At 62.9% G+C, this 96822-nt stretch carries 84 protein-coding genes and 1 pseudogene; 45 read left to right on the plus strand and 40 right to left on the minus strand.

Features of this window, described 5'->3' with window-relative positions:
- Positions 1-256 precede the first annotated feature (256 nt).
- A complete protein-coding gene (locus AC0L2B_RS04605) occupies positions 257-1291 on the minus strand; it encodes a hydantoinase/oxoprolinase family protein (RefSeq protein ID WP_473744389.1) in 1035 nt (344 codons plus the stop codon).
- Between the two features lie 56 nt (positions 1292-1347).
- Here AC0L2B_RS04605 and AC0L2B_RS04610 point away from each other — a divergent pair, with 56 nt between their 5' ends.
- A complete protein-coding gene (locus AC0L2B_RS04610) occupies positions 1348-2046 on the plus strand; it encodes a HisA/HisF-related TIM barrel protein (protein WP_473744390.1) in 699 nt (232 codons plus the stop codon).
- A 241-nt stretch (positions 2047-2287) separates the two neighbouring features.
- On the opposite strand, the gene fae is transcribed toward AC0L2B_RS04610, so the two are convergent.
- The 7 genes from fae to AC0L2B_RS04645 form a co-directional block, all read right to left on the minus strand.
- On the minus strand, positions 2288-2794 hold the full coding sequence (fae, locus tag AC0L2B_RS04615) for a formaldehyde-activating enzyme (protein ID WP_023797737.1): 507 nt from the start codon (positions 2792-2794) through the stop codon (positions 2288-2290).
- A 168-nt stretch (positions 2795-2962) separates the two neighbouring features.
- Positions 2963-3847, minus strand: coding sequence for a triphosphoribosyl-dephospho-CoA synthase (locus AC0L2B_RS04620; protein WP_473744391.1), 885 nt, complete (start codon positions 3845-3847; stop codon positions 2963-2965).
- Positions 3844-4812, minus strand: a complete 969-nt coding sequence (locus AC0L2B_RS04625; protein WP_473744392.1) for an ATP-grasp domain-containing protein — start codon at positions 4810-4812, stop codon at positions 3844-3846. The genes AC0L2B_RS04620 and AC0L2B_RS04625 overlap by 4 nt, the downstream gene beginning before the upstream one ends.
- Positions 4813-4898: 86 nt before the next feature.
- Positions 4899-5855, minus strand: coding sequence for a methenyltetrahydromethanopterin cyclohydrolase (gene mch / locus AC0L2B_RS04630; protein WP_473744393.1), 957 nt, complete (start codon positions 5853-5855; stop codon positions 4899-4901).
- Positions 5852-6988, minus strand: coding sequence for an ATP-grasp domain-containing protein (locus AC0L2B_RS04635; RefSeq protein WP_473744394.1), 1137 nt, complete (start codon positions 6986-6988; stop codon positions 5852-5854). The genes mch and AC0L2B_RS04635 overlap by 4 nt, the downstream gene beginning before the upstream one ends.
- On the minus strand, positions 6978-7871 hold the full coding sequence (locus AC0L2B_RS04640; RefSeq protein WP_473744395.1) for an NAD(P)-dependent methylenetetrahydromethanopterin dehydrogenase: 894 nt from the start codon (positions 7869-7871) through the stop codon (positions 6978-6980). Before AC0L2B_RS04640 ends, AC0L2B_RS04635 begins: the two co-directional genes overlap by 11 nt.
- A gap of 41 nt (positions 7872-7912) precedes the next feature.
- Entirely contained in the window at positions 7913-8881 is a 969-nt protein-coding gene (locus tag AC0L2B_RS04645; RefSeq protein ID WP_473744396.1) for a beta-ribofuranosylaminobenzene 5'-phosphate synthase family protein, read from the minus strand.
- Between the two features lie 177 nt (positions 8882-9058).
- Between AC0L2B_RS04645 and AC0L2B_RS04650 the strand changes: the two are divergent.
- The 5 genes and pseudogenes from AC0L2B_RS04650 to AC0L2B_RS04670 form a co-directional block, all read left to right on the plus strand.
- Positions 9059-9421, plus strand: a pseudogene (locus AC0L2B_RS04650) (4a-hydroxytetrahydrobiopterin dehydratase); the annotation flags it as partial.
- Between the two features lie 264 nt (positions 9422-9685).
- Entirely contained in the window at positions 9686-10792 is a 1107-nt protein-coding gene (locus AC0L2B_RS04655) for a tungsten formylmethanofuran dehydrogenase (RefSeq protein ID WP_473744397.1), read from the plus strand.
- Complete coding sequence (locus tag AC0L2B_RS04660; RefSeq protein WP_473744398.1) at positions 10786-12417, plus strand: formylmethanofuran dehydrogenase subunit A; 1632 nt, start codon at positions 10786-10788, stop codon at positions 12415-12417. Before AC0L2B_RS04655 ends, AC0L2B_RS04660 begins: the two co-directional genes overlap by 7 nt.
- Positions 12405-13313 carry a formylmethanofuran--tetrahydromethanopterin N-formyltransferase gene (gene fhcD / locus AC0L2B_RS04665; protein ID WP_473744399.1) on the plus strand — a complete coding sequence of 303 codons (909 nt, stop codon included), beginning with the start codon at positions 12405-12407 and terminating at the stop codon, positions 13311-13313. Before AC0L2B_RS04660 ends, fhcD begins: the two co-directional genes overlap by 13 nt.
- Entirely contained in the window at positions 13310-14119 is an 810-nt protein-coding gene (locus AC0L2B_RS04670; protein ID WP_473744400.1) for a formylmethanofuran dehydrogenase subunit C, read from the plus strand. The genes fhcD and AC0L2B_RS04670 overlap by 4 nt, the downstream gene beginning before the upstream one ends.
- Positions 14120-14180: 61 nt before the next feature.
- On the opposite strand, the gene AC0L2B_RS04675 is transcribed toward AC0L2B_RS04670, so the two are convergent.
- The 4 genes from AC0L2B_RS04675 to AC0L2B_RS04690 are packed head-to-tail and all read right to left on the minus strand — an operon-like array spanning position 14181 to position 17748.
- Positions 14181-14492 carry a hypothetical protein gene (locus AC0L2B_RS04675; RefSeq protein WP_473744401.1) on the minus strand — a complete coding sequence of 104 codons (312 nt, stop codon included), beginning with the start codon at positions 14490-14492 and terminating at the stop codon, positions 14181-14183.
- Positions 14489-15004 (minus strand): alpha/beta hydrolase, encoded by a 516-nt coding sequence (locus tag AC0L2B_RS04680; protein ID WP_473744402.1) that lies wholly within the window; start codon positions 15002-15004, stop codon positions 14489-14491. The genes AC0L2B_RS04675 and AC0L2B_RS04680 overlap by 4 nt, the downstream gene beginning before the upstream one ends.
- An 11-nt stretch (positions 15005-15015) precedes the next feature.
- Complete coding sequence (locus tag AC0L2B_RS04685; RefSeq protein WP_473744403.1) at positions 15016-16503, minus strand: NAD-dependent succinate-semialdehyde dehydrogenase; 1488 nt, start codon at positions 16501-16503, stop codon at positions 15016-15018.
- Positions 16504-16521: 18 nt separating this feature from the next.
- Positions 16522-17748 (minus strand): iron-containing alcohol dehydrogenase, encoded by a 1227-nt coding sequence (locus AC0L2B_RS04690; protein ID WP_473744404.1) that lies wholly within the window; start codon positions 17746-17748, stop codon positions 16522-16524.
- A 137-nt stretch (positions 17749-17885) separates the two neighbouring features.
- Between AC0L2B_RS04690 and AC0L2B_RS04695 the strand changes: the two genes are divergently transcribed.
- From AC0L2B_RS04695 to AC0L2B_RS04730, 8 genes are all read left to right on the plus strand, one after another.
- Positions 17886-18587: a GntR family transcriptional regulator gene (locus AC0L2B_RS04695; protein WP_473744405.1), complete on the plus strand. Its 702-nt coding sequence runs from the start codon at positions 17886-17888 to the stop codon at positions 18585-18587.
- A 62-nt stretch (positions 18588-18649) separates the two neighbouring features.
- On the plus strand, positions 18650-19243 hold the full coding sequence (locus AC0L2B_RS04700; protein WP_473744406.1) for a DJ-1/PfpI family protein: 594 nt from the start codon (positions 18650-18652) through the stop codon (positions 19241-19243).
- Positions 19244-20082: 839 nt separating this feature from the next.
- Complete coding sequence (locus tag AC0L2B_RS04705) at positions 20083-20979, plus strand: substrate-binding domain-containing protein (RefSeq protein ID WP_473744407.1); 897 nt, start codon at positions 20083-20085, stop codon at positions 20977-20979.
- Positions 20976-22319: a sensor histidine kinase gene (locus tag AC0L2B_RS04710; protein ID WP_473744408.1), complete on the plus strand. Its 1344-nt coding sequence runs from the start codon at positions 20976-20978 to the stop codon at positions 22317-22319. Before AC0L2B_RS04705 ends, AC0L2B_RS04710 begins: the two co-directional genes overlap by 4 nt.
- On the plus strand, positions 22300-22425 hold the full coding sequence (locus AC0L2B_RS04715) for an ATP-binding protein (protein ID WP_473744409.1): 126 nt from the start codon (positions 22300-22302) through the stop codon (positions 22423-22425). The genes AC0L2B_RS04710 and AC0L2B_RS04715 overlap by 20 nt, the downstream gene beginning before the upstream one ends.
- On the plus strand, positions 22415-23758 hold the full coding sequence (locus AC0L2B_RS04720) for a sigma-54-dependent transcriptional regulator (RefSeq protein ID WP_473744410.1): 1344 nt from the start codon (positions 22415-22417) through the stop codon (positions 23756-23758). Before AC0L2B_RS04715 ends, AC0L2B_RS04720 begins: the two co-directional genes overlap by 11 nt.
- Before the next feature lie 254 nt (positions 23759-24012).
- Entirely contained in the window at positions 24013-24540 is a 528-nt protein-coding gene (locus tag AC0L2B_RS04725) for an arsenate reductase (azurin) small subunit (protein ID WP_473744411.1), read from the plus strand.
- Between the two features lie 14 nt (positions 24541-24554).
- A complete protein-coding gene (locus tag AC0L2B_RS04730) occupies positions 24555-27017 on the plus strand; it encodes an arsenate reductase (azurin) large subunit (protein ID WP_473744412.1) in 2463 nt (820 codons plus the stop codon).
- 134 nt (positions 27018-27151) lie between these two features.
- Here the strand turns inward: AC0L2B_RS04730 and AC0L2B_RS04735 are convergent, their stop codons facing one another.
- From AC0L2B_RS04735 to AC0L2B_RS04745, 3 genes are all read right to left on the minus strand, one after another.
- Positions 27152-28675, minus strand: coding sequence for a xylulokinase (locus AC0L2B_RS04735; protein ID WP_473744413.1), 1524 nt, complete (start codon positions 28673-28675; stop codon positions 27152-27154).
- 82 nt (positions 28676-28757) lie between these two features.
- Positions 28758-29726: a shikimate dehydrogenase family protein gene (locus AC0L2B_RS04740; RefSeq protein ID WP_473744414.1), complete on the minus strand. Its 969-nt coding sequence runs from the start codon at positions 29724-29726 to the stop codon at positions 28758-28760.
- A 73-nt stretch (positions 29727-29799) separates the two neighbouring features.
- On the minus strand, positions 29800-30441 hold the full coding sequence (locus AC0L2B_RS04745; protein WP_473744415.1) for a glucose-6-phosphate isomerase: 642 nt from the start codon (positions 30439-30441) through the stop codon (positions 29800-29802).
- Between the two features lie 105 nt (positions 30442-30546).
- Between AC0L2B_RS04745 and AC0L2B_RS04750 the strand changes: the two genes are divergently transcribed.
- The 6 genes from AC0L2B_RS04750 to AC0L2B_RS04775 all read left to right on the plus strand — a co-directional run bounded on the left by AC0L2B_RS04750 (position 30547) and on the right by AC0L2B_RS04775 (position 36921).
- A complete protein-coding gene (locus AC0L2B_RS04750; protein ID WP_473744416.1) occupies positions 30547-31320 on the plus strand; it encodes an orotidine 5'-phosphate decarboxylase / HUMPS family protein in 774 nt (257 codons plus the stop codon).
- Complete coding sequence (locus AC0L2B_RS04755; RefSeq protein WP_473490766.1) at positions 31305-31811, plus strand: SIS domain-containing protein; 507 nt, start codon at positions 31305-31307, stop codon at positions 31809-31811. The genes AC0L2B_RS04750 and AC0L2B_RS04755 overlap by 16 nt, the downstream gene beginning before the upstream one ends.
- Before the next feature lie 302 nt (positions 31812-32113).
- A complete protein-coding gene (locus AC0L2B_RS04760; RefSeq protein WP_473744417.1) occupies positions 32114-33586 on the plus strand; it encodes an ABC transporter substrate-binding protein in 1473 nt (490 codons plus the stop codon).
- Between the two features lie 73 nt (positions 33587-33659).
- A complete protein-coding gene (locus tag AC0L2B_RS04765; RefSeq protein WP_473490764.1) occupies positions 33660-34796 on the plus strand; it encodes a carbohydrate ABC transporter permease in 1137 nt (378 codons plus the stop codon).
- Positions 34793-35839 (plus strand): carbohydrate ABC transporter permease, encoded by a 1047-nt coding sequence (locus tag AC0L2B_RS04770; protein WP_473744418.1) that lies wholly within the window; start codon positions 34793-34795, stop codon positions 35837-35839. Before AC0L2B_RS04765 ends, AC0L2B_RS04770 begins: the two co-directional genes overlap by 4 nt.
- 5 nt (positions 35840-35844) lie before the next feature.
- Positions 35845-36921: an ABC transporter ATP-binding protein gene (locus AC0L2B_RS04775; RefSeq protein WP_473744419.1), complete on the plus strand. Its 1077-nt coding sequence runs from the start codon at positions 35845-35847 to the stop codon at positions 36919-36921.
- Positions 36922-37022: 101 nt separating this feature from the next.
- Here AC0L2B_RS04775 and AC0L2B_RS04780 read toward each other — a convergent pair whose 3' ends face one another.
- The 6 genes from AC0L2B_RS04780 to AC0L2B_RS04805 form a co-directional block, all read right to left on the minus strand.
- Complete coding sequence (locus AC0L2B_RS04780; RefSeq protein WP_473744420.1) at positions 37023-38531, minus strand: tripartite tricarboxylate transporter permease; 1509 nt, start codon at positions 38529-38531, stop codon at positions 37023-37025.
- Between the two features lie 10 nt (positions 38532-38541).
- A complete protein-coding gene (locus AC0L2B_RS04785) occupies positions 38542-39003 on the minus strand; it encodes a tripartite tricarboxylate transporter TctB family protein (protein WP_023797766.1) in 462 nt (153 codons plus the stop codon).
- A gap of 100 nt (positions 39004-39103) precedes the next feature.
- Positions 39104-40075: a tripartite tricarboxylate transporter substrate-binding protein gene (locus AC0L2B_RS04790; protein ID WP_473515551.1), complete on the minus strand. Its 972-nt coding sequence runs from the start codon at positions 40073-40075 to the stop codon at positions 39104-39106.
- A gap of 260 nt (positions 40076-40335) precedes the next feature.
- Entirely contained in the window at positions 40336-41568 is a 1233-nt protein-coding gene (gene uxuA, locus AC0L2B_RS04795) for a mannonate dehydratase (protein ID WP_473744421.1), read from the minus strand.
- 71 nt (positions 41569-41639) lie between these two features.
- Positions 41640-42746, minus strand: coding sequence for a glycosyltransferase (locus AC0L2B_RS04800; protein WP_473744422.1), 1107 nt, complete (start codon positions 42744-42746; stop codon positions 41640-41642).
- A gap of 8 nt (positions 42747-42754) precedes the next feature.
- Entirely contained in the window at positions 42755-44320 is a 1566-nt protein-coding gene (locus tag AC0L2B_RS04805) for a GumC family protein (RefSeq protein WP_473744423.1), read from the minus strand.
- 171 nt (positions 44321-44491) lie between these two features.
- Here AC0L2B_RS04805 and AC0L2B_RS04810 point away from each other — a divergent pair, with 171 nt between their 5' ends.
- Positions 44492-45799, plus strand: coding sequence for a VpsF family polysaccharide biosynthesis protein (locus tag AC0L2B_RS04810; RefSeq protein WP_473744424.1), 1308 nt, complete (start codon positions 44492-44494; stop codon positions 45797-45799).
- Positions 45800-45814: 15 nt separating this feature from the next.
- Here the strand turns inward: AC0L2B_RS04810 and AC0L2B_RS04815 are convergent, their stop codons facing one another.
- Positions 45815-47194 carry a glucosamine inositolphosphorylceramide transferase family protein gene (locus AC0L2B_RS04815; protein WP_473744425.1) on the minus strand — a complete coding sequence of 460 codons (1380 nt, stop codon included), beginning with the start codon at positions 47192-47194 and terminating at the stop codon, positions 45815-45817.
- 263 nt (positions 47195-47457) lie between these two features.
- Here AC0L2B_RS04815 and wecB point away from each other — a divergent pair, with 263 nt between their 5' ends.
- From wecB to AC0L2B_RS04830, 3 genes are read left to right on the plus strand one after another with little or no spacing between them, the layout of a single operon-like run.
- Complete coding sequence (wecB, locus tag AC0L2B_RS04820) at positions 47458-48612, plus strand: non-hydrolyzing UDP-N-acetylglucosamine 2-epimerase (protein ID WP_473744426.1); 1155 nt, start codon at positions 47458-47460, stop codon at positions 48610-48612.
- A complete protein-coding gene (gene wecC, locus AC0L2B_RS04825) occupies positions 48605-49936 on the plus strand; it encodes a UDP-N-acetyl-D-mannosamine dehydrogenase (RefSeq protein WP_473515559.1) in 1332 nt (443 codons plus the stop codon). The genes wecB and wecC overlap by 8 nt, the downstream gene beginning before the upstream one ends.
- Positions 49933-50736 (plus strand): WecB/TagA/CpsF family glycosyltransferase, encoded by an 804-nt coding sequence (locus tag AC0L2B_RS04830; RefSeq protein WP_473744427.1) that lies wholly within the window; start codon positions 49933-49935, stop codon positions 50734-50736. Before wecC ends, AC0L2B_RS04830 begins: the two co-directional genes overlap by 4 nt.
- A 103-nt stretch (positions 50737-50839) precedes the next feature.
- On the opposite strand, the gene AC0L2B_RS04835 is transcribed toward AC0L2B_RS04830, so the two are convergent.
- Complete coding sequence (locus AC0L2B_RS04835) at positions 50840-52279, minus strand: lipopolysaccharide biosynthesis protein (RefSeq protein ID WP_473744428.1); 1440 nt, start codon at positions 52277-52279, stop codon at positions 50840-50842.
- Between the two features lie 165 nt (positions 52280-52444).
- On the opposite strand from AC0L2B_RS04835, the gene AC0L2B_RS04840 reads away from it, so the two are divergent.
- Together AC0L2B_RS04840 and AC0L2B_RS04845 are read left to right on the plus strand one after the other, a co-directional pair.
- Positions 52445-53572, plus strand: a complete 1128-nt coding sequence (locus AC0L2B_RS04840) for a glycosyltransferase family 4 protein (RefSeq protein ID WP_473744429.1) — start codon at positions 52445-52447, stop codon at positions 53570-53572.
- On the plus strand, positions 53559-54977 hold the full coding sequence (locus AC0L2B_RS04845; protein WP_473744430.1) for a phenylacetate--CoA ligase family protein: 1419 nt from the start codon (positions 53559-53561) through the stop codon (positions 54975-54977). Before AC0L2B_RS04840 ends, AC0L2B_RS04845 begins: the two co-directional genes overlap by 14 nt.
- On the opposite strand, the gene AC0L2B_RS04850 is transcribed toward AC0L2B_RS04845, so the two are convergent.
- Positions 54971-56215 carry a glycoside hydrolase family 5 protein gene (locus AC0L2B_RS04850; RefSeq protein WP_473744431.1) on the minus strand — a complete coding sequence of 415 codons (1245 nt, stop codon included), beginning with the start codon at positions 56213-56215 and terminating at the stop codon, positions 54971-54973. The genes AC0L2B_RS04845 and AC0L2B_RS04850 overlap by 7 nt on opposite strands.
- A gap of 117 nt (positions 56216-56332) precedes the next feature.
- On the opposite strand from AC0L2B_RS04850, the gene AC0L2B_RS04855 reads away from it, so the two are divergent.
- The 3 genes from AC0L2B_RS04855 to AC0L2B_RS04865 all read left to right on the plus strand — a co-directional run bounded on the left by AC0L2B_RS04855 (position 56333) and on the right by AC0L2B_RS04865 (position 60596).
- Positions 56333-58240 carry a heparinase II/III family protein gene (locus AC0L2B_RS04855; protein ID WP_473744432.1) on the plus strand — a complete coding sequence of 636 codons (1908 nt, stop codon included), beginning with the start codon at positions 56333-56335 and terminating at the stop codon, positions 58238-58240.
- 239 nt (positions 58241-58479) lie between these two features.
- Positions 58480-59469 carry a sterol desaturase family protein gene (locus AC0L2B_RS04860; RefSeq protein ID WP_473744433.1) on the plus strand — a complete coding sequence of 330 codons (990 nt, stop codon included), beginning with the start codon at positions 58480-58482 and terminating at the stop codon, positions 59467-59469.
- Positions 59466-60596, plus strand: coding sequence for a GNAT family N-acetyltransferase (locus AC0L2B_RS04865; protein ID WP_473744434.1), 1131 nt, complete (start codon positions 59466-59468; stop codon positions 60594-60596). The genes AC0L2B_RS04860 and AC0L2B_RS04865 overlap by 4 nt, the downstream gene beginning before the upstream one ends.
- 92 nt (positions 60597-60688) lie before the next feature.
- On the opposite strand, the gene AC0L2B_RS04870 is transcribed toward AC0L2B_RS04865, so the two are convergent.
- The 7 genes from AC0L2B_RS04870 to AC0L2B_RS04900 form a co-directional block, all read right to left on the minus strand.
- Positions 60689-62008, minus strand: a complete 1320-nt coding sequence (locus tag AC0L2B_RS04870) for a PQQ-dependent sugar dehydrogenase (RefSeq protein ID WP_473744458.1) — start codon at positions 62006-62008, stop codon at positions 60689-60691.
- Between the two features lie 64 nt (positions 62009-62072).
- The gene (locus AC0L2B_RS04875; protein ID WP_473744435.1) at positions 62073-63158 is read right to left on the minus strand and encodes a c-type cytochrome; all 1086 of its coding nucleotides are present in this window, start codon (positions 63156-63158) and stop codon (positions 62073-62075) included.
- Complete coding sequence (locus AC0L2B_RS04880; RefSeq protein ID WP_473744436.1) at positions 63158-63781, minus strand: cytochrome c oxidase assembly protein; 624 nt, start codon at positions 63779-63781, stop codon at positions 63158-63160. Before AC0L2B_RS04880 ends, AC0L2B_RS04875 begins: the two co-directional genes overlap by 1 nt.
- Positions 63778-64158, minus strand: a complete 381-nt coding sequence (locus AC0L2B_RS04885; RefSeq protein WP_128166553.1) for a hypothetical protein — start codon at positions 64156-64158, stop codon at positions 63778-63780. The genes AC0L2B_RS04880 and AC0L2B_RS04885 overlap by 4 nt, the downstream gene beginning before the upstream one ends.
- Positions 64159-64165: 7 nt before the next feature.
- On the minus strand, positions 64166-66682 hold the full coding sequence (gene ctaD, locus AC0L2B_RS04890) for a cytochrome c oxidase subunit I (RefSeq protein ID WP_473744437.1): 2517 nt from the start codon (positions 66680-66682) through the stop codon (positions 64166-64168).
- Positions 66679-67668: a cytochrome c oxidase subunit II gene (gene coxB, locus AC0L2B_RS04895; protein WP_473744438.1), complete on the minus strand. Its 990-nt coding sequence runs from the start codon at positions 67666-67668 to the stop codon at positions 66679-66681. The genes ctaD and coxB overlap by 4 nt, the downstream gene beginning before the upstream one ends.
- A 292-nt stretch (positions 67669-67960) precedes the next feature.
- A complete protein-coding gene (locus tag AC0L2B_RS04900; protein WP_473744439.1) occupies positions 67961-68431 on the minus strand; it encodes a nucleoside deaminase in 471 nt (156 codons plus the stop codon).
- 151 nt (positions 68432-68582) lie between these two features.
- Here AC0L2B_RS04900 and AC0L2B_RS04905 point away from each other — a divergent pair, with 151 nt between their 5' ends.
- Positions 68583-69020: a DUF2267 domain-containing protein gene (locus tag AC0L2B_RS04905; protein ID WP_473744440.1), complete on the plus strand. Its 438-nt coding sequence runs from the start codon at positions 68583-68585 to the stop codon at positions 69018-69020.
- Between the two features lie 35 nt (positions 69021-69055).
- Here the strand turns inward: AC0L2B_RS04905 and AC0L2B_RS04910 are convergent, their stop codons facing one another.
- Positions 69056-69235 carry a hypothetical protein gene (locus tag AC0L2B_RS04910; RefSeq protein ID WP_473744441.1) on the minus strand — a complete coding sequence of 60 codons (180 nt, stop codon included), beginning with the start codon at positions 69233-69235 and terminating at the stop codon, positions 69056-69058.
- Positions 69236-69704: 469 nt separating this feature from the next.
- On the opposite strand from AC0L2B_RS04910, the gene AC0L2B_RS04915 reads away from it, so the two are divergent.
- The 4 genes from AC0L2B_RS04915 (at position 69705) to AC0L2B_RS04930 (ending at position 75755) form a co-directional block, all read left to right on the plus strand.
- The gene (locus AC0L2B_RS04915; RefSeq protein ID WP_027151391.1) at positions 69705-71654 is read left to right on the plus strand and encodes a PrkA family serine protein kinase; all 1950 of its coding nucleotides are present in this window, start codon (positions 69705-69707) and stop codon (positions 71652-71654) included.
- Between the two features lie 19 nt (positions 71655-71673).
- Positions 71674-72984 carry a YeaH/YhbH family protein gene (locus AC0L2B_RS04920; RefSeq protein WP_473585946.1) on the plus strand — a complete coding sequence of 437 codons (1311 nt, stop codon included), beginning with the start codon at positions 71674-71676 and terminating at the stop codon, positions 72982-72984.
- 9 nt (positions 72985-72993) lie between these two features.
- Complete coding sequence (locus AC0L2B_RS04925; protein WP_473513364.1) at positions 72994-74616, plus strand: SpoVR family protein; 1623 nt, start codon at positions 72994-72996, stop codon at positions 74614-74616.
- A gap of 548 nt (positions 74617-75164) precedes the next feature.
- Positions 75165-75755, plus strand: a complete 591-nt coding sequence (locus tag AC0L2B_RS04930; protein ID WP_473744442.1) for a DUF1772 domain-containing protein — start codon at positions 75165-75167, stop codon at positions 75753-75755.
- A gap of 21 nt (positions 75756-75776) precedes the next feature.
- Here the strand turns inward: AC0L2B_RS04930 and AC0L2B_RS04935 are convergent, their stop codons facing one another.
- Both AC0L2B_RS04935 and AC0L2B_RS04940 read right to left on the minus strand, forming a co-directional pair.
- Entirely contained in the window at positions 75777-75983 is a 207-nt protein-coding gene (locus AC0L2B_RS04935; RefSeq protein ID WP_027151394.1) for a hypothetical protein, read from the minus strand.
- Positions 75984-76185: 202 nt separating this feature from the next.
- The gene (locus AC0L2B_RS04940) at positions 76186-78180 is read right to left on the minus strand and encodes a protein-L-isoaspartate(D-aspartate) O-methyltransferase (RefSeq protein WP_473744443.1); all 1995 of its coding nucleotides are present in this window, start codon (positions 78178-78180) and stop codon (positions 76186-76188) included.
- Between the two features lie 259 nt (positions 78181-78439).
- Here AC0L2B_RS04940 and AC0L2B_RS04945 point away from each other — a divergent pair, with 259 nt between their 5' ends.
- From AC0L2B_RS04945 to AC0L2B_RS04955, 3 genes are all read left to right on the plus strand, one after another.
- On the plus strand, positions 78440-80851 hold the full coding sequence (locus AC0L2B_RS04945; protein ID WP_473744444.1) for a phosphoketolase family protein: 2412 nt from the start codon (positions 78440-78442) through the stop codon (positions 80849-80851).
- A complete protein-coding gene (locus AC0L2B_RS04950; protein ID WP_473744459.1) occupies positions 80851-82023 on the plus strand; it encodes an acetate/propionate family kinase in 1173 nt (390 codons plus the stop codon). The genes AC0L2B_RS04945 and AC0L2B_RS04950 overlap by 1 nt, the downstream gene beginning before the upstream one ends.
- A gap of 105 nt (positions 82024-82128) precedes the next feature.
- Positions 82129-82464, plus strand: a complete 336-nt coding sequence (locus AC0L2B_RS04955) for a hypothetical protein (protein WP_236473713.1) — start codon at positions 82129-82131, stop codon at positions 82462-82464.
- A gap of 179 nt (positions 82465-82643) precedes the next feature.
- Here AC0L2B_RS04955 and pdxR read toward each other — a convergent pair whose 3' ends face one another.
- Positions 82644-84152 (minus strand): MocR-like pyridoxine biosynthesis transcription factor PdxR, encoded by a 1509-nt coding sequence (gene pdxR / locus AC0L2B_RS04960; RefSeq protein ID WP_473744445.1) that lies wholly within the window; start codon positions 84150-84152, stop codon positions 82644-82646.
- A 170-nt stretch (positions 84153-84322) separates the two neighbouring features.
- Here pdxR and AC0L2B_RS04965 point away from each other — a divergent pair, with 170 nt between their 5' ends.
- The 3 genes from AC0L2B_RS04965 to AC0L2B_RS04975 are packed head-to-tail and all read left to right on the plus strand — an operon-like array spanning position 84323 to position 86553.
- Positions 84323-84955, plus strand: a complete 633-nt coding sequence (locus AC0L2B_RS04965; protein ID WP_473744446.1) for a LysE family translocator — start codon at positions 84323-84325, stop codon at positions 84953-84955.
- Positions 84956-84967: 12 nt separating this feature from the next.
- Entirely contained in the window at positions 84968-85888 is a 921-nt protein-coding gene (locus tag AC0L2B_RS04970) for a dihydrodipicolinate synthase family protein (protein ID WP_473744447.1), read from the plus strand.
- Positions 85889-85911: 23 nt separating this feature from the next.
- A complete protein-coding gene (locus tag AC0L2B_RS04975; RefSeq protein WP_473744448.1) occupies positions 85912-86553 on the plus strand; it encodes a LysE family translocator in 642 nt (213 codons plus the stop codon).
- A gap of 368 nt (positions 86554-86921) precedes the next feature.
- On the opposite strand, the gene AC0L2B_RS04980 is transcribed toward AC0L2B_RS04975, so the two are convergent.
- The 4 genes from AC0L2B_RS04980 to AC0L2B_RS04995 all read right to left on the minus strand — a co-directional run bounded on the left by AC0L2B_RS04980 (position 86922) and on the right by AC0L2B_RS04995 (position 90628).
- Positions 86922-88004, minus strand: coding sequence for a methyltransferase (locus AC0L2B_RS04980; RefSeq protein ID WP_473744449.1), 1083 nt, complete (start codon positions 88002-88004; stop codon positions 86922-86924).
- 216 nt (positions 88005-88220) lie between these two features.
- Positions 88221-88898, minus strand: a complete 678-nt coding sequence (locus AC0L2B_RS04985) for a DUF6064 family protein (RefSeq protein ID WP_473744450.1) — start codon at positions 88896-88898, stop codon at positions 88221-88223.
- Positions 88899-88984: 86 nt separating this feature from the next.
- On the minus strand, positions 88985-89803 hold the full coding sequence (locus AC0L2B_RS04990; protein ID WP_473744460.1) for an aldo/keto reductase: 819 nt from the start codon (positions 89801-89803) through the stop codon (positions 88985-88987).
- Between the two features lie 324 nt (positions 89804-90127).
- The gene (locus AC0L2B_RS04995) at positions 90128-90628 is read right to left on the minus strand and encodes a hypothetical protein (RefSeq protein WP_473744451.1); all 501 of its coding nucleotides are present in this window, start codon (positions 90626-90628) and stop codon (positions 90128-90130) included.
- 238 nt (positions 90629-90866) lie between these two features.
- Between AC0L2B_RS04995 and AC0L2B_RS05000 the strand changes: the two genes are divergently transcribed.
- Genes AC0L2B_RS05000 through AC0L2B_RS05010 form a run of 3 tightly spaced genes read left to right on the plus strand, consistent with a single transcriptional unit; the run spans position 90867 to position 93326 of the window.
- On the plus strand, positions 90867-91712 hold the full coding sequence (locus AC0L2B_RS05000) for an alpha/beta hydrolase (RefSeq protein ID WP_473744452.1): 846 nt from the start codon (positions 90867-90869) through the stop codon (positions 91710-91712).
- Positions 91696-92076 (plus strand): hypothetical protein, encoded by a 381-nt coding sequence (locus AC0L2B_RS05005; RefSeq protein WP_473744453.1) that lies wholly within the window; start codon positions 91696-91698, stop codon positions 92074-92076. Before AC0L2B_RS05000 ends, AC0L2B_RS05005 begins: the two co-directional genes overlap by 17 nt.
- On the plus strand, positions 91986-93326 hold the full coding sequence (locus tag AC0L2B_RS05010; protein ID WP_473744454.1) for an ABC transporter substrate-binding protein: 1341 nt from the start codon (positions 91986-91988) through the stop codon (positions 93324-93326). Before AC0L2B_RS05005 ends, AC0L2B_RS05010 begins: the two co-directional genes overlap by 91 nt.
- A 268-nt stretch (positions 93327-93594) precedes the next feature.
- On the opposite strand, the gene AC0L2B_RS05015 is transcribed toward AC0L2B_RS05010, so the two are convergent.
- Complete coding sequence (locus AC0L2B_RS05015) at positions 93595-93984, minus strand: hypothetical protein (RefSeq protein ID WP_473744455.1); 390 nt, start codon at positions 93982-93984, stop codon at positions 93595-93597.
- Positions 93985-94299: 315 nt separating this feature from the next.
- Between AC0L2B_RS05015 and AC0L2B_RS05020 the strand changes: the two genes are divergently transcribed.
- Together AC0L2B_RS05020 and AC0L2B_RS05025 are read left to right on the plus strand one after the other, a co-directional pair.
- The gene (locus AC0L2B_RS05020) at positions 94300-96237 is read left to right on the plus strand and encodes an adenylate/guanylate cyclase domain-containing protein (protein ID WP_473744456.1); all 1938 of its coding nucleotides are present in this window, start codon (positions 94300-94302) and stop codon (positions 96235-96237) included.
- Between the two features lie 76 nt (positions 96238-96313).
- Positions 96314-96502, plus strand: coding sequence for a hypothetical protein (locus AC0L2B_RS05025; protein ID WP_473744457.1), 189 nt, complete (start codon positions 96314-96316; stop codon positions 96500-96502).
- The last annotated feature ends 320 nt before the right edge of the window (positions 96503-96822 follow it).

Raw genomic sequence — 96822 nt, forward strand, 5'->3', positions numbered from 1 at the left:
CCCTCAATGCGAGCGCGACGTCCGGTTCGTGATCTCTACCTCACCCCACGCGCCCATCCCGCGCAGCGGGTTCGTTCATCGGCCCAATTGCGGTCATCCGCGAGTATGCATCTGGCTGACTGGTATTGGCGCAACGAGCGGGTGCCGAACGCGAACCTTCCACCCTGTTGCGACCTGCGCTGGTACGGGTCGGGATCTTTCGAGCCGGGGGAAATATCTCATCTCCCCGATTGATCGGATGGCCATGATAGAGCACCTACGATTGAGATCCCGCCAGCAGCGCCACCGCTGACGCGGGCGCCACGCTGCTGGCTTCGCCGCGAACGGCGTCATCTGCGGGGATGATCTCGGCGAAATCGACGAAGCGGCGTTGCATGCGTTCGGCCAGCCGCCTGATCTGCCAGCGGCCGGTCCCGGCGCCGACGATCGGCGCATCCCGGGCAAGGGACCCGGCAACCAGGGACGCTGCGTCGTGGATCTTGCGCAATTGCTGTTCGCTGAACCAGCGCGCGATTTCATGCCATTCCGGCAGGGTCAGCTCGGTGGCGTCGCGCCCGATCATGCGCGCCAGCCGCGCGATCGAGCCATCGACGGTCTTTTCCTTGCCGTCGGAGGAAGCGTGCCTGTCGTCCTTTTCGTCGAGAACCCCCAGGATCCGGTGCGCGTCGGCGATCGAGGCGAAATACTCGTTCATCAGCGGTGTCAGCCTGCCGCGGACGGGAGCCGACGAGGCGACACCGAACAGGAACGTCCTGGTGAAGCCGGTATAGACCAGTTCGCCGCTCAGAAGCCGTCCGGCATCGGTGTAGCCGTCATTGGCGACGGCGCCATTTCTAGTGGCGATAATGTCGGTGGTGGTCGAGCCCATGTCGACGAACAGGGCATCGCCGGCAAGCTTCGCCACCAATGACGCTGTCGCATGCCAGTTGGCGGAGGCGACATCGGCGCTCAGCCGCGCTGCCTGCTCGACCCCGACAAATCCGGACGGTCCGGCATAAATCAGCTTTTCGCCTGGGACCCGCGCTGAAATCTCATCCAGCAGGGCCGCGGCGCCGGCGGCGCGGGAAGGAAAGACGTCCGCCAGTTCGCCGGTCATGGTGAATGCGTTGAGATCGGCGCCGGCATAGATCGGCGCGGTTTCCTCGAATGCCGAGGTCAGGGTATGGAGCCCTAGCCAAAGCGGCGTCGCGATCGTTACAGCCTCGACGATGCGGCCGTCTTGCGCACGCGTCACCTTCAGATGGGCGCCGCCAATATCGAAGCCGGCAACGATGCTCTTTCTTTTTTCCACGCTTCAAGCTTTCATTAGAGTTGGTCAGGGGCTGTTGGTCAGCGAGAAAAAGAACGTTGCGTATCATTCCGGTTCTCGACCTGAAAGGCGGCGAAGTGGTGCGCGCCCAGCAAGGAAAACGCGATCGCTACAGGCCGATCGTCACGCCGCTCAGCCAAACTTCCGATGTCGTTGCGGTCACTGAGGGCCTGCGCCAGCTTTACCCTTTTCCGACCTTCTATATTGCCGATCTCGATGCCATCGAAGGTGGAACGCCAAACAGTGGCGCGCTTGCCCGGCTGAAGGCGATGGCGGAGCCGCCGGAGCTTTGGGTCGACGCCGGCATCGCCGACGAGAAAACCCTTTCGGCAGCACTTGCCGAACCCTGGCTTTACCCGGTGCTGGGATCCGAATCGCAGCAGGACGACGCGCTGTTGCGGCGTTTTTGCGATCATCCGGATCTTATCCTGTCGCTGGATTTCTTCGACGACGGGTTTCGCGGTCCGGCAGCATTTCTCGACGAGCCGGCGCTTTGGCCGCAAAAGGTGATCGTCATGACATTGGCCAAGGTCGGTTCCGGCTCCGGTCCCGATTTCACGCGGCTCGAGGCGATCAAGGCGAAGGCTGGAAGCCGCTCCGTCATCGCGGCCGGCGGGGTGCGCAACGAGGCCGACATTCGCGCCCTTTCATCGCTCGGTATCGCCGCGGCGCTGGTTGCGACCTCGCTGCATGACGGCACGCTCACGCCGGGACACCTCGCAACGCTTGGCACCTGACTTCGCCTCGAACTTCGGCCTCGGAAACTGGGCCTTGTAGAGCGGCGGGCCGTCAAGTCGATCGTCTCGCCGCTCTATCTCTTTGCTGGAGCATCGGATTTCCCAAAACCGGTCCACCCTCGGGTCAGGCCCGAGGGCAGGCTCTTTGTCCGGTGCTCTAAAGGCCCAGAAGCTTTTTCAGGCGGCGCAACAGACCATCCGGCTCCGCGGAGGGTTTTGCCTGTGCGGGGCTGTCTCTTGTCTAAGCCGCGAACGGATGCTTCACTTGGTCCCGCTTATCCGTGGCTTCGGCGGCCGTCGGCGTTCCTGCAACGGCGCGTTGGATGGCTTCCTTCGTCGCTTCGTAATTGTACTTCTGGATCTTCGCGTCGTCGGCGGCGTCCCAATGGATGAAAACGCCGACGCAGATGAACAGGTCGTCCGCCTCATTGGCAGGAATGGTCCCATCGGCGACGCTGTCCTGCACGGCCTTTGCGACTGCATGCTGGGCCGGGCCGAACATCTGCACCGCCTGCTTGGCGCCCTTGATCGTGACCTTGTTGAACATCACGGTGTTGGGCTTGCACTGAAGATTGGGCGCGATCACCGCCAAAAGGGAGGTAAAGCCGTCCTTGTTGTTGGTCAGCGCGTTGCAAAATGCTGTTTCGACTGCGCTCCCCCGTGGGCCGATGAGCAGGTCGACATGCGCCACTTCGTTGCCGTCTCCTACCAGCGATTCACCGACCATTACTTTCGAGATCTTTGCCATGCCAATTTTCCTCCAAGACACAGTTATGGTGTCCAAAGACGCCGCAAACCGAGCGAGCGCTCGATGGACAGCTATCCTTGTTGGCAGCGCCCGGAGATCCGGACCGGTTGGCTGGATAGCCGCGGAAGCCCAGCTTCCGCTCCTGAAAGTCAACCACCAACGTTGCGATTATGCAAGCTGAACGCCGAGGGTGTGGACTAAAAGAGTAGCCACGGTCAGGTCGGCCGACGTGCCGGGGTTGACGTTGTTCGCTTTCAGCCGGCGGTCGAGTTCCATGAGCAGACCAATGCGTGACGTCTCGTCGTCGCTGGCATGCAACGCCGCTTCAACGGCAAGGGCTTCTTGACGCGCCTGATTTGCGACTTCAGCGCCATGGTTGCGCACCACATGACTGTCCGGGAAGCGGGCGAGAAACGCCATATAGGCGAACACCGTCGGCCACATGCCGCCTTCGCCGCGTGCCAAGGCCGCTTGCAGAGCCGCAAGCCCGACGCCGAACACGTCGCCGAAACCGGTAACATACTGGCGGGCGATCATGTCGCGGTCGGCCGCCTCCCGCATGGCTTCGAGCAGATGAACCTTCGGCTCCTGCCGCACATCGTTCGCCGCCTCTCCGAGGCCGCCCGGCGCGGCGGCGACGATCGCCTCGAATACCGCCCTGGTATCGTCGATGCTCATCGCGCGCAGCACCGCGTCGAGATTGTCGTGCAGTCGATTGTCAGGCAGTCGATTGTCGGGCAGTTGGGTGCCCGCCATTTCAGCGGCGCACAGCAGAGGCCCTGCCAGAAGGATGATACCGAGATTGGTGTTGGTCGCGACCGCCAGGCGTGTCGCTCGGACCGCTTCCAGCATGCGCTGTCCGACCGGCAGGCGCGGATCGGTCAGCGGGACGGACGAGACCTCGGCGCTCGTCATGAACTGGGCGGCGGACATGCCGTGCCCGTCGGCGAACAGATGGACGTTGCCCGGTTTCAGCGCCTCGATCTCCATCCGGCAGGCGTCCTTGTAGGCAGCCCGGAGGCGTTCTCGCGAATGCGCCATGCCGTCGGTCACGAATTCGCCGGCGCGGTGAGGCGGTAGGGTCGCGCCGCCGCCGCCTCTGGGTGATCAGCTGGGCGATCAGCCAGGAATTTCAGCAGGGCGTCGGCAATCGCATCGGCGATGTTGACCGCGACCACCGATTGAAGCCCGGACCAGGCGGGCATGCTGTTGACCTCCAGCACCAACAGCTTGCCGTCTGCCGCCGGCACGATATCGACGCCGGCGAAATCCGCTGAGATAGCGGCGGCGGCGGCCCGTGCCAGCGCCGCCAGTTCGGTTTCGCCATGCCCCGAAACCTGCCCCGAGACTTGCTCGGGCACCGCCCCGCGATTGACATTGGTGATCCAGTCGTCGCCACGGCGGCTCATCATCGCCAAAACCTCGCCGGCGCAGACGAAAACGCGAAAATCGCGGAAAGGAGGGCCGGGGCGCGTCACGTAATGCTGGAGATAGTAGACGCCGTCCACTTCTTCTTCGGCGGGGAGATCGGACAGTGTTTCGATCAGCCGGATGCCGCGGCCCTGGGCGCCGAAAAGCGGTTTTAGCACCAGCGGCGTGAACGGCAGTTCGCGTCTGGCGACCGCTTCGGCCATGGCAAGACCCTCGACCGCGAATGTCGGCGGCGTCGGCACGCCGGCATTCTTCAGGAGGAAGGTCGTCATCGACTTGTCGACGCAGCGTTCTATCGCCTGCGCGGAATTCCACACCGGAATGGAAAGCTTGCCGAATGCGTGCAGCACGCCGAGACGCCGGGTGACCGCTTCGAACGATCCGGCGGCGATCGAACGGACCAGCACGGCGTCGGGCAGCGCGTCGTCGAAACCGGGGATCGACAGTCCGCTCGGGCTGCCGGTGTCGAACGCGATCGCCGCCAGCGGCACGGTTGCGACCACGGCGCCGCGCCGCTCCAGCCTTGCCGCCAGGCCCTTGGAGCGGGCGTCCGAGACGTCGCTGACGATCAGGATGCGAGGGATCATGTCACGCCTTGGATACCGGTATACGGAAAGCCGGAACGAATGCCCAGGCAGGCGGATGACAGACCAATCCATTGCAGCGCCATGGCCTAGCCGAGGCTCCGTTCGAGCATCTGCAGATCACGCTCGCCGGCGCGGAACGTATCGCCGGTCTCGATCGCCGTGACGATCACTTCGGCCGGGCTGAACAGCAGCGGATCGATGGCATAGAAATCTCCCTTGAACCGCTTGAAGATCTCGGCGAAGGGGTGACCGTGGTCGCGCGAGGCGTGGCTCGGCAACCGCTCCGCGAGCTCGCTGGCGTCTTTCGCCGAGCCTTTTACGAACAGCTGGACGCTGCCGCCATAGATGATGGCGTCGTTGGTTCTGCCCATGGCGGTCAGGAAATCCGGATGCGGGGCGGGGATAGGCGCCGTGCCGATGCCGTCGACAACGTTGTCCAGCGGAAATTTGAGATCGTTGGTCTTGTGCAGGGCGACCTCGAGCGCGCGCGCAACGATCTGCACGCCGCCCGCCAGGCTTTGTGTCGGCGCATAGAGGAAGGTGAGCTTTTCGGTTGGCAATCCCGTTGCCCTGCCGACCTTCTCGACGATCGCCTGGGGCGGCGGTTTGGCGGTCTCCAGGATCAGCACGGCGGATGACGCGGTGTCGCGATAGGAGAGTGTTTCGAACAGCGGTTCGACGCGGGCGAGCGCCCGCGCCGGTCCCGATCCCATGGCAAAATAATCCTGGCTCGACAGGTTCCAGCCCGCATACTGGCTGCCCAGGCAGGCAAGCACCGGCTGCGACGACCGCACTTCGATGGTGAACGGCCATTTTGGCGACGCACGGTCCATGCACACCGAAATGCTGCCGAGGCCGCCCATCGCGGCTTCCGCCATGCGCAGCCCGGCCTCGACGCCGCCGGCGGCCTTGGCGCCGGCGTCGATCAGGCGCTCGCCCAAAGGCCCGGTGGAAATGCCGATACGCAGGCGTTCGGCGTCGCCGATCATGCCGTCGATGATGCGCTGCGCATTGTCGTTGAGGAATGCCGAACCGTCTTTCATGTCCGGTCTCCTTCCCATTGGTGTTGCAATCGGCTGGCTTGTCCCTTGACCAGCCGCCTGGTCAGATCGGCGCTCGGACCGCGCGCGAAGATGGTGCAGACCGGATCGCCGGCGATCAGCCGGGTGCCGGGCGACTGATGGTCGGCAGTCCATTCAGGCCAGGCAATCGATGGAAAGCGGGCGATCGGCGCCGCCGCATAGGTCACCATCGACGCCATCGAATCGACGAAGCGCGGCAGGCGGTATTTCTTGCCCGCCGCGGCGCGCAGATGCGCTTCGATCAGTGGCGCGTCGGCATCGTCGAAAATGTCGAGCGTGGCGCCGGGCCGCGGATTGATCTCGATGAGCTTGTAGCCATCCGGCCCGCGAATGAGATCGGCGCTGCACAATCCAACCAGGCCGGCGCGACGCGCCAGACCTGAAAGCCAGCCGCGGATCGTCGCCGCCCGTCTGCGATCGAAGCGCCTCAACCGCACGGCGCCGCCATAACGATAGGGCGCTGCCGGGGCAGGCGACGCCCATTGTTGGCTGAAGCCGACGATGTCAGCGCTTTGGCCGTCGCCGACGAACAGGGCCGAGATGCTGCGACCGGCAACGAAACGCTGAAAATAGCGGCCGCCAGGAGCCTGACACTGTAATATCGGGGTTTCTCCAGCGGCCCGTCTGATATGCGCGCCGCCGGCGCCGCCTGCGGTCTTGACCACCCAGTTCTCCGGATCGGGCGGCGGGTCCCATCGGAATTCCGGATGCGGAATGCCGAGTTCGGCGCAATCGGCAGCCAGCAATTGCGGGTCCTTGATCCTGCGGATCGCGGCGCCGCTGTTGCCGGCGAGCGGAAAATGGCGCGCGATCTCGTCGACGGTCTCCGTCATCCGCTCGAAGCCCGAGCCCAGGACAATGGCGACCGGCTGGTCGTCTCCGGCCAGTTGCCGAAGCGTCTCGATGATGCGCAGGCCGTCAATGCCGCCTTGCAGGTCGCCCGGCAGCATCGTCGCGCGCTCGGCAAGCGCGACCGTGTCGGTATCGCAAAAGAAATCGGCGACCAGCGGACGATAGCCGGCGCGGCGCGCAGCGGCAGCCAGCGCCCGGCCTGAAATCGCCGCGATCAGCACAGATCCGGCGTTATTTGGCAATCTCGCGTGCAAGGGAAAATGCTTCCTGGAAATCGAGCGTGATGGTTTTTTCGGATTCGATCATTCTTTTGAAGAGGCCGAATTCGACCTTGTATTTCACGTTGCCGATGGCGAGCGGACCAATGCCGACAGCTTTTGCCGCTTCGAGCGGATCGCCATTGGCATTGACGGCCACGCCTTCGATGCCGGCCGGCGGGACCGCATTGACGTCGGCGGCAATGAGCAGGCCGTCGCCTTTCAACTGGGCTTTCGAGACCACCTGGACGCCGGCCTTGGCGCACGCCAGGATCACCTCGCTCGCCTCTACCAGCTTCGTCTTGCGGGCGTCGCTCGATCCGTCGGCCGCATCGACGGCGATGTTGAACCGGCTTTTGATCTCGGCCGCCATCTGCTTGACCCTTTCGATGCCGTCATGGCCGACCAGCGTCACCCCCGCGCCTTCCCTGGCTGCGATGACGGCGGTGCAGAAGCCGACGACGCCGGTGGCGCCGAAAACAGCGATCCTGGTGTCTTTCAGGCCGCGCTCGAATTTCTTCTCCAGCGCTTTTTCGACCTTGGCCACCATTGCCGCGGCCGTGGTGAACGAGCCGGCCGGATCGGCGAATACCGAAACCTGGAAAGGCGGCACCATCGCCTTTCGCGCTGCGTCGAACATGTCGAGCGCCAGCGAGGCATCCTTGCCGGCGATAAAAATGCCGGTATCGACGCCCGCATCGGGCGGGCGCGAGAAGATCGCGTCCTGCACGAGGCCTGTCACCTCTCCCACGCTTACATCGACATAGGGGACGACGGCGTCGAAGCCTGCATCGAGAGCCATATTCACGTCGAAAGGGCTCATATGCTTCAACGGCGTCAGCATGTGCAGGATGTGTTTGCGGGCCATTTCTCGCCTTTCTTCTTGAACCTGATCGTGTTGGCCAGCCGTCAGCTGCCGACGAGATCAAGTCTGGTCGAACTGATCTTCGCGCCGGAATTCCTGCCCTTGACGATCCTGATCTCGACGCCGTCTTCAACTGCCTGCTGAACCGCACTGACGAAGCCGACTGCAGCGTCTTGCGATGAGGCGAAGGCAAACCCTGTCGGCCCCCACGAACTCTGGCCGATGCCGACGGCGCCTGCTTCGTTGAGAGCGTGGGCAACGCTCTCGACCCGCCTGGAGGTGAACACGCCGCCTTGCGCCGGGGCGAAATGGGTGCCGATCAGCATCTGGATCGCGGCGACGGCGGCGCCGAAGGCTGGCAGGTCGTGCTCGACAAGAGCCGGCATGATGCCCATCAGCACCCGCCGGCAGATCTCACCGCTACCGGATGCCGGGAAGGGCGGCAGCGAACGAAACGCCGCGATCTCGGCATCGCCATGCAGTCCATGCCCGCCATGGTCGAGGATCAGGATGACGCGCCACTCTTCCGGGAACGGCAGTCGCGCCACGACCGGCGGCGGCCTGCCGCTGTCGTCCTTGCCGGCGTCGACAATGACGCCACCGCTTTCGAAGCTGGCGATGCCGATGCCGGATCGTCCGCCGCGATCGAGCAGGGTCGCATCGCTGCCGATATCGAGAGGCAGTTTGTGGAGCGTGCGCAGCGCCGCGGCGACGGCAAGGGCGATCTGCGTGCCGGAGCCCAGGCCGGCATGGCTCGGGATCGACTGTTCGACCACCAGACGGTGCTGACCGCGAATGCCGAGATGGCTGCAGAGCGTCGCCAGATGTTCGCCGGCGCGCCGGCTCTCGGCACCTTCGACGATGGTCTCGCTGGACCGCGACAGGGTGACTGTTGTTTCGGGTTCGCTCAGCGGCAGCCCGACGCTGCCAAAGCGACGCCCGGTATCGCCATTGAGATCGAGGAAGCCAAGATGCAGGCGGGCGGGCACTTGTATGGTAACAGAATTCGACATCTACCCCCCGATGGGTGCATCATAGACGCATCATGGAAGTTTAGGTGCCCGTCGCCATGATAGCTGTTTTCGTCCAAGGGGCAAGCCGCAGAGAGTGCATTCGTTTTATCTTCTTTTGGCTCGGCGCGAGAACGGACCGGGCAATTCGCGGAGGTCGAGATGAACTAGACGCCGAGGGAAAAGGTCTATTCGGAAGCCGAGATTGCCGACCGGCTCGAGAAGGAACTGCCGAAATGGTATTACGAGAACGGCTGGATCCGGCGCAAATACAAGACCCACAGCTGGAAATCGACACTGATGGTCATCAACACGGTCGGCCATCTCGCCGAGGCGGCATGGCACCACCCCGACATCACCGCGTCCTATGCCTGGGTCGAGGTGCGCCTGATGAACCATGCAGCCAAGGGCATCACCGACAAAGACTTCGAGCTGGCCAAAAAGATCGAGGATGTCGTCCAGTGGCAGCCGGCCCGGGAAGGCGGCGCGCTGGAAGGCACTCCGCCGACCGATCAGCGCTTCGCTTACATCAAATATGATTAAGCGCGGTCGGAATTTGTTGATGGCGTATAAAAACATTCGCTAATCTGCTGAGAGACTGTTTGGAAACTCTACTCTGGCGGCCATCTGATGGCGTTTTCTGCGCTTCCGGTGCTCACGGACCCAAATGTCCGCTGCGCTCCGGTTCTCGAAACCGCCACCATATGACTCACCAGAGCGAATTTCGAAACAGTCTCTGACAGGCGGGGTTCACGGCCGATCCAGTTTCGTCTAGGATCGGGCCGGCACCAGAAAGTAGCGTAGTGAATGGCGGTTGCTTGGATCGGCAACCGGGAAACGCTGGTCGAGCGCGCGGCCGCACATGCCGCCGCGCTGTTGGGGTCAAGCCGGTGCCCGGTTTTCAGCCTGGATACGGATATACACGGCACCAGGGCGGCGATCGCGCTGGCTGAGCGGGTTGGCGCGGCATATGATCATGCCGATGGCGCGGCGGTTTCCCGGGAGGCCGCGCTTTTTACCGACAAAGGCGCGATGACCGTCGCGCCCGGCGAGACGCGCCGGCGCGCCGATGTCGTGGTGATCGTCGGCGAACTCCCGCAGATCCATCATCAATTTGTCGGCGAGCTTGCCGAGACGGTTCCCGATCTCTCGGCCCCCGATCTCTCGGCCAAGAATCAGCGCGAGATCTTTCTGGTCGGGTCGAACGAAACGTCTGCGCCGCGGTTGAGCAACGGGCGGGCGGCGACGCTGCTGTCCTGCGGCGAGGCAGGCCTCGGCGCGACGCTGGCGGCACTGAGGGCGCAGTGGAGGGGGCGCCAGACATCGCAGCCTGTGTCGAATTTCGACGATTTCGCCAAAGCCCTGGAGGCTGCGCATTTTCCCGTCTTCCTGTTTTCAGGCGACGCAACCGACGGGCTGGCGCTGGAGATGCTGCAAGGGCTGATCACGGATCTCAACCGCAAATCACGCGCATCCGGCCTGCATCTGCCGGCGAGCGAGAACGGATGGGGAGGCGCGCTCGCCTCGACCTGGATGACCGGTTTTCCGCTGCGCACCGGCTTTGCGCGCGGCTTCCCGGAGTTCGATCCCTGGCGTTACGATGTCGCTCGCATGATCGCTGCCGGCGAAGCCGACCTGCACCTGCGGATCTCCTCCTCGATTGTCCAGCCGAAGAAGAAAAGGAACCGCATGGCGCTGATCGCCCTGGCGAAAACGCATGAGCCGGTCGCGGGTGCTGCGGTCACCATCGCCATCGGCGAAGCGGGCGTCGATCATCAGGCGGTGGTCTATTCCAGCCGCACCGGATCGCTGCGGTCGGTCGACGCGCGCGCGGCGTCCGAACTGCCCTCCGCTGCGACCGTTATCCGGTTGGTTGCCAGTCATGTCTCCGCCGAGGCGGCGTTGCCATGCTGACGAAAATCGCTGGCGGCGACATCATCGATCCGGTCAACAGCCGTCTCGGCAAGGGCGACCTGTGGATCAGCGACGACAAGATCGTTGCGGCGCCGGCGGGTGGCGCTGCCGACCGGACCATCGACGCTGACGGCTGCATCGTCATGGCGGGCGCCATCGACATCCATTCCCACATCGGCGGCGGCAACGTGAATACGGCACGGCTGCTGTTGCCGGAGCAGCACGCCGCGCACCAGGCGCGGCCGGCGACGACGCCGCTCTCCAATGCCGGCTGGTCGACTTTCCAGACCGGCTGCCTCTACGCCAAGATGGGTTTCACCACGGTGGTCGAGCCGGCGATGTCGCCGGGAGCCGCGCTTCACACCCATCTCGAACTGGCCGACATCCCGATCATCGACAAGGCGACGCTCGCCATTCTCGGCAACGACGATTTCCTGCTGTCGATGATCCGCGACGACGCCTCCTCGCAAATGATCGAGGACTATGTCGCCTGGACGGTCGCCTCGACGCGGGCGCTTGGGGTCAAGGTGATCAATGCCGGCGCGGCAGCCGCCTTCAAGGAAAACGTCCGCACCTTCTCGCTGGACGACGTGGTGCCTTCCTATGGCGTCAGCTCGCGCAAGATCGTCAAGACGCTGCAGGCCGCCGTCGCCAGTCTCGGCGTCCCGCATCCGCTGCATGTCCATTGCAACAATCTGGGCAGCCCCGGATCGGCGGACACGGCGGCCGCGACGATCGCGGCGGCGGAAGGATTGCCGCTGCACCTCGCCCATCTCCAGTTCTATGGCTACGGCACGGAAGGCAAGCGCAGGTTTTCCTCGGCCGCGGCGCGCCTTGCCGAACTGGTCAACGCGACGCCGGAAGTCACCATCGATATCGGCCAGGTGATGTTCGGCCAGACAGTCACCATATCCTCCGACGTCATGCGGCAGTTTTCGGCGCGTGGCAGTGCGCAGCCGAAGAAATCCGTCATTCATGACGGCGACGGCAATGGCGGCGGCATCGTGCCCTACCGCTATGGCAAGGATTTCTATGGCACGATGCAGTGGGCGATCGGGCTTGAGCTTTTTCTCCTGATCGACGATCCGTGGCGTGTCTTCTTCACCACCGATCATCCCAACGGCGCGCCCTTTACCGCCTATCCGGCCCTGTTCGAGTTGCTGATGAGCCGGGAAGCGCGCACCGAAATGATCGCCGGACTTTCACCTTCCGCCATGGCGCTCTCCACCCTGGCGGCGATCGACCGCGAATACAATTTCGAGGAAATCGCCATCATGACGCGCGCGGCCCCTGCCAGGCTGCTCGGGCTGACGGACCGCGGCCATCTCGGCGCCGGCGCGACAGCCGACATCGCTGTCTACCGCAGGGACCAAAACATCGCGAAAATGCTGGGGCAGGCGGCGTATGTCTTCAAGGACGGCGATCTCGTCGTGCAGGACGGAGAGATCACCCACTACCGCTGGGGCAAGGCGCTCAGGCTCAATCCGTCGCCGGACAAGGCGATGCTGCGGCGCCTGGAGGATTATCACCAGCAGCGCTACGGCCTGTCGCTGGACTGGTTCGATTTCCCGGATTCGGCGGTCGCGCGCGAACAGCCATTCGGCGAGGTGGCATGCCGAACGTGAGCGTAAATGGCATAGTGATCGACGATACCTTTGCCGAGGCCTTCGGCATGCGCGCGACCGCCATCATCATCACCGCGCCGAACCGGAAATGGGCGCGCCAGGCGGCGATCACGATGACCGGCTTCGCCACCTCGGTGATCGGCTGCGGCTGCGAAGCGGCAATCGATGTCGAACTGCCGCCATCGGCGACACCGGATGGCCGGCCCGGCTGCCGGGTGATGATTTTTGCGATGGGAACAGACGAGCTGCAGAAACAACTGCTCAATCGCGTCGGCCAGTGCGTCTTGACCTCGCCGGGTTCCGCCTGCTTCGCCGGACTGGAGGGCAGCGCCGCGTTGAAGCTCGGTTCGGCGCTGCGTTATTTCGGCGACGGCTGGCAGATCTCCAAGAAAATCGGCGGCAGGCATTTTTGGCGCGTTCCGGTCATGGACGGCGAATTCCTGTGCGAAGCAACGACCGGGCTGACCAAGGCTGCCGTCGGCGGCGGCAATTTCTTCGTCATGGCTGAAACCAGCGCCAGGGCCTTGCTCGCCGCCGAGGTCGCGGTTGCCGCGATCGGCCTGGTGCCGGGCGCGATCGTGCCGTTTCCGGGCGGCATCGCCCGTTCGGGTTCCAAGATCGGCGGTAAATACAAGGGCATGATCGCCTCGGCCAACGAAGCCTACGCGCCGACACTGCGCGGTGTCGTCAGGAGTGAGCTCGGCGCCGACATCAACGCCGTCCTGGAAATCGTCATCGACGGCGAGACCAACGATGCCGTTGTCGCGGCGATGAAGGCCGGCATCAAGGCCGTCATCGAGCTCGGGCCGAAGCGAGGCGCGGTTCGCATCAGCGCCGGCAATTACGGCGGCAAGCTCGGCAAGTTCATCTATTCGCTGAAGGATATGCTGCCGTGAAAGCGCTGACCTTCACCCTTGTCGCCGAGCCGCCCGAGCGCCTTGACCTGTCGCCGCTGACGGCGGAGCGGCTTGCCGGGATCGAAAGGCGCGATTTCGAAAAGATTCGGATCGGCATGTCGAAGCATGGATCGAAGGTCGGCGATATCTTTCGCGTCGCCGGCAACAACCTGCTGGACATCGTCTTCGAAGGCGGCAGCGCGCGCCTCGACCGCGTCGCGGAAGGCATGCGGGGCGGTTCGGTTCGCGTCGTCGGCAATGCCGGCGCCCAGGCCGGGCGCGCCATGCGCGGCGGCACGCTCACCATCGAAGGCAATGCAGGCCCGCATGCCGGCTCCGGCATGCGCGGCGGCAGGCTTGAAATAACCGGCAACGCCGGCGATCACCTTGGTGCGCCGCTCGCCGGGGAACTGGCCGGCATGAATGGCGGCGTGCTGATCGTCAGGGGCAAAGCCGGCGCTTTTGCCGCCGACCGGATGCGGCGTGGCCTGGTCGCGGTGCTGAAAGGCGCAGGCGACAATGCCGGCAGCCGCATGATCGCCGGCACGCTGGTGGTGGCCGGCGGCACCGGCGAGATGCCCGGCTATCTGATGCGTCGCGGTTCGATCCTGCTCGATCGCGCGCCGAAAAGCCTGTCGCCGAGTTTTGTCGAATGCGGCGCGCCGGAGAGCGTCTTCGCCGCCATCATCGATCGCCATCTGATCGCCGAGGGTATTTTGAAACGGCCGCTGCTGGGCAACGCGCCGCAGAAATATGGCGGCGACAACGCGGTGCTTGGCATGGGCGAGGTTCTTTTTCCTCGCTGAGGCGTGCTGCAGACGCCCTTGCGGTAAGCCGCGATGGATGATGGCCGGCATGTCTGCTGGATCAACGATCGTCGTTGGCAATCAGTTTCGTCAGGCAATCCCCCGCCTGGCTCCGGGGCATGCCGAGATCTCTGACACTGTCCATGTGGTTGCGGTTGGCGAGAACAAGCGACGTTACCGGCGAACCCTGCTGCAGCAGGTGCTCCTTGAATCGATCTGCCTGCTGATGGAAAGGCGGCGTCTCGTTGGCTCCGACCAGAACCATCGCCCTGGTTTGAGGATCATGCCGATGGGCAAGCGGTGTAAACCTGGCGACTTCCTCATCGGTGATTGCAATCTCGTTGGCGAGAAAGGAATTTTGGAGCGGTTTCAAATCGTAGAGCCCGCCGAGCAGAAGGGCTGCCCGCACATTGGAGGGGTATGCTCGCTGTTGAACAGGAACGTTGAAAGATGTGCCCCGGCCGAATGACCGCTGACGGTCAGGTTTGCCGGGTCTCCGCCATAGTCGGCGATATGGGCCAGAACCCACCGCTTGGCGCGGCGCACCTGGTCGACGATCGTCGCCATCCTGACCTTGGGCATCAGAGCATAGTCGACGATGGCGGCAATCGCACCGGCCTGGGTAATCGTCGCCGCGACGTATGAGTAGTCGCGCTTGGAGAACATCCTCCAGTAGCCGCCATGGATAAACATGTGCACCGGCAGGCCGCTTGTTTTGCCCGGGGGAAAGAACAGGTCGATGGTTTCGGTCTGATCCGGCCCATAGGCAATGTCCGCTGTCATCGGGATGGTTGCGCGGACGGCCTCGCTGCGGTGAACGATGTCCTGGACGATTTTGTCAAAATCGGCGACATGGTCGCGGATGCGGAACGGATCGTTTTGCACTCTTCCTCCGCTCAGATGCTGATGGCGAGGTATTTCGCCTCCATGAACTCGGCAATGCCGTGATGCTGGCCGCCCTCGCGGCCGAGGCCGCTCTGCTTGACCCCGCCGAACGGTGCTGCCGGATCGGACATCAAGCCGCGGTTGAGAGCGACCATTCCGGCCTCGATCCTGGATGCCACCCGCATTCCACGCGCAAGATCGCGCGTGTAGATGTAGGCGGCAAGACCGTATTCGGTGTTGTTGGCACGCGCGATGATTTCGGCTTCCGTTTCGAAGCTCGAGATCGGCGCCACCGGCCCAAAAATTTCCTCGTGCGCCATCTCCGCCTCGGCCGGGACGTCGCAGAGCACGGTCGGCGGATAATAGTATCCCGTTCCCGAGCCTGCCTTGCCTCCGCACAGCACCCGCGCGCCACGGGCGACGGCATCGTTGACCAGACGGTCGATCTTGTCGACGGCCTTCCTGGTGATCATCGGCCCGCACTCCGTGGCCGCGTCCGTGCCAGCGCCGATCGTGAGTGCCGACATCCGCCTGGCGAGGCTTTCGCAAAACGCATCGTAAACGCCGGACTGGACATAGATGCGGTTTGCGGCCGTGCAGGCCTCGCCGGCGTTGCGCATCTTCGCCACCATCGCCCCATCGACCGCCGCGTCGAGGTCCGCGTCATCGAACACAAGGAATGGCGCGTTGCCGCCAAGCTCCATCGAACACGAAACCACATACTTTGCGGCCTCGGCCAGCAGAACGCGCCCGACAGAAGTCGAGCCGGTGAAGGAGAGTTTGCGCACCCGCGGATCGGCCAGCATCGCCGCCGTCACCGGGCCGGGATTGGAGGTTGTCAGAACGTTGACAACCCCCGGTGGGACACCCGCTTCTTCGTAGAGGGCGGCGAGCGCGTAGGCGGTGAGCGGGGTCTCGCTGGCCGGCTTCAAAATCACCGTGCACCCGGCAGCCAGGGCGGGCGCGATCTTGCGCGTCGCCATGGCGGCAGGAAAATTCCAGGGTGTGACAAGGACGCAGATGCCGATCGGCTCGTAGTCGACGACGATGCGGTTGGTGCCGGAAGGCGCCATCCCGAATTCGCCGGAGATGCGAACCGCTTCCTCGGCATTCCAGCGAAAGAATTCCGCGGCATAGGCGATCTCGCCACGCGCGTCCCGCAGCGCCTTGCCGTTTTCCAGCGAGATCAGCGTGGCCAGCGTCTCGCAACGCTGCGTCATCAGCTCGAAGCAACGCCTGAGGATTTCGGAACGCTTGCGGGGCGCCATCGTGCGCCAGCCATCGGCGGCCTTGGCCGCAGCCTCGACGGCCGCCGCGGCATCTTCGATCGTCGCATCGGGAACCGCGGCGATCACCGCTTCCGTGGAAGGGTCGACGACCTGGATTTCCCTGGCGTCGGCGGATTGCCGCCATTGGCCGCCAATATACAAGCCGTGGGAGAATCTATGGAAGCCGGCAGTGTCCTGCTCGTCCTCCAGCATCTGATGAGATATGTTCATGGCCTGCTCCTCGGTTGCTCACATGACACAGGCGGCGAGGTCGCCATCATAGGCGGCCTGGATCAGGCCCCGCATGGCCGCCAGATCGAATGGACGCGGATTGTTCTTGATGAGACGGTCGATGCCGAGCGCCTGTTCGGCCGTCCAATCGAGCCTGTCGGCGGGAAGCCCAAGCCTGGCCAGCGTAGGCGTGATCCCGATCGCTGCAAACAGCCGGCCGATCTCGTCGATCGTCGTGTCGGCCATCTCAGCGGTGCTCCGGTCCCTGCCGTCGAGACCAAGGGCAAGGCCGATCTCGGTCATCTCGGCGGCCGCGGCGGCCCGGTTGTACTTCATGACATACGGCAGCATGGTGGCGACACCCAGCCCGTGAGCGGTGTGGGTAAGGGCGCCGACCGGATATTGCACCGCGTGCGCCGCCGCCGTTCCGGCCGTCCCGAACGCACAGCCGGCTGCAAGCGCGCCCATCATCACATCGGCGCGAGCGTCCTCGTCGGTCGGGGCGCGGCAGGCCTTCTCGAGACTGCGGCCAAGCAGCTTGATCGCGAGCAGCGCAAAATGATCGGTCAGCGCGCTCTTGCCGATGAAGACATGCTGTTGCGGCAGGCCGGGGTCGGTGCCGCGCCTGGCGGCGGTAAAAGCCTCGACCGCATGGGTCAGCGCGTCTGCGCCGGCGATCGCCGTCAGCCCCGGGGGACATGTCATCGTCAGTTCCGGGTCGCAGATGGCGGCTGCCGCGATCAGATGCGGGCTGGAGATGCCTACCTTCATGGTGCGATCCGGATCGGAGATCACGGCGACAGGGGTCACTTCCGAGCCGGTGCCGGCTGTCGTTGGCACCGCGATCAGCGGCAGCATCGGACCGGGCACCTTGAACTCGCCGTAGTAGTCCTGGAGCAGGCCGCCGTGGCTGATGAGCAGCGCGGCGCATTTGGCCATGTCGAGACAACTGCCGCCGCCGATGCCGATCACCATGTCGGGCGCAAACTCCCGCGCCTCCTCGACGCAGACGGCAACCGTGTCGCGCGGCACATCGGGCTGCACACGGTCGTGCACCAGCACAGCGATCGATGCGCCCTCGAGCGCCGCGATGATCTCGGCGAAGGCGACAGTTGCGGCAAAGCGCTCGTCCGTACAGACGAGAGCGCGACGGCCAAGCCTGGCCGCAACGGTTGCAATGACATGGCGCTGACCCTTGCCGAAGAGGATTTCACGCGGCAGCCTTGTTGCAGCGAAAAGGCTCATGGTCTTGCGTCCCTCAATGATGGTGGAAAGGCGGAAGCTCGCCGAGCTCCCAAGGTATCCTCTATCAAATCGTATAGGATATAGGATTGTATTGAGCGAAGCATCGTGTTAGCCAGTGATCCTGTCAAGAGGCAAAGATGCAGGTCACGAACGCAAGCAATGCCCGAGAAGTCGACCCCGCCAGCGGGCGCATCCAGCGATCCACCAGCCTGGTGGAGGACGTCTATGAAGCGATCTTCGCGCAACTCATGGCGCTGAAGATCGCGCCTGGCTCACGGATCACCGTCGACAGCCTGGTCAAGGAACTCGACGTATCCCACACGCCGATCCGTGAAGCGCTTGGCCGCCTCGAAGGCGAAGGCCTTGTGCTGAGGACACATTTGATCGGCTACCGCGCCGCGCCGCAGATAACCAGGCGCAGATTTGACGAACTCTATGAGCTTCGCCTGCTGCTCGAGCCGCATGCGGCTGCCAAAGCAGCCGCATTGATGGATGAGACGAAACTTGCGGTGCTTGAGGAATCCGCAGGCGGCATGGCGCGCCGCGAAGGCAAGGATGAACGCCTGCGTTACTCCAATTTTGCGCGGCAGGATGCCATTTTCCACGACCGGATCATGGAATTTGCCAACAATGAACTGGTGCGCGAGACGCTCGCGTTCCAGCATACGCACTTCCATATCTTCCGCCTGATGTTCCATTCGCGCGTCACCGAGGAAGCGCTCGACGAGCATCAGGCCATCCTGGCCGCCTTCGCCGCCTCCGATCCCGCGGCGGCGGAACAGGCGATGCGCCGTCATATCGAGCATTCCCGTGATCGTTTGTTGCCGGCCTTCGATTGAGACCCGCGCCGCCGGCGAGTGCAACGCCCGCCCGACTTCCATTCCAAAACGAGGAACCGACCATGCCAGGCAAGAAAATACTGATGTTGACCGGTGAGTTCACCGAGGAATACGAGATTTTCGTCTATCAGCAGGCGATGGAGGCGGTCGGCCACATCGTCCATGTCGTCTGTCCTGACAAGAACGCTGGCGACCTGATCAAGACGTCGCTTCACGATTTCGAGGGTGACCAGACCTACACCGAAAAACCCGGCCACTACGCGTTGCTGAACAAGACCTTTTCGGAGGCGGAAAGACAGCTCGACCAGTATCATGCCGTCTATTGCGCCGGCGGCCGTGGCCCCGAGTACATCCGCACCGACAAGCGTGTGCAGGCGATGGTTCGCCATTTCCACGAAAACCAGAAGCCGATCTTCACGATCTGTCATGGCGTCCAGATACTGATCGCGGTCGACGGCGTCGTGCGTGGCAAGAAGGTCGGTGCGCTGGCTGCCTGCGAGCCGGAAGTGACGCTGGCCGGCGGAACCTATATCGACCTGTCGCCGACCGAGGCCTATGTCGACGGGACGATGGTCTCGGCAAAGGGCTGGACCGCACTTGCCGCGTTCATCCGCGAGTGCCTGAAGGTGCTGGGAACGGAAATCCGCCACAGCTGAATAGATCGCCCGATGCATTAGACGGGTCGGCATTCAGCCTGGCCGTCTTTGCGGCTTTCGCCAATATCCAACGTTGATGAACAGGCGCTGTCAGCGAAGCTGGCAATCTCCCCCCAAGTGGGGGAGATGTCCGGCAGGACAGAGGGGGGCGCCTCGCTCCGCTGTCAAACGTTCTGCACCGTAGTGACGCTCCGATGTCACGGCATGGACGCCAGGGTCTGCGCCGCGTCGCTTCGCTGCTTGCTCCGCCCTGGCATGACGAAGGGAGGGACTACGGTGACAGTGCACTTTTTCCATGTTTGCCCGGCTGTGGCGGCGTGTAGATTGAGCGCATAGCATCGACTTGCAGTAAGCATCGCCGATGTCGGCACCTGGGCGGCCGGTGGACAGCGAAGCACTTCCGGGCCAGGTGCCGAGCAAACCGGAAAAGCCATGAAATGGGGAGCCCGGCAGGCGGAAAGAAAAACTGGTGCACTGTCATCGTATTTCTCAGCGCACGAATGCAGCCGCGCAGAATGAAAACAGCAGCGATCCTTCGCGCCCCCCTCTGTCCTGCCGGACATCTCCCCCACTTGGGGGGAGATCAGCAGCTTCGCTGAAAGCGCCTGTCCATCAACGTCGGCATTGGCGAAAGCCGCAATGACGGCCAATCTCCCCCCAAGTGGGGGAGATGTCCGGCAGGACAGAGGGGGCGCCTCGCTCCGCCATCAAAGGTTCTGCACCGATGCGTCGGCTCGCTCCAAGATCCGGCTCCGTTTTTTTGCAGTTCCTGGACTTCTACATTTTCGGATATGATCGGCTCGACCGGGCGCGCTGTCGCTCCGGTCGGGAGGCACTTCTTGAGGAACCTAGGCAACCCGCACAGGGCCACCGACGGCGTTCCGATCACACGGCGTGATCTGATTGCGGCCGCCGTGTCGGGTGCGGTCTTCGCCCCCGTTGCGCTTGGCGCCGAAGAAGAGAGTTTCAAATTCGGCCTGACGCCGGTCTTTCTCTCGAACGATCTCGAACTGCTTGGCCATCTGCGCAGCTATCTCAGCGCCAGGATCGGTGGCCGGATCGAGCTCGTCACGCGCCGCACCTATCAGGAAATCACCGCGCTGCTGGTTTCCGGCCAGATCCAGTCGGCATGGATCTGCGGCTATCCCTACGTGCAGTTCAAGGCCGATCTCGACCTTGTCGCAGCGCCGGTCTGGCACGGCAAGCCGCTCTACCAGTCGTACCTGATCGCTTCGGCCGACCGTAAAGCGGATGACTGGGCCGGACTGAAAGGCGACGTCCATGCGTTCTCGGATCCTGATTCGAATTCGGGTTTTCTGGTGACGCGGGCGCTGCTTGCGGAGAACCGCCAGCTTCCCGGCAGCTTTTTCGCGCGCAGCTTTTTCACCTATGGCCACCGAAACGTCATCAGGGCCGTCGCCTCCGGCCTCGCTCAGTCGGGCAGCGTCGACGGCTATGTCTACGAGGTCATGCGCGAGACCGAGCCGGACCTGGTGAAGCAGACCAGGATCGTGCGCAAGTCGGAATGGCTGGGCTTTCCGCCAATAGCGTCGCCGAAGTCCGTCGCCAACGATCGACGCGTCAGGGCGTTGCAGCAGGCCTTGATTTCCATGCAGGACGATGCCGAGGGTCGCAAGGTCCTTGCCCTGCTTCGTCTGGACGGGTTCGTGGCAACCGGTCCGTCGCACTTCGACGCGATTGCGGCCAAGGTGGAAACCGTGAGGCAGTTCGGATGAAACTGTTTTGGCGTTTCCGATCGATTCCCGTCTCCTACCGCGTGCCGGTCCTTGTCGCCTTGCTGATGGTGGTCATCAGTGCGGCCATTTCCGAGCGCGTGCTCAGCCGGCTGTCGCGGACACAGGAGAGCTTCCTCAACGGTCTTGCCGAGACCTATCTGGACGGGCTTTCGTCAGCGGTCGTGCCGGCCGTGTTGCGGGCCGACGTCTGGGAGGTGTTCGACGCGCTCGACAGGTCCTCGGCGTCGTATAAATCGCTCGCTCCGATCGAAACCGTGGTGACCGGCGCAGACGGCAAGGTGCTCGCAGCGAGCGATCCGAACCGGATCGCGACCTATTCCGAATTGTCGGCCGATTACCGCAATCGCTATGGGCCGGATGTCGTCACCATCGACGAGGCCAGATTGACCGGGTTCGCCCACCGCGATCTCGTCTATCAGGGCCAGCCGATCGGCACCATCCACGCCACATTCGGTGTTTCGCATCTCTTTGCCGAGCGGCGTGAGATCCTGGTCACCCTGCTCATTACCAATGGCGTCCTTGCGGCGTTGTTCGCGCTGGGCGGCTTCGTGCTGGTGAGGCAGATGATCGGGCCGATGCGGGTGCTGGAGGATCACATGCGCGCTGCAGCGCATGGCGCGGCCGAGCCGATCTCGTCCCGGGAAATCCCGTCCGGGGACTCCGAAGTCGCCGGCCTGTTCGGCGGCTACAACGCCCTTGTCCATGCCGAGCGTGAGCGCGCGAACCTCGCCATGCAACTCGCCGAGGAAGAGAAACTGTCGAGCCTCGGGCGTCTCGCTTCCGGCATGGCGCACGAGATCAACAATCCGCTTGGCGGCTTGTTCAACGCATTGGATACGTTGAAGACCCATGGCGAAACCCCCGGTGTTCGCGACACATCGATCAGCCTGATCGAGCGTGGCCTTGCCGGCATTCGCGACGTGGTCGAGGCCGCGCTTGCGACGTATCGGCCAGAGCGATCGCAGCGCCCGATGACGGCTGCCGATCTGGACGATGTCCGCCTGTTGCTGAAGCCGGAATTGCGCCGCAAGCGGCAGTGGCTGGATTGGAACGTCGCATGGAACGGTGCGCGGGAATTGCCCGTCCGAGGCGGTCCGGTCCGTCAGGCAGTCCTCAATCTCCTCCTCAATGCCAGCGCGGTCACTCCGGAAGACGGGACGGTTTCGCTGACGGCGATCAGCGCAAAAGACCGGTTGCACATCGAGATCGGCGACCAGGGCTGCGGAATGCCGGCCGACATCGCAGGGATTCTCATCGGCCGGTCCGGCGGTACGCGCGGGGCGTGGCCTCGGCCTCTGGATGGTCCGCCGCGTGGTTGACGATCTCGGCGGACGTGCCAGTATCGCAGCCAAAAGAGGCGGAGGGACGGCGGTCACGCTGACAATTCCCTTCGACAGGGAGGACACCAAAGCCCATGCCGCCTGAGCGCGCCCGGATAGGCCTCGTCGAGGACGATCCCGTCATGGGCGGGTCGATCGTCCAGCGCCTCGAGCTCGAGGGCTGGCAGGTGAATTGGTGGCAGTCAGGGCGAGATGCCATCTCCGGAATTGAAGGCCTCTGCGGTTGCCTCGACCTGGTGATTTGTGACGTCCGTCTCCCGGATATTTCCGGCGAAGTGGTTTTCAGCGAGCTTGCCAACCTGCCGAATTCGCCGCCCTTTGTCTTCGTGACCGGCCATGGCGAGATTGACCAGGCTGTCCGGTTGATGCGATCCGGTGCCGTCGATTTCATGACCAAGCCGTTCGCGATGGATGAATTCCTGCGCAGAATCGATGCCGCGCGGCGGACAACGCATAGCCAGCTTCGTCTCAAGGGCTATTTCCTCGGCGAGTCCCCGGCCATCCAGCATGCCGAAGACCTGCTGCGTCGTTATGCGGGCCACGATCTTCCGGTGCTGATCACCGGCGAGACCGGATGCGGGAAAGAAGTCGCGGCCCGGCTGCTGCATGAGGTCTCACCGCGGCGCCTGGAGCCGTTCATCGCCGTGAACTGTGCGGCGATCCCGGCCGAACTGCTGGAAAGCGAGATTTTCGGCCACGAAAAAGGCGCGTTTACCGGGGCGCAGCAGCGGCATCTCGGATACGCCGAACGGGCCGGAAAAGGCACGTTGTTCCTCGACGAGATCGGTGACATGCCAATGCCGCTTCAGGCAAAACTGCTCAGGCTGATCGAGGCTGGCAGTTTCAATCGCGTCGGCGGCGAGACGCCCTGCACGTTTGGTGCACGGGTCGTCTCCGCCACGCATCGCGACCTCGGCCAACGCGATGGGCGGTCGAGCTTCCGCGAAGATCTTTATTTTCGACTCGCGGTCCTGCCGGTGACGATTCCACCGCTACGCGAGCGGCATGAGGACATCACCTGGCTGCTCGACAGGTTCCTTGAAAACGCAGCGACCCGATCCGATGCCCGGATCCGGGGGTTTAGCGCGCTGGCCGAGGAGGCTGCTCTCGCCTATCCCTGGCCCGGAAATGTGCGCGAGCTCAGAAACCGCGTCGAGCGGGCGGTGGCGTTGTCGACCAGTGAATGGATCATGCCCGGCGACCTGTTCCCGGAGCGGACGACGAAGCCCGCAAGTGCTGCATTCGCGCCGCTGGCCGATGTTCGCGACGCCGCGGAGCGGCGGCAGATAGAGCGGGCGCTGGACGAAACCGGCGGTCAGATCGCAAAAGCAGCCGGGTTGCTGGCGATCTCGCGAACGACCCTTTGGGAAAAGATGACGCGGCTCGGCGTTGCCGATCGGGCGCGTTCGACTTCCTGAACCTTCGGCAGTGCAGCATGTCCGGATTTCCGAACATGCAGGCCTCTTGGCGCTGGCTTTCCAGCAGTTTCTCCAATGCATGTCGCGCAAAAGTGCGCAGCGGTTTTGCGGCAACGATATGCATAAAAACAAGAACTTGAAGCGCGTCGCATGAATCCGTTCAATGCGACGCGCTTCAATCAAATCGGCGGCTTCTCCGCTTGGCACAGGCGTTGCAAGACGGCTTGCGACGATTTCGCCAATGGGAGGAATGCATGGATCGCTGCAACAGGCTGGTCGACGCCGGCCGCCGTCAATTCTTGAGGGGAGGGGCGTTCGCCGCCGCCGGCATGGCCACCGCCGTGGCGCTGCCGGCACAAGCCGAGACCAAGGCTGCACCCGGTCTGGCGCTGGTCGAATACCCGTCGAACAAGCTGGCCAATATAGCCGATTTGAAACCGAACGAGCCTTTCGATGTCGGCTATCCCGACGAGAACGCGCCCGGTGTGCTGCTGAAACTTGGCATGAAAGTGGAAGGCGGCGCCGGCCCTGACGGCGACATCGTCGGCTTCTCGACCATCTGCCCGCACAAGGGTTTTCCGCTCAACTACAATGCCGACGACCACTCGTTCAATTGCCCCGGCCACTATTCGCGCTTCGACGCGGATGCCGGCGGGCAACAGATCTGGGGGCAGTCGACCGCCAACCTGCCGCAATACGCGCTCCGCATCGACGACAAGGGCGACATCTATGCCGAGGGCCTGGACGAGCTGCTCTACGGCCGTCTGAGCAACGTGCTTTAAGGGAGGATCGGATCATGGCCTACAAACGTCACATCGACCGGCTGCCGATCATTCCGGCGGATGCCAAGAAACACAATGTCACCTGCCACTATTGCATCGTCGGCTGCGGCTATCACGCCTACACCTGGCCGACCAACAAGCAGGGCGGCACCGATGCCGCCTCGAATGTGTTCGGCGTCGAGCTATCCGAGCAGCAGGCCGCCGAGACCGACGCCTGGTACGCGCCGTCGATGTACAACATCGTCAAGCAGAACGGCAAGGACGTCCATATCGTCATCAAGCCGGACCACGACTGCGAGGTGAATTCCGGCCTCGGTTCGGTGCGCGGCGCCCGCATGGGCGAGCTGCGTTACTCGACCGCCCGCGGCTCGCAGCAGCAACGCCTCACCGATCCAATGGTCTGGCGGTACGGCCAGATGCAACCGACCTCGTGGGAGGATGCCCTCGATCTCGTCGCCCGCGTCACCGCCGCGGTCGTCAAGGAACAGGGCGAAGATGGGCTATTCGTCTCCGTCTTCGATCACGGCGGTTCGGCCGGCGGCTACGAAAACACCTGGGGCACCGGAAAACTCTATTTCGGCTCGATGAAGGTGAAGAACATCCGCATCCACAACAGGCCGGCCTACAATTCCGAGGTCCATGCGACCCGCGACATGGGCGTCGGTGAGCTGAACAATTGCTACGAGGACGCCGAACTGACCGACACGCTCGTCTCGGTCGGCAACAATCCGTTGGAGACGCAGACCAACTATTTCCTCAACCATTGGGTCCCGAACCTGCGCGGCACCTCGATGCAGAAAAAACAGGCGCAGCTGCCGGGCGAGCCGCACGCCAAGGCACGCATCATCTTCGTCGATCCGCGCCGCACCGTGTCGGTCAACGCGGCCGAGGCCGAAGCCGGCAAGGAAAACGTCATGCACCTTGCCATCAATTCCGGCACCGACATGGTGCTGTTCAATGCCTGGCTGACCGAGATTGCCGACAAGGGCTGGGTCGACAAGGCCTTCATCGACGCGTCGACCACCGATTTCGACAAGGCGCTCGCCGCCAACAAAACCACGCTCGAGGATGCGGCGAAAATTACCGGGCTGACCGTCGACCAGATCCGTCAGTCGGCGGCATGGATCGCCGAGCCCAAGGACGGTAAGCGTCGACGCACCATGTTCGCCTACGAGAAGGGCCTGATCTGGGGCAACGACAATTATCGCACCAATGCGGCGCTGGTGAACGTCGCGCTCGCCACCGGCAATGTCGGTCGCGAGGGCGGCGGCTGCGTGCGCATGGGCGGCCACCAGGAAGGCTATGTCCGTCCCTCCGACGCGCATGTCGGCCGACCCGCCGCCTATGTGGACAAGCTGCTGATCGAGGGCAAGGGCGGCGTTCATCACATCTGGGCCTGCGACCACTACAAGACCACGCTGAACGCCCACCAGTTCAACATGGTCTACAAGAAGCGCACCGACATCGTGAAGGATGCGATGAGCAAGGTGGCGTATGGCGACCGGCAGGCGATGGTCGAAGCCATACTGGCCGCCATCAAGGCCGGCGGCCTGTTCTCGGTCGACGTCGACATCATCCCGTCCAAGATCGGCGCGGCGAGCCATGTCTGGCTGCCGGCGGCCGAGTCGGGCGAGATGAACCTGACGTCGATGAACGGTGAGCGGCGCATGCGGCTGGTCGAGCGCTACATGGACCCGCCCGGCAACGCCAGGCCGGACTGTCTCATCGCCGCCGGGCTTGCCCAGCACATGCAAAAAGTCCTGCGCGAAATGGGCGACAATGCCTATGCCGACCAGTTCAAGGGTTACGACTGGAAGACCGAGGAAGACGCCTTCATGGACGGCTACAACAAGAATGCCGGAGGCGGCGAATTCGTCACCTATGAGCGTCTGAAGGCGATGGGCAATAACGGCTTCCAGGAGCCCGCCACCGGTTTCGAAGACGGCAAGATCGTCGGCACCAAGCGTCTTTATACCGATGGCAAGTTCGGGACAAAGGACGGCAAGGCGACCTTCATGGAAGCGCAATGGCGCGGCCTGCAGGCGCCGGGCAAGGAGGAGCAGAAGAAGAACAACAAGTACCTCATCAACAACGGGCGCGCCAACCAGGTCTGGCAGAATGCCTTTTTGGACCAGGAGAGCGAATTCGTGATGGACCGCTGGCCCTATCCGTTCATCGAGGTGAGCCCGGACGACATGAGCGAACTCGGCGTGAAGAACGGCGACCTCGTCGAGGTTTATAACGAGAGCGGCTCGACCCAGGCGATGGTCTACCCGACGCCAAGCGCCAGGAAGGGCGAGACTTTCATGCTGTTCGGATTCCCGACCGGTGTGCAGGGCAACGTCATCAACGCCGGCACCAATGAGCTGATCCTGCCGAACTACAAGCAGACCTGGGCGAACATCCGGAAAATCTCGGATGCCCCGGAAGGCGTGAAGCACCTGTCGTTCAAGTCGCAGGAGTATCAGGCCGGCTGAGGCGGCCCTCCCAAGCCCCATCAGGCCGCCGACCAATGCCATGAGGCAGCGGCGGCCTCGAGCTTCTCCTCTGATTGCCGAGCCCTACGACCGAGTCTCCGACGCGCTGTGCGATCGCCAGGCGATCGCAGACGTCACGGCTGCGTCGGCCGCGTGGCGGCCGCCAGTGCGTCGATGTCGTCGTAGAGCGCCTGGCTGTGACGGTAGAGCTGCTCGAAAACCGGTTGGGTGCGCCTATAGATCTCGGCCCATCCGGGGTCCGGCAGGATTTCGGCGCCGTAGCTCACGAAGCGCTCGGCCGCCTTGTCGACGCGCGAGAAGCGGCCTGTCGCCGTCGCGGCCATCGCGGCACAGCCGACAATGCCGCATTCGGGCTCCCGCGGGACCAGGATCGGAATGTTGAAGGCACTGGCCTTGATTTTCAGCCAGAGTTCGGTGCGCGCCCCGCCACCCGCAGCGATGACGCGCTCCAGCGGCCTGTTCGACGCGTGTTCCATGATGCGGATGTGGCGCGTCATGGCAAAGGCGATGCCTTCCAGAATCGAGCGGTGCAAATGCTCCATGCCATGCCCGGCGCCCAATCCGAAGAACTGTGCGCGGGCGTTGCGATGGCGCCCCAGGCGTTCGCCGGTGAGAAAGGGCATGAAGAGCAGCGCGTCGCAACCGGCCGGGGCCTCGGCGGCGCGGGCGACGATCTCGTCGTAGGACAGCGCGTTGCCGTGGAAGGCACGGCGTGCCCAGCGCATGCCGTCGCCGCCGGTCTCCAGCAGCACGAATTGCGCCCAGTTGCCTTCGACCGTCGCAACGTTCGAGATTTCCGGGTCAAGCAGCAGCTCCTCCGCGATAACAGTGATGATGGCGCCCGTGCCGGTGCTGTCGGAACCCAGTCCCGGGCGACAGGCGCCTGAGCCGAGCAGTGCCACCGGATAGTCGGCGCCACCGACCAGCACCGGGGTTCCAGAGCGCAGGCCGCTGTCGAGCGCCGCCTGTTCGGTGACGTGGCCGACGACATCCAGCGGGTTGCGGATCGGCGGTAGCTTGGCGGCGTCGAGACCCATGCGCTCGATCATCACCGGCGACCAGTCGAGCCGCTCCGGGTTCATCAGGAAGCTGCAGGACGCGTCGCCTGTATCCATGGCGATCTCGCCGGTCAGCCGGTAGTTGATGTAATCCTTCGGCATGATGGCGACTGCGCTGCGGGCGTATGCGGCGGGATCGTTGTCTCGGACCCATTGCAGTTTGAAGCCCGGCCATGCCGGGGTCGGCGTGTTGCCGCTTTCGGGCAGGTAGCTGTCCGCCTGGTTCGCTTGCTCGAAGCGACGGACGAGATCGACGGAGCGCTTGTCGTTCCAGAGCGATGCCGTGTCGCGCGTCAGCGCTCCGTGCGCGTCGAGCAGGACCAGCCCGTGCATCTGCCCGCAGACGCAGATGGCAGAGATGTTTTCGCGGGCGCCTTCGACGCGGTCCAGCACCGTCTTGACGCTCGCTCGCGCACCCTCCCACCAGTCGAGCGGCCGCTGTTCGGCCCAGCCGAATTCCGGCACGATCTGGTCGTGCTCGCGCGACGCGAGCTCGAGGATCTTGCCGGCGACATCGATCAGTGCGGCGCGGACGCTGCCGGTGCCGACGTCGATGGCAAGGAAAAGTTCGCCGCTCATTTCGGAAGAGTCCTGAGATGGGCAAACATGTGACCCTCCGTCTATCGGTCAGAGCGAGCGCGGCGCGACGAGACCCACGGCATCAGCCTTTCGCCGCTTCGATGGCGATGCGCGACATCTCGTCGAAATCCGGTCCCGACACCGGGATCGCGATGTCGAAGACCTCTGCGATCACCTGCGTCCAGCCATGCAGGAAATATGTCCAACCATCCTCGATCTGCAACTGCCGTCGGGCCTGCTGCCGCCTTGCCTGGTCGAGGAAGATCAGGTCGCCGCGATAGTTGAGATCCCAGGCAATGCCGCGCTTGGGAAACACGCCGTCATCGGTAATCGGCGAGCCGGGCGCGTCCTTGCCAAGTCCGGTCGCGTTGATCACCAGCGAGCCTGGTTTCAGCGCCGCCAACGTCTCGTCGTTGATCTCTGGTCGGTCTGCCAGGACATATTCGAGCTCGACCGTCGACATCATGTCTTTGTGGATGCGCTCGATTTCATCGAGACGCGGCTGCGAACGGTCGCTGACAATGATGCGCGAAGGCACGTCGGCGCCACGCTCCTTGCGCATCAGGTGCCAGGTGATCGCTATCGTCGATCCGCCGGCGCCCATCGACAGGACCTCCGCGCCGGTGTCCGCAAAATATTCCGCCGGAATGAAACCGTCTATCGCAAGGCCCGAAGAGATCGGATCCTTGGCATGGCAGACGAGTTTTCCGCCCCGCTTCGACAGGCAACTGGTCTCGTGCATCAGGCGGGCGTGCGGATCGATCACATCGAACAGGTCGCGCGCTGCGTTGAAAAGATCGATCTTGTGCGTGGTGACCAGCGCGCCAAGCGACTGCGGGTCGGATTTTATGAAGGAGACGACCTCACGGTAGGCCTCCGGATCGGCATGGAGTGGAAAGTCGATGCCCCTGAGAACCGCATCTTTGAGAACTGCTTCCTTCAGCCCGAGGTGGCGCGCCCATGCCGGGAAAACCCGCATGATCGAGCTGCTCGTCGTCGTGACGCCGATAAAATAGAATGTCGGCTGGGTGGCCGGCCGATAGCGGCTCATTTGCCATTCTCCCGGATTTTCTCCGCGCGCAGTGCAGCAATGCTAAATGAAGCAGCGATCTCGTAGCGCGCCTTCATGCCGGCGCCGTGCCGGATTGTTGCCCATAGAGGGCAGAGATCAGCTTTGCGTCACGCGGTCGCCAATCCGGGTTGTCGACTTGCCTCCAGCCTCCATCGCCGGCGACCACACGCGAGCGCATGCCTCCCGATCTCGCGATGATCTCATAGTCCTGCCCTGAATCGGCGGGGTAGCAGAACAGCATCACCAGATCGTCGTCCCCGACATTGATCGAGCGGTGGATCCAGAAAGGCGGAACATAACAGACGGTCTGGGCATCGATCGGCACGATCCGAACCTCGCCCTCCGGCGATTCCATCAGCATGAGGCCGTGCCCCTTCTGGCCATAGTAGATCTCGGGCCGGTCGGCCTGCCTGTGGATATGACCGCGCGTCATGAAATACTCGTCGCCGACTTTGCCGGGCGCCATGCGCGTGACGCCGAAAATCAGGTCGCCCGACTGCTCGGTCGGCCGGAACTCGGAGACCTCGTAGACGATGCGCTCGCCCCACGCCGCGCGCATGGCTTCGAACACCGCGGCGTTGGCATAGAGCCCGTCCAGATCGCGGAAGCGCTTCTGGTAGCTGCCGGTTGCATTTGCCATCGCACCAGTCGACAGGTCGACCTTGCATGCAATGGGCTCAAACAGTCTCGTCAAAGGACTACCTCATACTGCATTGCAGGTGGCGTCGGCGCTGATCTGGCCCGCACCTCCTGCTTTCGACAAGACCACTTGCTTTGCAGGGCACGATTTGCTCTCCCTGTGCAGACCAGCCTGGAGGTTGCTGGATTATGGCAGATTTCGACCACGAAGCACACGACAGTGGGTTGGGCGGCATGCCGCATCCGCTGTCTTAAGCAATCCGGGAGAGCCGCCTTGCTCCTCCAAGTCGCCTTCGACAAGCCTGAACACCTGGCCCTGCTCGCGCAGATGAAGGATTTTGCCGACATTACCGAGATCGGCACGCCATTGCTGAAATGCCTCGGCCTCTCGGCCATCGCCACAGCGCGCGAGCTCTGCCCTGAAGTCATGGTGCTGGCTGATACCAAAACCGTCGACGCCGGCCGGTTCGAGGCTGATATGGTATTCGGCGCCGGCGCCGCATTCATGACGGTGCTGTCGTGTGCTTCGCCCGCCACGCATGAGGCGGTCGGAAAACGTGCCGCAGCCTTCGGCGCGACGGTCGTCGTCGATACCATCACCGAGGCGGGCAAGGCAGAATTGCTTCCCTTGAATGCTATCTTCCCCGAAAGCTTCGGCTACGTCGCTGTCCACTCGCCAACCGATGCGCGGCTGGCCGGCAACATTTCCACGTCACATATCGACGCCGTCAGAAAGATGCATGATCGTGGCTTTTTGGTTTCGCTCGCCGGCGGGATCGGCCCCGACACGCTGCAAGCGGTGATCGCAGTCGAGCCCGAAATCCTCGTGGTTGGCAGCGCCATCACGGAATCCGCAAACCCGAAAGAGGTAGCACGATGGATTCGCGACAGATTGCCCAATCCAGGCCGTGGCTGGCCGTGGGACAGGAGATAGCCGACCTTCTCGGCCGGATCGACGCCGACGCCTTTGCAAGGCTGGTGCAGGCGTTCGATGACCCTGATCAGCGATGGTTCTTTTCCGGGCAGGGACGCTCCGGCCTTGTCGCGCAGATGGGTGCGATGCGCATCATGCATCTTGGCCGAACGGTGCATTTCGTCGGTGAGGCATCGGCGCCATCGATCCGCAGGGGCGATGCGCTGCTGATCATCTCCGGCTCCGGGGAAACGCCGGTCAGTACAGGCTTTGCCCGCATCGCCAAGGCGGAGGGCGCCAAGGTCGTTACGCTGACGCATCAGCCGGCCGGGACCCTGGCCGGCATTGCCGATCTTACGCTGCATGTCCCTGTCGAGAAATCGAAACAGTTTGGCGGCAGCCTGTTCGAGCAATCCTGCCTCATCCTGCTCGACAGCATTGTGCTCTTCATGGCCCAGCAGATCCGCGACGCGCACAGACTGATGTTGCACCGCCACACCAACTTGCAGTGACGCCCGTGCCGACGGTGGTGTGACGGGGATTGTCGATGCGGTGGAATATTCCCAGGCAAGATCGAGCGGTCTTCTGGCGACTCCGCGCTAAAACCGCTGCGCGTTTTTGGGCGACATGCATTAGCCGGGAAGCCCGCGGGGGCAGCTCACCTTCCGTTGCGGCAAGGCACTGGACTCGCTGCGCGATGCCGATATTGTGCTTGGCAAGCGTTGGTGCCGTGCTCTGGCGACGGCAACCGACGGGGAGATACCGGCGGCTTGGTTCGCAGGAACATGTCCCGGTCAACACGGGAGGAAGTCTGATGAGAATTGGGGTCTTTCTGGCCGGCTTTTCGGCTTTTACCGCGCTGGTTGGCGCGCCTGCCTTTGCCCAGGACAAGCCGTTTGCGGGGGTTACCGTGAACGTCATTACGCAGACCGGTGCGATTCAGGAGCCGCTGCAGCGGCGCGCGCCCGAGTTCGAAGCGCTCACCGGCGCCAAGATCAATATCATCGCGGTGCCCTTTTCGGATCTCTATCAGAAGATTCTCACCGACTGGGCGAGCGGCACCAACTCGGTCGACGCCGGCGTGTTCGCCCCGCAATGGATGGTCGACTACATTGCCGGCCGCTACCTCGAGGACCTGACGCCGCGGGTCGAGGCCGACAAGGACATCCAGCAGGAGGATGTGGGCGCGTTCTTCCGGGATTTCTCCGAGAAGTACAGCGGCAAGACCTACATGATCACGCTCGATGGCGACTTCCACATGATGTACTACCGTAAGGATGTGCTCGAAGCGGCCGGCCTGGCGGTGCCGAAAACCTGGGACGAGTATCTCGATGTCGCCAAGGCCACGCATGGCAAGGACATGAGCGGCGATGGCACGCCGGATTTCGGCTCCTGCATCGCCAAGAAGCGCAACGCGCAGAGCTATTGGTTCGTCACCGATGTGGTCGGCTCGATGACCCAGTCCAAGGGAACCAGCCAGGGCACCTTCTTCAACACCAAGGACATGACGCCGCTCGTCAACAACGACGCCTTCCGCAAGGCGCTCGACTTCCTGTCTGAATCGACCAAGTACGGCCCGCCGGACGAACTGAACCTCGACGTCAGCGATACAAGGCCGCTCTTCGCTTCCGGCCGCTGCGCGCTGAACCTCGACTGGGGTGATGTAGGCACGATCTCGATCGATCCGAAGCAGTCCAAGGTGATGGGCAAATGGGGCGCTGCGATCATGCCCGGATCCAAGGAGGTCCTGAATTGGGACACCGGCAAGCTAGAAGCCTGCACGGCAGAAAACTGCCCGCACGCGATCGACGGCGTGAACCATGCACCATTCGCCGCCTTTGGCGGCTGGGGCGGCGGCATCAACGCGGCGGCCGATCCGAAGGTGAAGGACGCCGCCTACGCCTACTTCTCGTTCATGACGCAGCCAGCGCAATCGAATGCCGACGTTACCGTCGGCGGCACCGGCTTCAACCCGTACCGCACCTCGCAGCTCGGCTACAGCGACCTTTGGAAGAAGGCCGGCATGAGCGAGGAGGAGGCCAAAGTCTACCTGGGCGCGATCAACGACAGCATGAGCAGCCCGAACATGATCCTCGACCTGCGCATCCCACAAAATCAGAAGTACCAGCAGGTCGTGCTCGACGAGGCGGTCTCGCGCTTCCTCGCCGGCGAAATCGACAAGGAAGCGACCGTCGCGGCGGTCGAGGAAGGCTGGAATGAGCTGAACGAAGAGGTTGGCAAAGACGAGCAGCTCAAACTTTACAAGGCGACCATCGGCGCCAAATAGGCAGCCAAGCAAACAACCCGGCGTGGCATCGTCCGCGCCGGGTCTGATGCCTGCCCCACTTTCTCAGGATATGATGACCGCAACCGACACGATGCCAGACGCTGCCGACCGCCGCAGCTGGGCCGAATGGCTGGACGGTCACTCAGGCCGGATCATGGTGCTGCCAGCCGTCGTCGTGCTTCTCTGCTTCGCGATTTTTCCGCTCATCATCTCGGCCTATCTCGCGCTTTCGCGCTTTGCGCTCGCGTCGGGCGGATTCACGCTGAAATTCATCGGACTTTTGAACTTCCGCAAGCTGCTGGTCGGCTCGCAGCAGTATCACCTGCTCGGTAAGTTTGGCACGTTCGGCTTTGTCCAATTCGCTTTGCTGGCCTTGATCGCGGCAGGGCTGTTTTTCCTCCTCGCCCGCTACTTGTTGCGTGGCAGGCCGACCGTCGTCGGCACGGTTGGTCGGCTTCTGGCGACCTCGATGGCGATGGGCCTGGCGGTTCTTGCGCTGGCCACCATGGCGCCGGGCGGCGTGCCGGGGACTGTCGTCAACACGCTTCTCTACGTGTTCGTCGGCGTGTCCGTGCAGTTCGCACTGGGGCTGGGCCTCGCGCTGCTGTGCGGCCAGCCGATCCGCGGCCGGAATTTCTTTCGCGTCCTCTTCTTCATCCCGCTGATGGTGACCCCGGTCGGCATCGCCTACACGTTCCGCATGCTCGCCGACATGCAGAAGGGGCCCTTCGCCCCGCTCGTGCGCGCTTTCGGCATCAGCGAGTGGTCGTGGGCCACGGAGGCCTGGTCGGCGCGGCTGATGGTGTTGGTCGGCGACACCTGGCAGTGGACGCCGTTCATGTTCATCGTGCTGCTGGCGGCCATCGAAAACCAGCCGCGCGATCAGGTCGAGGCGGCACGGCTGGACGGCGCCAACGGCTTCCAGATTTTTCGCGACATTACCTGGCCAGCGATCGCGCCGATTGCCGCTACCGTCGTGCTGATCCGGCTCATCGAGGCTTTCAAGATCATCGATCTGCCGAACGTGCTCACCGGCGGCGGCCCCGGCCTGGCGACGGAATCGATGACGCTCCATTCCTTCATTTCCTGGCGCACCCAGGATCTCGGCGGCTCGGCCGCTATCGGCTACATGCTGCTCTTCATCTCGACCATCGTATGCGTCTCGTTCTTCAACTTCGTGGTCCGGCCGGCGCGCCGGTTCGAAGCATGAGCACCGAGCCGCGCTCGCTGGCGCGCCGGCTGTTCGAGCCGGCCTCGATCGACAGCCAGGCGCCGGTCGCCAGGGTGGTGACCTATGTGCTGCTGCTCCTGTGGACGCTGGTTGTGGTGCTTCCTCTCTACTGGGTGTTCATCACGTCCTTCAAGGGGCCTGGGGAGGTCGACAACGGGCCGTTCTATCTTCCGTTCGTCGACTTTGCTCCCTCGCTTCAGGCATGGGACTTCATGCTCGTGCAGAATTATACGCTGCGCCCTTACATGAATTCGGTCGTTGTCGCCGTCGCCAGCACGCTGCTCGCAGTCCTGATCGGCTCGCTGGCAGCCTACGCGCTCGTGCGTATCCGCTTCCAGGTGAAACTCGCCGCCGTTGCAATCTTCCTGATCCTGCTCACCGCAATCATCGTGGCGGTGGCCACTTTCGGCGTGCGGTGGGAGATCGCTATTGTCGTGGCGGCAGCCCTCTTCGTCATTGCGCTGTTCACGCTCGCTGGACGCACGAAGCTTGCGGTCGGCAACAGCGACATTGAGTTCTGGATCATCTCGAACCGCATCATGCCGCCGATCGTCGCCGTATTGCCGATCTACGTGATGTTCCAGCAGATGCGCCTGCTTGACACGCAGGTGGCGCTGATCGCCACCTACACCGCCATCAACCTGCCGATCGTGGTGTGGCTGACGCGCGATTTCTTCGCCGGCATCCCGCTCGACCTCGAGGAGAGCGCACAAATAGACGGCGCCTCCAAGTTCCGCGTTTTCTTCACCATCGCGCTGCCGCTGGTGCGGTCCGGCCTGGTCGCGACCTTCCTGCTGGTGCTGATCCTTGCCTGGAACGAGTATCTGCTGGCCCTCTTCCTCTCCAATGCCGATGCGCAGACCATGCCGGTGCTGGTATCGGCACAGAACACGACCCGCGGGCCGCAATGGTGGAACATGTCGGTGTTGATCACCGTGATGATCGCCCCCGTGATCATCATCTCCAGCATCCTGCAGAAGCACATCGCGCGCGGGCTGCTGGTCGGCGCAGTGAAGGGCTAGTCAATATGCGGGTCACCCTGTCCGATATCTACAAGTCCTTCGGCGCGGTCGAGGTGGTCAAAGGGCTCGACCTGGAGATCGAGGACGGCGAGTTCCTGGTGCTGCTCGGCCCTTCAGGCTGCGGCAAGACGACAGCGCTGCGCATGGTGGCCGGGCTTGAATCGGTGAGTTCCGGCCGCGTCCTCATCGGCGACCGCGACGTCACCCACGTGCTGCCCAAATATCGCGATGTGGCGATGGTGTTCCAGTCCTACGCGCTCTATCCGCACATGACGGTTGCCGAGAACATCGCATATCCGCTGAAGCTTCGTGGCGTGCCGCGCACTGAGCGCGACGCCGCCGTGCGCAGTGCCGCCGTCAAGGTGCATCTCGAGGAGTTCCTCGACCGCTATCCGCGGCAGCTTTCCGGCGGTCAGCGGCAACGCATCGCGCTCGCCCGCGCCATGGTGCGGCGGCCGAGCGTCTTCCTGATGGACGAGCCGCTCTCCAATCTCGACGCCAAGCTGCGCGGCCACATGCGCTCGGAACTGAAACGCCTGCAGGCCGATCTGGGCGTGACGACGATCTACGTCACTCACGATCAGATCGAGGCCATGACCCTGGCGCACCGTGTTGCCATCATGAACCGCGGCGTCGTGCAGCAGATCGCGACGCCCCGTCAGATCTACGACGATCCGGCGAACCTGTTCGTCGCCGGCTTCATCGGCTCGCCGCCGATGAATTTTCTCCACGGCGAGCTGGTCGAGGGTAGCTTCGCCTGCGCGGAAGGGCGATTTGCGACCAGCGTTGCCGAAAGCCGTATGAAGGTCACTGCCGGCCTCCGGCCCGAGGATTGCCGGGTCACGGCGCCATCGGAGGGCAAGATTGCGGCGCGAGTCTATGCCGTGGAACTGATCGGCGATCATACCTTGATCACCTGCCAGTTCGGTGGGGCCACCGTAACCGTCAAGGCCGATAAATCGGCGCACTACGATATGGATGAGCCGATCGGCATCACCTTCCAGGATGCTGCCGTCTTTCTGTTCGATGCGGAAACCGGAGCCCGCATCGGCAGCCGCGGCCTTGGACAGGCGGCCGCGTGACTTAAGTTCTTGTTTTTATGGATGTCGTTGTCGCAAAACCGCTGCGCACCCTCGGGTCAGGCCCGGGTCAGGCCCAAGGGCATGCTTTTGCGTGACATATATTAATTCTCCTCCACGAACACCTCTTCGCGCTTCTTCTTGACCGCCGGCAGGAAGACGATGACGAGCACGGCGAAGGCGATGAACAGCAGGCCGGCGCTGATCGGCCTCGTCACGAAGGTGGTCGGGTCGCCGCGCGCGAGAATCATGGCGCGGCGCAGGTTTTCCTCGAGCAGCGGGCCGAGCACGAAGCCGAGCAGCAGCGGCGCCGGTTCGCAGCGCAGCTTGGTCAGGAGATAGCCGAGAAAGCCGAAGAAGGCGACGGCGTAGAGGTCGTAGATGTTGGTGTTGACGCTGTAAACGCCGATCGAGCAGAACGCCATGATGATCGGGAAGAGCACGTAGTAGGGGATCGTCAGGAGTTTCACCCAAAGCCCGATCAGCGGCAGGTTCAAGATGATCAGCATCAGATTGCCGATCCACATCGAGGCGATGATGCCCCAAAACAGCGCCGGCTGTTCGATCGCGACATTGGGGCCGGGCACGATGCCCTGGATGATCATCGCGCCGATCATCAGCGCCATGACCGGGTTGGCCGGAATGCCGAGCGTCAGCATCGGGATGAAGGAGGTCTGCGCACCGGCATTGTTGGCCGATTCCGGTCCGGCGACGCCTTCGATGGCGCCCTTGCCGAATTCCCCGGGGTTTTTCGAGATGCGTTTTTCGACCGTGTAGGAGGCAAAGGCTGCAAGGATCGCGCCGCCTCCCGGCAGGATGCCGAGCGCCGAACCGATGATGGTTCCGCGCACGATCGGCGCCGCCATGCGGCGAAAGTCGTCGCGGGTCGGCATCAGGCCGGAGACGCTTCGGATCATCACCGAGCGCTCGTGCTCGTTTTCGAGGTTGCGCAGGATTTCGGCGACGCCGAAGACGCCGACCGCCACCGCGACGAAATTCAGCCCGTCGGCATATTCGCGGATGCCGAGCGTGAAGCGCGGCGTGCCGGTGTAGATGTCGGTGCCGACGATGCCGAGCAGCAGGCCAAGCACGACCATCGCCAGCGCCTTGACGATCGAGCCGTGGGCGAGCGCGACGGACGAGACGAGGCCGACGATCATCAGCGAGAAATACTCGGCCGCGCCGAATTCCAGCGCGATCGCCGTCAGCGGCGGGGCAAAGACGGCGACGAGGAAGGTCGACACCGTGCCGGCGAAGAACGAGCCTATCGCCGCGATGGCGAGTGCCGCCCCGGCGCGGCCGTTCTTGGCCATCTGGTAGCCGTCGATGGCGGTGACGGCCGACGAGGATTCGCCGGGCATGTTGATGAGGATGGCGGTGGTCGAGCCGCCATATTGCGCGCCGTAATAGATGCCGGCGAGCATGATAAGGGAGGAAACCGGGTCGCCGATCTGGAAGGTGATCGGCAACAGCATGGCGATGGTGGCGGTGGCGCCGATACCGGGCAAAACGCCGATCAGTGTGCCGAGAAGGACGCCGATCAGGCAGAAACCGAGATTTGCCAGCGACGAGGCCGTCGAAAAACCGAGCGCGAGGTTGTCGAGGAGTTCCATGTTCATCTCCTCAAAACTGCAGCCACGGGCCGAAGCGCCGGAACGGCAGGCCGAGCGCATAGCTGAAGACGAGGAACGCAAACAGCGTCAGGCCGGCGGAGAGCACGAGCGCGGTCAGCGGCCTCATGCGACCGCTGGCAAAGGATGCAATCAGCGCCGTCAGGAAGATCGAGGGGAGGAAACCGAGGCCGCGCACGGTCAGGCCGAAGAAGATCGGGGCAGGCAGGATGAACAGCATGCCGCGCCAGGCTACATGGCCGATCGGCTCGCTCTCGAAGCGCACCGCTTCGACGAGGATGACGGCGCCAAGCAGGATCAAAACGATTGCCAGGACCAGCGGGAAATAGCCCGGTCCCATGCGGAAGGCGGTGCCGATTTCGAGGTCGAGCGACTGCAGCGCGAAAAATCCGCCGAGAAAGATGAACAGCGCGGCGCATATGCCGTTGGTCGTGTCGATTGTGAAGGGTTTCATGACGTCCTCCCAGGCCCGCGCCGCGGGCGCGCCGATGCCGGTGTGAAAATGGGGCCGGTGTGAAAAAAACGGGGCGCTGGTGGGCGCCCCGTTCAAAATCTCAGTCGGCGTACTGGCCGGCGGCTTCGATGATCGGCTTCCAGCGCGCGATCTCGCCCTCCAGCTTGGCCTTCAGCGCGGCAGGAGTCGCATCAGCTTCAGGCGATGGCTTGGTGCCGAGTTCGGCGAAGCGGGCGACGACATTCGGGTCCTTCAGCGCGACCTGAAGCGACTTCGACAGGCGTTCAGTGACCTCCGCCGGCGTGCCCTTGGGCGCGTAGAGGCCGTGCCAGATGCCGACCTGCACTTCCGGGAGACCGGCTTCCGTCGTCGTCGGAACGTCCGGCAGAACATCGAGGCGTTCAGCCGAGGTGACGGCGTAAACCTTGATCGTGCCGCCCTGGATCTGCTTGGTGGTGTTGGTCGACTGATCACACATGATGTCGACCTGGCCGCCGAGAAGGTCGGTCATGGCCGGGCCGGTGCCCTTGTAGGGCACGGTGACCAGCGGCGTGCCGATCGCGCTCATGAACAGCATGCCGCACAGATGCGAGGCCGCGCCTATGCCGGCATTGGCGACGGTGACGGTATCCTTGTTGGCCTTGGCGTAGTCGACCAGCCCCTTCAGGTCGGTCGGCTCGAGGTCCTTGCGGCCGACGACGGTCATCGGCACCTCGGTGACGAGGCCGACATATTCGAAGCTGTTCAGGGTGTCGTATGCGAGCTTTCTGTAAAGCGTGGCGCTTGTCGCCATGCCGATATGATGGAGGAGCAGCGTATAGCCGTCGGGCTCGGCGCTCGCGACGCGACCGGCGCCCAGCGTGCCGCCGGCGCCGCCGACATTCTCGACGATGATCTGCTGGCCGAGATCCTTCGACATGGCTTCCGCGACGAGGCGCGTGACCGTGTCGGTCGGGCCGCCGGCCGAAAACGGCACCACCACGGTGATGGTGCGTTCGGGATAGGTTTGCGCGCCCGCGGCGAACGAATACAGCGTAGCGGCGGCGGCCAGAGCGGCGGCGAATTTTCTCATCTTGTTTTCCTCCCAGGATATGAATTCCCAACCGCCTCCTGGAGTTCTTCTCAAATCCGGCTGCGGATGGACCAATAACGAGCGTAACCCAGCGGATTGCAATCGGACTCAAGCCGCAAGTTGCTATTATACACAAGTCCGCGCAAATGGGTGAAAAGGTGCCATCGAGCCGGAGGCGGACTGCCGGACGCCCAGCGGTCGAACGATGGCATGTTTAACGAGCACAGGTCGCGGACCGGCCTGTCGCATTTCCCTCTGGATTATGCGGTGTAAGTGGAGATCGGCTCTCGTGATGTCGACCTGCGAATGGCATGTTCGACGCCGCGGAGTTCGGCCAATCCCTTGAGCCGACCGATGGCCGGATAGCCGGGCTGCGCCCCGCGCGTCAGGTCATCGAGGATATCCTGGCCATGGTCGGGGCGCATCGGGATGACGGCGTCCGGGCGGCCCTTCACTTTGCGCCGCGCTTCCTCGTGAAGCAGCGCCGCCACCACCGCCACCATGTCGGTGTCGCCGGCAAGGTGCTCGTCCTCGTGGAACGAGCAGGGGGTGCCGGCCGCTTCCTTGCGCACATTGCGCAGATGGGCGAAATGGATTTTTGGCCCCATCCGCTCGATCATGCCGGGCAGATCATTATCGGGTCTCGCGCCGAGCGATCCGGTGCACAGCGTCGCGCCGTTGGCCGGGCTGTCGACTGCGTCCAGAACATAGCTGTAGTCGGCCTCGGTCGACATGATGCGCGGCAGTCCGAGCAGCGGAAACGGCGGGTCATCGGGGTGGCAGCAGAGTCGCAGGCCGAGGCGTTCGGCCGTGGGCACGACCTCCGCCAGGAAATCGACGAAATGCCGGCGCAGGGTTGTTGCGTCGATGCGGTCATAGTTTGACAGTTGAGCCGCGAGGCCGTCGAGAGACGTGTCTTCGGTCGAGCCGGGCAGGCCGGAATTGACGCTTCTTGCCAGAATCTTGCGCGCATGGTCATCCATTTGCGCATATCGGCGCGCCGCCTCGGCGGCGATCTCCGGTGTGTAGTCGCCGGGCGCCGCCTGGCGTTTCAGGATATGGATGTCGAATGCGGCGAAGTCGATCAGATCGAAGCGCATGGTGGTGCCGCCATGCGGCAGGCGCCAGGCAAGATCGGTGCGGGTCCAATCGAGCACGGGCATGAAATTGTAGCAGATGACCGAAATGCCGGCTCGCGCCAGGTTTTCCAGCGACGTCCTGTAGTTGGCTAGATGGCTGCGCCATTCGCCGACCTGCGTCTTAATCGCTTCGGAAACCGGCAGGCTTTCGACAATCTCCCAGTTCAGTTCGCTTGCGCTGCCATCCGGCAAGGACGCGACTTCGCGCTGACGCCTTTCGATTTCGGCGGGCAGCCAGACGGCGCCGTGAGGAACGTGGTGAAGGGCCGTGACGATGCCTTGCGCCCCGGCTTGACGCGCGTCCGCAATCGTCACCTTGTCGACCGGGCCGAACCAACGCCACACATGTCTCATTCAAGCACTCCGTTAAAAACCGCTGCGCACCCTCGGGTCAGGCCCGGGGGCATGCTTTTGGGCGACATGCATTAGAGCAGTGCTTCGTACAGATCGCCGATCTTTTCAACTTCGAAATCCGCCGCCCTGCTTTTCAGGATGGCGGCAGAAGTGGGGTGGTCCAGCATGTCAGCCATCGTCTTTGCCATAGCCGCGGCATCGCCGACCGGCACCAAGGCGCCGAAACGACCGTCACCGAGAATCTCGCGCGGGCCATGTGGCGCATCGGTGGAGACTACCGGGACGCCCGCAGCCATGGCCTCGACCAGCACATTGCCAAAGCCTTCGCTCGTCGAGGAAAGCACGAACAGATCGGCTGCGGCATAACAGGCGGCTGGGTCGTTGACGTAGCCAGCAAAGAGGACATCCGTGCCGATGCCGGTTTCCTCGGCATAGGCGCGCAATTCGGCAGCCAGCGGACCTTCACCGAAGATGACAAGCCGAGCGCGGCGGCCGGCGCGCAGGATAGCGAAAGCCCGCAGCAAGGTCCGATGGTCCTTGACCGGCACCAGGCGCCCGGCGGTGGCGATGACCGGGCCATCGCCCATCGTCGCCAGCTGTGCCTGCCATGCATTGGAATCTTGTTCGAGCGCCGCAACCGGCGGCAGCGGATTGTTGATGACGACAATCTTGGATTTAGGAAAGCCGCGGGCCGCAAGGTCGCGGCCGACACCCGCTGAGACGGCGATGGCGTTGGTTGCGCGCGCTGCAACCAGCGCGGAAAGCCAGACCGCTATTCTCGCGCCGAGGCTGCTGGAAGGCAGTGAGGCGGCTGCGTGGAAGCTTGGAAAAAACCGCGCCCGGCTTCGCGCCAGGAGAAGCGCCAGCGCCACGACCAGATTGGCAAACTCCGGGGCGCTGTAGACCGCATGCGGACCAAGGCGGCTGAACAAACCTGCGCTTCGCACGATGCCTTTCAGCGTCTCCCACTTGCCGTAACCCTCGCCCTGGATGGGAAGGTCGAAATCGACCAGATGCACGGCGGGGGAGCGCAGCGCGGCGTTGGGTCCTTCCGCGTTCCAGGTAAAAAGTGTGACATCGTGCCCACGCGATGCCAATTCATTTGCCATGAGGACGAAGACACGCTCGGCGCCGCCGCCCCTGAGACTGGCGATGTGAAAGACAATGCGCTTCGCCATGCCTGGATTCAGGCTCGGCTGACGCCGATGCCTGATCGGTTCGGCGGCTGGCGCATGTCGCGAACGATGCCCATGGCAATGGCCAGCAGCATGCCCAGAGCAAAGCCGGCGAAAGCTCCCAGGCCTGCCGTCACAGGGGTGCGGGGCGGCCACGAGCGACCCGGTGGCGGCACGGCGGTGGAAATCACCTGCACATTGGTGGTGTCGATCTGCTCGCGCTCGGTGATTTGACGCGCGCGAGACAGGAAGCTTTCATAGACAGCCCTTCTCGAGGCGGCGTCGCGTTCAAGCTCACGCAGGGCGACCTGGGACTCGCTGTCGGTGAAAACGTTGTTCTTCAGAGCGTTCATCCTGGCGGTGAGAGAAGCCAACGAGGCGTTGGCCTTGTCCAGGTTGGCTTTTGCCGTGCCGACCGTGCGCGAGAACTCCGCCCTGAGCTGAGAACTGACGGTTTCGAATTCTGTCCTGAGCCGGACGATCGTCGGGTGGCGCGGACCAAAGGTCATGGACTGAGAATCGATCTGCTGCCGCAAGCCATTCGCCTTGTCGCGCAGCACTGAGAGTGCTGCCGAAACCGCGGGGTCAGGATTGGCCCCATTGACACCGGAAGCAACCAAGGCGTCGTAACTTGCCTGCGCCGCGATGACGCGCGATTGCGCCTCGCCAATTTCGCTATTGAGCTGCGTCATCGTCTGCGAACTGACCAGCTGGCCATTGCTGGCCGACAAATTGTGGCTGCGCCTGTAGCTCTCGACCTTCTCTTCGGCTGCCTGCACGTCGCGCTTGAGTTGGCCGAGCCGGCCCTCAAGAGCAGCCGCGGCACGGCCGGCGCCAGCAGCATCGGCCTTGGCCAGTTCCTCCTGGAAAGCCTTCACGACGGCTTGCGAGATCAGGATCGCCTTGCCGGTGGTTTCTGCCGATACCGCGAGGGTTGTGACGAACGACGTTTCATCTGCAGCGACGCTGACCCGCTGCGCCAGGCTTTTCTGGGCGATAAGCTTCGGATCGGACTTGCCGCCACTCGCTGCAGCACCAGAGGTGGAAGCGGTCTGGTCCGGATCGAAAAACTCCGGATCATTGGCTAGACCGAGTTCGTCCACCACACGTGCAAGCACGTTGCCGGAGGTCAAGATGCGCTGCTTGCTGCGCGCGTTCAGTATTTGGCTGTCGACCTGGCCCGGTTGCGAGTAGACATCGTTTTCCACAACCTGCAAATTGGCGGGATTGATGAGGATTTCCGTCGTGACGGTGTAACGCTGTTTGCTCAGCAACCCATAGGCGGCGCCGATGACGCCGCCGGCTACTGCCAGCATCAATGCCCAGACGAGCCCGGCACGCAGCCAGACAAACAGGCGTCGAAAATCGAGCTCGAGGAAATCGCCGATCTTGTCGAGCGTCACCGTCGGGACAGGCTCGGGCGTGGGCGGAGTGACAGGGGCAGGGGGGCGCGCCGTGACCGGAGCATCCTGTTGCAGCCTTGCCCTGCTGGCGCGCCGCGCATTGGCGATCCGCTCGAATGCGCTGATATTGGAATCCGCTGTAGGGGGAGGGGTTGTGCCGGAAGCGGCAGACATGGCGCTAACTCTGGTTATTCGCTACGCGGACCAGCACTACAGAAAGATCGTTAACATGTCATTTTCCAAGTTGGCATATTTTGCCGAGTCAGGCACCGCGTCCGTTCAGCGGTCCCTTGAATGGATCTCGTTGGCCAGAATGGCGTCTGAATACCCTCACTTGGATCGGCGATGAGCTATCCCGCCGCCGTATCGGAACGATCCAGCCAGGCGCGCCGTCAGAACGCGCTGTCGCTGCTGTTTTTCCTATACGCGGCGTTGGCGTTCCTGCTCCGCTTCACGGTGTCGCCGCAGATCATGAACATGGTCGTCGACTATACCGCCGACGGCGGTTCGTTCTACGAGAAACTGCATGTCGGCACCTATGCCATCTTCCTGCTGCTTCCTGTCGTCCTTTTCAGCCGACCGTTTCTGCTGCAAGGCGACGAAATTGGAATCTTCAAGGCTTTGCTGCTCTATTCTGCGGTGATTTTCGCGCTGGTGCCGTATCTGTTCATCACCGGCCGTGCCGGCTCCTCCGGGTTTATCATCGATACCTATCTGGTGGCCGGCGCCGCAGGCCTGTTGATGCTTGCCCTGAACGCGCAAGTGCGGCGTGCCTTGGGCGACCTCGTGCTTGGGATGGTGGTCCTCAGCGCTGTGATGGGCACGATCGAAGCGGTGACTCAACATCGATTTCTGCCCTACGGTCTCAACGAACTGCAGTTCAGGCCGATCGGGCTATCGGCGCACCCGCTGGCCCTGGGCGCGCTCTGCGCCACAGTCATCGGGTTCGTACCGCTGACGAACTGGCGCATATGGGTGCGGGTGCTGGCGATCTTCGTATTGCTCGTCGGCTGTGCTGCATCAGGCGCCCGCGCCGCCCTGTTGCTCGCTGCCGCAGAAACCCTCATCCTGCTGATGTTCGTGCCCTGGCCGCGCCTGTCGCTCAAGCATCAGCGGCAGGCCAAGTCTGTCGTGCTGCTGTTCGCCGTGGCGGGCGGCGCAGTGCTGGTGGCCATACTGTTTTCGGGCGGGCTGCTGAACCGATTCGGCAACACGATCTTTGACGAAAACTTCATGGCGCGGGTGACGATCTACCAGGTGTTCGGACTTGTCAGCTGGAAAGACATCCTGTTCGGCATGAACGTCGACGACCTCTTGGCAATCGTCAACGAGAAGTTGCATCTGCCCTACATCGAGAGCGCGCCGGTGGTCATCATCATGCTCTTCGGCTTGCCCATAGCCGCGCTCTTTATCGGGCTGGTATTCTGGTTCATTTTCCGGTTGCTGCGCGGGGCGCCGCTGCCGGCATGGATCGGCACCATGACGTTCCTGCTTGCTGCGCTGTCGAACAACGCGCTCTCGTCAAAATCGCCGGAGATCACCATTATCGTGGTGTTGCTGCTTGCCTATAGAAACGCCCCGTTTCGAAGCGGGCCGGGGAGCATACTGTCGGCCGCGGCTGCATCCGAGCCAAAACTGAATCGGCCTGGATAGCGCAGGCTCCAGACGTCAGCCGGCGCTATCCACAACCTCGAGATTGCCTGCGCGGTTGAGCGTGTGAATGCCAGCGCGGGCCCATGCCGGCCCCGGGCCGATCGGGCGGGGCGGCGCAAAACGGACGTCGAAATCGTCAAGCCGGTCCAGGCGCATCAACCCGAGACCGCCGCCGTAAGCTCTCGATCCGTTTTGCACCGGCAGCACCAGGGCGTCACCGTGGCGGATAAAGGCGCCGCCGGGGCGAGCGGCCGAGTGATCGACGGCGATGGGATTGAGCGCGTGCGCAACCCACGGCCCGCGCAGCGAGGGTGCGGAATAGACCGCCATCGTGTCCGACGCGCTGCCATAACCGAACCGCTCCGTCCCCAACAGCCAGAAGCGGCCGTCCGATTCGAGCAGCGTGGCATCATTGAAATCCTTGTCCGTCAACAGCACGGTGTCGCGTACCCAGCGATCTGGAAACTGCGCGGCGCGGTAGAGCACAAGCTCGCGCGCCGCCGCACTTTCAGGAATCATGAAAATCTCGCCGTCGTGAGCGAACACCTGCGGATACGACAGGTGGTGCTTTTCCTCCAGCACCACCCTCGGCACGCCGAAGCTGCCGTCGTCACCCAGTTCGGCGACAGAAATCACGCCGCGACCCGTAGCGTAGGGAAATTCCTCGACAAACAGATAGTGGCGGCCATCCCGCTCGAGGACGAACGGATCGGCATAGAATCGCTGGCCATCGTCCGGCAGGACGGTGAACGGCTTACCGTCGAGCTGCCCGGTTTCGGCGACACCTGGCCCGTCGATCAGCCGATAGGCAACCTGCCAATAGAAGGGACGCCGTCCAAGCCTGAGTTTTTGCACGGCGCGATCGACCAACCCCTTGCAGAAAAAAGGCAGATAGTGCCGGACAAATCTGCCGTTCCTCAGCATCGGCGCCGGGCTATCGGCTATCGGCGCAAGTTCGCCCGCGGCAACACGGGCGACGCTTTGCGCGACCAGCGAGATGGCCCCAGCGAGCAGGTCGTTGCAGCTGCGAGACAGCCAGAGCCGGTCGCCGAGCATCGGTCGGCCCCGGGCGACTGTTACGCCATCGAGGCGAACGGCAAGTTCGGGCAACCGCCCGCTCGCCAGCATCTCGGCCACACCGGCGGGGAACGTGCTGCGGCCGCAAAATTCGAGCGTCAGAACCGGCGCGTCACGTCGTGCGAAAGTGCCGGTGAGATCGATTACGAGGTCGGCCGGACCAGAACCGCCAGACGGCAACGGTTCGGAGCGGCTTGCCAATGAGGGACCGAAGCGCCGGCTCTCGATCGCCAGCACAACATCCAGGCCGCGTGCGATCGGCGCAGGCGTCGGCGCGCGGCCGCTCGAAACCACGTGACCGGCTGCGCTCAACCGCACCAGAAGCTCATTTTCCCAGCGCCGAGATCCGACCGCGTGGCCGATAATTAAAATATTAGTCAATCGAATATTTTCTTTTTCAAGACTACTCTGCCAAGATACCTATCGGTTCCGGCTTTCATAAGAGTTACCGGGGAGGACGCGGGCTTGGCTGTTAAGCATATGTTAAGATTTAAGGTCACGAGGACGGCTTCTGCCGCTATTATAGCTCTTGTAGCGAATAATCGGCAGGTCGCGACGCCTTCTGGCGACCAGGATCAGCAATGAACGTCCTTTCACATTCAAACCTGCCGTCCAGGCAAAAACTGCTCATCGTGTTCGGCACCAGGCCGGAGGCGCTCAAGTGCTTTCCGGTGGTGCGTGCCGCGCTTGCCCATCCAGGTTTCATCACCGAGACATGCATCACCGGCCAGCATCGCGAGATGGTCGACCAGGTCATCGAACTGACCGGCCTGCCGGTGCATCACGACCTCAACATCATGCAGCCCGGCCAGACATTGTTCGACGTGACCTCGCGTGTCCTGTTGGGCATGGCCGAAGTGCTGGAGAAGGCGAAGCCCGATATCGTCCTCGTGCAAGGCGACACGACCACGGCGATGACTGCGGCTTTGGCTGCCTTTTACAAGCGCATCCCGGTAGCCCATATCGAGGCAGGATTGCGCAGCCACGATATCAACTCTCCGTTTCCAGAGGAACTGAACCGCAAGATTGCCGGCGATATCGCGACCTGGCACTTCGCGCCGACCATCCAGGCGCGCGACAATCTTATCGCCGAAGGAAAGGCTGCGAGCACCATCTTCGTGACCGGCAACACGGTGATCGACACGCTGTTGCATTTTTCCGGCGCGATCGACGCCGACAGGCAGATGAGCGCAAAACTCGCCGCCCGCTTCCCGTTCCTCGATCCCGCCAAGAAAATGATCCTCGTCACCGGACATCGTCGTGAGAATTTCGACGGCGGCATCCATCGTATCTGCACGGCGCTGAAGGGGTTGGCGGTGCGCGACGACGTGCAGATCGTCTATCCGGTCCATCCCAATCCCAATGTGCGCTCGGTGGTCAACGCAGAACTGGGCGGCGTGCCCAACATCCACCTGGTCGACCCGCAGGACTATCTGCCGTTCCTGTTCCTGCAGAAGCAGAGTTATCTGGTGCTGACCGATAGCGGCGGCGTGCAGGAAGAAGCGCCTTCGCTCGGCAAGCCGGTGCTGGTGATGCGTGAGAATACCGAGCGGCCCGAGGGGATCGCGGCGGGCACCGCCCGTCTCGTCGGCACCGATATCCAAAAGATCCTGTTGAATGCCAACAGCCTCCTCGACGACCAGGAGGCCTATCGCGGCATGGCGGAACGACACAACCCATATGGCGATGGCCGGGCCAGTAACCGGATCGTTGAGGAACTGCTGCATCATGGCTGAGATCAAGACCGTTTCCGTTATCGGCATGGGCTATATCGGCCTGCCGACCTGTGCCATCTTCGCCAGTCGTGGGCTCGACGTCATCGGCGTCGACGTCAACGAAGCGGTGGTCGAGAAGGTCAATCGCGGCGAGATCCACATCGTCGAGCCGGACCTCGACGGTCTGATCCAGAAGGTTGTAGCCAACGGCAAGCTCAGGGCTTTCAGCACGCCGCAGCCGGCGGACGCCTTTGTCATCGCCGTGCCGACCCCGATGACCGAGGACCACAAGCCTGACGTGAGCTATGTGCTCGCGGCGGCACGCAGCATTGCCTCGGTGCTGAAGCGGGGAGACCTTGTGGTGCTGGAATCGACATCGCCGGTCGGCACGACGCGCATCATGACCGGACTGCTTGCCGAGTTGCGGCCCGACCTCAAATTTCCTCTCGTGCACGGCGAACAGGCCGATGTCCTGGTCGCCTATTCGCCTGAGCGGGTGTTGCCGGGAAAGGTCCTTACCGAGTTGATCAACAACGATCGCTCGATCGGCGGACTGTCGCGCAAATCGTCGGAACGCACCGCGGCACTCTATTCAACCTTTGTTGCCGGCGACCTGTTCACGACCCAGGCCGAAAGCGCGGAACTGGTGAAGCTGACCGAAAACGCGTTCCGCGACGTCAACATCGCCTTTGCCAACGAGCTTGCGGCGGTGTGCCAGGATCTGTCGCTCAACGTCTGGGAGGTGATCGATCTCGCCAACCGGCACCCCCGCGTGAACATCCTGCAGCCGAGCCCGGGGGTCGGCGGCCACTGCATTGCCGTCGATCCGTATTTTATCATCGATGCCGCGCCCAACAGCACGCGGCTGATGGCTTCGGCACGCCGGATCAATTCCGAGCGTCCGTTGTCGGTGGTCAGGGATATACAAGCCTTGCTCGACCCGTCCCGCAAACAGACGATCGCTTGTCTTGGCCTCAGCTTCAAACCCAATATCGACGATATGCGCGAGAGCCCGGCCGTCGAGGTGGTGAAGCTTTTGTCGGATATTCCCAACCTGAAGATCATTGCGGCTGAACCCAACGCACACAGGCTGCCGCATGAGCTCGAGGGCAAGGGCATCGTCTTCACCGATGCGCTTTCCGCCATCGACCAGTGCGATATCGTCGTCCTGCTGGTCGACCATCGGCAGTTCAATCTGGTTGATCCCGAAGCGCTCAAGGACAAGAAGCTCATCGACACCAGGGGTTTGTGGACCTGGCGCAAGGCACGCAAGCCCGACGCCCGCATCGAAGGCAAGAAATCAGCGCTCGAGGCGCTTCCTGCAAGTGCAGAGGAGGCCGCATGAACGCGCACGACCCGGCATGGGCGCAGCATCGCCTGTTGGTGTCGCGGCGCCGGGAATTCCTTGGCGCGCCGATCCATGCGCTGACCATGGCCGAGACGCTGGGCATCGCCGATGAGGCGATGACCCTGCGGCGGCCGCTGCATCATGTGGTGGTGAATGTCGCCAAGCTTGTGAACATGCGCAACAATAGCGAGCTGCGGGAGGATGTGGCGACGGCGGATGTGATCAACGTCGACGGCATCGGCGTGCTTTGGGGGGCGCGTCTTTGCGGCGTTGCGCTGCCGGAGCGGGTGGCCGGCGTCGACATCATGATCAATCTGCTGAGCCTGTGCGCGAAGCGTGGCTTCAGGCCCTTCCTCCTGGGCGCCGAACAATCCGTTCTCGATGCCGTTGGAATGCGACTTGCCAAGGATCATCCGGGTCTCGTCGTCGCCGGCATGCGCAATGGCTATTTCAAGCCGGAAGACGAGGCCGGCATCGTCGAGGCGATCAACGCCTCGGGGGCCAACTGCCTGTTGGTGGCGATGCCGACGCCGCGCAAGGAGCGCTTTATCAAGCGCTATCGTGACGAACTCACCCCGAGTTTCGTCATGGGCGTGGGCGGCAGTTTCGATGTCTATGGCGGCAAGGTTGCCCGGGCGCCAAAACTGGTTCAAGCGGCCGGTCTGGAGTGGCTGTTTCGCGTGGCACAGGAGCCGCGACGTTTGTGGCGCCGCTACTATGACACCAACACCGCCTACGCGGCGCTGCTGTGCCGGGAGTTATGGGGCCGTCGGGGACGACGGAAGGTCGATCCATAAATAGCTTTACCAGGGCGCCGACCCTGGGCTGCTGCATCAGTCCGAAGTCGGAGCCGCTTTTTCCAGGACTATGGAACGACAATTCGGCAAATGTCGTTGCGGCCTATGCGAGCCGCAGCCGCGCCCTCAGCTTGGCTACGAATTGCATCGCGGCGGCGGGATAAAACAGCCAGGTCAGCCCGAAGAAAACCACTGCGCCAGCGGCGCCGCCGGCGACGAGCGGGAAGATGGCCGGCATATTGCCGAGCAGAGCGCTGGCAAGGCTGGCGGCCAGCCCGGTGCTGAGCGAGATGACGACCGACATGCCGATGTCGCGCCATGGCACCGGCACCGGCGTCAGCCGTTCGCTGATGACGATGCAGGCTAAAAGGCCTGCCAGCGATCCGCCCGCCAGCGCCAAAGCGGCGCCGACCTCCGCCATCGGCGGGATCAACAGCACGGACAATGCGATTGTCGCCACCGAGCCGAAGGAATTGGCGATGATCAGCAGCCACGGCCGCTTGTGTGCGTGCACCACGGTGCCATAGACGAAGCTGGCGAGATTGGCACACAGCACACTGAAGGCGATGATCGGAAAGAGCAGGCCGAAACGGCCGTGATACTCGGCGGGCAGCAGGAATTGCGTGATATCGCTGCTGAGTGCGACCAGCATCGCTGCAACCGGCAGGCAAAGGCGCATCATCAAGGCCATCAATTGCGACAGCAGCCGGCCCGATGCCGCGGGCCCGTCGTCGTCGAACCGGCTGACCACTTCGGGAAAGGCGCCCATGTTGATGGAATTGGCAACCATATCGATCGGCTGGCGGGCCAGTGCATAGGCTGCAGCGAAGATCGCGACTGCGCCGGCATCGTAATAGATCTTGAGGAACACACGCTCGGCGCTGTGCAGGCCGAAGCCGACCAGCGCCATGATGACCAGGGGCACGCCGAGGACGAAGAACTCCTTTTGGGTGAAGCGTGGCGGACCGGCAACGACGCGTCGGGATGCCATGACGCCCGCCACGATGCCGGCGATCAGTACACCGAGGCTCGAGCCGAGCGATACCGTCAGAAAGGAATCTTGAAAAATGACGATGGCGCCGATCGGCAGCGCCAGCTGCAGCACGGCGCGCAGGAACTCGAGCATCGAATAGACCGAATGACGCTGCTGCATTTGCAGCACCGTCAACGCGTAGCGGCCGATGGAACCGGCGATCAGGTAGCTGCAGACGGCGATCGCGAACTCGACCCAGCGCTCCGGCACGATCACTGCAGAGGCGACCACGGATATGATCAGCGCCAGCGCCGTGCTGGCAAGCAACACCCGCCCGGCCAGCATCAGGCTGCCGCGGCTGACGTCGCCTTTGCCGCCAAGCCTGAGCAAAGCGATGCGCAGCCAGTTGGTGACCGCAATGTCGGTCATTTCGCCGACGGTCACCACCAGGGTCAGCAGCCCATACTCGGTCTGGTCGACCAGCCGCGTCACGATGACCAGCAGGAGCAGCGCGGAAATCCGCGTCAGCAGGATCGCCGGGGCGTAGATGAGCGTGGAGCGCAGCAGCAAAGGGTTGTCCCCGGAAAATTCCGCCTCGACTAACCGTCGACCGGCGGAAAATCCAGCGCGACAGCGGCGAAGGGTGAATAGATTCAGTTTGAACTAAAAGATTTGCCGTAAACTTACCGGGATCGTTTGCTTTGTGGTTACGCGGTCCGTGCTATCCAGAATACCATGCTGCAAAGTCTCTTACCCGATCGAAAAATACATGTCCTGGTCGCGACCCCGTCGGGTGTGTCGGGGCAGGGCGGCATCGACCGCATCATGGCGGCGCTCGATCGCGAACTCCAACGGCAGGGAGACGGAAAGGTCGAAGCGCGGTTCCTTCCCAGTCGCGGTTCGGGCTCGGTCGCGCTGTCGGTCCTCTACATGATTGGCTTTTGCCTTCGGATGGTGGTCGCGCGTGTTGCCGGCCGTGCCGACGTCGTTCACATCAACGTATCGAGCTTTGGCAGTACCTACCGCAAGATGGTCATCGCGAGGTGCGCGCGATTGCTCGGCATCCCCTATGTGCTGCATTTGCATGGAGCTCAATACCAGACGTTCTGGAAGGAAAACCGCAGCTTCATGAGCCGCCGCATCCGGCATATGTTCGAGCATGCCGATCGGATCGTGGTTCTGGGCCGTATCTGGCGCGACTTCGTCACTGCACGGGCGCCAGGCGCGGCCGCGAACATAGTGATTGTGCCCAATGCCACCGAAGTCCCGTCCCTAGCCCATGTCGGTGGTGGAGACAGCGTTCACATCCTGTTCCTGGGCCGTATCGGCGACCGCAAGGGCGTGCCGCAATTGTTAGACGCACTGCATCGCATGAAGCCTGTCAGGCAGTGGCGCGCCACAATCGCCGGCGATGGTGACGTCGAGGCCGTACGGGCAAGATCGGCCGGGCTGCGGCTTGCCGGATGTATCGCCTTTCCAGGCTGGGTGGGTCCGAACGAGGTTGCATCGCTGATCGCTTCGGCCGACATTCTGGCGCTCCCCTCATTCGCCGAAAACCTCCCGGTCTCGGTCATCGAGGGAATGGCCTCCGGCCTCGCGGTGGTCACCACGCCTGTCGGCGCGGTAGAGGACATCATCATCGACAGGAAAACCGGGTTGCTGGTGCCGCCCGGCGATGTGGCGGCGCTGACCGAGGCACTGACAGAACTGGTTGACGACACGGCGTTGCGCGCCAGTCTTGGCTCCGCTGCCATGGCGGTGCACCGGGAACGGCTGGAGCTTTCTTCGTTCGCGGCATCGATATGCCGTGTGTGGCAAGAGGCGGCAAACGGCAGGCCGGTGCAAAATCGTGAATTTTCTTGACGTAGCGCGCGGTGCCTATGTGCGAAGCCCGCCGGCGGTCAGGCGGCTGCTGGCGCCCATGCTGGCACTGGCGCCAACGCGGGTGAAATTTGGTGCGACCTATCGGGCATGGCGGAGCCGGATCGCCAAGGCCGCCGAGGATCCTGTCTATGCCGGGCAATTTCATCTGGCCGCGCTGCGCGCGCTGTTGCAGAAAGCCCATGCGGGCAGTCCGTTCTATCGCGAGTCGATCGACCAGGCCCTCGGTTCTGGTTTCGATCTGTCGAGGCTGGGACTTGCCGACCTGCGCCGCCTCCCGGTCCTGTCCAAGGACATCCTGCGGGCGGCTGGAACTGCAGCGTTGGCGGTGCCGATTGCCCAACTGGATGAGGCCTCCGGCAACGGCTCCAGCACCGACAAGCCATTTCGCTTCTATCTCGATAAGGATCGGAGCGCCCGCGAGATGGCGTTCGTCTACCACGTCTGGTCGGGGATCGGTTATGATGAAGACACGGCGCGCGTCTGCTTCCGCGGGTTCAGCCTCGATGCCACCGGCAAGCGACTGCATGAATGGGACCCGGCACTTCGCGAGCTAAGGCTCGCTGTCTTTCCAATGACGGTCGACGACGCCGATGCCTATCTCGACCTGATCGACGCGCGGGGCATCACGTATTTTTATGGCTATCCCTCGGCCATAGAGCTGTTTTGCCGGCATATGCGCGTGCTTGACCGAGTACCAAAACGGCCCGTCAAGGGCATGATGATGATCTCGGAGCCAGTCCATGCCCATCAAAGGGAGATCATCCGAAGCGTTCTTGGCAACGTACCGCTGTCCTGCTTCTATGGGCTCAGCGAAAAGGTGCTGTTCGCCGAAGAAACGCCCGGAGCCCCCGGCAGCTACGCGTTCAATCCTCTCTACGGCCTCGCCGAATTGGTCGACGCGGCAGGCGAGCCGGTAACAGAGACAGGCAAGGAGGGAAGGCTCGTCGGCACTGGCTTCCTGTCGACCGGCATGCCTTTCATCCGCTACGATACCGGCGACTCTGCCCGGTTGGTGGAACTGCCGAATGAGGCAAACGGCCAGCGGCTTAGAGTCGAGGCTGTCATGCCGCGCCGAAACGTCGACTATCTGGTGACCGCCGACGGCGGCCGGGTGGTGACGACGCACCTCGTGCCCGACGGCCCCGCATTCTTCGACGGCATAGAGGAACTGCAATTCTACCAGGACCAGCCCGGCGAGGCATTGATTCGCTATATCCCGACCGCCGGGGCGGCACCTGCCTGCGCCGCGCGACTCGTCGAGACGTTGGTCAACCGCACAAACGGTCGTATCCGGTTTTGCCTGAAAGCCGTGGACCGCATTGCCGCCGGGCGGGGCGGCAAGCGGGCGCTCATCAACCAGCAACTCGACATGTCGCGTTACTGAGACGCAAGACCCAGCGCTCGCACCAGTCCGGCATCGGCTATAGGCGGTCCGTCGGGGAGGATCAGCGACATCCCATGCGGATTGGCGAATTCCCAGACAGACCAGGGTATCGCGAAGCGTTCCGCCTGCTGGCGCACCGCCTCGAGATAGCGCAGACGGTCAGCGTCGAACGCGCCCATGCGGCCGTCCGCAGACATGAGGATGACGCCGAATTCGCCCATGAACAGTCGCCGGCCTGGAATGCCATGCGCCTCGGCCCAGTCGACCGCCTGACGGAAGCTCGCCTCGAGTTGGCTCGGCCCCCAATTCTGCTCGAAATACCGGGCGATTGCTTGACGCGCCGCGACCATGTTCATCACCTGCTCGACCGGGCTCAAGCCGGCGGCGTCCATCCGGGCCTTAAGGGTTTCGGTCACCTTTTCGGGCGTGCTGCTGTCGGCCGGCCAGGGCAGCCCCGAGGCGAAAGCGCCTGTCCCGTCAGACCGCTGGTGCGTGAAACTGTGCGGCTCGTACATATGGAAGCTGTAGTAGACATTCGGATCGTCAAAGCCGGGGGCGAGATTGACCAGTCCGGCAATGCTGCCGCCACAGGCGCCTGTTGCGACGATGGTGAGTTCACTGCTGACTGCGCGAATATCGCGGACCGTGTCTGCCATGATCCGTTGCCAGTCATCGCTGCCGCTCGAATCACAGGGGTAGTATGCCGGCTCGTTGTAAGGCTCGAGGGCTACCTTGTCGGTGCCAACCCTGGCCAGCATGGCGGCGACCGCCACAACCATTTCGCGATAGCTGGCGACGCCTTCGCTGTCGGCACCGTCATGGATCATCTCCATGCCGTAGGCCGGAACCTGGGTGACGCCGTGCAGGTCGAAAACCACCTTGAGGCCGGCCGACGTGACCCGCTCGACCGCGGCGGCAAGTATGTCGAGCGCCTGCTGGCGTTTGGCGCCCCGGCTGGCAAGCAGAGGGCCGGGGTCGACGCTCAGCCGGACGAAGTCGAAGCCCATCGACCGAATGCGCGCAAACGCGTCGCCGGGCCAATCGGTGAGCGGCCTATGTCCAGCGCGCCACTCCTGCTCGCTGCGATAGGGCGGCCAACGGTAGGATCCATCCTCCTCCACCGGCGACCAGTTGAGCCATTCATGCACACCAACGCCGCGCTGCAGCGGGATCGGCGCAGCGCTGGCGGCTATCGCCATGCCGAGCATCCACGCTGCAACAAACGCCGTCCTTCTCATCGCCACTCTTTCCGTTTCATGGTTGGAGATATTAACCGCAGGATCGGAAAAGAGGATTGCGGTCGCTCGGCTTTTCGACAGCATGGTATACAAGAATCGAAACCCTTGCGGGGCGGTATGAGAATCGGCTGGTACATCAACCGGTTGCGCAGCATGGAGCCGGCTGAGGTGTTGCACCGGCTGGGCGAGCAGGGTCGAAGGATCGCTTCGCGCCGCCGCGACGGCGGCTGGCAGCGTTATGCTTCGCCCGGGTTGCATCCGGTGCTGCGTGGATTGCGCGATGCTGTGCTGAATGCGACACCGGCACAACGGCAAGCCATAGCGGCGGCGGCGCAAAACACGCTTGGCGGCGAGTTTTCCGCACTTGGGCGGACATGGCCACGGCGCAATCCCGATCGGCTGTTTCCTCCCGAGCTTTGGCGCCTTGATCCGGTGACCGGCAGGCTTTGGCCGGGTGCCGAGGCCCATACTTTCGATATCGATTTTCGCCACGGCGGCGGCCGCGGCGATGTAAAATATGTGTGGGAGATCAACCGGCTGCAGCAGTTGCCGCTACTGGCGGCCCACCTGCTTCTCGCCGGCGACGACCAGTCCCGAAGGGCCATAGAGGCGGCGATCGGCAGCTGGCATTCGGCCAACCCGCCGTTTCGGGGGGTTGGCTGGGCCTCCGGCATCGAAGTCGCGCTGCGCGCCATCAGCCTGATTGTCACCATGGACCTCGTCGGCGACCGATTAGGCGCGGCGACACGGCAGCAAGTGGGCGAAATACTGGCGGCAAGCGCCTATTGGCTGCCGCGGTTCCCCTCCCGGTTTTCCTCCGCCAACAATCATCTCGTCGCAGAACTGGCTGGCGAGTATCTGATCGGCCTGGCGTTGGGGGCTGCAGCCGACGCTGCACGCGGCGCCCTCCAGGCTGAGGCGGGCAAGCAGATTCTCGCCGATGGCGCCGGTGCCGAGCAGACCCCGACATACGCGGCCTTCACCGCCGAACTCATCTTGCTGTGCGCCGCTGCGGCACGCCAGGCCGGAACGCCGTTTGCCTCGCCCGTCGAAGCGCGCCTGGCCGCTTTTGCCAATTTCGTCGCCTGGCTGCCACCAGCCGCCGGCTTTGGCGACAATGACGAAGGTCGCGTGCTGACGCTCGGGGACGAGCCGGACTATGTCCAATCCGTCGCCGCCGCCATCCATGGCTTTCTAGGGATGCCGGGCAACGCGGCGGAGCCAGACGATTTTCGTGCCCTTTTCTTTGGCACGCCGTCGGAACCGGCACCGGTGTCGCATGGGCTGCAAACGTTCACGCAAGGCGGGCTCTCCGTCTGGCGCGGTGAGATGAATGGCCGCAGCATCGATCTGACATTCGACCACGGCCCGCTGGGCTATCTCTCGATAGCGGCTCACGGCCATGCCGACGCGCTGTCGCTCACCTTGTGCATCGATGGCGAGCCGGTGCTGGTCGACCCCGGCACCTGGCTCTACGGTTCGGGGGGCGTCTGGCGCGACTGGTTCCGCTCAACACCGGCGCATAACACGCTGAATATCGAGGGCAAAAGCCAAAGCATCATCGCCGGAGAGTTCAACTGGTCGCACAAGGCGATTGCGGAGTTGGTGGAGAGCGAGCCGGGAACGCACTGGAAACTGCGCGCCCGCCATGACGGGTATAGAAGCCGCTTCGGCGTCGTGCATCAGCGCACCGTGACGCACCAGGCCGACGGGATCGTCGTGACCGACCAACTGCTCGGCGGCAGGCGCGTGGCCGAGGTCGTCTTTCAACTCGCAGCCGGCCTCGGCGCCAACCGGGACGAAAGCACGGTCATGGTGCTGCGCGGCGATGAGCCGCTGATAGCCATTCGCTTTCCGGACGCTGCGGTCGACATCCGCGCCGGCGGCGACGCACCGGGGCAGGGCGGCTGGGTTTCACCGCGTTTTGGCGCCAGGCAGCCGGCCGAACGCATCGCCTGGCGTGGCGAAGTGGGCGAAGACGGAATTGAGATACACCTAGCGGCAATCCCCCGGCCATTACGATAGCAACCGGCCCTGCAGCAGAGCGGCCTGTCCGGTGCTCCGGCCATATTCGAGATTAATTATGCTCGGACATTTAGCGTTTTGTTACGGTTGAACTGCTAGTCTGGCGCAAGTCCGGCATGCTTTTGCTCGTTGCAGCCGCAATAGCCACCTGGTTGCCGGCAACATGCAGTGGGTTTGGCAAGTTTTTTGCTTCGCAATTCGCCGGACGGCCATTTTACGGCACAGGAGCCACCGCACCGATGTTTTCTGAATTCGCCGGATTGATTGTGGAAAAGCTTTCGAACGTCGATCTGGTGACGCTCGGCCTCCTGTTTTTCACGGCACTGGGGAGCGCGGTGGTCGCTTACTGGCGGACTGTCGAGCATAAATCCCTCAGGGATTTTTTCGATTTCGCTTTCCCGGCGGAAGTCATCCTGCACCCGTCGGCGCGAGCGGATTTCCTATTTTGGGTCACCAAACGGGCGATAATGCCATTCCTGCTCATCCCTGCCGGCGTCACCTTCGTTGCCGCCGTCGGCTATGGGACGCACCACGCAATCGGGTGGCTGCTCGGTATCCAGGCGCCGCTCATCGATGGCGCGGCCGGACCGGTGACGATCGTCGTCTTCACCGCAACCATGCTTATCGCCTACGACATTTCATACTATCTTTACCATGTCGCCCAGCACCACTTCCCGTTCCTGTGGGAATTGCACAAAGTGCATCATTCGGCCGAGGTGATGGTGGGAATCACCAAGGATAGGGTTCACCCGCTGGACGATCTGATGAACCGTATCTGGGATGGCGTCATCCCGGGGATCTGCTTCGGCATCTGGAGCCTGATCGCGCTCGATCCAGTCGAGATCGCCATCTTCGGCATCAACGTCTATGTCATCCGCAACATCCTGATGATGGACTTTGTTCGTCATACCCATTTCAAGATTTCCTTCGGCCCGTTGAACAACGTCATCTTGTGTCCGCACTGGCACCAGGTGCACCACAGCATCGACCCTCGCCACTACGACAAGAATTTTGGCCTGCTGTTTTCGTTCTGGGATCGCCTCTTCGGGACGCAGTTTGTCCCGGATCCGGATGAAGACCTCAAATTTGGCCTGATTGATCGCGATGTGCGCGACTATCAATCGCTCTTTGGGCTTTACATCCTGCCGCTCAGGAAGATGGGAGGGCATGTCCGCAGACTGTTCCAGAGGCGTCCGGATGCCATCGCAGAGGATCGTTCCCCTTCATGAACACCATTGTTTCGATTGACGCCTCGAGCGCGGAGCGCCTGGAAGTTGTCCGTTCGGCGGATCGCCTGGCTGCGATCGAAGCCGATTGGGCGCATCTCTGGCATCGCACCGATGGGCTGGTCTTTCAGAGTCATGCCTGGATTTCGGCCTGGTGGAATACCGTAGCGGACCGTGACCAGCGCGCGCTGCGGATCGGCCTGGTCTGGAATGGTGACAGGCTCGTTGCTGTCGTTCCCATGGCGATCCGCAAGCGCAAGGGCCTGCGGTTTCTCGAATGGGCGGCCAGCAGCTATACCGATTACGGCGATATTCTCGTTGCTCCGGAATGCTCGTTATCGGCCCTGCAGGGAGTATGGGCCCGGATCTGTGACGCCGGTGGCTTCGATATTGCCTTTCTCAATCGTCTCTTGCCGGGTGCGGCGGCCCGCAAAATTCTCACTCCGGATACCTCCAGCGGGATCAGGCTTCGCCCCAATCACAGGGAGGAAGTCAGTTATCGCGTCGCCGGACAGTGGGCGAGCGGAGGAGCGTGGTTCGCGGAGCAGTCGAAAAAGACACGGCAGAATTATCGGCGCGGCGTCAAGACGTTGGAAGAAGCCGGCGAAATGAAATTTCGCCTGCTTGCGCCAGACGAGCCACTGCAGCCGGTACTCGACCGGCTCTCTGCCCTGAAGCGCAGATGGCTGGTCGAGCGCAAGCGTGAATCGCAACTTTTCGAAGAGGGAGCGCCGGTACTGGCCGCACTTGTTGACGCGCTGGCGCGTGCCGGCGTGCTGCACATTTTCGTACTTGAATGCGATGGCGCAATGGTCGCGGTTTCCATCAACTTCGTCCAGCACCACACCATGATGGCGTTCGTGACCACTTTCGATCCGGATTTCAGCCAGGCGTCGCCGGGCATGATCCTGATGATGGACTACATACAGTGGTCGTTCGATCACGGCTTGAGCACGGTCGATTTCCTGTGCGGCGCAGAGGCGTTCAAGCATAAATTCGCAACGCAGGGCGTTGTCCTGCAATCCGTCCTTGGGACGCGCACGGCGCAAGGCTCGCTCGCTTCCCTTGCCGATCGTATGCGTCAAAGGGTCCGGCACGCACGGGGGCGCGGATTGGTAACGACAGCTTGATTTTCGGCTTTGATCGGCGCCGGAACGCCGTGTCCGACCGGCAATGGCGAGCGGTGCCATATCGCTTCCGGGCCGCCGGCAGCACGAACTGCTCAAAGTGCCGATTGCGTCTGAGCTGGAACGACCCGCCAGATCTTGTTGCCGACATCATCCGCCACCAGCAGGGCGCCGCGCCGGTCTATCGCCACTCCCACGGGACGGCCAAAAGCCTTGTCGTCCTCGCTCAGGAAGCCGGTGAGGATGTCCTGGGGCGGGCCGGAGGGCCTGCCGCCTGAAAACGGCACGAAAATCACCTTGTAGCCGCTGTGCGGCCTGCGGTTCCACGAGCCATGCTGCCCGACGAAAGCGCCATTCCTGTATTGAGGACCGAACAGGTCGCCTGTGTTGAAGGTCAGTCCCAATGAAGCCGTGTGCGCCCCGAGCGCATAGTCCGGCTTGATCGCCTGGGCGACGAGGTCGGGCCGCTGCGGCTTGACGCGATTATCGACGTGCTGGCCAAAATAGCTGTAAGGCCAGCCATAGAAGCCGCCATCCTTCACCGAAGTCATGTAATCCGGCACCAGATCGCTGCCGATCTCGTCGCGCTCGTTGACGACGACCCAGAGCTCACCGCTTTCCGGGTTCCACGAGAGGCCGTTCGGATTGCGCAGGCCGGAGGCGAAGAGACGCGTCTGTCTCGAGGTGAGATCGATCTCCAGCACGGCGGCTCGGTTCTCTTCTTCCTCCAGGCCGTTCTCGCCGACATTGGAATTGGATCCGACCGTCGCATAGAGCTTCGTCCCGTCCTGCGAGGTGGTCACGTCCTTGGTCCAGTGGTGGTTCCTCCCCGCGGGCAGGTCGACGATCTTCTCCGCTGGTGCGGTGATCTCGGTCGCACCCTCCTGGTAGGGAAAGGCCACAATTGCATTGGCGTTGGCGACGTAGAGCTTGCCGTTGAGCAGGGTCATGCCGAATGGCGAGAACAGCCCGGTGAGAAAGGCGGTTCTGGTTTCTGCCACCCCGTCGCCGTCCTGATCGCGCAGCAGCGTGATGCGATTGGCGCTATGCGTCCCCGCGCCGGCCTGGCTCTGGAAGAAATTGACGAAGAAGCGCCGTATGCTGAAGCCCTCCTCCGGCCTGGGCGGCGCATTGCTCTCGGCCACCAGCACGTCGCCGTTTGGCAACACATACAGCCAGCGCGGATGGTCGAGCCCTCGGGCATATTCGTTGACTGCAAATCCCTGGGCCGCTGTCGGCTTGGTGCCCTGCGGCCATGGCATGGCCTTGGCGACATGGACGGTCGGCAGCCAGGTCGGATTGGGCTCCGGCAGGGTCGGGTTGGGGCCATAGGTCTCGGCGATCGGAACGGTTGCCTCTTCGCGCGACAGGAAGAAGATCGCTCCTGCGGCGATTACGAGAACAATGATCAGCATGAGAAGGGCGGTAGCCAAGTTTTTCACCAGCACCTCGAAAAACGTCGAAAGAACGCAAACGCGCTTATCGCGTTGCGGTTGCCGACGCAGCGGCCGATCGGGAGAAGTAGGCCGCAAGCGCGCGGACGTCGTCGTCCGTCAGACCCTTCGCGGCATTTGCCATGAGATGGCCGAAGCGCGTTCCGCCACGCTTTCCCGCCCTGAACAACCCAAGCTGCGTCTCGATGTAGGGCGCCGGCTGGCCGGCGATCGAGGGATAGAGCGGGCTGCGGTCCTGTCTTCCGTGACAGCCGAGACAGGCGGGCACATTGGCCTGCCTGACGCCGCTCTCGGCGATTTCCTTGCCGCGCCGGACAAGTGCTGGATCGCCGCCGCCGCCGGGGTGCATCGCCGGCAGGGCAGCGAAATGCCTGGCCAGGTCCGGCCAGAGTTGAGGCCCTGCCGCAATGGCGGGCAGGCTCATCAACCCACTTGCCCGGCCTTCCTCGGCATAGGCACGCAGGCTTTCAAGCAGATACGCCTCGCTCTGCCCGGCCAGAACGGGTATCGCGGGACCGCTTCCAAGACCGTCCTCGCCGTGGCAGCGGGCGCAATCCGCCAGCACTTGCGGCAGGGTTTCGGCAGCGCCTGCAGGAGGCGCAAGCCTTTCGCCATAGGCGAGATCGCGATAGGCGGCCTCGTCCAGCGACGGCAGTTCGCGCAGGAAGGCGACCATCGCCCAGACCTCGTCGTCGCGTTCCTGCGTCGGCCAGGCCGGCATGCCGGTGAAACGCACGCCGTGCTTGACGATACGAAAAAGCTCCGCGTCCGACCATTCGCCGACGGCCCCAGCAAGGTCAGGCGGCTGCGGCAGCATTCTCATGACGACAGGAGATCGCGGCTCGCCCGGCGCGCCGTGACAGATGGCGCAGCCGCGTGCGAAATGCCCGGCGGCCGGCTGAATCGCATGGCGCGGCAGAGCCTCTGGAGCGTCGACCGCCAGGGCATAGGTGCGCACAGCCGATCGCATGGCGAAATGGAGGAACCATTCCGTGATCTTCCAGTGGCCGCTCGAGGCACCGACATTGAAAAAGCCGATCCAGGCCGCCAGCACCACGACGAAGGGCAGAATGGCAAGCGCTATGGCGAGCTTCTTCCAGCTGATATGCATCAGACCGTCTTCCGCGGTGGTGTGGCGAGGATGCGCGCGAAAAGCGTCACGCCGCCGGCCAGGTAGACCGCGGCGCCGACCAGAAGCATGATGACGCCGCCAAGTTCCTGATCCTGCTGGGCGGAAAGCGCGATGCCGAAGCAGCTTGTCTCGCCGGTCCCATAAAGCGGCCGCGGGGTCAGCGCCAGCAGCGCGCCGAGCAAGGTCATGTGGATGGACGTCAGAAGCAGGGCGAAGGCGCCGGCGGCATAGCCTGTGGTGTCCGAGCCGCGGCGCGGCAGGCAGGCCAGCCACAGGAACAGCCCGGCGGCAAGGAACGTGACCTGCTCGACAGCGGTGACAAACAGCGAGCTTTGCGCCAGAGCCCGCAAGGCCGGTGCGTGCCAGGACCAGACGACGATGAGTTCGACGAGGGAGGCGGGGAGGGCGAGGGTGAACGCCCGGCTCGCACCTGGTGTCGGGCCGAGCGGGACGCCAATCGCCATCAGCGGCGCGGCGATCGCCACCACTCCCATATGCGCCAGCATGTGCGCCGAAAACGGATCCCGCAAGCCATCGAGCAGCGGCCCGAGCCAGACCAGGGCAAGGACGAGGATGCCGAGGATGAGGCAGGCGCGTCTCACCGGATACACTCCGTCAGGAACAATGCAGGCATCGCGGTGAAGATCACGGCGATGAAGCTGAGACCCGAGAGCAGCAGCGTCGCAAAGCCCTGGAACAGGGTCCGGTCGCGTCTCGTCGGATCGTCGTGCGGCGGATCGTCTGTGCCGAAGCCCCATTGCCGCCAGGCGAGCCATGCTGACAGCGCGATCAGCGAGAGGGCGATCACGGTGGCGGCGGCGATGCCGGCGCGCACAGCGCTGAAACTCAGCCCGACAAGCTCGGGCTTGGCGCAATAGATCGCCGCGCCGATGTAGCAAACAAGGAAATGCGCAGCCCACACCACCGGCGCAGTGAACAGCGTCCACAGTGTCTCGATCTGTTTTGGGACAAGCCACATCGGCGCCTCACATCGCTGCCGGAAAGAGGCCGATGATGGCGAAGGTGGTGACGGCGGCAATCAGCAGGAAATGCCAGTAGAGCACCACATTGCCTAGATCCAGGTCATGCTTCGGCGTCAGTCGGCCGGCCAGCGAGCGGGCCAGGCAATAGGCCTGCATGACTGTGCCGAGCGCTGCATGGGCGAGCACCCAGATCACCAGGATCCAGACGATTGCGGGATAGACGTGGCGCGTCGGGTCCATGCCTGGAGACAATGGCGCGGCCAGGCCTGTGGCGGACGCGGCAACGGTCGTTAGCAGGGACAGCACCAGCAAGCCGCGCATAGTGGCCGTAGCGCCGCGCCTGTTGACCGTGCGTGCCGCCACCATCAGGCCCCACGCCGCAGCGAACAGGCTGGCAGCCACCAGCGACCAGACCGCATCGGGCCCGGCAGTCCCCGCGGTGAAGTTGGCATGGATCGTCCAGTAGAAGAAATAGCCGAAGACGAGGCTGGCGAACGCGGTGCCATCGCCCACCATGGTGATGAACATCGCCCACCAGCCGACCGAATCGGAGCCGGAGGCATAAAGCGGCAGGCTGAGGCCCAGGCCGACATCCTTTTCCGGCTTCTCGGGGATTTCGCCAGTGCCCGTCCAGAGCCAGTAGATGACGGCGCAAAAGCAGATGATTGCGGCCAGCGCCGTCGCGATCCACCAGTGGAAGGTAAGCGCGATGAAGGTGCCTCCGAGCGAAAGAGCCGAGACGATGGTGACATGGGAGGTGCCGCCGACGCGCAGCACCTGGACGGGTTCGGCGTCGAGCACGGTGGTGACCAGTCCCTCGCGCCATCCCTCTTCCGCGTCGGGCAGATAATAGCGGCCTTCATTGACTTTGCGGGCAAGGTCCTTCTGGTCCCACAAGGGGTAGCGGCTGCGCACGATGGGTATCGAGCGGACGCCCCAGTTCTCCTCCGGCTCGGAAATCCATTCCAGCGTGCCGGCATTCCACGGGTTGAATTCGCCGCGCGGCTGCCGGTGCTTTGGCCTGAGCACGTCGAAGACGACCACCAGCACGCCCGCGGCGAAAATGAAGGCTCCGGCCGTCGAGATCAGGTTCAGCCAGTTCCAGCCGATTTCGGCTGGATAGGTGAAGACGCGGCGGGGCATGCCGCGCAAGCCGCTCAGATGCATGGGGAAAAAGGCGATGTTGAAGCCGCAGAACATCAGCCAGAAGGCGAGCCGCCCCAACCGGTCTGAGAGCTTCTTCGCGTCGATCAGCGGGTAATAGTAATAGAGCCCGGCCACGACCGGGAAAAGCATGCCGCCGATCAGCACATAATGGAGATGCGCAACGACAAAATACGTGTCGTGGGCCTGCCAGTCGAAAGGTGCGAGCGCCACCATGACGCCCGTCAGGCCACCAATGACGAAGATGGCCAGCCCTCCGGTGCCGAACAGCATAGGGGTCGAGAAGATCACCCGGCCGGCCAGCATGGTGGCGATGAAGACGAAGATCTGCACGCCCGTCGGGATCGCCACCGCCTCGGAGGCCGCCGAGAAGAAGGCCAGCGAGATCTGCGGCAGGCCTGTGGCAAACATATGGTGCACCCACAGGCCGAAGGAAAGGAACCCTGTCCCCACTGCCGCGAGCACGATCCAGGAGTAACCGACGATCGGACGCTGGCAAAAAGTCGGCACGATCATGGCCATCAGCGCGATCGCCGGCAGGAAGATGATGTAGACTTCCGGATGGCCGAATATCCAGAACAGATGCTGCCACAGCAGCGGGTCGCCGCCGCGCGCCGCGTCGAAGAACGGCCAATCGAACATCCGTTCCATCTCGAACAGGAGGTCGCCGGCGATCAGCGGCGGGAAGGCGAACAGGATCATTCCGGCGACGATCAGCAGGTACCAGGCGAAGAGCGGCATCAGGTTGATGCGCATGCCCGGCGCGCGGCATTTCATGATGCCGACGATGAGCTCGACGGCGGCCGCGATCGAGGCGACTTCGATGAAGGAAAGGCCGAGCAGCCAGATGTCGGCGCCAATGCCGGAGAACTCCTTGTCGGTGGCGAGCGGCGGATACATGAACCAGCCTGCCGACGGCGCCGCATTGAAGAAGATCGAGCCGCAGACGAAGATACCGCCGAGCAAAAAGCTCCAAAAACTGAAGGCTCCGAGGCGCGGAAACGGCATTTCGCGGGCGCCCAGCATCGGCGGCAGCAGGAAGATCGCGACCGCCTCGAAGATCGGCACCGCGAACAGGAACATCATCACCGTGCCGTGCAGGGTGAAAGCCTGGTTGAATAAGTCGGCCGAGAGGAAGTCGTTGTCGGGCGCGGCGAGCTGTAGCCGCACCAGGAGCGCGAGCACGCCGGCAAACAGCATGAAGGCGAAGGCCGCCGAGCCGTACCAGAGGCCGATCTGGTAATTGTTCACCGAGGTCCAGTAGCGCCAGCCGGTTGGATTGGCCCAGACGGCGCGCAGCCGCTGTTCCTGCGCCTTGTATTCTTCCGGCGAACGCTCCTTGACAGCAGCGCTCATCGCAGGCCCCTCAGCCAGGCGGCCATGGCGCGAATGTCGCCCGGCGGCAACATGTCGAAGGCCGGCATCCCGGAACCAGGCTTGATCAGGTCGGGCCGGGCGATGAAGCGGGTGACGGCGTCTTCGGTGTTGGGCAGGATTCCGGCTGCGACGGTGGCGCGGGAACCGATATGCGAAAGATCCGGGCCGATCAGGCCGCGCGCATCGGTGCCCGCGACGACATGGCAGGACCCGCAGCCATGGCGCAGGAACAGCGCGCCGCCGCTTGCGCCGGCCCCTTCCGCGGGAATTGCCTGGGCGGCAAGCCAGGACCGGAAGGCTTCGGGCGCCATGGCGACGGCCGAGAGCGCCATCAGCGCGTGAGACGTGCCGCAATATTCCGCGCACGGGCCGCGGAATATACCGGGTTTGGTGGCCATGATCGAAAGCCTGTTGGTGCGGCCGGGGATCATGTCCATCTTGCCGCCGAGCGGTGGGATCCAGAAGGAATGGATCACATCGGCGCTTTTCAGGGTCAATTCGACCCGCTCGCCGACCGGCAGCCTGATCTCGTTGGCAGACGCGACCGGCGGTCCCAGAGGAGGGTGATAGACAACTTCCCACCAGAACTGCCTGCCGGTGACTTCGATCCGCAGGGCGGCGGGGCTCGCCTGGGCGAAGGGCCGAAGGCCAGGCATCAGCCACAACGCATAGGCGAGCAGCGCACAAAGCGTGACCGAGGGGAAGACTACGCCGCCCCAAAGGATGATGCTGCTGGCAGACTTTTCGGCCAGCCTGCGGCGATTGACGAGGGCTGCATGAAGAAGCAGGCCGACCACGCCCAGCCAGATGACGGCGCCGCCGCTTAGCATGACCCAAAACAGCATTTCTATCTGCTGCGCTTCCGCTCCCGCGGGCTCAAGTGCCGACTGAGTGCTCGTCTGGGCGCCGGCAGAGCCGCTCGCGAGCAACAATGACGCAGCTGACAGGCTGAAATATCGACCCATTTGCAACCCCTCCGCGGTAAACCGGCGAGAGGGGCGGAAGGTTCCGGGCAACTGAGCGTTCGAACTGGTGGAATGAACGTGTCGCTCGAGTCCGAATGTAGGCTCCAGTCGGCGGTTTTGCGTGCGAGTATTGAGATGCGCACCGGATTTGCGAGGAACGCGTCGATGGCTTTCTGCGACAACACGCGGGCCTCGCGTGTCAAACCTTTGGGCCGGAAGTGGCCGGAGCTTATGGCGCCGCAGAGGCTACGGATTCTTCACCGACAGCAGTCCTTTTATGATTGGTTTTCTGTCACCAGAAATCCTTGTGGTCGGTTACGATCGCTTCTTCGAGTTCAGGGAATGGGCCACGGATTGCAACATGGCGCCGTCCGGCGGCGAACACCTGATGACAACTCAGATCGACGGTCAGATTCTCCGAATTGTCTCCGGTCAGCTCGGCCAGCCGCGTTTCGCTGAGCCCGTAGACCACGGTGCCGATGCCGGCCCAGTAACAGGCCCCTGCGCACATGCAGCACGGCTCGACCGAGGTCACCAGCGTGCATCGCTCGAGAAAGGTCGGGTCGTATTGCTGCGCAGCTGCGCGGGCCACGTTTGCCTCTGCGTGGCCAACGCCGCGATCCCGCGCGTAGGTGTTGCCCGACGAAAGCAGCACGTCGCCTTCCGGCCCGACCAGGAGCGCCCCAAAAGGATGATTGCCACTCGCCCGGCTCTCGGTGGCGATCTCCACGGCGAGACGTAGATATTCGGTATCGCTCTTCATGGCCGCCTCCTTGGGGTGCCCGTTCGTAACTGTACGCGTAAAGAGCTCTTGGACAATTTTCAACGAGTGACGAAACAATTGCGCTCGATCGCCGTTTGCGCGTCATGGCGGGTATTTGGGGCGGGTGTTGGATTGCCCAGAGGAGGCGACGATGAGCGCAACGGGCTTGGAAGTTTTTGACAAAACCCTGCAGACGACAAACATCTGGCTGGACGAGATCATGGCCGATCACGGGCCCGACAGGCGCGTGGCCTGGCATATGCTGGGAGCCGTTCTACGCACCTTGCGGGATTGGCTGCAGATCGAACTGGCTGCCAATTTGGGGGCTGAACTGCCGCTTCTCGTGCGCGGAGCCTACTATGATCGGTATCGGCCGCGTGATCTGCCGACGAGCAGCCGTTCGTTGGAGGATTTTTTGCAGCGGGTGGCCGAGGAGATGAAATCCACTCGACCGGTGAATCCCGAGGATGCGACGAGATCCGTGTTCAAGGTACTCGCCAGGCATATCGACCTCGGCCAGTCGGCCAAGGTGCGGGACGCGTTGCCGAAGCAGATCCGGGCGCTTTGGCCCGAAAGTGTTGGAGTCTAGCAGCAAGACCAAAGTCGGGCCTGCCGATGAGGTTCTCAACCGCCTCCGCCCGCGCGGTCGTTTTCCTCGCGATACAGTCGCTCGGTGGCCCGATCGCTTTCTCTGCGCTCTGCGGGCCCACGGCGTCGCCACGTAAGGAGTGCGTAGGCGAGCAGGATTGCCAGCAGTAGCGGGCCGCCAGCAACGACGATCAACCACATGCTGTTCTCGAACATGGAACATCTCCTTTCTCTCGTTACCCATCAGGAGCGAAACCGTTGCTCCCGGTGCAGGGTTGGACACCGCAGTGCAGTTCTCTTCGCCGAATGGCCAGTGATTCGCCATTCAACTGCTGAACGCGGGCAACTGCTGAACGCGGGCAACTGCTGAGCGCGGGCAACTGTTGAGCGCGGGCAACTGTTGAGCGCGGGCAACTGCTGAGCGCGGGCGGTTTATTGCTTCAGAAAGGCAACTTGTACCCAGCGGGCTGTTGCGCTCGGCAAGCGCTGGTGGAAGAATGGACTTCCCTCGGAAACGTTCCATTGTGCGAGCCATTCGCTGGCTGACTTCCAGGCGTTCACGATATCTGTCTGGACCCCTAACATCCGGTCGCAGACGCACTACGTGTAGTAGGGAACCACAAAGGCTTTCCGACAGTTGAGTGAAGAGGCGACAGCAACCAGACCGGCCGGGGCGAGGAATACCATGCGCGAGAACCACTCCGACGTCTTCGATCTGTTTTCGGAGATTTACACCAATGCGGCGCAGGAGGAGATAAGCATCCAGCAATATCTCCTTGCCTGCCGCGAGGATAAATCGATGTATGCTTCGGCGCCCGAGCGGATGGTCGAGGCGATCGGCGAGCCCACCCTGATCGACACCAGCATGGATGAGCGGCTCGGCCGCATTTTCTCGAACAGGACAATCAAGGTCTATCCCACCTTCGCCGAGTTCTATGGCATGGAGGACACGATCGAGCGCATAGCCGGCTATTTCCGCTATGCCTCTCAGGGGCTCGAGGAGCGCAAGCAGATTCTCTATCTGCTTGGCCCTGTCGGCGGCGGCAAGTCCTCGCTCGCCGAACGGCTGAAGAAGCTGATGGAGGAGCGTCCGATCTATACGCTGAAGGTCGGCGACCAGATCAGTCCGGTTTTCGAATCGCCGCTCGGGCTTTTCAATCCTGACCGCATGGGCGACCTTTTGGAGGACAAATACGGCATCGCGCGGCGCCGGCTGAACGGTCTTATCTCGCCATGGGCGGCCAAGCGCCTCGACGAACTGTCCGGCGACATCTCCAAGTTCAGCGTCGTCAAGCTCATGCCTTCGCGGCTACGCCAGATAGGCATCTCCAAGACCGAGCCAGGCGATGAGAACAACCAGGACGTTTCGGCCCTGGTCGGCAAGGTCGACATAAGACAGCTCGAGCATTTCAGCCAATCCGATCCGGACGCCTATTCCTACAGCGGCGGCCTGAACCGGACCACGCAGGGGCTGCTCGAGTTCGTCGAGATGTTCAAAGCGCCGATCAAGGTCCTGCATCCGTTGCTGACCGCTACCCAGGAAGGCAGCTACAACGGTACGGAAAACTTCGGATCTTTCCCGTATCAGGGCATCGTCGTAGCCCACTCCAACGAATCGGAATGGCTGCAGTTCAAGAACAACAAGAACAACGAGGCATTCCTCGACCGTATCCTGGTGGTCAAGGTGCCGTATTGCCTGCGGGTCACAGAAGAAAGGCAGATCTACGAAAAGCTGCTGCGCGAAAGCGAATTGGCCTCCAGTTCCTGTGCACCGGAGGTTCTCGACATTCTCAGCCGGTTCACCGTTTCGACCCGTCTGGCCGAGCACGACAATTCGCCGCTCTACACCAAGATGCGCGTTTATGACGGCGAGAACCTCAAGGACATAGATCCCAAGGCGAAGTCGGTTCAGGAATACCGCGATGCCGCCGGGGTCGATGAAGGCATGACCGGCGTCAGCACGCGCTTTGCCTTCAAGATCCTGTCGCAGACCTTCAACTACGACACCAAGGAAGTGGCCGCCGATCCCGTGCATCTGATGTACATTCTGGAGGAGGCGATCAAGCGCGAGCAGTTCCCTAAGGAAACGGAAGCCGCCTATCTCGACTTCATAAAGTCGGAACTGGCCACGCGCTATGCCGAGTTCATCGGCCATGAAATTCAGAAGGCCTATCTGGAATCCTACAGCGAATACGGCCAGAACCTGTTCGACCGCTACATCGCCTATGCCGATGCCTGGATCGAGGACCAGGACTACAAAGACCCCGATACCGGCCAGATCCTCAATCGCGAGGTGCTCGACAACGAACTGTCGCAAGTCGAAAAGCCGGCCGGCATTGCCAACCCCAAGGACTTCCGCAACGAGGTCGTGAAGTTCACGTTGCGCGCCCGGGCGAGGAACCATGGCCGCAACCCTTCGTGGACGAGCTATGAAAAGCTGCGCGAAGTCATCGAGAAGCGGATGTTCGGCCAGGTCGAGGATCTGCTCCCGGTGATCAGCTTCGGCTCCAAGCAGGACAGCGTAACGGAGAAGCGGCATACCGAGTTCGTGCATCGGATGGTCGGACGCGGTTACACCGAACGCCAGGTCCGCCGACTGGTGGACTGGTACATGCGGGTGAACAAGGCGGGCTGAGTCCGGCCGGGATGGTTCCATGCCGATCTTTGTCGATCGCCGACTGAACCCAAAGGACAAGAGCCTCGGCAACCGCCAGCGCTTCCTGAAGCGTGCGCGCGAAGAGCTGAAGCGAAGCATCCGGGATCGGATCCGTACCGGCAAGATCGCCGATGTCGACAGCGAGCACACCGTCTCGATGCCGGCGAGGGGCACAGCAGAGCCGAGCTTCAGCGATGCCAAGGACAGCGGCAGGCGGCAGCACATCCTGCCGGGCAACAAGCATTTCGCCCCGGGCGACCGGGTTCCGAAGCCCGGCCAGGGCGGCGGCGGCTCATCTCCCGGGAAAACGGTCTCGGAGGACGATTTTCGTTTCGTGCTCTCGCGCGAGGAGGTGCTCGACCTCTTTTTCGAGGATCTCGAACTTCCCGACATGGTCAAGCTCAACCTCAAGGAGATACTATCCTTCAAACCGCGCCGCGCCGGGTTCGCGGCGACCGGTTCGCCGACCAACATCAATGTCGGGCGCACGATGCGAAACAGCCATGGTCGCCGGATTGCGCTAAGGCGCCCCAAGCAGGAGGAACTCGATGCGATTGCGGAGCAACTCGCAATCCTGGAGGCCGAGCCGCAGAGCGCGGCGCCGGCACGCCAGCGCATTGCAGCGCTGCGGGAGGAGCTTGAGCGACTTGAGCGCCGCCGCAAGCGGATCGCCTATGTCGATCCCGTCGACATCCGCTTCAACCGTTTCGACGCCCAGCCCGTACCGAACGCCAATGCGGTCATGTTCTGTCTCATGGACGTATCCGGCTCGATGGGCGAACGCGAGAAGGATCTGGCCAAGCGCTTCTTCGTGCTGCTGCACCTGTTCCTGAAACGGCGCTACGACCGCACCGAAATCGTCTTCATCCGCCATACGCACGAGGCGCAGGAGGTGGACGAGGAAACCTTCTTCTACAATACGCAAAGCGGCGGCACGGTTGTTTCCACGGCACTCGAGGAAATGCACCGCATCATCGCGCAACGCTATCCCAGCAACGAGTGGAACATCTATGCCGCCCAGGCGTCGGACGGCGACAATTTCGTCACCGATTCTGAGCGCTGCATCGGCCTGATGGACGGCCAGATCATGCGCCTGTGCCAGTATTTCGCCTATGTCGAGATCATCGACGAACGTGAGAGCCATATTTTCGGCACCACCGACAATGGAACCTCGCTCTGGCGCGCCTACAGCGTTGTCAACCAGCGATGGCCGAATTTCCAGATGAGCCGTATCGCCAACGCAGCCGACATCTATCCGGTCTTTCGCCAGCTCTTTGCCAGGCAGCCGGTCCTGCAGAAAAGCGCTTGAGGGGAGCCGATGGCGAACCAGACTATCAAGTCGGGCCAGACCAGCAAGTCGGGCCAAACCAGCAAATCAGGCCAAACCGGCAAACCAGGCCAAACCAGCAAATCAGGTTTGCTCTTTTCGGGGTCCGACTGGGATTTCAAGACACTGTCGCGCGCCTACGAAGCGATCGAGGCGATCGCCATCGAGGAGCTTCATCTCGACATCTATCCGGTGCAGATGGAGATCATCTCGTCCCAGCAGATGCTCGACGCCTATTCCTCGGTCGGCATGCCGCTGATGTATCGCCACTGGTCCTTCGGCAAGCATTTTCTCTACCAGGAATTGCTCTACCGCAAAGGCGGGCGGGGGCTCGCCTATGAGCTGGTGATCAATTCCAATCCTTGCATCGTCTACCTGATGGAGGAAAACACCATGGCCCTGCAGGCCCTGGTGACAGCTCATGCAGCGCTTGGCCATAATCATTTTTTCAAGAACAATCATCTGTTCCGGCAATGGACGGACGCCAGCGCGATCCTGAGTTATCTGGACTTTGCCAAGGGTTACATTGCCCGTTGCGAGGAACGGCACGGCGTTGCCGCGGTGGAGGCGATCCTCGATGCGGCCCACGCGCTGATGGAACAGGGGGTCTTCAGATATCGCCGGCCGCCGAAGCTGTCGTCGGAGCGGCAGCGTGTAGGCGTTCGTGAGCGCCTGGAGTACGAAGAGCGTTCTTACAACGATCTGTGGCGCACGCTGCCGCCTTCGAAGGGTGGAGACAATGTTGGGGAAAAGAATTCCGACATCGCGGAGCGAAAGAAAACGCTCAAGCTGCCCGAGGAGAACCTGCTTTACTTCCTGGAAAAAAACAGCCTGGTCCTGGAGCCCTGGCAGCGTGAAATCGTCAGGATCGTCCGCGTGGTCGCGCAATACTTTTATCCGCAGCGGCAAACGCAGGTGATGAACGAAGGCTGCGCCACCTTCGTGCACTACACGCTGATGAACATGCTGTTCGATCGTGGCCTGATCAGCGAAGGCGCGATGCTGGAAATCCTGCGCAACCATTCGAACGTGATCTTTCAGCCGGGCTTCGACGACCCGCGGTTTTCCGGCATCAATCCTTATGCGTTGGGCCTCGACATGATGCAGGACATCCAGCGCATAGCGACCGAGCCGACTGCCGAGGATCGTGACTGGTTCCCCGATATCGCCGGCAACGGCGATTGGCGCGAAACCCTGCTCGACGCGTGGGCGAACCATCGCGACGAATCTTTCATCCGCCAGTATCTGAGCCCCGCTCTGATGCGGAAGTGGCGGTTCTTTGTCCTCGCCGACGCCGCCAGCGAGCCGCATTACGAAGTCGCGTCGATACACAATGAGCGTGGCTACGAAAAGATACGCGCCGGGCTCGCCCAGAGCTACGACATCGGCGCGAGCCGGCCGGATATCCAGGTGGTGGATGTCGATCTGCTCGGCGACCGGCAGTTGCGACTGGAGCACAAGGTGAAGAACGGCATCATGCTGGAGGAGGGCGGTCGCGACGCGACGCTGCGCCATATCCGGACCCTGTGGGGCTATGAGGTCAGCCTGGCGGCGATCGATGCGCAAACCGGCGCGACGCTCAACGAACGTTCGACCAGCCAAATCGGGGAATGACCAAAACCGGAATGGCCGGCGACGGCGTCGTTCTACAGCCGGGTTTTTACTCCTGGGTCCAATGCTCCGGGTCCAATGCCCTGGCCGTCGGACCCGGGAAGGTCGGTTCCGTAGGGATCTCCGGTGGTATATCGGGAGGAATTTCGACGGGCTGCCTTTCGGGGCTGGGAACGGGATCAGGCGAAGGCGGAGGAACGCCCGGAGGCTCACCTGGCGGAGTCTCCGGCGGAGCAGGAGGCCGGGCCGGCTCAGGATTGGGATTATCCGGTATCGGCACGGGATTGTTCGGGTCTGGATCAGGATCGGTCATCGGAGACTCCCCGAAGCTTGCTTCACATCTCCTCGGCGCCAATGTGTTTCCACTCAACAGCTCCGGCGCCAATGAATAGCTCGTTCTCGCTGTCGACCCCGGCCTAGACGTGGGTCGTTCGCAGCGACATGTGTCTCCTTCCGTTTGCTCGGAGGAGGATCATCCAGGGTGACAACCATCGCGCCGAACGATGGTTCCATGCCTTGGCGGTGGGGCTCAATGCCAGCGGCGTTGAATAATGGAGCGGCGGCTCCACCTTCGTCGCCTTTACCGTGTCGGCGAGCACGCTATGTACGCCGCGTATTGCCAAGACGGTTCAGGGAGGAACAGCATGCGCGCGTTCATGATTGTCACCCTTCTTCTGGTCGCAATCGCAATGGCGCTGTCGCTCGCACACGCGTTGGAGTTGCCCGGCAAGTTGCGCCTCAAGGAGGCCACCTACAAATCTGTGCAGGAGATCTACTATCCCGGCTTCACGATCGGCGGGTTTGCCGAGATCGGCGGCATCATTGCACTCGCCATCCTGCTTTACCTCACGCCCTATCCAGGCGGTCGATTCTGGTGGACTTTGGCGGCCCTTGTCTTCCTGGTGGCGGAACATGCGACCTATTGGCTGGTAACACATCCCGTCAACAATTTCTGGGTGCAGGACGTCGCAGTGTCGAATCCAGCCGCGACGTTTTTTTCAATGCTCCGCCGGAAGCAAAGCGGCGACTGGAAAGACTTGCGCGATGTTTGGGAAGCCTCGCACGTCGCCAGGGCAGTTCTGGCGATGCTGAGCCTGATCTCGATTGCTGTCGCCGCGACATTTTATGCTGGGAGTGAATAGCGCGTGGGATGCGCAGCGACGCTACTTGTTCGTCCGCATCTTTTGTCTTGGATTGATCCCGCCAAGGGCGTTCGTGTCGTTCTCGACATCGCCCTCGATGGTGTTTTCGCCTTCGAGTACGAGTTCGTCGCCTTCCTTGATCGTGCCCTTCGAGGTGCCGATACCGGGATTGTTCCTCAGATCGGCATCGCTCGGCTTTTTCCACTTTGGATGTTTGGTTCCGCTCATGGCACAACTCCTTCGAAAAGTGTCCTGTTCTAAAGCGCATCGCGTTGAAACGGATTCAATCGACGCGCTTTAAATCTTTGTTTTTATGCATGTCGTTGTCCCAAAACCGCTGCGCACTTTTGGGCGACATGCACTAGAAACAGCACGGCGCGATGAATGTTCCGCCGAAACTCACCTTGACGCGGCCTTGTCCGCGAGGCGGCTAGAGCCCGAACGGATAGGTGTCGGGAACGCCGGTTCCGACATGCTCCGGCCCAAGCGGCGTCACCGCGACGGTTTCGTCAAACCAGACGAACGCGTCAAACTGCTGGGCAAGAGAGGCATCCGCGTAATGGCTGCGCAGTTCGGTTTCCGGCCGATAGATCACGCCGATGAAGCGCTCCAGCCGACGCTCCAGAAGCCGCTCGCGCAACGTATCGTCGCGCTTGATATCGAGCAGGAAACGCGAGACGCCGCAATCGTGGCAAAGCCGCTCGTAGCTATCGCTATGGGAAGGCCGCACCCGCTTAATCTCCATCTCGCTGTCCCAGTCGCAGGCCGCGGCGACTGTCCCGGAATGCGTGCTGAGCCCGATCAAGGCTGCCTCGTCGCCGAAGCGCTGGCGGCAGAGCTGGCCGATGTTCACTTCGTCCCTGACAATCCCCATTTCGGTGTAGCGGGCGTCGCCGATATGGGAATTATGCGCCCACACGACCGCCTTGGCGTTCGGCCCGCGAGCTTCCAGCAGATGCTCGAGCGTCTCGAACATATGGGTGTCGCGCAGGTTCCAGGACTGCGCGCCGCCATAATACATGATCCGGTAGTAGCGTTCCGCGGATGCGATCAGCCGGGCATTCTGGGTCGCATCCAGGAAATCGACGCCGTCCTGCTGGGCATAGTCGAGCTGCCTGGCAAGCAGTTCGCGGCATTGTTCGAGCACGGCCTGCTCGCATTTCTGGTAACCCGAAGTGAGCGCGACACGGCCGTAGGTGGATGGTTCATTTTGCCAAGGCGTCAGACAGCCATAGCGTTCACGCGCGATCTTTGCTGCCTGCGGATCGACCCGGTCGAGATAGTGCAGAACCGCGGCGATCGATCCGCTCATATTGTAGATGTCGAGGCCATAGAACCCCGCCAGTCGGGACGATAGCCTGATGCGCTCGTTGTGATGTCGCATCCAGTCGACGAACGCCGCAACGTCGGTGTTGCGCCACATCCAGGTGGGAAACCGCTGGAACGGCGGATCGGCGTTGGCGCGTGGCGGCCGATGGCGGACGTAGCGGTCGATCGCCGCTGCATCGGGCCAGTCGGCCTCGACTGCGACGATGGTGAAGCCGTGCTTCTCGATGAGCCTGCGGGTGATCGCGGCGCGGGCCCGGTAGAACTCCGACGTGCCGTGGCTCGCTTCACCGAGCAGGACGACGCGCCGGTCGCCAAACCGGTCGAACAATTCGCCGAACGCCGGATCGTCGAAGCCCGGCAGCGGCTCGGCCGCCGCCGCGATCATCTCCGGCAGGCTGCGCGTGCGCGCGCGTCCGGACGGACCATCATTCGCGATACGGTTGCCGCTCTCGGGCCAGCCCTGCTCGCCGATGAGCGGGACAAACCGCACGCCGCCGAAATCCTCCTCGCTGTAAGTTGCAGCGCCGGTTCGGGTGACCTTGAGAAGGCGCTGATCATGCGGCTCGTCGCCGACCGGGATGACCAGCCTGCCGCCAACGTCGAGCTGTTCCTGAAGCGCAAGCGGCGCACCGGGTCCGCCGGCGGCGACCAGAATGGCGTCGAAGGGCGCCGCGTCGGGCCAGCCTTTGGTGCCATCGCCGGTGCGGACCTCGATATTGTCATAGCCAAGCTCTTGGAACCGCTGTCTCGCCGTTTCGGCCAACCCGGCGTGGCGCTCGATCGTGTAGACGCGTTCGACAATCCGGCTCATCACGGCAGCCGCGTAGCCCGAACCGGTGCCAACCTCCAGGACATGGTCGCCCGGTCCGATTTCCGCCATCTCGATCATCAAGGCGACGATGTAGGGCTGCGATATCGTCTGACCCTCGGCGATCGGCAACGGCCCGTCCTCGTAGGCGAATTCTTCAAAACCGGGAGCGACGAAAGCCTCGCGCGGAACCTCACGCATCGCTTCCAGCACCTCGCGATCATGGATGCCACGGCGGCTGAGATGGACTTCGACCATTCGGTTGCGTTCGTGGGAAAGATCGAGCATCGTTTTGCTCCTCTTGCGAGATGACAGCCCCCCGATTGTCCCCTAATCGTGCCCGACGGCTTCTCGGGTATGCGCTCGGCCTCGGCAACTCATGTCGGGCGGCTAGTCTCCTTAACCGTTGGCGAGCTTCCAGGTTCCTGCAAAAGAGCGATTGGCGGCGCAACGGCGGCTCCAGCCGAACTTATTTCCGTGAAAATCCTTTCTCCAGGGCGATGTCACTCCAGATATCGACGGGCGAACGCATTCTGGAGATTTTTCCATGAACGACGAGGCTCAGAAGCCTGCGACCCTAACAGGCCTTTATCAGGTCGATCTCATGGACCGCTATTGGCGGGCCGCGAACTACATTTCGGTTGGCCAGATCTATCTGATGGACAATCCGCTGCTGCGCGAGCCGCTGAAAGCCGAACACGTCAAGCCGCGGCTGCTCGGCCATTGGGGCACGACGCCTGGCCTCAACTTCATCTACGTCCACCTGAACCGCGTCATCCGACAACGCGGTCTCGACGTTCTGTTTATCTGCGGCCCGGGTCATGGCGGCCCGGCGATGGTGGCGAACACCTGGCTCGAGGGCAGCTACAGCGAGATCTATCCCGAAATCGGCCAGGGCGAAGACGGGTTGAGGAAACTTTTTCGGCAATTCTCGTTCCCCGGCGGAGTGCCGAGCCACGCTGCTCCGGAAACGCCCGGCTCGATCCATGAAGGCGGGGAACTGGGATATGCGCTGGTCCATGCTTTCGGCGCGGCCTTCGACAATCCCGATCTGGTGGTCGCCTGCGTCGTCGGCGACGGCGAAGCGGAAACCGGTCCGCTCGCGGCGGCATGGCACTCCAACAAGTTCCTCAACCCGGCATCCGACGGCGCTGTGCTGCCGATCCTGCATCTCAACGGCTACAAAATCGCCAACCCGACGATCCTTGCCCGCATGGATGACGTGGAATTGCGAGCCCTGTTCGCCGGCTATGGCTACGAACCTTTTTTCGTCGAAGGTCACGAGCCGATTCCCATGCATCGGTTGATGGCCATCAAGCTGGACACCGTGCTCGACAGAATCGGCTCGATCCAGGAGCGCGCCCGTACACCGTTCTGGCAAGGAGAGCGTCCGCTGTGGCCGATGATCGTGCTGCGCAGCCCGAAGGGGTGGACCGGCCCGAAGGAGGTCGATGGCGAGAAGGTCGAGGATTTCTGGCGCTCGCATCAAGTGCCGGTGTCGAACGCCCGCAGCAATGCGGGACATCGCAAGATCCTCGAAGACTGGATGCGGAGCTACGAACCGGAAAAGCTGTTCGACGACAGCGGGCATCTTCTTCCAGAACTGGCGGCACTTGCGCCAACCGGATCCAGGCGCATGGGCGCAACCCCCTATGCCAATGGCGGACTGCTGAAGCGCGACCTCGTGCTTCCCGATTGGAAAAGCCTGGCGCTCGACGTGCCGCGTCCGGGAGGTGCCAAGGCCGAGGCGACGCGGGTTCTCGGAAGCTATCTCCGCGAGGTCATAAGCCTGAATGCGCAGGCCGGGAATTTCCGACTGATGGGGCCGGATGAGACATCCTCCAACCGCCTAGACGAGGTCTTCGAGGTTACCGACCGGGTCTGGATGCAGCGGATCGAGCCCTATGACGTAAAACTCTCCCGGGACGGCCGCGTCATGGAAGTGCTCAGCGAGCATCTCTGCCAGGGATGGCTGGAGGGCTATTTGCTGACCGGCCGCCATGGCCTGTTCTCCTGTTACGAGGCGTTCATCCACATCGTCGATTCCATGGTCAACCAGCATGCGAAATGGCTGAAGACATCCCGCGAGCTTGCCTGGCGCGAGCCGATCGCTTCCCTCAATTACCTGCTGACCTCGCATGTCTGGCGGCAGGATCACAATGGCTTCAGCCACCAGGATCCGGGCTTTGCCGATTTCGTCGCCAACAAGAAGGCCGACACGGTCAGGCTCTATTTCCCGCCGGATGCCAACACGCTGCTGTGGATCACCGACCATTGCCTGAGAACCTATAACCGCATCAACGTCATCACCGCCGGCAAGCAGCCGGCGCCGCAATGGCTGTCCGTCGACGCCGCGGAGGCCCACTGCAGGGCGGGGGCGGGAATCTGGGAGTGGGCCGGGACGGTTGCGGAGCGCGAGGATCCGGATGTGGTCATGGCCTGCGCCGGCGACGTGCCGACACTGGAGACGCTCGCGGCCGCCGACATTCTGCGTTCGGCGCTTCCTGACCTGAAGGTTCACGTCGTCAACGTGGTCGACCTGATGACGCTGCAGTCGAATTCAGAGCATCCGCATGGCCTGGCGGACGAGGATTTCGACGCGCTGTTCACGAAAGACAGGCCGGTTATCTTCGCCTATCACGGCTATCCCTATCTCATCCACCGCCTGACCTACCGGCGCGCCAACCATGACAACATGCACGTGCACGGCTTTCACGAGGAAGGCACCACGACGACGCCTTTCGACATGGTCGTGCTCAATGAGCTCGACCGCTACCACTTGGCGCTCGCGGCGGTCGAACGCGTGCCTGGGCTCGCCGAACGGGCGAAAGACCTTGCCGCCGAACTTCACGGCAAGCTTGACGAACACAAGGCTTACGTCCGCGAGCATGGCGAAGACATGCCCGAGATCCAGGAGTGGAACTGGCCCGAGAACAGCTCGACGAAGGCTGGCGATTGATGCGACAGGCAATTCTTGCACTGAACGCCGGCTCCTCCAGCATCAAGTTCGGACTATACGATCTGGAACCCTCCGCGGAACTGCAGCTTGTCTCGCGTGGCAAGCTGGATCTCGGCGATGCGCCGAGGCTCAGCGCGAAAGCGGCTGACGGAACCATGCAGTGTGATCGGCCGCTTGCCGCAGACGCACGCGATGCGGGCATCGGCGATTTGCTGCGCTGGATCGAGAGCGAACTTGGCGGCAGGAAACTGGTCTGCGCCGGTCACCGCATCGTGCATGGCGGGCGCGAGTTCGTCGAACCCGTCCGCCTGACGCCGGTCGTGATCGAGGCCCTGGACAGGCTGACGCCGCTTGCGCCGCTGCACCAGCCCCGCAGTCTCGCGCCGATCCGCACACTTGCGGCGCTGCGGCCGGATCTGCCGCAGGTCGGCTGCTTCGACACCGCCTTCCATCAGACGATCGATCCGATCGTCAGCCGCTTCGCGCTGCCGCGCAAATACGATGCGGACGGAATCCGCCGCTATGGGTTTCACGGACTTTCCTACGAGTACATCGCCGGGCGGCTCAAGGCGATGTCGCCGGCGCTTGCAGCGAAGCGGACGATCGTCGCCCATCTCGGCAACGGGGCGAGCCTGTGCGCCATGCGCGACGGGAGAAGCTTCGACACAACGATGGGCTTTTCCGCGCTCGACGGGCTGGTCATGGGCACGCGTTGCGGCGCCATCGATCCGGGCGTGCTTTTGTACTTCGTCCTGGAACGAGGCATCGCCGGAGAGGCTCTGCAGCATATGCTCTATGAGCAATCCGGGCTGCTTGGAATATCCGGCATCTCGGGCGACATGCGCACGCTGGAAGCGAGCGACGACCCCCACGCCCGCGAAGCGGTAGAGCTTTTTGCCTTCAGGGTGGCACGGGAAGCTGCCGCGCTCGCCAACACGCTGGGCGGCCTCGAATGCCTGGTGTTCACCGCCGGCATCGGCGAGCGCTCGGCGCCGGTCCGCAAGGCAATATGCGAAAGGCTTGATTGGCTTGGGGTGGCGATCGACGAGCCATCCAATGCCGCCCATGCCGGGACCATAAGCCAACCGGACAGCGAGGTCGAAATACGCGTCGTCGCGACCGACGAGGAGAGCATCATTGCCCGCCACGCGCGGGAGCAAGGGGATGCTTGATAACGCAATCAGCGGCGCGTTTCCAGGCAAGGAACCCTGCGCGTCCGCGACCGTTTCCCCTATCTGATGACCTTGGGGGATATGATTACCAAAGGGAGAAATCCAATGGCGGAGACCACCAATATGGCAGGCACCTCAAAGGCGGCAAACGACGCGCAGGAAGCGATGAAGAAACAGATCGCCGAGCTTCGTCGCGAAATCGCCAAAATAAACCGGACCCTTTCCGACCGTGCCGAGGAGGCACAGGGCTGGTACGAGAGCGCCGCCGAACGAGCCTCGCGCGCAGCCCGGCAATTGCGTAGCCAGGCACACACCGTGACCGAAACCGTCCAGCAGAACCCAGGCACGATCTCTACGGCAATGATGCTTGGCGGGGTGCTCGGCGTACTCTTGGGAATTGTGATTGCAAAGAGCTCCGAGCCTGAACGGCGGTGGTTCTAGAGCATTTTGCAGCCAAAAGTCTTGGTTTGGCGTCCGACAAAATGCGTAAAACAAAGAGTTAGAGCGCGGGTTTGGTCCACCAAAACCAAAGCGCTCGAGGGCAATTCACCACCCGCGCGGTGCCGAGGCTGCCTTCGGCGTCGCGCGCGCCTGTTCCCTCCAGGCAGGCCGTAAAGCACCTACGATACATCGCCGCAGCCTGTTGCCTCCTCGTAAGCACGTCGAAGGAGCTTTAGCCCTCTGTGGATCTGGCTCTCGGTCAGACTTGCGTATCCCATCACCAGGCCGAGGCAGCTGCGATCCAATGTCTGGTCGAAATCCACTGTCTGGTCGAAGTAATGCGGCGATATCGAATGGATGCCAACTCCGAGCGCGGCGGCCTTATCGATGAACGACGCCGCCATGGAGGGCGGCATGTCGCGAAACCAGACGACGACGTGCAGACCGGCCTCTGCGCCTTCGACCCGAACGAGATCGCGGAATTCCGCCTGCAGAGCGTCGAGGAGCGCTGCACGTCGGCGGGCATTTTGACGCCGGGCCTTGCGCACGTGGCTTTCGTAGACGCCGGTTTCCATCAGGGTCGCAAGCGCCTCCTGTTCGAGGCTGGGGGCATGCCTGTCCGTCAGGCGCTTGGCATGGGCAAAAACCTCCTGCAACTCACGCGGAACGACGACGTAGCCGATCCGCAGCAACGGCGACAGTGTCTTCGAAACCGTACCGATATAGATGACGTTCGACGCGCCTCCCAGCGCGCGAAGCGGCGGTATCGGGTTCATGTCGAAACGATATTCGCTGTCGTAGTCGTCCTCGACGATGTAGGCCCTCTTCTCTTTCGCCCATCCTAGCAGTTGCTGGCGTCGCCCCATCGACATGACGCTTCCCAAGGGAAACTGATGTGACGGCGTGACGTAAGCCAGCCGCGCGTCAACATCCGCCAACAGGTCTGCCCTGATGCCTTCGGCGTCGACCTCCACCGGGGCGGCGATGGCTCCTGTCATCTCGAAGACGCTCCGTGCCATCGGGTAGCAGGGCTCTTCGATGGCGAAGCCGTCGCCCTCATCGAGAAGCAGGCGGGCGCAGAGATCCAGTCCCTGCTGAGAACCGTTGACGACGACGATCTCGCTCACCTCGCAGCGGATGCTGCGCGCTCGCCATAGATAGCCCTGCAGGGCGGCACGCAGGCGGGTCAAGCCACAGGGGTCGCCATAGGACAGCTTGAGCGGCCGTCCCATCGCAGCATCGTTCATGGCCTTTCGCCAGGCAAGGGTCGGGAAGTCAGAGGCCGACATGTCGCCGTAGCGGAAGTCGGCTACGAGCTTCTCCGACGCAACCCGCATCGGGATGGCTCGGGATCGAAGCCTTTCTCCGAAAGCGGAGAGGCTGTGTGGCTCTGCGGCTGTATGAACGAGGTCTCCCGGCTCGCTGTGCGCGACCTTGATAGCCACCCGTGGCCGAGCGCCATGTCGAATTACCACGAACCCCTCGGCGGCGAGCTGTTCGTAAGCGGACGTCACAGTCGTTCGCGAGACGCCAAGCTCGACCGCCAGTGCACGAGCCGACGGAAGCACGTCTCCGCGCCCGTAGATCTCCGCCACGATCTGTTCCCGCAGGTTCTCATAGATCCCGCGCGCGCCCAATCCCGGCGACGAACCTCCCGACGACGAATTCTGCTTGCGGGACTGGACCATTCGCGATTACCCAAATGAAGACGTTTCGTTGATCCAGACATTACCGGGAAAATCAGCCAGGCAAAGGCCTGAGGCCAACTGGACCAGCGTTTTTTATTCAAAACTGGTTCTATGTCAGGGCCAGTTGCGCTTGTATTGATGACGCCAGATTGCACCTCCTGGGAAGTAAAATGCTGGCCGAGTTCCACCAATTCATCATCGTCTTTACCGCCTACGTCATCGCTGCCGGCAGTCCCGGGCCGAGCAATATGCGTATCATGGCCGTTGCCATGAACGACGGCCGCGGGGCCGCGCTGGCAATCGCATCTGGCGTCGTCAGTGGCTCGATCTTTTGGGGCCTGATGGCGGCGTCAGGTGTCTCGGCGATCCTCAGTCGATACGCGCACGCACTTGTGGTCCTGCAGCTGATCGGCGGCCTGTATCTTCTCTATCTCGCCTTCAAGGCGGGCAAGGCTGCGCTTTCTTCAGACAAGGATCAGCTTCGCCCGACCAACGAACGGAAGGCGACGGCGGCCACTCTCTACCAGCGCGGACTGCTGATGCATCTCACCAATCCGAAATCGATCCTGGCTTGGATCGCGCTGATGACGCTGGGACTCGGGCCCGGGTCGTCGTCGCATACGGTTCTGGTGATCCTCGCGGGCTGCGCGGTGCTGAGCGTCACCATCTTCTGCGGCTACGCGATCGTCTTTTCGACCGCTCCCATGATCGCCCTGTATCGGCGGGCGCGGCGCTGGATCGAAGGCACGCTGGCGGTATTCTTCGGATTTGCCGGGCTAAAGCTTCTCCTGGCCCGCATCTGAAAAGGTTCCTTCATGTCACTCTTCCAAGGCCTTTCAGCATTCCCGATCACCCCGGCGGACGCTTCCGGCAGGCTCGACACCGCCGCCCTCGCGCGCCTTCTGAGGAACATCGAGGAGGCGAGAGCGGACTCCATCGGACTGCTCGGCAGTACCGGCGCCTATGCTTTCCTCACGCGACAAGAGCGTCGACGGGCGGTCGAAACGGCAATGGACACGGTCGGCGGCAAAATCCCGGTTATGGTCGGCGTCGGAGCGATCCGGACCAGCGATGCCGTGGACCTTGCCCGTGACGCGAAGGCTGCGGGCGCCGACGGCCTGCTGCTCGCTCCGGTTTCCTATACGCCGCTCGTCGACGACGAGGTCTTCGAACACTTCACCGCAGTCGCCGACGCAGGGCAACTCCCGCTTTGCATCTACAACAATCCCGGCACGACCAGGTTCACCTTCAGCCTGGACCTCATTTCCCGCTTGTCGAAGGTGGCGAACATCGAAGCCGTGAAGATGCCTTTGCCGTCCGGTGGTGACTTCGCGTCCGAACTCGCCTCCCTCCGGTCTGCGACCGGGTCGGCATTCAGGATCGGCTACAGCGGCGACTGGGGCGGCGCGCCTGCGCTGCTCGCCGGGAGCGACGCCTGGTATTCCGTCGTCGCAGGACTTCTGCCGTCACCGGCCCTGGCCCTGACGCGAGCGGCGCAAGCCGGGGACGCTGCGACCGTCGAGCGACTTGACGCCGCCTACGGACCGCTTTGGGCGGTGTTCAAGGAATTCGGCAGTTTCAGGGTGATGTATGTCGTCGCCAGGCTGCTGAACCTCTGCGACGTCGATCCGCCACGCCCTGTCCTCCCGCTGAAGGACCAGGCACGGCAGCGCGTCGCCGCCGCTCTCGACCATCTCGATGCGGTTTTCTCCGCTGGTTGTAAGCAACGTCGATAGTCAGTCTTCATCAGGATATTGCCATGCTGGATTCCAACGCCTTCACCGTCTACCTGTTCACGGCATTCCTGCTGGCAATTACTCCGGGTCCGGGGATTTTTTATGTCGCGGCCCGAACCCTTTCCGGCGGTCGCTCGGAAGGAATCGCTTCGAGCCTTGGCAATGGTTTCGGCGGGCTGTTTCATGTCGTGGCCGGCAGCCTTGGCGTCTCGGCGATCGTGCTGGCAAGCGCCGAATTGTTCACGGCACTCAAGGTGGTCGGCGCGCTCTATCTGGTCTGGATGGGATACCGAACCATTCGCCATGCCAGGCTCGACTACAAGTCGCTGGGTCATTCGGAGCCGCCCGTCGGCACGATGCGGGCCTTCAGGGATGGCGTTCTTGTCGAAGTGATGAACCCGAAGACGGCCGCATTCTTCCTCGCCTTCATTCCCCAGTTTGTCGATACATCGTCGGATCACGTCGTTCTGCAGTTCCTGATCCTCGGCGCCATCTCGGTGGCCCTCAACACGCTCGCCGATATTGTCGTGGCGTTTGCAGCCGGAAGGCTTCGCGACGGCGCGGCGTCGCGTGGGAATCTCGTTCGCCGTCTTCGTGAAGGCTCGGGCGGTGCCATGATCATGCTTGGATGCGGGCTGCTGCTGGCAAGGCGTCCGGTTGCCTGAGCTTGTGAGAAGGAGCAAAAATGCATGACGGCCGCTGCCTGGCGGGACCTGCGATGACGGCCGAATTCGCTTACCTCATCGACATTAAGTTCGTGACCAGACCTGCCTTGACCTCAAGCACCGGCGCGGGCGCCTCGGCATGACCGATGTCCCGCAACCGATCGGGGGTCAAACCAGCGATTGCCCGACGTCTTGAGACGGTCCGCTGCCAGGTCTTGAGAGCCGCGATTGCGGTTGCTGTGGTTTTCAGCACAAGTCCAAGCAGACGGTGACGATCGACGCGAGTTTGCGTGTGAGCCATTTTCGGCCTCCATCATCATTGTCGGCAGGTTGAACCGCGGGGCGCCTGTTCCACTGCGCTTTGCGCCTTACGGCTTGCGGCCGATCACGGCGCCGTTCGCGCCGGGTGCCTCGAACCAGACCGTCTCGATGTGCCGGAATCCGGCTTCCTCGAGCCACGCCGAATATTCGGCCTGCGTGTAGTTTCGTCCTTCCGTCTCGATCAGCATGTTGAGGCTCATCAGCGCCGCCGACGCCGGTCCGGTCTTTTCGTCATTGACGAGAAGCTCGCTGATGACGACTGCGCCGCCGCTCGGCAAAGCCCCGAACGACCGGCGCAGCAGGGCGCGGTTCTTCGCCTCGTCCCAATCGTGCAGGATCATCGACAGGAGATGCAAATCGTGACTCCCGGGAAGCTGCTCGAAGAAGTTGCCGCCTGCGGTCTCGATCCGGTCGGTCAAGCCGGCCTCGGCAATCTTTCCCGCGGCGATCGCGGCCACATGCGGCAAGTCGAACACGGTCGCACGCAGCGCCCCATACTGTTTGCAAAGCTCGATGTCGTACGCCCCCGATCCGCCGCCGATGTCCAGGAGGCGGCGGAAATGTCCGAAATCCAGGGCTTCGCCGAGCTTGCGCGCGGTCATCGTGGAGACCGAATGCATCGCCTCCCAGAACAGCGCCAGCATCATCGGATCTTCGCCGTCGAACGCCGAGGATCGCACAGCCGGGTCCCACGTGGTCGGCCGGTTCGTGCGCAGCGCCTCGGTAAGCCTGCCCCAGCCGGGATAGAGCCGCTTGTCGAGCATCTGCACAAAGGCGCCGAAGTAATACGGTTTTCCGCGCACGAGATAGGTTTCGCTTAACGGCGTGTTGCGATAGCGGCCGCCGGTTTTCTCCAGGAGCCCTAGTGCAGCGCAGCCGGTCAACAGCATCTCGGCCGGCCGTTGGTGCAGGCCGAGCGCTTCCGCCAGCTCCGCAACCGTGGTGCCGGCGCCGCCGGCAAGGCGGCTGAACAGGTCCAGCTCATGTGCTGCAGCCAGAGTCTTGAAGGCCCAGAAACCGGTCGAAAGCGCCATCAGCGGGACGGCGGAAGGAAGCTCCGGCGTGACGGCAATCGGGTGGACGGTTGCATGCTTGGCCGGAGGCGGTGCCCGCGAAAGTTGACTGGCCATGATCACCTCCTCTTTCAGAGCAAGTCACATCCGCAACCGTCTGGCGCAACCGGCTGGCTTGTGACAATCCACGCGGCGAGCGTGTGGCTGCGGTCTGCTGAAGTGCGAATCTGGCGGTGCGGCGTTACGCGACGATTTCAGAAGGAGAAAATTCGGTTACATCTGAAACTTGTATCATTAGGCCGGAGCCGGCTGGCTTTCTCGATCGTGCCGGCATCACCGGGCGATGCGGCGCAGGGTCAAGGCAGCTAAAATGGTGGCCGCTGCCAGAAGCGGCAGCCAGGCTTGCGGATCGCCCATGGCATGCAGCGTCAGGCCGCTGAGCAGCAGCCACAGCAGCGGGATCGCCAACAGCAGCGGCACAAGCCCGCCGCTCGCGGCAAGCAGGACGCCGAGCGCTGCGATCGCCGTCGGGTCCGGCGCGATGCCGAAGACCTCGGCGCTCGCCCATGGCCGCCCGAAGAGCGGCGGCAGCAGGGGATAAACGAGGCCAACGCCCGCGATCAGCAGCCCGAGCCGCCCTGCGATGTCCCGCCGGTCAAAGGCGAGGCCGCCGCGCGCGGCACCGCCGATCGCCAGCAGCAGCGCCTGCAGGCCGAAGGCCGGCGCGACATAGGCGATCGCCCAGTTGATCGCGGCATAGCGGCTCCACAGGAAGGACCAGCCGACGAAGGCAAAGAGCGCGGCGAGGACGAGCGCAATCCACAGACCATGGCGACGCGGCTGCCTAAGCACGAGCAGGACAATGGCGAGGCCGACGGCGAGCGTCAGGAGATGCAGCGGCCAGAACGCGGCATTGGCCAACTCGAACATGCGCCAGTAGACGCGCGGCGAGAAGAGCAGGAAATCCTCCAGCCGGTAGGTCCACCATTCCGACATCCAAGCAGGTTCCACAAAAGCCTCCCACGGTTTTGCGACAAGAACCTGCGACAAACAACAGAATCCAGGCAGGCATTCGTGGCCAGCCGACGAATGCCTGCCTAGAGGTCCCGGACGTAGGCCGCCATCCGCTCGCGCATGGCCGCGTCGGGGAGGGGTCCGGTCGCTGCCAACAGGTTCTCGCGCACGTGGTCGACGCGGGTGGTGGCGGGGATGGCGACGGTGACGGCGGGATGTGAAACGATGAATTTCAGTATGAACTGCGCCCAGGTCGCGGCACCGATCCCGGCCGCCCAGTCCGGCAGCGTCTCGCCCTGGAGCTGGCGCGTCAGCGCGCCTTGCCGAAACGGCCGGTTGACGATGACAGCCATGCCGCGCTCGGCCGCCAGCGGCAGCAGCCGTTCCTCCGCTTCACGGTCGACGACGTTGTAGGTGAACTGCACGAAGTCGAGTGGATGCGCGCGCATGATCTGTTCGAACAAATCGTGCCGCCGTCCTTCGGACGTTGTGATGCCGACATAGCGGATCCGCCCGTCCGCCTTCATGGCGAACAGGGTTTCGAGATGCGTCTCCCAGGCGACGAGGTTGTGGACCTGCACGAGGTCGAAGCGCGGCACACCCCAGAAGCGGCGCGACTGCTCGATCTGCGCGGGCCCGTCGGCGGCGGAGGAGGTCCAGACCTTCTCGGCGGAAAACAGCGCTTCGGGCCGACCGAGCTTTTCGAGCCCATAGCCGATCACGGGCTGCGAGGAGCCGTACATCGGCGAGGAATCGATCATGCGGCCGCCTGCCGCGAAGAAGGCCGCCATCACCTCGGCGCACTCGTCGCGCAGCACCGGATCGTCGCCGACATTGAAGGTGATCCAGGTGCCCAGGCCGACAGCGGGAAGCATTTCTCCCGAGGAGGGCACGGCGCGCATCGCCGGCGCGGGTGGCGCGCCGGGTGCGGCTGCCGGCAACACCAGAGCCGCTCCGGAAGCGGCGGCAGTCTTCACGAATGTCCTGCGGGTGATGATCATCGTCTGCCATCCCTGTCCTTTCGACCTCTTGTACTCCCGACCCAAAGAATGGTTCCGGCCGACCGCTTTTCGCAAGGCCGATCGGCAGGGAGCCGGCGGTCGGTCCCTGGCGACGGTTCGGATATGGAACGTCTGCCTGAAACAGGAACGAATGCTGCAGGGCCTGGGTTGCGCCAGCCAGCCCGATTACCTGGAACCCGATTAGCTGGCCGATTACCTGGCCGGTTACCTGGGGCTGGCTCCTGTCCTGACTTGATGGCGCTGGCGGGCATAGGCCACGCAGCCGTCTACCGTGCTGACGCAGAGCGCATCGCGGTGGTTCGGCGTGTTGTTGTCGCCGGCGTAGGCAACCTCGGCAACACGGCCATCGACCATTCGGATTTGCGTGTTGCAATAGCCGCCAGGATCGACATTGAGCGATCCTCCAATCGTCGGGATCGCACCCACGGCCAAGGTTGGAATCACCACGTTGAGATTGCCGCGTTGAACGGTACGCTGATAGGTCCAGATCTGGCTTCCCCCCGCATCAGCGGTGGCAGTCGGAAAGCCGGCGCACATTCGAACGTCCGCCTCGCTGAGACCAACCATCTCTTTGCGGGCTGCCGACGTTGTGGCGTCTTCCTTCGGGAGGTTCGACGTGTCGTCAGGGGCGACGCAGGAGGACACGATCGAACTGCCGGCCAGGAGAACAAGAGGGACAAGCTTGCGGATGCGGGAAAATATCATGTGACCGCGAAGTTAGGCGAGCAGACAACCGAGTCAACCTGCACAACTTCACGATGTCGTTGGTCGTGCCGCTCGGCTGGGCTTGACATCCGACGGCCCGGATAGCTGCTCACGCTTGCCCGATGATGTCAGGCGTTACGCGATGTAAAATACGTACTTTCCTGACGATGTGGATAAACTAATGCTTTTCAGTCACACAAAATGATGAAACAATGAAATTGAGATCGGGGAAAATTCGATGCGCAACGTCAGCGGACATGGCAAGCGCCTGTCCTATTACGATTTCGGGCACACGACGGTGTACGCCTCCCGCTTCGACCAGCGCTTCCCCTATTGCGCCTATGTCCCCGACGACTATGACGAGGACGGCGACAAGACCTATCCGCTGGCGGTGATCGTGCATGGCACCGAGCGAGGCATGCTCGCCTACCGGGACGCCTTCGCCGACTTCGCCGAACAGAACGGCGTGATCGTGCTCGCCCCGCTGTTCCCGGCGAATATCTGTTTTCCGGGCGATCTTTCCTCTTACAAGATGCTGCGCCAGGGCGACCTGCATTACGATGCCGTGCTGCTCGACATGGTCGAGGAGATGCGCGAGCGCTATCGCATCCGCGGCGACCGCGTGCTGATGTACGGCTTCTCCGGCGGCGGCCATTTCACCCATCGTTTCCTGTTCCTCCATCCCGAACGTCTGCTGGCGGCATCGATCGGTGCGCCGGGCGTCGTGACCCTGCTCGATTTCGAGCACGATTTCTGGGTCGGGGTCCGCGACTTCGAGAAAGTGTTCGGCAAGGCCATCGACCTCGACGCCATGCGCAAGGTCGCCGTGCAGATGGTGATCGGTGGTGACGATCTCCAAACCTGGGAGATCACCATCAAACCGGAGGATGACTGGTGGATGCCCGGCGCCGATCTCGCCGGCGCGACCCGCAACGACCGGATCAGATCGTTGAAGGGCAGCCTGGAGAGACATGGCGTCGAGGTGCAGTTGGATGTCGTGCCTGGCATCGCTCACAACGACGGCGCGCTCATCGCCAAGGTCAAGGAGTTCTTTGCGCGGACATTGAATGCGGCGCCCGCCTGAAAAACTGCCGTCAAACTGGAGATTAAAAATGGGAACAGGATTGATGATGGGAAGACGATTGCTCCAGGTGCTGGCGCCAATCGCGGTGATGATTTGTGCACTGCCGGCGATGGCGCAGGAGCAGCCGAAAACCGGCGGCACGCTCAAGGTCCGCATCAACGCAGACATCCGCGCCACCGACGGTCTTAATCGCGACGCAAACACCGACACCGTGCTGCACCATATCTTTGAGACGCTGGTGGCTTATCGCGCCGATCTCACGTGGGCCCGGCATTGGCCGAATCCTGGACGGTATCGGACGACGGCAAGACCTATGCCTTCACGTTGCGCGACGGCGCGGTTTTCCACAATGGCGACGCCGTGACCTCGTCCGACGTCAAATGGAACTGGGACCGCCGCATGGACCCGGCCAATCAGTGGTTCTGCATTCCCTTCTTCGACGGCAGCCAGGGCCTCAAGGTCGAGCAAGTGGCGACGCCTGATCCACGCACCGTGGTCTTCACGCTCAAGGCGCCGAATGCGCTCTTTCTGGCGCAACTCGCCAGTGTCCAATGCAATGGCTGGGTCGCCAGCCCGAAGAATGTCGGCGCCGACGGCAAGTGGCTCGCCGATTCCGCCATCGGCAGCGGCCCGTTCACGCTGAAGGAGTGGGTCAAGGGCCAGTATTTGGCGCTCGAGCGCTTTGCCGACTACAAGCCGGTGAAGGAGGCGCCGAGCGGCTTTGCCGGCAGCCGTGAGGCCTATGTCGACGAGGTGCGCTTCATGGTCGTCCCCGACACGGCGGCGGCGGAAACCGCGCTGTTTGCCGGCGAACTCGATGTCCTGCCCGATCTTGAATCGTCGCGTGCCGAGGAAGCCAAGTCGCGCGGCATGACGGTGCTGTCGACGCAAGGCCTGTCGTGGACGGTGATCCTGCTGCAGACCAAGGACCCGCTGCTGTCGAACGTCAAAATACGCGAGGCGCTGGCGCATGCCGCCGACATCAACCAGATCGCCGCCGCCAGCACCAGCGGTGCCGCCACGGGAGGTCCCTCGGCCGTCGCCCAGGCGAGCTCGTTCTTCGACGACGACTTCCTCAAATGGCCGGAATACGACCCGGCCAAGGCCAAGGCCCTGCTGGACGAAGCCGGTTACAAGGGCGAGCCGATCAAGATCCAGACCAACACCCGCTACCAGGGCATGTACGAGAACGCCGTGCTGCTGCAGGCGATGTTGACGGCCGCGGGCTTCAACGCCCAGCTCGAAGTGCTGGATTGGGCGGCACAGCTCGACAACTACCTTGTCGGCAAATTCCAGATCCAGTCCTTTGGCTATTCGGCTCGTCTCGATCCGTCGCTGATGTATGGCGTCATCCTTGGCGACAAGGCGACCGACCCGACGGCGCAGTGGGACAGCAAGGAGGCCCTCGATCTCTACACGAAGTCGATGGCCACGACCGACGCCGGGCAACGCAAGGCACTGTTCAAGCAGCTCCATGCACTCATGTCAAAGGATGTGCCGATCCTTGGCCTCTATTACGAGCCGTCCCTCGATGCCGTGTCGCCGAAAGTAAAGGGCTATTCGGTATGGCCCGCGGCAAACCCCCATGTATGGGGTGTCTGGAAAAGCGAATAGGCCGGCGGTTCTCCTGTCGCCGAAAGATCGGAGGCGTATTGCCCTCCGATCTTTCGTTTGAAGGTACCTGGTGGTGAAAACCTGACGGTTGGTACCCGTCATGGAAGACCTCTCTGGGTAGGATTTTGCGTTCACGTTCGCAATTAGAACGAGCAACCAGCGCCAATTCCAGTCATTCGTAGCCCTTCTCCAAACCTGACGTTCGCGCTACGGCTGCCGGCGATCCTGAGCCGACTGTCGGACGGTATGGCTGCCCGGATCCACCTGGTCAGATCATATGCACGAGGTAGGGTTTTGCCATCTCTTCCTGCACATAGGTTATTCCCTGTTCGGCCAGCGCCGCGTGCAACGTTTGCGCCGTGGTTTTGAAGATGAGTTGGCCTTCGACGCAAACCTTGTGTTCGCGCGCCCTTCTCCGGAACCACAGTGCCTGCATATATGGCGCGCTGCGCCTTAGGCCGACTTGCCGAGAGCTTTTCAGGATAAACCGAATCTGCTCACGCAGGGCCGCGTCGGTGTCCTCGCCGTGTTGAACGCAGTGCTCGATCAGAATCGGGTGGAAGAACGGCGTGAACGCGGTGTTGACCGCACAGGCCGCTTCTGCCGGTCCTCGACCTTGAGTTCGCCCGCCTCGGTCCCTCGCGAATGATCGGCTCAAAGATCGTCACCATTCGCTCGATATGCGACTTGATGATCGCCTCTCCTGCATGGCGGCGACGATCATGTCGTGCATGCGCCTTTCCGGGAGTTGACACTCTCGACACTGCGCGAGAAAGGGGCGCATCTTCGAGGCGCCCGCGTCCGCGACTGAGGCGGGCGCTCTTCCATATTTACGAAAGGAACACCCCTATGAGGATCGGAATCATCGGCGCTGGAAACATCGGCGCCACATTGGTGCGAATGCTTCGGCGCGTCCTCTCCTTAAAGCCGTCACCGGGCTTGCAATGCGGTGGCGCATTATGACATTGGCTGCATGAGCACGTCCGCACAACCAGTGCGTCTGGTCCGCCCCGAAAAGAAGCGGCGTCGCATACCCATTGCAGTCATCATGGCGATGAGTTTCGGCAGCCTCGTGTTCCTGTCGGTCGGCGGCGTGCTCGCATTGTCGGTCGGCGCCAACCTTCGCAACACTTTCGACCTGCTCGGCGCCCAGTCGACGCTCCTGATCGATGCGATGGAGGATTTGCTGCGCGCCGAGATGGGGCGCGCCGAGAGCGCCGTGGACGGCGTCGCGCAGCTCTACAAGCAGGGCGAGTTCCAGATCGACGACGAGGCGATGTCGGCGGCACTTGCCAGTGCGCTGGCGGCAGCGCCGGGGGTGAACGCAATGTTGATCTGCACACCCGACCTGATTTGCAGGGGGGCGGCGGTGACCGGGGACAACGACGCCAAATATCCTGCCGGAACGATCCGGAAACTCCCCGCCGAAACCGAGAAATCCCCGCAAGTGCGCGCCGTTCTTGAACAGCGCCAACAGGTCGACGGACGCCGGTGGGGCGCCTTCGTGGCCAACGAGTATGGCTTGTTCGCCAACGTCTCGGCGCCGCTGTCACGCGACGGCGCCACGAAGGCCTGGGTGATCGCCGCGGTGGAACTGCAGAACTTGTCTAAAATCACGCAGGAACTGTCGTCGCGCTTCGGCACGCATGCCTTCATTCTGGATGGCGACGGATCCATCCTGGCGGACCAGCGGCTGGCTTCCCCGGATGCGCTGAAGAACGGCATCCTGCCGCTGACGCCGCTCGCCAATTTCGGCGATCCGGTTCTCGCCGGATATGAGGCGCGCAAACCGGAAGCGGAGTTCAGCACGCAGCGTACCCGCGATATCGAGGTTGCCGAAATCCAGGTTGACGACAAGGACGGTTCGACGTCATGGGACGGAGAGAACACTTACGTCGCTATTACCCGTGAGATCACCGGCTATGGCGACCGGCCCTGGACGCTCGGCGCATATTTCAAGACCAGTCAGATCGGTGACGAAATCGAGCGCGTCATGGGATCGGCCATGCTTGGACTTGGCGCGATGGCGGTGGCGGTCATCGTCGCGATTCTTCTCGGCAAGCGCCTGTCGCGCCCGATCCAGGCGATTGCCGGCCAGGCCACGCGCGTCGCCGATTTCGATCTCGACGGCGTGACCCCCCTGCCGCGCAGCAGGGTGCTGGAGTTGGACAACCAGGCTTCGGCCTTCAATGCCATGCTGATCGGTCTGCGTGCATTCTCGACCTATATTCCGCGCTCGCTGGTGGCCAAGCTGGTGCGCACCGGAGAGATCGGCATCGCCGAACCGCGCGAAGCGGTCGTCACCGTCATGTTCACCGACATCGCCGGCTTCACCACGCTGTCGGAGCAGATGGACGCCGCCGCCGCGGCCAGGCTGCTGAACCACCACTTCGCGATCCTGTGCGGCGCGGTCGATGCACATGGCGGTACTGTCGACAAGTTCCTGGGCGACGGCATGCTGGCGTTCTTCGGCGCGCCGGATCGTCTGAAGGGCCATGCCGCCGCGGCCGTCCGCGCAGCCGCGGCCATCCGCGAGGAACTGGACAAGGACAATCTGGAAGCGGCTGGCGAAGGCCGGCCTCCGCTTCATGTCCGCATCGGCATCCACACGGGCTCCGTCATCGTCGGCAATATCGGCGCATCCGACCGCGTCAACTATACGATCGTCGGCGATACCGTGAACGTCAGCCAGCGGCTGCAGGACCTCGGCAAGCAGCTCGAACCGGGCGCCACCGCCGCAATCGCCATTTCCGGCGAGACCGCGTCGCGGCTCGACGAAAGGTTCGAAAGGATTCCGGCGGGCAAGCACCGGCTGCGCGGCCGCGGCGAGGCGACGGAGGTCTTCCAGCTTGGCAAAGTCGCGACGTCAGCATCGCCCCCTATGGACGTTCACCGCGCCCAAGCGGGCTGAGTAACATGGCGACAAGGCGACCGACCCGACGGCGAAGTGGGACAGCAAGGAGGCCCTCGATCTCTACACGAAGTCGATGGCCACGACCGACGCCGGGCAACGCAAGGCACTGTTCAAGCAGCTCCATGCACTCATGTCAAAGGATGTGCCGATCCTTGGCCTCTATTACGAGCCGTCCCTCGATGCCGTGTCGCCGAAAGTAAAGGGCTATTCGGTATGGCCCGCGGCAAACCCCCATGTATGGGGTGTCTGGAAAAGCGAATAGGCCGGCGGTTCATCTGTCGCCGAAAGATCGGAGGCGTGTTGCTCTCCGATCGTTCGATTGAAGGTACCTTCGCAATTAGAACGAGCAACCAGCGCCAGAAGCGGCCAATCAGACACACTTCGGACATGACGGCAATGGGCCGGTAGCGGCGTTGAGCAGATACGTCTGAAATTTACGCCACTGCGACACGAGCTATTTCGAGTTGTGTGCGTCAAGTTCTGCAAAAATGGCGTGGCATTCAGTGGTGACGTTGGCGTGTCCGCCGCGCAGCCCCCGTGTTTAGCGGAGCGGCGGACATGGCGGCCGCGTCTCAGGCGGCC

Source organism: Mesorhizobium sp. WSM4815 (genome assembly GCF_055811575.1).

Bases quoted from the DNA above. Each gene is read 5' to 3' on its own strand.
- AC0L2B_RS04645 (WP_473744396.1), bottom strand. From the start codon at position 8,881: ATGTCGAATTCTGTTACCATACAAGTGCCCGCCCGCCTGCATCTTGGC.
- AC0L2B_RS04685 (WP_473744403.1), bottom strand. From the start codon at position 16,503: ATGAACATATCTCATCAGATGCTGGAGGACGAGCAGGACACTGCCGGC.
- AC0L2B_RS04955 (WP_236473713.1), top strand. From the start codon at position 82,129: ATGGCGGAGACCACCAATATGGCAGGCACCTCAAAGGCGGCAAACGAC.
- AC0L2B_RS04965 (WP_473744446.1), top strand. From the start codon at position 84,323: ATGCTGGCCGAGTTCCACCAATTCATCATCGTCTTTACCGCCTACGTC.
- fhcD (WP_473744399.1), top strand. From the start codon at position 12,405: ATGCCGAACGTGAGCGTAAATGGCATAGTGATCGACGATACCTTTGCC.
- AC0L2B_RS04925 (WP_473513364.1), top strand. From the start codon at position 72,994: ATGGCGAACCAGACTATCAAGTCGGGCCAGACCAGCAAGTCGGGCCAA.
- AC0L2B_RS04800 (WP_473744422.1), bottom strand. From the start codon at position 42,746: ATGGCGAAGCGCATTGTCTTTCACATCGCCAGTCTCAGGGGCGGCGGC.
- AC0L2B_RS05020 (WP_473744456.1), top strand. From the start codon at position 94,300: ATGAGCACGTCCGCACAACCAGTGCGTCTGGTCCGCCCCGAAAAGAAG.
- AC0L2B_RS04715 (WP_473744409.1), top strand. From the start codon at position 22,300: ATGGTCCGCCGCGTGGTTGACGATCTCGGCGGACGTGCCAGTATCGCA.
- wecB (WP_473744426.1), top strand. From the start codon at position 47,458: ATGAACGTCCTTTCACATTCAAACCTGCCGTCCAGGCAAAAACTGCTC.
- AC0L2B_RS05005 (WP_473744453.1), top strand. From the start codon at position 91,696: ATGCGGCGCCCGCCTGAAAAACTGCCGTCAAACTGGAGATTAAAAATG.
- AC0L2B_RS04975 (WP_473744448.1), top strand. From the start codon at position 85,912: ATGCTGGATTCCAACGCCTTCACCGTCTACCTGTTCACGGCATTCCTG.
- AC0L2B_RS04790 (WP_473515551.1), bottom strand. From the start codon at position 40,075: ATGAGAAAATTCGCCGCCGCTCTGGCCGCCGCCGCTACGCTGTATTCG.
- ctaD (WP_473744437.1), bottom strand. From the start codon at position 66,682: ATGAGCGCTGCTGTCAAGGAGCGTTCGCCGGAAGAATACAAGGCGCAG.
- AC0L2B_RS04770 (WP_473744418.1), top strand. From the start codon at position 34,793: ATGAGCACCGAGCCGCGCTCGCTGGCGCGCCGGCTGTTCGAGCCGGCC.
- AC0L2B_RS04660 (WP_473744398.1), top strand. From the start codon at position 10,786: ATGCTGACGAAAATCGCTGGCGGCGACATCATCGATCCGGTCAACAGC.
- pdxR (WP_473744445.1), bottom strand. From the start codon at position 84,152: ATGGTCCAGTCCCGCAAGCAGAATTCGTCGTCGGGAGGTTCGTCGCCG.
- AC0L2B_RS04995 (WP_473744451.1), bottom strand. From the start codon at position 90,628: ATGATATTTTCCCGCATCCGCAAGCTTGTCCCTCTTGTTCTCCTGGCC.
- AC0L2B_RS04625 (WP_473744392.1), bottom strand. From the start codon at position 4,812: ATGATCCCTCGCATCCTGATCGTCAGCGACGTCTCGGACGCCCGCTCC.
- AC0L2B_RS05000 (WP_473744452.1), top strand. From the start codon at position 90,867: ATGCGCAACGTCAGCGGACATGGCAAGCGCCTGTCCTATTACGATTTC.
- AC0L2B_RS04990 (WP_473744460.1), bottom strand. From the start codon at position 89,803: ATGCGCGCCGTGCCCTCCTCGGGAGAAATGCTTCCCGCTGTCGGCCTG.
- AC0L2B_RS04710 (WP_473744408.1), top strand. From the start codon at position 20,976: ATGAAACTGTTTTGGCGTTTCCGATCGATTCCCGTCTCCTACCGCGTG.
- AC0L2B_RS04765 (WP_473490764.1), top strand. From the start codon at position 33,660: ATGACCGCAACCGACACGATGCCAGACGCTGCCGACCGCCGCAGCTGG.
- AC0L2B_RS04940 (WP_473744443.1), bottom strand. From the start codon at position 78,180: ATGCTCGATCTTTCCCACGAACGCAACCGAATGGTCGAAGTCCATCTC.
- AC0L2B_RS04695 (WP_473744405.1), top strand. From the start codon at position 17,886: ATGCAGGTCACGAACGCAAGCAATGCCCGAGAAGTCGACCCCGCCAGC.
- uxuA (WP_473744421.1), bottom strand. From the start codon at position 41,568: ATGAGACATGTGTGGCGTTGGTTCGGCCCGGTCGACAAGGTGACGATT.
- AC0L2B_RS04935 (WP_027151394.1), bottom strand. From the start codon at position 75,983: ATGAGCGGAACCAAACATCCAAAGTGGAAAAAGCCGAGCGATGCCGAT.
- AC0L2B_RS04805 (WP_473744423.1), bottom strand. From the start codon at position 44,320: ATGTCTGCCGCTTCCGGCACAACCCCTCCCCCTACAGCGGATTCCAAT.
- AC0L2B_RS04810 (WP_473744424.1), top strand. From the start codon at position 44,492: ATGAGCTATCCCGCCGCCGTATCGGAACGATCCAGCCAGGCGCGCCGT.
- AC0L2B_RS04720 (WP_473744410.1), top strand. From the start codon at position 22,415: ATGCCGCCTGAGCGCGCCCGGATAGGCCTCGTCGAGGACGATCCCGTC.
- AC0L2B_RS04945 (WP_473744444.1), top strand. From the start codon at position 78,440: ATGAACGACGAGGCTCAGAAGCCTGCGACCCTAACAGGCCTTTATCAG.
- coxB (WP_473744438.1), bottom strand. From the start codon at position 67,668: ATGGGTCGATATTTCAGCCTGTCAGCTGCGTCATTGTTGCTCGCGAGC.
- AC0L2B_RS04860 (WP_473744433.1), top strand. From the start codon at position 58,480: ATGTTTTCTGAATTCGCCGGATTGATTGTGGAAAAGCTTTCGAACGTC.
- AC0L2B_RS04905 (WP_473744440.1), top strand. From the start codon at position 68,583: ATGAGCGCAACGGGCTTGGAAGTTTTTGACAAAACCCTGCAGACGACA.
- AC0L2B_RS05025 (WP_473744457.1), top strand. From the start codon at position 96,314: ATGGCCACGACCGACGCCGGGCAACGCAAGGCACTGTTCAAGCAGCTC.
- AC0L2B_RS04855 (WP_473744432.1), top strand. From the start codon at position 56,333: ATGAGAATCGGCTGGTACATCAACCGGTTGCGCAGCATGGAGCCGGCT.
- AC0L2B_RS04900 (WP_473744439.1), bottom strand. From the start codon at position 68,431: ATGAAGAGCGATACCGAATATCTACGTCTCGCCGTGGAGATCGCCACC.
- AC0L2B_RS04830 (WP_473744427.1), top strand. From the start codon at position 49,933: ATGAACGCGCACGACCCGGCATGGGCGCAGCATCGCCTGTTGGTGTCG.
- AC0L2B_RS04885 (WP_128166553.1), bottom strand. From the start codon at position 64,158: ATGTGGCTTGTCCCAAAACAGATCGAGACACTGTGGACGCTGTTCACT.
- AC0L2B_RS04780 (WP_473744420.1), bottom strand. From the start codon at position 38,531: ATGGAACTCCTCGACAACCTCGCGCTCGGTTTTTCGACGGCCTCGTCG.
- AC0L2B_RS04740 (WP_473744414.1), bottom strand. From the start codon at position 29,726: ATGAGCCGCTATCGGCCGGCCACCCAGCCGACATTCTATTTTATCGGC.
- mch (WP_473744393.1), bottom strand. From the start codon at position 5,855: ATGAAAGACGGTTCGGCATTCCTCAACGACAATGCGCAGCGCATCATC.
- AC0L2B_RS04760 (WP_473744417.1), top strand. From the start codon at position 32,114: ATGAGAATTGGGGTCTTTCTGGCCGGCTTTTCGGCTTTTACCGCGCTG.
- AC0L2B_RS04730 (WP_473744412.1), top strand. From the start codon at position 24,555: ATGGCCTACAAACGTCACATCGACCGGCTGCCGATCATTCCGGCGGAT.
- AC0L2B_RS04980 (WP_473744449.1), bottom strand. From the start codon at position 88,004: ATGGCCAGTCAACTTTCGCGGGCACCGCCTCCGGCCAAGCATGCAACC.
- AC0L2B_RS04865 (WP_473744434.1), top strand. From the start codon at position 59,466: ATGAACACCATTGTTTCGATTGACGCCTCGAGCGCGGAGCGCCTGGAA.
- AC0L2B_RS04840 (WP_473744429.1), top strand. From the start codon at position 52,445: ATGCTGCAAAGTCTCTTACCCGATCGAAAAATACATGTCCTGGTCGCG.
- AC0L2B_RS04920 (WP_473585946.1), top strand. From the start codon at position 71,674: ATGCCGATCTTTGTCGATCGCCGACTGAACCCAAAGGACAAGAGCCTC.
- AC0L2B_RS04875 (WP_473744435.1), bottom strand. From the start codon at position 63,158: ATGCATATCAGCTGGAAGAAGCTCGCCATAGCGCTTGCCATTCTGCCC.
- AC0L2B_RS04870 (WP_473744458.1), bottom strand. From the start codon at position 62,008: ATGCTGATCATTGTTCTCGTAATCGCCGCAGGAGCGATCTTCTTCCTG.
- AC0L2B_RS04950 (WP_473744459.1), top strand. From the start codon at position 80,851: ATGCGACAGGCAATTCTTGCACTGAACGCCGGCTCCTCCAGCATCAAG.
- AC0L2B_RS04640 (WP_473744395.1), bottom strand. From the start codon at position 7,871: ATGGCCCGCAAACACATCCTGCACATGCTGACGCCGTTGAAGCATATG.
- AC0L2B_RS04725 (WP_473744411.1), top strand. From the start codon at position 24,013: ATGGATCGCTGCAACAGGCTGGTCGACGCCGGCCGCCGTCAATTCTTG.
- wecC (WP_473515559.1), top strand. From the start codon at position 48,605: ATGGCTGAGATCAAGACCGTTTCCGTTATCGGCATGGGCTATATCGGC.
- AC0L2B_RS04655 (WP_473744397.1), top strand. From the start codon at position 9,686: ATGGCGGTTGCTTGGATCGGCAACCGGGAAACGCTGGTCGAGCGCGCG.
- AC0L2B_RS04970 (WP_473744447.1), top strand. From the start codon at position 84,968: ATGTCACTCTTCCAAGGCCTTTCAGCATTCCCGATCACCCCGGCGGAC.
- AC0L2B_RS04735 (WP_473744413.1), bottom strand. From the start codon at position 28,675: ATGAGCGGCGAACTTTTCCTTGCCATCGACGTCGGCACCGGCAGCGTC.
- fae (WP_023797737.1), bottom strand. From the start codon at position 2,794: ATGGCAAAGATCTCGAAAGTAATGGTCGGTGAATCGCTGGTAGGAGAC.
- AC0L2B_RS04930 (WP_473744442.1), top strand. From the start codon at position 75,165: ATGGAGCGGCGGCTCCACCTTCGTCGCCTTTACCGTGTCGGCGAGCAC.
- AC0L2B_RS04785 (WP_023797766.1), bottom strand. From the start codon at position 39,003: ATGAAACCCTTCACAATCGACACGACCAACGGCATATGCGCCGCGCTG.
- AC0L2B_RS04775 (WP_473744419.1), top strand. From the start codon at position 35,845: ATGCGGGTCACCCTGTCCGATATCTACAAGTCCTTCGGCGCGGTCGAG.
- AC0L2B_RS04690 (WP_473744404.1), bottom strand. From the start codon at position 17,748: ATGAGCCTTTTCGCTGCAACAAGGCTGCCGCGTGAAATCCTCTTCGGC.
- AC0L2B_RS04850 (WP_473744431.1), bottom strand. From the start codon at position 56,215: ATGAGAAGGACGGCGTTTGTTGCAGCGTGGATGCTCGGCATGGCGATA.
- AC0L2B_RS04915 (WP_027151391.1), top strand. From the start codon at position 69,705: ATGCGCGAGAACCACTCCGACGTCTTCGATCTGTTTTCGGAGATTTAC.
- AC0L2B_RS04700 (WP_473744406.1), top strand. From the start codon at position 18,650: ATGCCAGGCAAGAAAATACTGATGTTGACCGGTGAGTTCACCGAGGAA.
- AC0L2B_RS04910 (WP_473744441.1), bottom strand. From the start codon at position 69,235: ATGTTCGAGAACAGCATGTGGTTGATCGTCGTTGCTGGCGGCCCGCTA.